Here is a 115,343-nt window from a genome sequence, read left to right as displayed (position 1 = left end):
TCACTAAAAATGTATCGGGGAGAACTTACACCTTATTATTCTATCCTCTTCACTCTTATTTTTCCTTAACTTGACTAATATGGTTTGTTGAATACTCCCGTTTGTCAAGTGGTTTCTATTGATGAAGGTTATGGCTCAGAAGATAGTGCAAGCTACTGAAATTTTGAAAAATGCAGCCTACTCCTATATTTGAATATATCAAGCAGTAATTCAAAATCAGCCATTACGCCCTTTGCATTGTTATACGCAAGATTGAGCAACTCTCTGTCCTTATATAGGTCAGCAAATTTAAATTCCATGTATCCTGATTGCTTTATGCCTAAGATATCTCCACTGCCTCTTAGCATCATATCTTTTTCAGCAATGTAAAATCCATCTTGTGACTCACACATAATCTTTAACTTTGAAGACGAACTTTTACTTAGATTGTCGTATAAGAGCACACAAAAGGAGGGCTTATTGCCTCGTCCTACCCTACCTCTTAACTGATGTAATTGCGATAACCCAAATTGTTCTGCATTCTCTATAATCATAATAGTTGCATCTGGTACATCTATACCAACTTCTATTACAGTAGTTGAAACTAGGAGAGAAAATTCATTCCTCTTGAAGGAAAACATAACTTGATCTTTCTGCTCCTGAGTCAATTTTCCATGTATTATGCTAATTTTATCAAAAAATGTTTTTTGTAATTCCTGAAAGCGCATTTCTGCTGCAGCAATATTGAGTTCTTCGTTTTCTTCTATGTATGGACAAATCCAATATGCTTTTTCGCCCCTGTTTATAGCACCTTTTAGCTTTTCAATAACATCTGGCACCCTACTAATGTTCATAGTTACAGTTTTTATTGGCAATCTGGATTTTGGTTTTTCTTTCAAAATTGAACATTCAACGTCACCATACATAGCTTGCTGCAAGGTTCTTGGAATGGGAGTTGCAGTAACAAAAAGTATATCGGGATTTTCTCCTTTTCCTACCAAGCGATTCCTCTGCATCACTCCAAATCGCTGTTGTTCGTCTATGACTGCAAGCCCTAAATTTTTAAACGTAACGTTGGCTTGAAATAGTGTATGAGTGCCAATCACTATATTTAAAACACCACTTGCAAGTTCGTTCATGATAGTCCTTCTTTCCTTGCGCGAAGTTTTACCAGTAAGCAGAGCAACTTTTATATCAGTACAAGATAGAGCTTCTTCGATCCAATTATAATGTTGCTCCGCCAAAATAGTAGTTGGTGCCATTAGAGCTGCCTGCATATTATTTTCTACCACATTCAGCATCGCAAAGAGTGCAACTACAGTTTTGCCACTACCAACATCACCTTGAAGCAGGCTTACCATGCGGTATTTTGATTTTTGTCTCTCTGCGATTTCATCTATCGCTCGAATTTGATCATTTGTTAATTGGAACGGCAATCCATTTAAGACTTGCTCTTTGTATTTACTCAATATGACAAATTCCCTTCCCTCCTTTTTTACATGGTTTTCCCTTGCAAATTTTAGTGCCAGCTGATACGCAAATAGTTCATCATAAGCAAGTCTTTCTCTACAAACTTCTGCTTCTGCCAATGAGCTTGGTCTGTGCAATCTTATGATGCTTTCTTTCCAATTCAGCCATTTCTTTTGCTTGATTAATGTTCCATCTATCCACTCTGGCAAATCGGGCAGTCCTTCTAGGTTAGAGTTTATTATATTTCTAATGCTTTTATTAGTAATACCACGACATAATTGGTAAATCGGCTCTATGCAAGCTATTTCTTCAAATTGGCTAATGTTAAGCGATACATAATCTGGGTGAGTGATTTGCCAATGTTCAGCAAATTTTTCGAGTTTCCCACTGATGATTACATTGGCTCCGATTGGAAATAGTTTATGCAAGTATTTAATTGAGTAATTAAAAAAGACTATAAATACATACTGACTTTCACTTTCGACAACTACTTTATATGGCCTCCCTCTAAAAGTGGGCGGTTGATGCTCATAAACTTTTGCCATGAAAGTTGTAAATTCTCCAATTTGTGCGTCAAGTAGCGATTTACTTCTATCCACATAACTGAGCGGCCTATAAAACAGCAAGTCCATTACTCTATCTCCACCACAAAGTTTAGGCAATATTGCAGAATGAAACTTAGGTATATTTCCTAGTTTGCTGCTCAGAAAAATCAGTATATCTGGTTGCTCCATACTATATAAAACAGTTTATCCATAATAGAGCCTTACTAAAATCCTGTCACCCTATAGTCAAGCTATGCAATATTTTATTGACTTATTAACTATTTTTGTGTATTATTATACTATTAGCAGTTCATATCAAAGTGTTAATAATGAACAACTCTAAATCAGAAAAAAAGGAAAATCGATTAGTTACGCTAAAAGCTCAGGCAGAGAAGTTTAATTTTAGCATGTTAAGAGTGAGTGAAAATAATGATAAAGCACACTCTGGTGAAACAATGTTCTTAGATTTTCACAGAATGAACTTTATTGTTAACAAAAAAAAGTATAGATAGCACTTTAACTTTTGCTTTAACAAAAGGAGCTAAGGAAAATGGGCTTAGAAAAGCTTGGGATGAACATTCCAAAAACGAAAAAACTCCTGATGATAAAAAAGCTGACCAATACAAAAAGAAATTTGAAGAATTTTACAATCTAGGTACAAATTATGCTCACCTATTACAAAAGGAAGAGAGCGGAAATTATCGACCATTTGCAAAAGCAGTTTTCAAGGAAATATTTGAACGTGCTAAAGTTCAAGTTCCAAGTGACTCTATCTTAGAGGAACTAGTTACCAATTGTAATCAAGCAGGATATGAAGCTGTTGTACATGCAGAGTTTCAATATGAACTCTTCCAACATTCATTCATGATGGCAAATCCCAAAAAAGTAATAAGTATTGACTGTATTAGCCCAAATAATGTGAGTGTTAGATCTGATATGACATTACCAATACTCTTCCAAAAAAGTGACGGTAAATGCGGTGACAAGGTATGTGACCTATCCAGCTCACTGGAATTTACACTTGAATCTCAAGATGGAAAAGATGATGTGATATATAAAGATGGCAAATTGTCACTTACTGTTCCTCGAAAATTGAGAGATTATAAAATCGATGATAGAAATTTATTTGATATTATTAAAGAATATTTCTACAAATTCTGCGAGAAATTAGGATTTAAGTTTGAAGTAGAAATAGAGCACGATTTAGGCGATCCGATGAGCCACCTCGAAGATGTAGATCTGCCCATTCATAGCAATGAACATGGAAATACACCTTGAAACTAACAATTAAAATATTTCAAGCGCCGTTAGCTTATTTGCACAATCAATCACTTCAGAATTTGGAAATTGATTTTTAAACCAGGTGTACTGGCGTTTTGCGTAGTGCCTTGTGTTTATTTGAGCAATTTGTATTGCTTCGTCTAAAGTAATCTCACCTTTTAAGTATTTTATAATTTCTGGCACTCCATGTGCTTTCACAGCTGGTAAGTTTGGAGATAGATTCATGCTAAGTAGGTTTTTTACTTCATCAATTGCTCCATTTTCAACCATTTTAATAAAACGAGAATTTATTTTTCGGTATATGTCCTCACGTTTAGGTAGAATTGTATATACCTTAAAATTATTGAATAAAGGAGGCTGCCTATTTTCTTGCCATACAAAAATCGACTTGCCAGTTTCAGTAATAACTTCAAGTGCTCTTGAAAGACGGTGCGAGTCATTAATAAATATTTCACCTTGAATCCCTGGATCTTTGCTTAGCACTAATTTGTGGAACTCTTCTTTACTTAAATTTTTCCTAAGTTCACTTACGTTTTTTCTCACTTCCCAGCTTATTTGTGGAATTGATGATAAGCCTTTGATTAAGCTGCTGATGTAAAGCCCACTTCCTCCAGTTATAATAGGTATTTGCGCATTTTCTAATGCATGATTAACTTCTTTTTCTAAATCCTCTAACCACAGACCCACAGAATAATTTTCTCTTACTGAAACATAACCGTATAGTTTATAAAATTTTTCTTGCCTTGGTGGTTGAGCGGTAATTATGGGAATTTTTTTGTATACCTGCTTTGAGTCACAGTTTATTATGCTAATGTTTTTATGCTTTTTTATCAGATTATCACATAATTCTGATTTACCTGAGGCCGTAATTCCTGTAATAATTACTATATTATCTCTCATTTATATTAATTTAATTAACCTATGATAGGGTGTAGTAAAAATTTGGATCCTACAATCTAAAATTTGGAGATTTTTATGGCAGAAAACGATAACAATGACTCATTCACTAAGCGCTTCACAAACAGGACTCCTGACAATACAGGAGAAGGTTTTTCCAGTAAGTATTCGTCTCAAAACACTAAGGAACGTGCTCTAGGAGCAAAAGGAAAAATTTCTGAATTGGCAAGCAAAAAAGCTGAAGCTAAGGAAGCTTTTTCTGAAAGTGGTGGTATAAAGAGTAAAAGCAGGACTATCAATGAAAGATCCTTTGCTGATGCAACAAGAAGAAGTAGATCAGATCTCGTATACTTAGTCCGTGGTAAAGACCGTGGAAGATCAGCTTGGCACTATGTATTAATTGATAAAGAGAAAAGAGAAATGTTTCTAGCAAAAAGCAGAACTGGCTCTATAGATGTTGCAGACTATGGAGAGATTTTATATTCAGGATGGGGAGAAGATCCACCACGGGCAATAGTTGATAAAATTAATGAGGAGTTCGGGTTGTAGCAGATCTGTTGTAAAAATGAGCAGTTGCTGATAAAATTTACTGTAAGTATGCAACATAGTAATTAATGCATGCTAGATATGATTCATTTTCGGTATCTCAATTGTTAACGTGCAGCAAAAAGCTATTATAAGCATAAGTTTTAGCTATATGGTATTTGAAGTAACAAACGCAATAAAGAATAATTTGTTAGCATGCTTTCCAACAGAGACAGTATATGCTCTTGCTTGTAATGCGCTAGATAATGAATCTATAGAAAAAATATATCAGATCAAGAAGCGTTCTCAAAATAAGCAACTCTCTATATTTGTTAGTGATGTTTACAATTTGACAAAAATAGCAAAGGTAAAGGAAAGATATATTGATTTAATAAACTACTTTTCTCCTGGACCAATTACCTATATTTTACCGCTTGAAAACAACAACATGTTACCAAATGAATTCTTTAAAGGCAGCATAGGCATAAGAGTTCCTGATCATCCTATTGCGATTTCAATATTAAATGAACTGAAAACTCCAATAGTTGCAACTAGTATTAACATTTCAGGAGAAAAAAGCATATGCAAAGCAAGCGATATACCTCAATCTATTAAGCAACACTTATCTGCAGTAATTGAGGATGATGAACTAGTTTCTGGTATAGAGTCTACTATTATTGACTTAACTGGAGATAAGGTTAAGGTTTTAAGGAAAGGTAAAATTTCATTACAAACAATAAATAACGCATTTTCAAACTAAGATCTACAGGAGAAAGAATGAAAAAAGTAACAGGCCACACCCAAGCAAAAAAAAAAAATAACGAACAACTTATCTGTTCAATCTTGGCTGATCTGTGGTAAAAAAGGTATAGGAAAGGCAACACTTGCAAAATCCTTTTCTAACTGGTTTCTTACAAAAAACTATGACGTAGCAGGATTGGACTTACACATTGTTGAAGGCGATACAATAGGAGTGGAAAAGGTGAGAGAAATGAAAGACTTTCTGCACTTAAGTCCTATTCAATCAGAATATAAAATAGCTATAATAGATAGCTTAGAAGCAATGACTAATAATGCTAAAAACGCAATATTGAAAATATTAGAGGAGCCGCCAAAAAATTCCAAAATACTTATAATTAGCCACAAGCCATATAATATACAAACTACCATTCGATGTAGGTGTTTTCAGCTGAATTTACTTCCATTAACTTATGATGAAACAAAGCAAGTTGTTTCATCTCAATGTAAATTTGACGATAAAACATTTGGTGAAGTCATTACTTTATTTCCTGGAATGCCAGGAATGATAATTGATGCACTAAATAGTGGTGTTTATGAGTCACATAAGTATTTTTATACACTTTTCCGTAATCTAAATAACTCTGATATAATTAGCAAAATAATTAATAGTGAAATTGAGCTAGAACTAGCATCGTATATAATTCAAATCTCCATTTTAGAAAAGATAAAGAGAGAAGTAAATGATGTTGAAATTCTGCTGAGTCAGTGGAAAAAAGTAGATGAACTCTTCGTTGCCGCAAAGCAATTCCGCTTAGATAAAAAACACGTTTTAGCTAATGTAGTTAACATCATGACACAAAAATATAATACTTTTAACATAAATTCATGATAAAATTCTGCTAATTTAATACTTAAAGTATATAATTTGACTGATAACAAGTTAACTGTATGGCAATCAATAGAAGTTTTAACAAAAACCATATTGAATATGCAGAAAGAATTGAGTTTAATCAAGAATACAGCTTTAGACCAAGACATCACTTTAGAAAAAGGGAAGGAGCTATCAAGTGGCATCTATGAGGCAAATTTTAAGCTAAACAAGGCAATCAATATAGCTACTTTGCCAAAAATTGGCTATCGTATGCTCAGTGGCGATCTAGTCGTACTTAATCATATTACGAAAGAAGAAGTAAAGATTCCTGGAGGTTTTCATTATCTTAAAGTCGTTAAACTTAATCATAATGACTATAAACTAACGTTTTGTAATTCTTTAGGTAATGAGTTTTTTGAATATAAAAAGTATGATCCACAATATTCTGGTATTCCAGATGAATATAAATTCATAGATTTTGGTAATATAAAAAAGACTAATAATCTAAAATTTAAGGAGTATGTTGGTCATGCACCCAAGTTTTTTGCTGCAGAAGGATCTATTGAGCCTGGATCTGAAAGCCATGTAATTGATCTTTTTGAGCTAGTCAGAGATGGTAAAGGAAAGAAAGTGGGTGCCCTTGCTGATGAATTTGGTTATTTTGATGATCAAAATAACCTACACTACTATAATTACCACAAAAGTGCAGAAAGCAATACTTATGATCCCGAAAGCTTTAGTGTAAAAATGATAAATTTAGATGTGAGCAAAATCGATAAATTTCACCTTATTGCAGAACAGGGTGATATAATAATTCATCCTATTTTGGAAAATTTAGACATATTTTAAAGTTTTTTTAGAGTTATTGTTGTTATAATTGGGTTTGGTAACATTGTATTATGGAAGATAAATTGCTTGAGTCAGTAAAAAACAAAAGTTATTTCAGAAAAGCAGTAGAGTGGTATTGTCACAGATACCTGTTCTGCGTTGTAGAAAGATCTTGGATGGCGTTAATAGCGTTACTTCTCCTAGCATGCTTATGTTTATTACTACTAAACATATATCTATTACTTCCTATTAAAAAAGATTTAAATTTTGTGAAGTATGTGAACCACACAGAAGATGAGTTCTCTGCAATACATAAACTTAGTTTTAGTAAAAAAGAAGATGAGTACACTTCCATAGCAAGGTATTTAATAAGTAAATATATTGAAACATACGAGTCCTCTCAGACTGTTGAGCCAAAGTATCAAGAAAATTTTATAAGAAATAATTCTATATATAAAATCTATCAAGACTTTCAGGAAAAAGTGAACAATGAAGCTGTTTCATCCACAAGAAAAATTACCAACATAAACGTAACAACACTATCTATTGACCGATCGACCAAGAACTTAGTTACATTTACTGGAAACGCTACTGTAGTTTTTACAGCTGAGCAAAATAAGAAGATGAAAGATTATATTGTGGAGGTTAGCTTCACTTTGTCAAATATAAAAGCGACTCTAGCTGGCATAGTGCCATTTAAATTTATTGTTAATAGTTATAAATATAAATGATTATATTTATAACATTATTTGGTAGCTAAAAAAAATAACTAAAGTGCATATAGCAGTAATAACTGGAGGTAAAACTAGAAGCATTGGTGTCCTTTTAATAAAATAATTTCTAGAAGGCTTTGAGAAAAAGGCGTTGTAAATTATTGGTAAAAAGTATAGAGCATTGAGTATAGTACTAACAATTAACACTAGAGTTACAAACACAGAAAGTGTTACATTACTAGAGTTAAAAACAGCTTGAAAGATGAGAAATTTGCTCCAAAAAGTCGGAGCAGGAGGTACTCCTATCATGGACAATGCACCTATAGTGAATGCTATCATGCTAATTGGCATACTGCGTCCTATACCGTGAATTCTATCTATATATTTTTCACCCGTTTTCGTTATTATGCTACCTGCAACAAAGAATAAAGTAATTTTTGCAAACGCGTGGCAAATTAATTGAAAAATTGCAATCTTCATGCTGAATTCACTAAAAATTGAAGCGAACAATATAATATATGACAACTGAGAGGTGGTAGAGTAAGCAAGCAATTTCTTTAATTCCTTTTGCTTTAATGCAATCAATGATGCAGTAATAATAGTAAATCCAGCAGCGTATGGAAGCCACCCTCCAGCAAACCAACTTTGCTGTGCAAAACGTTGCATATTATCGACGCCGAAAGTGTATAATATAACTTTGATGATGATGAACACTCCTGATTTCACAACAGCAACGGCATGTAGTAGTGCGCTTACAGGAGTTGGTGCAACCATTGCTTTTGGTAACCAAAAATGCATTGGCATTAACGCAGCTTTTCCTACTCCATAAATCAGCATAGCAAAACACACTGCAATAAAAGTGATGAGTGAAGTATCAAACTTGAATATTCCACCATCCACAAAGTCTAAAGTATGAAATTCATTATATAAGAGGCCTATTGCAGGAAAAAATAACACTAAAGAAGAGAAAAATAGTAAACCAAAGTAATAGCGTCCTGCAACTACTGATTCATTTGTTGAGTTGTAAGTAACTAAAGGGTATGTACTAATAGTTAGAAGCTCATAAAAGACAAATGTAGTGAGCAAATCTCCAGAAAAAGCAATAAATATTGCACAGCTAATTGATATTGAAAAAAAGCATAGAAAACTTGAGTGATTATTATCAGCATAGTTATTTCGCATATAACATATTGCATATATACTGGTTAGTACCCACAAAAATGATATTAATAAACTGAACACTACTCCACTAGACTCTAGCTTTAAACTAATATGCAAATTACTACCAAAGTCCATGAGAATAAATTGAGAATGATTACCATACACCAAATATAAAGTGCATAGAGACGTATACGCAAATAGAAGCATAGAAGAAGCAACAGTAACGCTACTGCTTACTCTTAGCCATTTACTAGTAAAAAAAATAGCTAATGCATTTAAAAGTGGGATCAACGCAGTAATTAATAAATAATTCTCAGTAATAAAAAGCGGTAAGGAAAGAGATGTAAAAACACAATCCATTAAGTAGTTCATCTTTCTGTTTAGGTAAAGCTTTAATTATATTCAAATGATAGAAAATTTGCTATTTTTTTAGCTGTTGTGTATTCTATAAGTAGAATAAGGTTAACTGCATAAATTAAAACAGTATCTGCTATAGCTTTAGGTTTACCGAAACAAATTTTATGAACAATTTAAGTTGTCATTCCAGTGTCAAGCACACAGCTGTACGAACATTAAAAAAGTAGTAGAATATTGTGGAAATTTGGGATATGTGATGTTCTACTACAAAGAAATAATATCAAAATTGCCTAGAAAAGAGCTAGAGAAAATAGATGAGGCAGTTGGTATAGGGTTAGCAAGCTGACTGGAGAAAACGTTTTCAATTTGTTGCTCTATAGCATACTGGAGAAAAATGAGCTGAGTTTGCGGACAATCGAGGAAAATTATCGTAGAATGTTCAATATAGATACTCGCCATTCATCGGTAGCAAGCCGCTTAACCTGTCAAGTATTTTGAGAAGATTTTTTCGTTCGTGTTGCAGAGTTCCGGAAAATCAACGAAAGTTGCTGATAACTACACTTCAGCTATCAAGTAAATTACTACATCTTGGTATTCCCTGCAGAAACGCAAAATATTGTGAGAAAAATATGATAAAATGCACTATTTCAACAGATGGAAGATTCGCAAAATTGCTTAATTTATGTACTCAGGCAGAAGGATTTTCGGATCATAAATCGTTCCGGGAAATGATTTTAAATCATGGTCAAGAGTCAATTTGTATATTCGACCGTGGGCTACAAAAACGTGCAGCTTTTGAAGAATTTTTAAAAAAAGATATACATTTTGTCACTCGTGGCAACGACAATATTCGTTATAAAATAGTTCGTATTCACACAAAAATTGCAGGTATACAAACAGAAATGCTCGAACTGATAGAAGATATGGTAGTCCAGTTAGGGCAAGATGGTTCAAGATTTTTGTCGTTTGAAATCAGGCTCATTAAAGCAAAAAAGTGGTGAGATTCTCACATTTTTACCAATATTTACGAAATGTCTGCTGAAGAGATTTGCACTCTTTACAAAAAGCGCTGTTCGATAGAAATTTTTTTTAGATTTATCAAGCAGGAGCTCAATGCAAAACATTTTCTCGGGTATAGTAAATACAATTTTGGTCACGTTGTATATGATTCTCATTGCCTCTGTTCTATTAACGGAATACAGGAAACGCAGCGAAATCAAGAGTTACAAATTTACAAGGAGAGCTTTTATCAACGAACTTAGACTCGAAATCTGTCATTGAATATTGCGGTGGTGATTCAGAAAAAGTCTACGATTATTACCTTTCTTCTTTTCCATAAGCAATGTTCGTACAGCTGTGTGTCACGCATTGGGATGGCTTTGTTGCATCGCTCTTCGGATAGTAGGTAACGTACAATAAATTCATGAAGCTATCTCAAATTTAGCTATGCCAATATCAGTAAATTTGTTAAGCAAATAACACTTGAGTAGCAGTTCCTCCTCACAATTAACCTCAGATTTGTTACGAAAATTAAATCCGAATATTTGTTTCAGTCGCGAGAAAAAACTTTCTATAGCTAACCGAAATAGGGTTTCCCCGAGCACTGAAAGACAAAATCAATGGTAGAATGAATATCAGGCCAAAAGCTTGGTAGAGCTTTTCTTATCGCATGTTTGATGGCAAACCATAATTTTGGGTTTAAATCCGGCAAGTATGGGGGCAAAAATAGAACTTTATATCCAACATTTTCTATTAGCTTCCTGGTTCTTTCAGATTTATGAAAGCTTGCATTATCAAGAATTATCAGGCTTTAATATCGGAATAAGTACGTTCTCGGCATAAGCTTCAAAAATCCCACTATTACAATATCCTTCAATTACCCATGGTTTTCCCATCATTTAGCGCCCCTATTATGCTCACCCTTCTTCTTCCGTATCCTGGTTTTTCTGCAAATAACTGACCTTACCCAGAAAAAGTAGAGAGGAAGTTAAGAAGTTTTTTCAAAGAGGTGTGATATGACAAAAAGAAGAGAACATACAGCAGAATGCAAAAATGAAGACTGGAAAAAGAAACAGGTCAATCATCAGCAAAAATAGGAAGAGATTTGGGTATTAGCGGCTAAGCAGGTGGGTAAAAACATACAATGTCTGGAACCCAGGAAAAGGAACTTGTGACAAAGAAAAGTTTGATTTAAAGAAAGAGCTGGCAACGAGAGAAAGAGACATTTTAAAAAAAGCCCTGGGATATTTTGCAAACCAAAAAGAGTTTTTATAAAAGAACATGAAAACTGCTATAAAACACGGGAATTATGAAGGTTTTTGAACGTATCTGCTTGTATAGATGGATTACTCAGAAAAAAACAATAAGAGAAGAGCTCATACAAAGAAAAGCATCACAATGCAGGTGCGGAGCTCCTAAACTGAATTAAAGGCTTTAGGTAAAATCAAAACAATGTTATGCAGAAAAATGGCATTCAAGCTAAGCTTAGATGAAGGTTTAAAACTACAAATAACATATTGAATCAGAATTTCACCACTGATCAACTAAACAAGATATGGGTTTACGTACATAAAAACCAATCAAGGATGGTTGGCAATAATAGATTTAGTTGATAGGCATAGATATGGCTATTGCGCAAATCTGCTTATAGCGATCAAGGATCACAATACACCTCTAAAAATTATCAATTTTTACTGAGTACAAAAAGTATTATTTCTAGACAAAGGTTGTTGTTATGATAATGCTGTTTCAGAGAGCTTTTTTAGTTCACTCATACTCATTGATACTTCACAATACTCTGCACAACACCGCAATATTTGAATATATAGAAATTTTTTATAATAAACAGCGTAGACATTCTACATTGCATTCCTGAACTTTTTATTTTCATAGCAAAAACTTCTTTACTTCCTCTCTACTTTTTCTGGGTAAGGTCACATTATTATCTACCTAATCTGGCGTTATTGAAGCGTGTTGCAATTGCTAATATGCTGAGAAAGTTACTTTATAAATATCATATAATTATTGTTACTACTTTAATATAAACATTAACTTAGTCATAAATTATTGACATTGATTAATAATTCAATTATTATTAGTATTGTATTAATAATGAAGGAAAAAAATGTTTAATAATAACATACCGTCACCAATTCCGCCACCACCGCCTCCTTTACCACCTGAGGGTTTGAACAAATGGGAACCTCCACAGGGTAATAGTAATAAGCCTTCCGGTAATTTAGGAACTAACAATAGCACTCAATCAAAAAAAGATGTCCATCTGAGAATTATAATATTCTTACAGAGTTGAAAAATAATCCTAAATTCGCACGAATACAACAAGCATCTGAACAAGACCTTGAGGAAGAATGTGAAAGCAATGCTAAACAGAGTGAGCTGACAAAACCTATAAATGGCCAAAATAGTATTGATAATGATAAGACACAGAAAATGAAATATAAAAGTGGAAATCAAAAGTTATTTGCAGCAGGACAAAAAATCGATACTCCCATTTTAATTAACAATTCAGTTAGCCTGAGTAAGGCAACTGCCTTAAAATATTCAATTGCTACTTTATTGCTATGTATATCTAGTGTTACAGCTGGGATATACACTTATCTTGCGATTTCAGTAATATTAAGTGCTATTGCAGTGCCAGTGCTTTTTGCAGTAATTTCTGTCACTTCTGCATTAGTTGCATTGAGCTCAGCTGCATATCTTATCAACTTGTTTGTTTCTGCGGTAAACAGTGAGAGAAAAATAGATCTGAGTGAGAAAAAGCCTGATAGTGAATTAGGAGGAAATGAAAAGTGTAAAGTTCCTGAGGAACAGCAACAAAAAAATAACGACAATGCTGCAGAAATGCAGCCAGTAACAAAGGTTCCTACAGCACCTAATACTAAGAATGGTAATAATCATTCTGCTCTGTTTCAACAGATAAGAGAAGGTACTAAGTTAAAAACTATTAATGATGGTGCACCGAAGAAGTCTGATAAACCTAAGAATGATAGTACTACACAAAAAAACGCTCCCACAGTTTTTTTTCCGCAAGATCTTCAAGAAGCACATAAAAAACTTAAGAAAGTAGATACTACTAACGAGGGACAAAAGAAAGAACAACTAACAGGAGTATTCAATAAAATATCAGCTATGATCCCATTGCTACAAGATCATAGTAATACTGTGTCGAGTAATAGAAGTGAAGAGTATGAACAAGATTGGAGCGATAATAAAAGTACATATTCAACACCTCTAAACTCTCAACTAGACAATAAAAAAAGAAGGTATAGTTCTGACAGTGGTCATGGTTCTGATGATAATGAAAAATCTAAACCTACATCTCCGTTACATTCTGTGCCAAAGGCAGGTAAGTCACTGGTACCGCCTAAGACTGCTGGTTTACAAACAAAATCTGAAGCTTCTCCTGCAGCACAAGCAAATAATGTTGACCCAGTGAATAGTGAGGTGCAAAAACCATCTTCTTCGATTAGTCAAAAGATTAAAATTTTTGGTGGAAAAGCAGACAAACGCCAAGTTCAAAGTGTCATAGATCGAGGCAAGAGCAAGTTAATATACTCTTCTTAAAATAAGTTTACCTACAGGTCTGATTGTATTAAGATTGCTTAATGCAATCAGATTCATTAAATGCGCTTATCTAAATATTACCTACCAACTTTGAAAGAGATCCCGGCTGGTGCTGAAATTGCTTCTCATCAATATATGTTACGTGCGGGCTTAATCAAGCAGACAGCGTCTGGCATTTATTCTTGGCTGCCACTCGGTCTTTTGGTACTTAAAAATATTGAAAACATTATCAGAGATGAAATTGGTGCAATTGAAGTGTTGATGCCTTGTGTGCAGCCGGCAAGTCTTTGGCGAGAGTCAGGCCGTTATGATGATTACGGTAAAGAAATGCTGCGTATTAAGGATAGGCATGAAAGCGATATGCTTTTTGGTCCAACGCATGAGGAGGTAGCAACTGATTTGATTAGAAATACGGTAAAAAGTTACAAAGATTTGCCACTTTGTTTATATCAAATTCAGTGGAAATTCCGTGATGAAGTAAGGCCACGTTATGGTGTGATGAGAGGCAGGGAATTTTTGATGAAGGATGCGTATAGCTTCGATGTAGATTACAAAGGTGCACTGAATTCATATAATTTGATGTATAAAACTTACATAAAAATCTTCAAACGTATGGGCCTTACTCCAATTGGAGTGAAAGCGGACACTGGGCCAATTGGAGGAAATTTAAGTCATGAATTTCATATATTGGCAAGCACCGGTGAGAGCACCTTATATTATGACAATAAACTTTTTGAATTACTAGAAAGCGAAGATATTGAAAGTCTGAAGAGTATATATGCAGTTGCAGACGATATGCACGATCCTAAAATATGTCCTATACCGCAAGAACGGTTAAATGTTAGTAAGGGTATTGAAATAGGACATATTTTTTATTTTGGAGATAAGTACTCAAAATCAATGAATGCAAAAGTTACTGTGCAGGGTGGAAAAAATGTCAATATGCATATGGGTTCATATGGTATTGGAGTTTCAAGGCTTGTTGGGGCGATAATAGAAGCTTTCCATGATGATAAAGGAATTATCTGGCCAGAGTCAGTAGCTCCTTTTAGAGTTGGTTTGATCAATTTACAAACGAAAGTAGCAGAGTGTATAAACGCTGCAGATAAGATATATAAAACTTTGAAAAGCGATAAAGTGCTTTACGATGATACGGAAGAAAGTGCAGGAGTAAAATTTGCTAAAATGGATCTGATAGGCTTGCCATGGCAAATAATTGTTGGAAAAAAAGTAGTAAGTGAAAATACAGTTGAAGTAAAAAATAGAACAACTGGAGAGGTAGAGGAAATACAAGTTGAAGAAGCAATAAATCGCTTTAGTGCAAAATGATATATGGAATAGGTACTGACATAGTATATATACCAAGGGTATTGAGAATATTACAAAAATACGGGGGGAAATTTCTCAATAAAGTCTATACCAAAAAAGAAATAGGACTAAGTAGAAAGTATAGTAGTCACGAAATGCGAGCAAAGTATTTTGCTAAACGCTTTGCAGCAAAAGAAGCTTTTGTTAAAGCTCTAGGCACTGGATTCAGCCAGGGGATTATAATGAAAGATATAGAAATATACAGTGGTGTAAAAGGAAAGCCGTATCTTACCGTTAGCAAGGATTTTATCTCCAAAGACCACATAATTCATCTTTCTCTAAGTGACGATGGAGATTACGCTACTGCGTTTGTTGTAATTTGCGTCTATGGCTCACATAGGTAAAGTTTGCTCTTTTGTCATCCTATGGCTTAACCATAGGTAAATAATCTGGATTCCAGTGGGCTTTGTTGCATAGCAGGAAAAAAATAGCGATTACTGACAAAATTCATTATAAAATAGCCATTTAACCGCTTAAGGATAAATATGTCACAAAAAATGAGAGTCAGCAACTGAATTGAATATAACAAATTTCTCCAAGAAAGATATCAACTATGTTTAAAAATTTTTTATTTGTGTAATTTTGCAACTTCATATGGGCAATAAAACCCCATTTTGTCGTATAAGAATAGAATTTTATATCAAACAGCTACTACCTTGCTTAAGCCAATGAATATGTGCGTTTAGTGTGTGTGTGGACGCACATATTCATTAACTAATTTTAATTATTGCCATGTAAATTTCTAAACATGCAAATTAATTGCTTCTTTAAGTCTGGCATTGGCGATGACTATAATTTTACGCATAAGTGCAGTGAGTGCTACCATCTTTCTTTTACCACTATCAATAAGCTTACAATAAAAAGCAGCAAGTTCTGACTTGGAGTTTCTAGCAGCCATAGCAGCTGTGAAAAGCTTTGAACGAACGTTACTTCTTCCACCTATAATCCTTCGGTAACCAATAGCTTTACCACTTTCCTTAGGATGAGGTGCAACACCTGCAAGGCTTGCAACTTGCCTTTTGTTTAAGGAACCAAGTTCCGGTATAAGGCACAATAAACATTGAGAGGTTTTTCTACCTATTCCAGGAACTGTTTCAAGAATCTTCTGGTATCGGTTCAGTTCAGGGTTTTCATTGACTATTTTTTGTATAGCTTGATCAAGCTTTTCTACCTGATTATTGAGGAATTCAATAGTTTGTTGACAACTTTCCTTAATGTAATCATTTCCAGGAGTTTTAAGCCTATTTTTTTCTTGAACAAGCATTTTCGTAATATCATCACGACGCTGACAAAGTGTAAATAAGGTGGTTTGTTCTTTTGAGATAGGTGTAAATAGCTGCAGACGTCCACAACGCTCAACACCATATTGGGCAAGCGCTTTTGCATCCAGATTGTCAGTCTTTGCCAAAGTTCCATGAGATAGAATGAAGTTTTTAACTTGACGAGTATTAGCACGATGCACAGCAATGTTTCTGTCAATAAGAAAATACAATAAGCCAAGCTCATAGCCTCCTGTAGCTTCTAAAATTATCATGGAATTGGGTAAGATATTTGAAAATTTTTGGTAAAATTGTTTCCAGCCAGAACAACTATTGTCAAACTTGATAACACTTTTTTGTTCATTCACTGCAATGACAAATTCAAGTTTTCCGATATCAATGCCAATAAAATTTTGATAAGATATAACCATAAAGAACCTCGAGAGTTTAAGTTAAAATTTAAGATTGTAAACAGGTGCATATGTATGTCCCAAACAACTATTCAAACGTCTCGAAGGATAGGCTTGAGTACCTTGATATCTACGTATGTGTAATACTACCGTCTTACGGTCGCTCAAGCCTTTGATAACTATATTTTTTTATAGAGCTACCTTCCTTCTTGCTTCTTTTATATCATATTTCCAACTTACAACCGTCTATACAGACATGTGAAATTTATCCATCGATAAGAAAAGAATTATTAGCGCCAGCGTTATTTGTAGAGCTTGTGAGTTTAGAATCGGGAAAAGATCCTGGAACTGAAGAATTAGCTCTGAAAGCAAGATTTGAAGCTAGAATAGTAGTTGATAGAACAATCGAAAATGCTCCTCTTATTGTCAGAACATTAGCTGCTGAGGTTGCGAAAGTAGTAAATAAAAATACTTGGAACGTGAAAAATGTTTCACCGGGAGAATTTATATCAGGAGGAGGAGATGACTTTAGACCAGAGCTCGATGCATATTTAGTGTGGATGGTTGAATGGGTGCATACAATACACGTAGGGCGATCTATTTGGAAAGAAGGAAAATTTATGCCACACAAAATAGAAATCGGTGAAATAAATGTTAGAGAGTAATTTTGCTATTTCAGAGCTGCAAAGAAAGTTAGCAAACATTGTACGAATAGGAGTTGTAAAAGAAGTAGATTATGAGAAAGCAAAAGTAAGAGTGAAGATAGGAGAACTTTTAACAGATTGGTTGCCATGGATAACAAGCAAAGCAGGAAAAGATAGAAATTGGTCTCCGCCAGATATTGATGAGCAAGTAGTTATACTTTCCCCGCTGGGAGAATTATCTTTAGGAGTAGTACTTCCTGGAATATATCAACAAAAGTACGCTGCACTAGAAAATAAAAAAGAAATAAATAGTGTAAAATTTCAAGATGGGACAAAGTTTACATATGATAAAGAGAAGCATCATTTAGAGATTGAAGTAGTAGACAAAATAACACTGAAGGCTGGGGAATCGAGTATAGAAATGACAAAGAGCGAAATAAGCCTAAAAGCGAAAAGAATAAATCTAAATTGAGGAAAAGGTGAAGATAGTACATCTAGGAAATCAGTGCGGAGAAGCTATACCGCATTTTTGTATTAGTGGCAGTAACAATGTTTTTGTCAATGGTAAGCCAGTTTGCCGTAAAGGAGATAATTTTACAGAAGGAAGAGTATTAATTGAAGGATCAAAAACAGTTTTTGCCAATGGGTTTGGAGTGGGAAGAGTTGGTGATATGGTTTCTTGTGGTTCCAAGGTGATCAGTGGTAGCAATAGTACGTTTGCAGGCTAAGAGTGAAAGGAATGAATAAAGAAACAGGTAAGGAATTAGAAGGAATAGGACATCTGAAACAATCAATAATTGATATATTAACCACTCCTATTAACAGTAGAATAATGAGGAGAGATTACGGGTCTAGGCTATTTGAATTAGTAGATAAACCAATCAGTAGAGATTTAACACTAGAAATTTACGCAGCAACTGCAGAAGCTTTGGAAAAATGGGAAAAGAGATTTAAGTTAGAAAAAGTAAAAATTACAGAAGTAAAAGAAGGAAAAGTAACGCTTGACCTAGAAGGATTATACGTACCAAGTGGGAAAAACATTCGCTTTGATGGGGTTGTAATATAAAGATGCAGCAGACTAACATTATTGAGCCACTGAACTTCGAAGAAATTCTGTCTCGGATGAGGGAAGAATTGGTGAAGCGTGACGCAAGTTTTACAGCATTAGTTGAAAGTGACCCAGCGATAAAGATTCTGGAGGTAGCAGCATGGCGAGAACTTTTGCTCAGAGAAAGAATAAACGAAGCTGTAAAGGGTAATTTACTGAAATTTGCAGTAGGAGAAGATCTTGATAATTTAGCTGAATTTTATGGAGTAGAGAGACAAAAAGAGGAAAATGATGAACGATTTAGAAAGAGGGTAAAAGCAAAAGTAAAAGGCTGGAGTACAGGAGGAAATTATCGTTATCATGCACTGTCAGCAGATAGTAGAGTAAAAGATGCGTTAGTAGAATCACCTATACCAGGAAAAGTACAGATCTCGATTTTATCAACACAATTATCCACAACTGGCATAGTGTCAGAAGAACTACTTGAAATTGTAAAAAAGCAGGTTACTAGAGATGATATAAGGGTTTTAACCGATACAGTAACAGTAATTGGTTGCAATATTACGGAAATAGATATTCACAGCAGAATGAGCATAAGTCCTGTAATATCAGAGGAAGAAATCAAGAAGCAGTTTATTAAGAAATTTGAATTAGCAAAAAGATTAGGGTGGAGTGTAACAAGATCTTGGATAATAGCAAATCTATTTGTAGAGGGTGTAGAGAATGTAGAATTAATAGAACCAAAAGAGGATGTTGTGGTACTGGGGAATGAGTGTGCGGTGCTTAGCTACGTCAAGTTAGATAGGATTTAAAACGTATTTTTTTGCTTTGTGCCAGTGAGAGGATTACGTGCAATAAGTGGTTTAAGGTTTACTGGATAAAAATGACCAATGTTATGCAGACGAAAAGACTCTCCTTCTCCTAGCTGTTGCAACTTATTTTTTAAGGTATTAACAATATAGTCAAATATCAAAGAAAGTATTTTTAATACCGAGAATATTTTTGTTTTTTATCAGTTCTGCAATGATCTCTTGCTCACTCATAAGCTACCTAAATAAAGGAAATTAAAGCAACTTGAAAGAAAAGACAAATGAAAAGTTTATTACTGCCAAACGCAACAAAGCAAGAGCAAGCACTGGTTGATGCAATAGATTATAAGGTTGATCCAAGCTGTATCAAAGGATTTAAGTTTAATCTTAAAGAAGAAACATTGCCGTGGATAATAGAAGAATATGGTTTAGAAGAAATACTGCGCTGGGTAAAAGATAGAAGAAAAGCCATAGTAGAAGGAGTAAAATTTCAAAGACTGAGAGGAACTCCAGCATCACTAAAAATAGCACTAAAATGGGCAAATATAGAAGATATTACAATTATCGAAGAACCACCTGGTAAACATTTTTTCGAGTTGCAAATAGGAATAAAAGATGTTCCAAATGACTTTTTTGTGGATGCAGTAGTAGAACTTGCAAAACTATCGTTACCAGCAAGATCTCGACTAATGAGGATTTTCAATGATCACTATAACGTTTATAGGTTTATTTTAGATGAAAGTTTATTTGGAAGTTTGTTATCAGACTACTCTGGTATAAAAGTTGAAAAAAATGGGCCAGTGTTATCGTTTGGAAGAATAAATTTTTTCAGTTCTAGAGGTCCGTTAGTAGAGATTGTAGACAACTATTTAAGAGAGCATTATGAGCAAGCATTTAGTAATGACATATATCGATTAGATGTAGCAGTACTTGGAGAAACAGAGCCTCACACAAAGGATTACAAAGGTATCTATGAAAGAAGTCATCAGTGGTACAACTTAAAAGCACTATATCCATTACCACAGAGTTTATTACCATCGATTAAATTTGCAAAAGCGCAGATAGTATTATCGGATAGTTGGAATTTAGGAGAAATAAACACATGTTTTCCAGTTGGTAGTATAGAGGAAAGAGGGAATAAATTTGTATTGGGAAACGATAAACTTTCAGGGCAACATTGGAGTTTAAAACACAAGCCAATTTTAGAAAGGTTTAGCGTTACTCACAACTATAAAGTAGAAAATTATACAGATCAGAAGGTCAGAAAATATGTTTTAGCAGAACACAACGTTTACTATAAAAATGATTTAGAGCAAAAAGACTCAATACACGAATTAGAAAAGCACATTTTAGTATTTTATCCAGGAGTACTGAAGTGGCACGAACATCGACATTTGCACAGAAGTTGGAAAAATAGTCAAGTAATATCTATAATAAGTTAAGTACTTATATTTAGACCCTCATATATTATATTAATAATAGGTTAAAGTGTATGAAATAAAAAGAAAAAGACTTGCTTTCTCATGCTAAAAAGGACATGACTTGAATAGCAGCAGGTAAATATAAGAAATTTATCTGGCGCTAGAAAAGCTAATTTTGTGAGGTAAGTATGAAGTTTAGCAAAGAAAAGAGAGAATCTTTTAGTAAGTTTTGTAAAGAAGTATCAAGTAAGGATATTAATAAAAGAAATGAAGAAGGAGAGACGATATTACACCAAGCAGTAGAAATCTCCAATTACAAAACAGTGAGGTTCTTAATAAAGAAAGGAGCAGAGGTAAATGCAAGAGATAAAAATGGTTATACACCTCTGCACTGTGCAGTATTCGCAAAAAGTTTAGAAAATGTAAAAGTACTGCTAAGGTCGGGAGCAGAAGTAAATGCCACTCAATATGTCACTGGATGTACGCCACTCCACTCTGCGTGCAAGATGGGAGGAGCAGGAGTTGAAATAATAAAGGAGCTAGTAAAAGCAGGAGCTGAGGTTAATCAACTGAATAAATATGGTGCAACACCAATGTACTATATCTGGGAAAGTGAAAAGTATTCTCTGTGTGATAGCAAAGAAAGTGAAAAGGCAAGCAAATTTTTGAGAGAAAAAGGTGGAATAACAAAAAGTAGAGAACTGACCTGCTATGGAATAGAGGGGCTAGTGGGAGAAATAGCAGACATGTTGAATGGAAGCTACATGCCGGAGCTAAAAATAATAGAGATAGGAGAAATAAGGAAAAGAGACAAATCACTAATAAAGGAGGAATGTCAAAATTTAGCAAGCAAGATAATGAGCCAAGTAAATGAGATGATAGATGAGGTGGTGAAAAGGAAGGCTTAGGTTTAAAGAAAGGTAGGGGTAGATTATGATAAAGCTTGGTAAGAAAGAGAAATCTCTATTAGAGAACTCATTTAAAAATATTTATGCAAGAGACGAAAAAGGAAGAACAGCTCTACATTATGCAGTAGAGGTAAAAACAGTGGAGTTATTAGTCGAAAAAGGAGCGAATGTGAATGCTAAAGATGTAGAAGGATATACAGCACTGCACCTAGCGGTAACGGAAAAACGTCTAGAAATCGTGAGGGAATTGATAAAATCAGGAGCAGACGTAAATGCTGAGGAATATGGAAATAAATGCATACCTCTACACCTTGCGTGCATGGTAGGTGAAAAAGAAATAGTGGAGGAGCTAGTGAAAGCTGGAGGAGAAATAGAGCAAGCAGATAAATTTGGAATGACAGCAATGGATTATAGTAAAGAAGTAACCGAGGTATTAAAGAAAGAAACAGACAGAATTGAAAAGTTATTTATGAAGGGCTAAAAATATGGAGAAAGAAACAGAAAAGAAAGTAATGAATTTAGAGAGAAAACCTTTGGATGAACTGAGAAAAATATGGAAGAAGGTATTTGGGGAAGAAGCGCCTAGATACTCAAAGAAATATCTGATACCGAGATTAGCTTATAGAATGCAGGAAAAAGCGTATGGAGAAATGTCAAGAAAGGGGACAAAAAGACTAGAGTATCTGGCAGATCGGCTAGAGAAGGGAAAAAGAATAAGTAGCGATAAACTGCCAGTAGAGGGAACAGAGCTAATATTAGAGAGAGGGGAAGAGACTCACGCAGTAATGGTAACAGATAAGGGTTTAATCTACAGAGAAGAATTTTTCACATCATTATCAGCAGTAGCCGGAAAAATAATGGGAATGAGTTACAATGGGCCGCTCCTATTTGGTTTGCGTGATCAAAAGGGAAGGGAAAATGTGTAAAGGGATAAGATGTGGAATATATACGAGAAAGTCAAATGAAGACGGTCTAGAGCAGAAGTTTAACAGTTTAGATGCGCAACGAGTAGCATGTGAGAAGTACATAAAGAGCAAAGAAGGCTGGGTAGCATTGGCCAAAAGGTACGACGATGGAGGTTTCTCGGGAAAAAACTTAGAAAGACCAGCAATAAAGGAATTGTTTGAAGATGTAAAAAAAGGAGAGGTAGATTGTGTAGTAGTGTACACACTAGACAGACTATCAAGAGAAACAAAAGACAGCATCGAAGTAACATCATTTTTTAGAAGACATAGAGTAAATTTTGTAGCAGTAACGCAGATATTTGACAATAATACGCCAATGGGAAAATTTGTACAAACGGTATTGTCAGGAGCAGCACAACTAGAAAGAGAAATGATCGTAGAAAGGGTAAAAAATAAAATAGCAACATCGAAGGAAGAGGGTCTATGGATGGGGGGAATTTTGCCGCTTGGATATGATGTAAAAGATAAAGAATTAATAATAAATGAGAAAGAAGCAAAAACAGTAAAGCATATATTTGAAAGATATTTGGAGCTGAAGTCAATGGCAGAGTTGGCAAGAGAGTTAAACAGAGAAGGATACCGAACAAAATCAGATATCTTTAAAAAAGCGACGGTAAGGAGAATAATAACAAATCCAATATATATGGGAAAAATCAAGCATTATGAGAAGCAATATGAGGGAAAACATGAAGCAATAATAGAAGAAGAAAAATGGCAAAAAGCGCAAGAATTAATAAAGAATCAGCCATATAGAAAAGCAAAATATGAGGAAGCGCTACTAAAGGGGATAATAAAGTGCAAGAGCTGTGATGTAAATATGACGTTGACCTATGCGAAAAAGGAAAATAAAAGGTACCGATATTATGTGTGCAATAACCATTTAAGGGGGAAGGATTGTGGATCAGTGAACAGAACAATAATTGCTGGAGAAGTGGAAAAAGAAGTGATGAAGAAAGCTGAACAGCTATATGAAAAATGGGAAGAAGAGTGGAGAAATCTAAGTTTTGGAAAGCAGAAAGAAGTAGTGAAAAAGTTAATAAAGGGAGTAATGGTAAGAGAAGATGGAATAGAGGTGCATTTTGAATCAGAGGAAAAATTTATACCAACAAAGAAGAAAGGAAACAAATGCACAGTAGTAGAACCAGAAGGAAAAACAAATAATGCGCTACTGAAAGCAGTGGTAAGAGCTCACCTATGGAAACGTCAGCTAGAGGAGGGAAAATACGCAAATATAAAAGAACTGAGTGCCAAAATTAATATAGGTGCAAGACGAATACAGCAAATTTTAAGGCTGAATTATTTAGCACCAAAAATTAAAGAAGACATAGTAAATGGAAGACAGCCAAGAGATTTGAAATTAGTTGATTTGAGAGAAATACCGATGCTGTGGAGTGACCAACTAGAGAAATTCTATGGTCTTAATTTATAAAAGCAACAGATGTGCCAGAAAATTAAAAGTATTGCAGAAGAAGCTGCTATGGAGGGATTAAGCTAAACTATTACACATAGAAACTGACACTCAACTAATGTAAATATATCAATGAAAATAATAAGAATCTTAATATATTCAACCTATGTGAAAAACTAGCAAAAAAATGCTCCAACAGAAACACCAAATGCTTCCAATGACCCCTATTCAGCTGACATATAATACTGCAGAAGAAAAACTCATTATACTCTAAAAATCATAAGCATCGGAATAACTTTTTAAAAATTATCTTAAGCTATTAACTTAATAAAGTTTTCCCAAGAAAAAATACAAAAGGAAGGTAAAAGATCTTCTGCTTGGGCTTTTGCTAGTAAGCTTTTTTAGGTACTTGTTGGTTAGCTACTCCTAAGTCAGGTTCATCTAGCTTATCACGAGGCTTTAATACTGAATATGTAATGCCACCAGCAGTAACTCCTATTACTAATGCAGATGCTACAGCTATACCAATTAAAGCCAACATTGGTAATGCAACACCGGCAGCAAAAAGTCCACCACCAACTGCTAATGCAGCTATAGCACCACAAATACTACCAGTTTTTACTGCTTTGCTAACTGCCTTTTCTAAAAGTAGGTCTCTTGGAGTTATACCGTTTTTATCCTTTATTGAAAGATTAGCCCCGTTGTTTAATAGAGTTGTTACTACCTCTGTATGGTCATTGAAGGCAGCCAAATGTAAAGGAGTCCATCCATTAGCTTCTTTCTCATCAACCTTAGCCCCTTTTCCTATGAGGGTCTTTACTATCTCTGTATAGCCATTTCTAGCAGCCCAATGTAAAGGAGTCCATCCACTAGCGCCTTTCTCATCAACCTTAGCCCCTTTGTTTAATAGAGTTGTTACTACCTCTGTATGGCCATTGAAGGCAGCCAAATGTAAAGGAGTCCATCCATTAGCTTCTTTCTCATCAACCTTAGCCCCGTTGTTTAATAGAGTTGTTACTACCTCTGCATGGCCATTTCTAGTAACCAAATGTAAAGGAGTCCATCCAATAGCGCCTTTCTCATCAACCTTAGCCCCTTTTCCTATGAGGGCCTTTACTATCTCTGTATAGCCATCAGCCAAATGTAAAAGAGTCCCTCTATCAGCGCCTTTCTCATCAACCTTAGCCCCGTTGTTTAATAGAGTTGTTACTACCTCTGTATGGCCATTGAAGGCAGCCAAATGTAAAGGAGTCCATCCATTAGCTTCTTTCTCATCAACCTTAGCCCCTTTTCCTATGAGGGTCTTTACTATCTCTGTATAGCCATTTCGAGCAGCCAAATGTAAAGGAGTCCATTCATTAGCTTTTTTCTCATCAACCTTAGCCCCTTTGTTTAATAGAGTTGTTACTACCTCTGTATGGCCATTTTGAGTAGCCAAATGTAAAGGAGTCCATCCATGATCTTTTTTCTCATCAACCTTAGCCCCTTTGTTTAATAGAGTTGTTACTACCTCTTTATGGCCATTTCCAGCAGCCAAATGTAAAGAAGTCCATCCACCAGAGCCTTTCTCATCAACCTTAGCCCCGTTGTTTAATAGAGTTGTTACTACCTCTTTATGGCCATCTCCAGCAGCCAAATGTAAAGGAGTCCATCCAATAGAGCTTTTCTCATCAACCTTAGCCTCTTTTTTTATGAGGGCCTTTACTATCTCTGTATAGCCATTTTGAGCAGCCAAATGTAAAGGAGTCCATTCAATAGCGTTTTTCTCATCAACCTTAGCCCCTTTGTTTAATAGAGTTGTTACTACCTCTGTATGGCCATTTCTAGTAGCCAAATGTAAAGGAGTCTCTCCATCAGCGCCTTTCTTATCAATCATAGCCCTGTTTTCTAATAGAGTTGTTACTACCTCTGTATGGCCATTGAAGGCAGCTATATGCAATAATGTTAATTTCTGAATTTTTTTATCATCAATCGATACGCTAAATAGGTAGTTTAAACTAAAGTTAATATCTTCCCATTCTTGATATATACTTTTACCTTGCTTTAATTCCGCCTTTATCTGTTTAAGTATATCACCCTCACTTGAATTTACTGCATTCAGTATCCCTTTCCACTGTTTGATTTTTAAAGTCATAATGCCTCCCTATTAAAGTAATCATACAACTTAATTATTACATACCTTGATAAGAAAGTCAAGGTTTACAATGCACCCCATAAACTAGACCAAAAAAAATGGTTAATCCGAGTAGGAAGGTAAAGGGGTAAAAGTATGGCAACAAAAAAATATGAACCAGAGTTAAAAGCAAAGATAGCTTTGGAAGCAATAAAAAATCAAAAAAGCACATCTGAGATATGTAGTGAATATAAAATACCATCAACAAATCTATATGATTGGCGTGATAGAGTATTGGCAAGGTTAAAAGACCTATTTGTTGAAGAAAGTGAAAGTGCGAGAAAACAAAGAATCTTAGCGCAAGAAATAGAAAGTTTACATAAAGTAATAGGAGAATTGACAGTGGAAAATAGTTATTTGAAAAAAAATTACTGAAATAAGCAAAAAAGATAGAGTAAGGTTTATAGAAAAAGATTCTGATCTGTCAATTAGGAAACAGGCTGATTTACTGGAGATTTGCAGATCTAGCTTATATTATAGGCCTATAATTAATAACGAAAGTGAAGTAGCAAATTTGATTCAATTGGCTTCTGATTGCCGTTATGGATATCGTAAAATTACTGCTGAAATCATAGCGAGTGGGGTAGTAGTCAATCACAAAAAAATCTTAAGAATTATGAAAAAAATGAAGATTAGTGGGCTGTATTGTAGAAAAAGATGTAATACAAGTATTAAAGAAAAAAAGCATAAAATATATCCTTATTTACTCAAAGATTTGATTATTTGTAGAGTTAATCAGGTATGGGCTACTGATATAACATATATTATGGTAGAAGGTAAGTTTGTCTATTTTGTAGCAATAATGGACTTGTATAGTCGCTATATTATTGCTCATTCATTATCACCATATCTCGATGCTGGATTTTGCCTTTATACTCTCAAAGAAGCTCTAAAACAAGGTAAACCTGAGATTTTTAATAGTGATCAAGGGGTACAGTTTACTTGCTACAACTTTATTATGGAATTAGAGCGTGCTAATATTAAAATCAGTATGGACCATAAAGGACGTTGCTTCGACAATATATTTGTTGAGCGCTTATGGAGAACTTTAAAGCAAGAAGCTATATATTATTATAGACCAAATAGTATCAGAGATTTGAATCTTATAATAAATGATTTTGTTGCTTGGTATAACTATAGAAGGCGACATCAGACTCTACATTATAAAGTTCCTGCTGATCTTTATTATCATAAACAGTAAATGAATATATTGATAAATACTTTAAATGTGTGTCGACGTATTTATCAACATATTCATTTTAAAAATCGGATCACTTTGAAAAAATGGTCTAGACAAATGGGTGCACTATAGTTTGCATGCCTCTTTGTATATCCCATATAAAGTTATTACTAACCATTTTAGCTTGATTAATATAGAAAATACTAAAAATTAGCATCACAAAAAATTCATTTATTGACTACTTTTTTAACGCGAAAAAGTTCGCATATTTGCGAGAACAATTTAAACAAAAGCGGCGTTGTGAAAACAAAGGTGTGAAATTTTTGCAACGAAGCTCAACAAATTAGTTCATATATAGATGTGGTGAAAGTAGACTAAAATGGCTGATTTTGCGTTATAATAGGGTAGTACAGAAAAGAGCTTTTTTTCTATACTACTTTTTTATACATTTAATAGTTTGGATTAAACCTTCAATCCTGATTTAGAATGTTCAGTGATAGATATACCAAAAAATATATTCTTAACAGCAGTAAATCTACTTATATCAGGATCTTTTTGCTTCTCTTCATCAATTTTTTCACAAAATTTTCCAATGCCATAGCCTACTAATGTACCAACAGCAGCAGACACAATAAACACTGCAATAGCAACACTATGTGGCATTAAAGCAGCTGCTCCTACAAGGTATGCTATTACCACACCAACAATTGCACCAACACCTAAAGCGCTATACAAAGGTATGTTATTACGCTTAGATTTTTCTTGTGGAGTTAGTATTTCTTCTGGTTTATCATTGATACCTTCTCTTAGTGTAGCGTGTGATTGATCATTAATTTCTTTACCTAGGTAATTTTTTAATCCTCCACATGACTTATAAGATTCACGCTCTCTTGATAGGGTGTTGTGTAATTCCTCTTTTAAGGTATCGAGATTTTTATCTTGAGAGTTCTGTGTTGGCTGTTTTCCTAATGTTACTAACTCTTTTACTTTAGATTGTATATAATCTATAGCACCAGGAATTTTTCTTTCTAATCCAGCTATTCCAGTACCTAAACTATGTTTTCCTTTGTTATCACAAGGTATGACAACACATCCACCTTCTTTTACCCAAGTTTCAATAGGTTCAAATTCCTTATCCATTAGAACTTTAAACTCATTTATGCTAAGAGTATACTTATCACTATTATAGAAAGTAGTGGTTATTCCTATTGCATTGCCATTTATCCCACCGTTGCTTGGCAACCTATCATACGGTCCAGCAGCTGGTCTTGTAATTGCGGCTTGTCCACCACCTCTTGGATTGTGATTATCTGTTCTATATTTTGCGTCATCGTTATCACCAAACAAAAATAGAAGATCAGGATTATTTTTTATTTGCTCTTCAGTATACCAACCTAATGATTGATTCTTGCCCTCACCTTCATGGAATAATACTACTCTATTATTCTCATCTGGTTTAGGTTGTAATTTATCACTTGATCCTGACTGAGGAATGTTTTGAAAATTATAAGACATTTTATACCCCCTATATTTAATTTATTAAATTATATAAATTTATCAAGCTTGTTTTCCATAGCACTATCCCTAAAACATTGGAGAACAAGAACATTACTAATGGTAGTATGTACGTTCACACTTAGATCTCTACCGAATATATTAATCCCCCGATCAATACTATTTTTAGTATAGCACTAATACTGATAGATGTAAAACTTTTTAACCAAGAACCTTGCTACATCAGATGTACTATACCTGCAGTCATTTTTCACGTGATTAACTCAGCGACTAAAGAGCAAATACAAAACAAGGGACGTAAATCATGGCCTAACAGCATAAATTAAAATTCAAAGAAACTTATAGGTATTATTTCTATGCCACTATTTCATTTTACAGCGTATGTATTTAGAAAGAATAAGATGTTGAATTAGCGTCACACAAGATTCAGTTATTTACTTTTCCCAAAATCGCAAAATAAAGTACGTACCCTTGTGAGAACAGCTTAAATAAAAGCAGCGTTGTAAAAATAAAAACGCAAAGTTGTCGCAACAAAGTTAGGCAGATTGGTTCATACAAGAATTTAGTCAAAATTAGCCAATTAATCACTTAAAATCCAATATGGAATGTTCTAAAAAGAAATCTTTCTCTGCCATTTCATTTAAGCCTCTAAATGTCTCTCATTAGTTACAATTGTGGCATCACTGTTTTTAAGTGAATTTGAAGGACTATTACAACAATATATGATCGCAGCAGCGACAAGACAACAAGCTCCAACTGCTATTCCCACTGCTAACATTTCTAAGTAAACTGCAATAGCTACACCTAAAGCAACTCCAGCTATTGCTAGCGTGGAAGCAGCAGCTACAATAGTTTTCTTTTCAATTCGTGGACTTGGCTGTCGATTATTATTTTGAATACCATTTGTTTGATCTGTTGCTATAACTGAATTTTCTGGTTGTAATCTTTCTGGAACTAACAGTGTTTTGCTTTCCTCTGGAAAAATTGACTCATTAGCATCATAAAATTCTTCATCTGTGTCGCTCTCACTAATAGTTGCATAACTGTTACTATTATCTTCTGCATCAAAATCACTATTTTCATCAATTTGAGCTTCCGTTTCTCTTGTGATATTCTCCTGAAGATTAGATGGCTCTTGTGCAAAGCGTTGCATTACTTCTATCTCTGACAATCCCTCGATAACAAGAGCGTATTCACCTCTACTTGGTATACTTCTATTGTAATTCGGTAAAACACCCTTAATATTTTCGCTAAAATATTTACTTATCTCTGCTAAAATCTTTTGTTGTTTAAACGTAACTTTCTCAGGATCATTAATATCTATACATTCTATGCGTAACAAGTGATGTTGCAAAACCTCTTGTAACTCTGGATTATCCTTGACATATTGAATTAATCTGTCGGCTAAATTTTCTATAAACGGTGTAATGTTCTCTTTTGTAATAACATCTTTTTGTACCTCCAATTTTTGTTCTTTTTCTAAATAGCAATCATATCGTTCCACGATTTCCGAGCTAATTTCTTCTATACTACTAATAATCTGGGTCCATGTCCCTTGGATGCAGGCACTGCTATTTTCACCATACGTTGTTGCTGCTATATATATTTGTTTTAGAAGAACGAACTCTTTTTGCTCTCTCCAGACCTTTTCTATATCTAGACCACTGATTTCTTTAAACAACTTATTTATTTTTTTATCATCATCTATACCATTTAATAATCCGTGTAGTTCTGTTTTCTTAAATTGTCCTTCATTGAGGATGTCACTATTTCCGAGTTCTTTTCTAATTATAGACAATTTTCCTCTTACTAACTCTGAGTTTTGTTCCATAAGAGTAACTAGCAACTCCTTTTTTCCTTTCAGTGGAACGGAAAAATTATCAATAAGTAATTTTATATAACCTATAGATTCAGGTATAGTAATTTTTGCATCATCTCCCGTATAATCATATTGCAATTTCTGTGTTGAGTATTCTTGGTCATACTCACCATGGTCGTTCTTTTTTAAGTACTGCTGCTCTAGTGCTCGCTTAGCTTCATCAATCACATCCTTAATAAATTTTTTATCATTTGGTATAGGATCATTGTCGGATAATGTTCGCTCCATTACACTTCTTTTTTCATTATCAGTTAAATTAAGAAGCCTTAGTCTTATCGGATCATTATGATATTGTTCAAGTAATTCAGGTATATTTTCCACGTAAGAAGCTGCAGCTTGCTTCAATTGTTCTTTGTCAACTTTTACGGATTCAACTAGCTTCTTAGTAAAAAAATTTATCCGTTTAACTATTGGACTTCTATGGACAGATTGACTATCTCGTGCAATGCGTTTATCTTCTCTTCTTTGATTCCTTTCTTCTTCAGGGACCATGCCACGTTCAAAGAAAAACTTTTGCATCTCAGGCTCAGGGGAGTAAGTATAGAAATGAGATAGTGTGTGTCCTTGCTCATCTCTTGAATTAATTAGAAAAGGATATTTATCAGGATCATTCAAAAGAAGCTCTATTCCCTCTCTGCGATAATTTTGTCGCGCAAGATCAAAAAACAACTTCTTTACGCTGTTTTCATCTAGCTTGCCAACATTACCGTTAGATCTTGCTCTTGCTTTAGACCATGATGCTTTCAGATATTGATAAAAAACTAGAGAGCTGCCTAGACATGTATAACCAAATTCATCTATGAATTCCCAGTATTCCTCAGATTCAGCCAAAGCTTTTACTTCTTTTATACCAATGTTGTTACTATTCAAATCAAATTTAATAAATTTTGTAAGATTAACTAAAGCTTTTACTCCTTCAGCACCAATATTGTTACTCCCCAAATTAAGTTCAGTAAGTTTTGTAAGCTTAGCTAAAGCTTTTACTCCTTCAGCACCAATATTGTTATTCCACAAATTAAGTTTAATAAGGTTTGTAAGCTTAGCTAAAGCTTTTGCTCCTTCTTCACCAATATTGTTACTCCACAAATTAAGTTCAGTAAGGTTTGTAAGTTTAGCTAAAGCTTTTACTCCTTCTTCACCAATTTTGTTCAAACTCAAATCAAGAACAGTAAGGTTTGTAAGTTTAGCTAAAGCTTTTACTCCTTCATCACCAATTTTGTTATCACACAAATCAAGTTTAGTAAGGTTTGTAAGCTTAGCTAAAGCTTTTACTCCTTCTTCATCAATACTACAATCCCTGAGAGAAAGTTGTGTAATACCTCTGTTCTCTTGCAAAAAGCTTATCAATTCCTTGATATCTACTCTTTGATAATCCAAACGTAATTTGCCGCCTTGAACATGCTTGTTGAAATTCATTTTTACCTTACTAAATATTATTATTTTAGCAAATATTTTAATACTTTTTAAGTAATATTTATAAAAAATACTGATTTCGTAGTGCCACAAAAAATTTATTTATTTACTTTTTTAAAAAAGCATAAAAATAGTACGTATATTTGTGAGAACAATTAAAATAAAAGCGGCGTTGTGAAAAGAGAAGCTTGAAATTTTTGCAATCAAATTAAGCAATTTGGTTCGTATGTAAATTTAGCAAAAGTAAGCCAATATAGCTAATTTTAGCGTATAGTAAAGTTACTATATTGAAAAGTTCGAACGTATCACATGGTAGTGCACAGAGGGTTAATTCTTAACTAGATTGTACAATCAACATAAAAAGCCATATTCCACTTCTGCTATGAGAAAACTGCTTATTCTTACTAACTCTTTGGTCAGAGATGATAGGGTTTTTACTGAGGAATATAACTCTCAGTCAGTTTCTATCTAAGCTAACTTGTAGCAGTAGCTGTCACAAACTATAAGTACATACTGTAATTGCTATTGAATGATGGAGAGACATACTCCATTATTTTAGCACGAAGTAACAAATTCAATGAATTAGTTCTTCAAGAATAATTTAAACTTTTACAGTAGGAGTAGTCTCATGAAACATTATAGCGGGTTAGATGTCTCACTCAAAGAAACTTTTATTAGTATCATTGATGAGAAAGGAAAAATTGTTAAAGAAGGGGTTGTTGCAAGTGAAAGCAGTGCAATAGCTGATTGGTCAAAACAAAAAATACGAGTCCATAGGAATAGAAAGCGGGCAATTATCAATATCGATGTGCAAAGAGTTTTGGATTACCAGTAACTTGTGTAGATGCAAGGCATATGGCAGCAGCATTATCTGCGAGAATCAATAAGAATGATAAAAATGATGCAAGAGGCATAGCACAAATGATGAGAGTTGGGCTATTTAAGGGGGTATTAGTAAAATCAGACGAAGCTTGTCAGGTTAAAATAATACTTGGAAGCAGAAGACAATTAATACGTTGCAGAGAGCAAATTGCGGGAACAATAAGGGAAAATATACGGGATAAAAGTTAATCAACGTCTTAGTTCTGCAAACTTTGCTTTAAAAGTGCAAGAAATGGTTAATAATCTAGATGAAATTAGCCAAACCTCAATTGAATCATTAGTACATAGTTTAGAAATAATAGAAGAATCAACAAGAAAACTTGATAAAATGCTCTCAGAACAAAGCAAAAAAGATGAGGATTGTAAATTATTAACTACTGTTCCAGGAGTTGGTATTATAGTAGTAATGACATATAAAGCTGCAATAGATGATCTGCATAGGTTTGAAACATCTTATACAGTTGGAGCCTATATGGGATTAAGTCCAAGACAGTACGCTTCTGGTGAGATTGATCGACACGGAAGTATATCAAAAATGGGACTGTAGGAATATGTTATATGAAGCCGCGCAGGTCTTACTGGTAAAATGTAAAAGGACATTTAAATTAAGAAGCTGGGGATTGAAGCTTAAAAAGAAAAAGGGCATGAAAAAAGCAATTGTTGCAGTAGCAAGAAAATTAGCCGTGATTATGCACAAGATGCTAATCGATAGAAAAGAGTTTTGCTATCAATAAACACTAAAGAAGTATAAAACAATAATTTTACTGAAAGTAAATGCCGATGGAAGGGATAAGCAAGAGGATAAGTTGAAGCATAGACTTCGTGGCCGTCCACTTCCGCCTAACAAGTATAGTGCTACAATATAAATTAGCCATATTAGACCGCGGAGAGAACAATGGAAGCATGCTACTTTTAACTTATATTAAGACTATAGAGGAAAAGAATGATACCTTAGTTTTTATAAGCTTAATGAATATGTGGTTTAAGTTTGTGTGGACGCACATATTCATTGGCTACATAGTTTAAAAGAGATTAATTGGAAATTAGTGTTGATGTTTTTATTGCCAATAAAACCTCTTTTGATTGAATAAGATAATACAATAATAAATAAAAGGTTGTATTAGAGCTGAATTTTACATCAAAAAATATTTTTCATGATACAAAAAATTATTGTTGATTTTTATGCAATTAGAGAACTTATTCATAGCTACACTAAATATTTAAATTAAGGATTATAATATATTAATTTTTTATAAATCCACTGAATTGAAAATTTTTCGATATTTTTCATTTTTTTTATTAACACAACTGCTCTTTTCCCATTTCATTGAAAAATTTGTTGAGGTCTTTTGATAGGCAAGTTATTTTATTCATCGTTACTTCTCTCACTAAAAACATATCTGTGAGAACTTGTTATTCTATCTCCTCATATCTTTTTCCTTAACTTGACTCCTATGGTTTATTTAATACTCCCATAATGCAACTTTTCATAAGTCTAAAAAGATTGTCAAACTTGCCAAAAGCGTTGGTATAGAAATTCTGTATCCTCCTGCGTATTCTCCTGATTTTAATGACATTTAACACCATTGATTTGTTATCAAAAACAGAGCCAAAGAATATTTCTCTGTTTCAATCTTTTCGCCAGGCTGTCAATTTTGCTTTCCTTCATTTGTTTTCACTATTATGAGAAAAGCTATACTTGTAAATTAATCATTAATGTTATACACGTTCTTTTCTTTTTCTATTCTCTCTTGCTCTTCGATACAATATATAGCAAGCGGATTAGCTTTCAGTCTTTCAACTCCTATTTCTTCTCCTGTTCCATCACAGTAACCATAAGTGCCTGATTTTATTTTTTCTAACGCCTCCTTAATTTTTTCTTTTCTATCTTTGCGGCGCTTAATTAATTCCCCATTTCCACTATCTCCATCAGAATAAATACTACTATCTTCTAGATCTTGTTTCTCTAGGTCAGCAAGTATTGATTGTAACTTTAAGCTAAAGTATTCCAGTTGTTTTACGTTCATATATTCTTCATTTTCTGAAGGAGTGTAATCTTCCGGTAACTTTATTTTCATTAACTTCTCCATAGCATTATCAATAAAATATATTAAAACTTATATAACTTGTGAACAAAAAATTATACTACCCTCAAAGTAAACACTATAATTTATAATAAACATTTAAAATCCTGGTATGATAGATTTGGTAAAAAAATTAGTAATGGATGATAATAATGTTACTTATATAGTATGTATTTTTATTATAATGTTAAGTTTATCTTCATATACACTTGAAAACAACAATAAACAAGAAGTTATGTTAACATTAACATGGATATGTGCTACATTTGTTTTACAGATCTCTACAAACAATTTGTTTGCATCTGATCATCATGATGGAATATTAGAGCAAATCTTTGTACAGCCACTCTCTTCTAGGCTTATAATTGCTTATAAAATTTTCGCTCACTGGTTATTATTTGGGTTACCGATTTCAGTAATTTCTTCCATATTCAGCTTTGCAGTTCTAGGCAACAGTATTGAACACTCAATAGCAGTTGGAGTATCTTTATTATTTAATACGCTGATAATCATTAATATTTCAGCTACTGGAAATGCATTGATGATTGGTCGAAACAACTTAGCATCAGGAGTATCGCAAATTCTTGTTTTGCCAATGATAATGCCAACTTTTGTATATTTCAAATTGCTAACTCAATTTGAAAGTTTATCCTTGAATATTTATACACTACTAATCACCATTTTAATTTTTGTCATTTTGATTGTTAACAGCACCATAACTACTCACATGGCATTAAAATTTGCTGTGGAACAAGATTGAAAAACCTTACTGTTATTGAATAGACTTCTTGTATCTGTTCAGGCAATGGCGTCAACTTAAGGAAAGATGTTAAGGAGTAAAATACTACAAGAGACAGCACTTTTGTTTCTATTTTACTTTTATTTCTCGGATTGACACAGTTTATTTAACCATAGGCTTCAAGTTAAGAGATTGTGAGAAAATTTAGAGAGGTTAAAGTGGATAAGCCCTTCTACGTTTAATGAAAATTGCGACCAAGTTATAGTAAATTTTCTAAGAAATGCTAGTATAATCTTTAGTTAATACTAAAAATAACTCTCTAATCCGCCTTTTTAGCTCAATAAATGCCTTTATTAAACTGTATTCTTTTTTAGTTTTGTACAACTCATGAGAATTGCACATAATTTAGCATATAATTCACACTGTGTGGCTTCCCTATCAAGTCTTATATAGCTCTTGTATAGTTTAACTCAATTTGCCACCTTACTCTGTTGCTCAGCACTAATTTTATCCTCTGGAATATTAGTATTGACCAGTTCAACAATTTTTGATTCCTTTTGGAAGATATGTGACTTTGCTAATTTATTAGCTTTTCTTCTTCTAGCCATATCCAGTTAGTTTTTGACATATAATTCTTACCTGAATTTTTACTTCCTTTCCTAATTTTTTTCTGAAGATAATTGACCTTCCAAATACTCCAATAGCTCTATTTTTTGATTTATCATATATGTTGGTATCAACGACTTATGAAAAAGCTCCTATTTCATTGATTTGTTTAAAAGAACTAGGCACAAAGTAGCCAAAATCAAAAAATCATTGGCTGTTCAAGATAATCCCTATAACCTTGATCTGACCTCCATTAAATTTAATTTATCTAGCGCTTGATTCGGGTAATCAAAGACTAACTGTAGCTTTATTCTTGATTTGGTATTACTCTCACAATCTCTATAGCTATCCTTGTACATATCTTCCATGCTACCGGGTAGGCTAATGTAGCTGCTATCCAATAATTTAACGCTTCCTAATTGCTGTAAAATTTTGCAATCAATCCGTAGTTAAATAAACATAAAATACATTTGTTTCATAAACTCAACTGCTTCTTTATTAAACCTAAACCCTGTTTCCACAAATTCTTCGTTTAATAATTGGCACATTGCATCTATGCTGCAGTTTTCAATTACCCAAAATTATAGCTTTTATGAATGATGAACCGCCTCTTCCTTTTCTGTTTCAATTGATTGCCATTTCATTGAAAAATTTGTTGAGGTTATTTGATAGGCAAGTTATTTTATTTATCGTTACTTCTCTCACTAAAAGTATATCTGGGAGAACTTATACCTTATTATTTTCCTTCACTCTTTACTTACACTTTTCCTTAACTTGACGCCTATGCTTTTTTGAACATTCCCTATGGGTGGCAGATTTTATGCTCGAAAAGCATTATACATGTCTGCTGTGGTTGCAATGCATCATAATAAAAAAATGAAAGTATTTTACCAGCGTTTAGTTGACTCTGGCAAAGTTGCTCTAATGAGGAAAATCATCATTTGTTTAAATGCTATAATAAAAAACAATAATTTTTATCTTGATGTTTAAGATGATAGATGTCCTATTCGATTGCTATACTAAAGTTTATTTAACATACTCCCAACCGAGTTGATAAAAGCTGTGTTATCTCCTTGCAGCATTAAGTGTATATTTTTTGCTATTTTTTCTACTAAGAGGGTAACGTTATCAAAATTTGAAAATTTTGATAACACATAATCTGCTAAGCTTTTCTGATTTTCAGACCTACCCACTCCAAATCTCAAACGCCAATAATCATTACCAATGAGGCTATCTATAGACTTGAGTCCATTATGTCCAGCAGAGCTGCCGCCTTTTTTTACTTTTATTCTTCCAAATTTCAAATCAGCATCATCATGTATGACAACAACATTATCTAGCGATAATTTGTAAAAATTTTTTATTTTTGTAATAGGGATACCTGAATTATTCATAAACGAATAAGGTTTTATCAGCATGATTTTATTATTATTAATTATGCCAGAGGTTATCAAGTAACCGGCTTTCTTAGAAAATGACTGAAAATTCCAATATTTGTAGATTGCATCAACGATGATGAAGCCAATATTATGATGAGTTAATTCGTATTGACTACCAGGATTACCAAGCCCAGCTATTAAACGCACTACTCCTCTGTTTCTGCTTTAGGCTCTTCAACATCACTATCAGCAGCAGAAATTGTCACAATGGTAAAATTTTCTTCCTCATGAGCTGCAAGCTTAACACCTTCTGGTAATTTTACATCATTGATATGTATAGACTGATTAATCATTTTGTCAGATAAATCAATTTCTATGACTTGAGGTATTTTATTAGGAGAACATTTAACAGTAATAGAACGACACAAAACATTAAGCACCCCACCTAATTTAATTCCTGGTGATTTACTTTCATTTATGAACGATAAAGGTATATCTATTTTAATTTCACTACCTTTATCAACAAACTGAAAATCAACATGTTGCACAGTATCCTTTACTACATGCCATTGAATATCACGAACAAGAGCATATTCTTTTTTCCCTGAAATATCCAGTTCTATTAAATGTGCAGAAAGAGCACCTGATTTATATTGTTTAGTAAATTCCTTTGTAGATAGTGTCAAATTTACGTTATCATGCCCTTTGCCATATATAACTGCAGGTATACTTCCCTTCTTCCTCAGAGCCTGCATCGCTTTCTTTTTTTTTACATCACGTAACTCTGCATTAATTGTTACCATTTCTTGCTGTGCCATCGATTACTCCTATTCAGCTAATCCTTTTTATATAATTTAATAATATAACATAAAAATATTTATTTCAAACTTCATTCTTTCACACTAATTCTTTGTGGAAAAATTTATTTAGATATATACTTAAGATTACGTAGTAAGGACTATGAGTATTGACGATCAAGTAGTTTTTAAGATTTATAAGCCAACAAAAACTGCAACACAATCTGGTTTAGGTAATACAAAATTCTGGCACCTAAAAATTGAGCCTTGTTCTTACTATATTGAACCTTTGATGGGGTGGTTTGGATCAAAAGATCCCCAAAAACAGATTGTATTAAAGTTTGATTCTCTTGAAAAAGCAGTATCTTACGCAAAGAAACATAACACAAAATACATAATTGAAATGCCAAAAGATGTTAAAAGGCTGCCAAAATCTTATGCAAATAATTTTATACTAAAGTAAATTTTATTGTAGTGTGTTTACCTAAAAGCTTAAATCTAAGAACATATCTTGAAAGGACTTAAGTGGTTAAGCATATATTAAAGAGTTCTTGAAGTAAGGAGAGCACGCTCATACGTCAAGCAAACAACGTTTACCTAAAATTCTTTGACATTGGCAGCTTTCTTGCCCCGTTTTCAGTAAACAGTGATTTTGTAATTCTTCTATATATTAGAAAATTTTTATTTTAATTAGCGTTAAACAATAGGCGCCTATTGGTTTTTAGCTAAAGTAAAGGTCAAGTATCTGGAATTCTGGACATAAAATCCTCCTGTGTAAAAAGATTAGAAAAAAGTGCAGCGTACATACGACAGAAATTAAGCACACTTACATGCTCTGAAGAATACGCTTTTTGATTGAAAGTTTGACTGAAAAGTCTGCAGACAAAGATAGATTTTGAGCTCTTAAAATATCTCTAACTGTAATTATAATCAGATTTAAAATATATGGAAGCAATTTTTTACGTTAATATTTCAAATTTCCCTTTCAAGATAGGTTCTAATTGTTACTCTAGGTTTTAAATTGTGCTAACGCACTGCGGCTATTTAGAGAGTTGAACCTGGCTAGCTAGTATCAAAGAGTTATTTTTTAGGTATTTCTCCGTAAGACTGCAAGTTTTTTTGGATTACTCAAATAACTTCATTCTGCTTGAAGAACTTTTATGTTGCTTTGCACTAAATTAATTTCACGTTTTATTTGTGTTAGCTATTTATTTAGTGAGTGGACATGTAATTTTACCTTAAATAACCCTATAATAAAAACATAGTTATTGAAATAATACAGAAGGTCCTCATGACAACCTCTGTATAGCTCTTAGTTTTGCTGAACGCGCACGCGGATTTGCATTTATTTCTTCTGCACTTGCTTTCATCACTTTTTTGTTTAAAAGGGAGAATGTCTTGGTAGATCCTGGTTCACACAAATCTTTAAAAAGGGTTTTAACTATACGATCTTCTAAAGAATGAAAAGTAACTACAATTAATTTGCCGTTCTCACTTAAAATTTCAGACGCAGCTTTAATACCCTTTTCAAGCTCTCCTAGCTCATCATTTACCCATATTCTGATTGCCTGAAATGTCCTAGTTGCAGGGTCAATCTTGCTTTTTCCACGAAACACTACAGAACGTACGATATCCGCAAGTTCAAATGTAGTTTTGATAGTTTTCTTCTTCCGCGCATTTACTATTGCTCTTGCGATTCTACGAGAATGACGCTCACCTCCGTAATTGTATATAGTGTTTGCAATCTCTTCTTCACGTAAAGCGTTAACAAACGTTGAAGCATTCATATGAGAATAGTTATCCATGCTCATGTTAAGCGGACCATCACGTAAAAATGAAAATCCTCTATCTCCATTGTCGAGTTGCATAGATGAAACTCCAACGTCAAAAACTATGCCATCAATGCCTTCAATATTGTTGCTATCTAATAAATTTTTAATATTACTAAACTTTTCAATAAACAATTTTATTCTATTAGGATATTTAACGTTCAGATCATCATAAAATTCGGTAACTGTTTCATCTCTATCAATTGCATACACTTTGCAATCAGCGGACTCTAATATTGCTTTGCTATATCCTCCAGCTCCAAATGTGGCATCTACATATATGCCATCACTTTGTGGTGATAAGTGCAATAGCATCTCTTTTAACAAAACTGGAGTATGTGTCATATCAAGAGACTTTGTGTACTTAAATTAAAATAACTTTCTCGCCAAAAAATATATGGAAATATACAGGTATAGTATAAGGATATTTAAATATAATCAACGATATAAAAATATTAAAATTTAATAAGATAGTATTACTAATATAATATTTACATAATTAACGTTTGAAAAAGTAAGTAATATTACTATAATATCAAACAGATTATGGAAGATTTTGTGCAACAAATGACAAAAGTAATACTATCAAGTTTAATTTGTAATACTTTGTTGTGGTATGACCACATGCTTTTTAGTCATCTAATAAGCATAATCGGAGATGTGTTTTTTCCGTCAGATGACAAATTAGTCAGCATACTTAAAGCTTTTGGAGTGTTTGCAGTGGGTTTCCTAATAAGACCAATTGGTGCTGCTATATTTGGCCACATTGGCGATAAATATGGAAGAAGGATTGCTCTATTTCTCTCTATTATATTGATGACTCTATCAACTGTACTCATTGCCTTTGTTCCGGGTTATCAAAAAATTGGAGTACTAGCATCAATACTAGTGATATGTTTAAGATTATTACAGGGTATATCTCTTGGAGGAGAGGCAGGAAATGCACCATTTCTAATAGAGCATGCTCCTAAGAATAAAAGAGGATTCTTTGGCAGTATTGAAGTTTTAAGCGCAATTCTTGGTTCAATATTGAGTCTGATAGCAGTGCTCATATGTAAAGAGATATCCGATTTTGAATCTTGGGGATGGAGATTGCCTTTTATTTTTAGTTTTGTAATGGGATTAATCAGCATATATATGAGGTATATACTTGATGAAAGCCCAGAGTATAAAAAGCAGGAAAAGCCACATGAATTACCGTTAAAAGAACTGTTAAATGGCTATAAAAAACCTTTCTTAATATCAGTGGGAGTTGACATAGTTGAAAATGCATCTCTTTACATATATTTAGTGTTTTTCAATGTACTTGCATCAACAATCAACACTCACTTTAACCACATAGTGGAAGTATTGAACCAAATTGCACTTGGAGGACTGACTATACTATTTGCAATACTTTCTGATAAGATAGGAAGAGAAAAAGTCATGAAATTTGCATTTGTGGCTTTTATAGTAGTAAGTTATCCAGTTTTTTCAATGATACTAAGTGGTAATAATTTGCTAGTCATAATGGCGCACGTTCTTTTTATAATCCCTCTAGCTGCATCGCTTGGTCCTGTTAGCGCGTTTATGTGTGAATTATTTCCAACAAGGGTACGATATAGTGGATTTGGTTTATCAAGGAATATAGCTTCTGGATTTTTTGGTGGTCTTGCACCATTTATATGCACAACTATTATCAAGATTACAGGACAAGGAGCTTTAGCAAGTTTTTACATGATTTTCTGTGCACTAATTGGGTTAGCTGCTATATCACAAGTTAAGAGTTAGATTTTTTCGAAAACCAAGTGTTTAAAAAAATCTAATCATAAGGTGGAAAATGCCAATTCTTAGGTGATAATGTAAATATTTCAACACCATCTTTTATTACCCCAAGCGTATGCTCAAACTGTGCAGAAAGTGAAAGGTCACGTGTTGTCACTGTCCAGCCATCTAGCTTACTAAGCAGAGTTTCATGATTTCCAGCATTGATCATTGGTTCTACTGTAAAAAACATGCCTTCTTTTAAGACAAGATCCTCATCTTCATCATAAAAATGTACAACATTTGGTGGAGCATGAAAAACCTTTCCTATGCCATGTCCACAATAATTGCGTACGATAGAATATCCAAAATCTCCAATATATTTTTCTATAGTAAGTCCTATTTCATTTAACTTATTGCCTGGCCTGACTTGTTTTATTGCTTCCATTAGCGCATTATAAGTAGCATTACACAAACGCTTTGCTTTTATTGAGGGTTTACCAGCCCAAAACATACGACTTGTATCACCATACCAGCCATTTAAAATCACTGTAACGTCAATATTTAAAATATCTCCATCTTTAAGAGGTTTATCATCAGGAATACCATGACATACAACAGCATTTTTTGAAGTGCAAATTGATTTCGGATATCCCTTATAATTCAGTGGTGCTGGAATTGCACCCGCATTGATTATAAAGTCGTGACATAGATCATTTAACTCATTAGTTGTTACACCTACCTTGACGTATGGTGCAATGAAATCAAGAGTTTCAGCTGCAAGCCTGCCAGCTTTACGCATAAAGTCAAAATCTTCTTGTGAATGTATAGTTATGTTCATATTTCTTATGTTTTTATTGTAATTTTCTGCTTCTCTTGTGAATACATAGATGTAAAAATACTATAAAAATGAGCTCCTAGATCAAGTCATTTCAGCGACAGAAGGTAAAACAGAAATCTAAACCGTGACTTTCGATTTAACCCAATGGTATAATTTACTTATTTTGCCGTCGTGACCAAGCATTCCAGAATCATTTTTATAAAAAGTGTCAGTTATTAGCTTTATAGAGCCTATAGCAGCAGAAAATACAGGACTTTTATCATATTCGCCATCAAGACCGCTACAAGACTCAGGGCATCCGATACGGACTTGTTTGTTGAATATATAGCCTGCAATTTCCTTCATGCTTGTGAGTTGACTGGTTCCACCTGTGAGCACTACTTTATTGATTGGATCTTTTTGTTCTTGAAATTGTTCTCTTACCAGTTCAAATATCTCCTCAACTCTAGGTCTTATGATGTCAATAAGTTCGGACTTGGGTACTCGAGTCGGTTCATCATTTTCACTGTTTTGCAGTGTAATATATTCGTTCTCATCTATTGAAGTTACGACAGTGCTACCGTATAGTATTTTTATGCGTTCAGCATGCTCTATACTTGTGCATAGTCCATAAGCTATATCTCGAGTGATGTGAATGCCACCAATTGGAATGCTGCTTGCGTATATAAGCTTTCCTCTCTTAAAAATTCCAATTGCAGTGCATCCACCCCCTATGTCAACAACGGCAGTTCCTAGCTCTTTTTCATCTTCACTTAAACAGGCAAGGCCTGCAGAATATGCAGAAGCAATACAACCGGCCATACTTATCCCGCTATTATTAGTTATGCAGTTTTCAATATTGGTAAGCGCTGGACGCGAAGCAGTAACGACATTAACATCAGCAGATAATCTCTTTCCATACAATCCACTTACCTCCTTTATATCAGTCATATCATCTAAATGATACTTCAGTGGTATGTTGTGAATGATAACATTTTCTTCAATATATTTCTCAAATGTCTGAAAGACTACACGTTTTATATCTCGGTCTGAAATTTCGTGATTAGCTGCAATTATTTCGTTATGTACGTTAAAAGATGAGATTCCACATCCGGCTACATTCACATATATCTGGTCTATAGTTTCTTCTGATACTTGCTCAGCTAAACCTACAGTTGATGAAATAGAGTAACTTGCATGCTTTGCGTCAGTTATTGATCCACCGCTTATACCTTCTGCACTTTTATAACCCGTTCCTATTATTTTATAGCTGAAATTGCTATTGATCTCAACAATGAGACAGATAATTTTTGTTGTACCTATGTCTAAAACAGCAAAAACATTCTGCTTTGGTTTTATTATTACTGCAGAGTACATTAGTTGACCTTATGATGCAATTTCATTTAAATTGTAGCTTCGTTTAATAATTTATATTTCTATTAAAAATACAGCAACATTTTAATATACCTGGACAAAGGGGAAAATAAAACATAAAGTTAAAATTTTTATGCCTAAATTGCCAATTGTAATTGCACCCGATGAAAGGTTAACTACACGCGCCAGTGAAGTAACAGATATAAACGATAAAATTAAAGAATTAGTAAACGATATGTTCGAAACTATGTACGATGCGGAAGGTCTTGGTCTTGCTGCAGTTCAAGTTGGAGTGCTAAAGAGAATTTTTGTCATGGACGTTCGGCCAGAGAAGGCTGAAGATGAGCTAGTAGGGTATGATTCAGTTGGCAAGTTTTGCATGATTAATCCTGAAATTAAGGAATTATCCGATGAACAAGTGATTATGAGTGAAGGGTGTCTTTCAATTCCAGAGCAAAGCCATGAAATTAAGCGTCCAAAATATTTAACTGTGAAATATAAAAATTTAAATAATGAAGAACAGACGCTAAAAGCTAGTGGTTGGCTTGCAAGATGTATTCAGCATGAGCTAGATCATTTAAATGGCATATTATACATTAGACATTTGTCTAAATTGAAATATGATATGGCTATGAGAAGGGCACAGAAGGTTAAAAAGAACTATGAGTAATGAAGATCTAGAATTGTTGAAGTTCTATCATGAAGTGGGAGTTGATTGCACGCTAACTGAAGGTAAAGAGGAAAAAAAAGTGGAAAATGAGAGAGCTGCACAGTCTCCTGTCATCGAGCAGAAAAAAAAACAACAAACCATGTTCCCAAGTGACTGGATCATTGAAGCAAGGAAGCTTGCAAGTGAGTGTAGTAGTGTAGATGAATTAAGAAGTGCAGTTAAGTCATTTGAGGGTTGTGAAATAAAAAAAACTGCAACTAATACTGTTTTTTCCGATGGTAATCCAAATGCAAAAATCATGCTTGTTGGTGAAGCACCAGGAGCAAATGAAGACCTTAAAGGCATACCATTTTGTGGTGCAAGCGGAATGCTGCTCGATAAGATGCTCAGTGCAATTAATCTGGACCGCACTAAGGTATATATAAGCAACACCTTATTTTGGCGTCCACCTGGTAACAGAAAGCCAACTGATTTGGAGCTTGATATGTGCAGGCCGTTCGTTGAGAAACATATCGCGCTAGTCTTGCCGCAAATTCTAATTTTAGTTGGAGGAATTGCATGTTATAGCCTTCTTGATAACACAAAAACTATATCGAACTTGCGTGGCAGGTTTCATACGTATACTAACCAATATTTATCTCATTCAATTACTACAGCCGCTATATTTCATCCAGCCTACCTACTTCGTCAACCAGCACAAAAACGTTTAGCTTGGGAAGATTTAAAGAAGATTAGGGGATATCTTGATAATACCAATAACCACACAGACGTTTAGCTTACTACTCGTTATCATCTCAGTACCGGCTAATTGCATTAAATATTAAAAAATTTACCAAATAGAGAAAAAGGCAAAAGAACTCCCTGTGCCCTTTTTCCTGTCATCCTATTTCTTGTCATCCCAGTACCCAGACACTGGGATGGCTTTGTTGCATCGCTTATCGGATAGTGGGTAAAGCATAATAAATTCATGAAACTACCTCAAACTTAGCCATGCCAATATCAGTAAATTTATTGAGCAAGTAGCATTTTATTAGCAATTCTTTTTCTCGATTTATCTCATTCTAAAACTAAACCCAAATATTTGCTTGAGAAAAATCCTTCAATATATGACCTTTTCCCATAAGTTGCTTCCTTTTTCCACTCTTTCACACCTTCTTTACCACATAATCTAATGGCAGCATTCCTTTCAGCCATATAATCCAATTTTGTATGCTCCGCTGCACGATTTTTCGGTAAAATTTTTGTCTTTATATCATATACAATTTATAAAGCTTGCGCCTATCATAGGCTCTGTCTGCATATAATGCTTTTATAGCATGCTGAAATCAAGTCAGCAAGCACCGTAATGGTTGACCATTGCTATATTTTGCAGCAATAGCTTTTTTACTATTTATATTCAACATTACATCTTACCTGTTTATAACTGCGATACTTTCCTATTTTCCTTACTGTAGCCAGGGGTGTTATTATAAATTTGTGCTGTCTATGGCAATTGCAACATCTTCCATATTGTTTTTATCAACTCTGCAATCATCGATCTTAATATTGAGTTTTTTAAACCTTCTTGAAGCCTGCGAATAGCTATTTCCTACTTGCTGCAAATATCCTTTTATAAACCCCACCGTTTGCCAATTCTAAAGAGACTAGCGACTATATGCACTAAAATCACAACTTTATCACTATAAATATAATTGCCACCTCGCATTTTGGGGCTATTTTCGTACCAATTTTCCATTAATAAAATGAAAAATATTTCCTCTTTCTTGGAGAAATTTGTTATATTCATAGCAGTTGCTGACCTTCATTTTAGTTGGCATATTTTTCTTTCGTAGGTTAAATGCTTGTTTTATAGTGAATTTTGTCAGTAACTGCCAGTTCTTTTTATTGAGCTATGCAACAAAGCCCACTGGCATCCAGATTGCAAGTAATGCATTGGGTTTGGTGAGTATGGGTTTTGCGTTATAGAATGAAGCACTTTTGGTAAATAAAACTGGATCCCAGTGTCAAGCACTGGGATGACACCATTTATTTCTATGTTTTTGTCTATCTTATTTTGCCACCTTGCTGAACGGATACCCTAGGCGAGACACTGACTCATTACTTCTAACACCTTTTTACCAATTACTGCAGGGGTTTCTGCAATTGCAATTCCAGCACTCCGCATAATTTCTAATTTTGCACCAGCACTTCCTCCACTAGAAGAGATAATAGCCCCAGCGTGCCCCATGCGTCTTCCTGGAGGTGCTGTTTGGCCTGCTACAAATCCAATAATTGGTTTTTTAGTTTTTTCCGCCTTTATAAAATGTGATACATCCTCTTCTTCATTCCCACCTATTTCACCAATAACTACAATACCATGAGTATCATCATCTTTTAAAAACAACTCCATACAATCAACAAACGTCATACCATGAACAGGATCCCCTCCAATTCCTATACATGTTGATTGACCAAGACCAACAGCAGTTGTTTGTGCTACCGCTTCATAAGTTAAAGTTCCAGAGCGAGACATAATTCCTATATGTCCACGTTTATGAATATGTCCTGGCATAATTCCTATTTTGCATTCTTCGGGTGTAATAATTCCTGGACAGTTTGGCCCAATCAATCGACTTTTTGAACGAATAAGTGCATGCTTAACTTTTACCATGTCAAGTATAGGAATACCCTCTGTAATACAAACTATTAGCTCTATCTCTGCATCTATTGCTTCAAGTATTGCATCAGCTGCAAATTTAGCAGGTACATATATAACCGTGGCATCCACGTCAGTTTTTTCTTTAGCCTCTGCTACAGTATTAAAAACTGGTAAATTAAGGTGAGTGCTACCACCCTTACCAGGAGTTACACCACCAACCATTTTTGTTCCGTAGCTAATTGCTTGCTCTGAATGGAATGTACCTTGCGCACCAGTAAAACCCTGACATATTAACCTTGTATCTTTGTTTACTAAAACAGACATGCTCTACTTCACCTCTTGTACTATTTTCTGTGCAGCCTCGTCAAGTTCGTCTGCAGCAATAATATTTAGCCCTGACTCTTCTAGAATTCTTTTTCCTTCTTTGAAATTAGTGCCTGACAATCTAACCACTAAAGGAACCTTAATACCTATTTCTTTTGCGGCTTCAACAACCCCATTTGCAATGATATCACAACGCATTATACCACCGAATATGTTAACTAAAATTCCTTTTACATTACTGTCAGACAGTATAATCTTAAATGCTTCGGTAACAGTCTCTTTACTTGCTCCACCACCAACATCCAAAAAGTTAGCAGGCTCTGCTCCGTAGTACTTTATTATATCCATTGTTGCCATAGCAAGACCTGCACCGTTCACCATACAGCCAATATTGCCATCCATTTTTATATAACTGAGCCCATGCCTTGAAGCCTCTATTTCTTCCTTTATTTCTTCATCATAATCACGGAGCTGCACAATTTCCGGATGACGATATAAAGCGTTGTCATCAAAATTAATTTTAGCATCAAGCGCAACAAAATCCCCAGAATTTGTTTCAACTAGTGGATTAATTTCTATTTGGCTCGCATCAATTGTAATAAACGCATCATATATATTTTTTGCAATATTTGTTATCTTTCCTATTTGTTCTGAACTCAGATTAAAACTATTGCCAAGTTTACTGTTATCAAGACTTGTAAAACCAGTAGCAGGATCAATATCAAATTTCACAATTTTTGTAGGAGAATTTTTTGCCACTTCTTCAATATCCATTCCACCTTCTGAGGAAAATATAAATACTGTCCTATTGAGCTTTGGATCAACTACGAGACTTAAATAATACTCTTTTTTAATGCTTGAACCTTCTTCAATGTATACTCTTTTTACCTGCTGTCCACTTAGTCCTGTTTGATGAGTAACTAAAGTCATGCTAAGCATATCCTTTACAAGCTGCTGAGCTTCTTCAGTTGACTTTGCTAGCTTTACTCCACCAGCTTTGCCCCTACCACCTGCATGAATTTGAGCTTTCACTACAAACACGTTAGATTTTAACTGGCTTATTTGAGTCTTCACTTCTTCTGCAGATATAGTAACAAAACCTTTTGGCACTGGAACATTAAATTTATGTAAAATTTCTTTTGCTTGATATTCGTGAATATTCATAAGATAACTAACTATTAACCTTAGTAAAAATTACCAACCATAACGTTGTCTTCTGCATTCTTGCTGATACCTCTTTTTTCTCGCTTCAGCTTTCTTTTTAACTCTTTTTTCTGATTTTTTTTCATGATATTTTTTTTTCATCTTCAACCCTCTTCCTTCCTTTTGAATCATTTTTCTCAACACTGGAAGAGCTCTGTCTACATCACCATAATGAACTGATACTTCAATCAAACTCTATACCTCCTTGAATAATCATCTCAAAATCTATTTATAAATTAGAAAATTAACATTGTCAATTATTTTATAAACTTGAGCGCTAAAATATAATATGCCATAATTTACATGATAAAGGTGTCATTCTGGCATCAACCATTTGCTTAATGATAGAGATTGCTCTTATAATTCCTCTAATCTCGGGGCGGAGAGATTTGAACTCCCGACCCTTTGGTCCCAAACCAAATGCGCTACCAGGCTGCGCTACGCCCCGACTTCTTTACTCAGAGTATCAAAATTCAAGCAAAATGCAAGATTCATTTGTTTACTTTAGGAAAAATGTAGTATTACTAAATCAAATTTCTCAAACTAAAGATCTTAGCCATATAAAAAATCTAGCTATACCAATTGGTGAAAGTTAATGCAGCAACTACAGCAGTGTCAACTCTCAAAATTCTTTTGCCTAGACTCAATTTCTGACAAAACTTATTGGCAAGATCAAGTTCATAAGATGAAAAACCACCTTCAGGACCAACAATAATAGCAACGTTTTTCTTGCCTTTTAGCACTTTATTAGGAGATTGTCCTTCACCTGTTTCATCACATAAAACAAAATTTTTACTCTGAGAATCAGGTAATTCACAAAAATTAATGGGAAGCAAAATCTCTGGTATACTTATCCTACCAGATTGTTCCGCAGCTTCGATTGCCTGTAATTTTGCTCTACTTAGGTTAATGTTTTTTACTACTGTACGCTCTGTTGAAATAAATTGAATACAGGTTACTCCCATTTCAGTTGCCTGTCTTACTATGTTGCCTAAAGCACCGCTTTTCACCATAGCACAATACAAGTACAAGTTTTCCTCGTATTGCTGTTGTTTAGTACATTCTTTGAGTGTAACTTTTGTCAATTTACGTGATACATTAACTACTTCCCCTAACCACTCTCCATCCTTTCCATTAAAAAGAGAGAGGTTATCATGCTTCTTAAGCCGCATTACATTGCAAATATAGTGACTTTGTTGTGAATTAAGTGCTAAACTCACATCTTGTGATAAAGCTTCTCCAACATAAAGCCTAATTTTTCTCATTCAAAACTTTAATTATTTGCATTCTGTTTGAGTGACTCTTACGGGATTTGAACCCGTGTTACCACCGTGAAAGGGTGGTGTCCTAACCACTAGACGAAAGAGTCGACTTGAATCTAACTGAGTTATATCGATTATACATACAAAGTCAATTCAATTATTTTGAATCACATAGTTAGAGTAGTGATTTTATATCGACAGCCTCCTATTACTCCATGCTCAATGCTCACTGAACCTATCTCAGATTTAGGAGATTTAGATCCTAATTCTAATTGCTGTTCAACTTTTGTATCGGAATCATAGCCAGAATCGTATCCAGAATCTCTACGCTCAAAATTTTGCCTTATTTCTTTTACGCTAAATCCAGCCTTGGTCTTGATTTGTTGACTCGCTGGCTTATTAGCACTTTGCCCATTTGGTTTTACTTGCAAATTATTCACTTTATCCTGCACTAGCCCGTAGTAAGTTCCAGAATTGGCCTTTATATCCTTTGCTTTCCTTTCTGCTCTTTTTTTGAATGAATCCACTTTAGCATAAATAGGTTCTTGCTGCTCTTTATGATTTAAGTTAGCGGACTTTTTTTGCTCTGAAAAATTATCTACATCCTCACAGATAGGTTCTTCTGATATACTAGAATAACCACTATCTTCCAATGATAAATTTTCATTAGATCTTTTATATGAATCATATATCTCAGCATAAATGGATTCCTCCGACACACTCAACTCTTCTAATGAGTTACTAACCTTAGAGTAAATTGGTTCTTTTGAAAGCAAAGCATCATTTTGTGGCTTATATTCGAAAGTTCTAGGGGGTTTTTTAGGTGGTATTACATTATTCCTCACTTCAGTATGTGTGGTTGTTGGCTCATATTCAAAGGTTCTCGGAGATTTCTTAGGTGGTATCATGTTGCTAACTGAGTTAGTCTCAAATTTCAGCTTTGCTACTTCTTTAAACTCATTAAAGCCATCTGTTTCTTTGAAAATGTCCAATATTTTTTCCTTTTCTGCAGCATTTTGAGGCATTACACCATTTGCTACTAACTCACCAAGCATTAAACAACATTTTTCCTTATAGTCTTTGAAATACTCCTTACCAAAGATCGGCATAGCCTCTTTCTCATGAGCAAGAGCTCTATCATATTTATAAATTACACTTCCTATGCTGTCGCTACCTATTGCGTTAACATTTGCTCCAGCATCAGTAAGCAATTTCATTACATTATGATCAAGATTTGTTACTGCGTATTCTAAAGCCTGGGTTAAAGTTTGATCACCACTTACATTAAATGATGCCCTGTCTCTAAAAGGATTAATTTTAGAAAAGAACTTCTCAAAGCTGTTTTTTATATTATGAAGACTTAAAGCTAGCTTCACATCTCCTAGGCTGCCACTTTTAGTAGATTTAATTAAAAATTTATCTATTATGTTCATGATTGTACCCCTCTATATAAAAGTTCACCATTGTGGTACAATTTTAAACTATAATGATTTATTTTCTGCTAATAGCAGCTCTATACCCACTTAACAAGAGGTGGCATTGACATCATGATTGCATCTGGGTTACCATTAGTCATTAAACCAAACCTTGTACCACGATCATAAAGAAGATTGAACTCTACATACCTGCCACGTTTTATCAATTGTTCTTCTCGTTGTTCTTTTGTCCAAGATTTTTGCATATGTTTGTGTATGATGTGCAAGTAAATTTCTAAAAAGGCTTTACCTACTGCTTTTGTTAACTCAAAGTCATTTTCCCAGTTACCAGAACTCAGATTATCATAAAAAATTCCACCAATACCACGTGGCTCTTTTCTATGTTGTAAAAAAAAGTAATCATCACATTGCTTTTTAAATTTCGGATAATATTCGATGTTGAACTTATCACATGTTGCTTTAATTGATTCGTGGATATACTCACAATCTTCCTCATTTTTATAAATTGGAGTAAAGTCCATTCCTCCACCAAACCATTGTTTTGAGGTATATATCAGCCTTGTGTTCATATGTGCTGCAGGGATAAGGGGCGATTGCATGTGAGACACTAAAGATATACCGCTTGCCCAAAACTCTCCATTGCTTTCGTTTGCACCAGGAATTTCATTAATGGCTGAGTCTGCAAGTTTTCCATGTACCCTTGAAACGTTTACTCCAACTTTTTCAAAAATATTACCAAAGATAATTGTAGATTCACCACTTCCACCACCTGGCCGGTTCCACTTTCTCTTTTCGATTTTTGGTTCTGCGAATGACTGTGCCTCAATTGATAAGAAAGATTCGGTGATCTTGTTTCTCAGTGCACAGAACCATTCAAATGCTTGTGTTTTTTGTTTTTCCATCATGTCTTCCTGCTGGCTTATTAATGTTGTTGTATCTGATATTTACAAGATTTATTTAGATTTGGATGAAAATTACTTATCAAGGATATTAATAAATCTATAATAATTAAATCAATATAGTAGAGTATTTTTATATGTGCAAGATGCTAAGTAATAATAATGAGTAAAAGATACATAGATAATAAAAAAGAGAACAGAGTTGACTTCATACTAAGAAATTATGGGATGTCAATTATTGTGATAGCAGCTATTATGCTCTTACCTCCAATAGCAATATCAGTACTCTATTTTTCTAATGTATATAGTCAGCATGTTAACATAGAGATTAATTTGTTAATTAGCACTCTAATGGCTCTCTTTGTGGTATATAATATAAAACGTTACAAGTATCTACTTAATATCATAGAGTTTCAAAATGCAATATTTGCAAATGCGCTAAATCATAATACAGAGTTTTGTCTTATTTTATATAAAGATGAAGGTATTATTTATGCTGATGCAAGATTCTACGAAAGGTTTAAAGATCATATAGACGATGATGTTACGCTAGATAAAATTCTTGAAGCAGGAGATGTTTCAGAAAAAGACAGAAAATCACTCTATCATGCGTTAAAAAATAACACTTCTGTAAAAGTATGCATTTCCTTAAACAAGAAGAATAGAATATCTAACTTTCTTTTGCTCTCTGAGCCGATACCGGACAATCCACAAATTGCTATAAATAGTAATAAGATTTTAAATTTATCATTATCACCAATAGCAAGACCGGATGGGTATTTTGTATTGAAGGCAACGCAGGTAAACAAGGAACAGGTATATGAAGAGTTAATAGAGAAACACAATATAGCAACTTACGTTGCGAATACAAAAGGAGTGATCTTATCTGTAAATAAAAGATTTTTAGACGTGTTTGAACTAAAAAAATTGGAAAAAGGCAGCTCAATCGATGATTTTATATCTCAATCTAAGTATGACGATACAATAACCGAAAATGAGATTATGTTTTTTACTATAAGCGGTGCTCCATTCAAGGCTTATATGAGTACTACTATATTTTGTGATAAATATAATCATAGCTATATACATGGATTTATAACACCAACTGAATCAAATATTGTTGATTATCAACTACATCCTTGTTTTGCAAATTCATCAATTGCTATTGCACAATGCGACGTAAACGGCAACTTTATAAAGAAAAATATAGCATTAGTAAAACTTGCAGGGCCAAATAATGATTCGATCTTTGCATTGATATTGGATAATTATCATATGAAAGTGCGTGAATATTTTTCGAGCAATAGGGTAAATAATGCGTCCTTTGATGTTCAGCTTAATGCTGGTAATAATATGAAAATATATTTCAATAAGTTTCTTCATAATAAAGTGATGTTCATACTTTGTTATTTTATTGATAATACTGAACGTAAAAAACTAGAGATAAAACTTGAGCATTATCAAAAGGTGCAAGCTATAGGGCAGTTAGCGGGTGGCATTGCACATGATTTTAACAATATATTAACCGGGATAATAGGATTTTGTGATTTACTTTTACTCCAACACTCAGCTAGTGATCCATCTTTTGGAGATATAATACAGATACAACAAAATGCAAAGCGTGGATCAAATTTAGTAAGACAATTGCTTGCTTTTTCAAGAAGACAGACCTTGCAGCCAAAAATTATTGATGTAAATAGTACTATAGCTAATCTTTATGAAATGATAAAAAGATTAATAGGTGAAAATATAAAATTTAATATTTATTATGGTAGAGACTTGGGTGCTGTTAGGGCTGATCAAGGGCAATTAGAGCAAGTTATACTTAACTTAGCAGTCAATGCCAGTGCTGCTATGGAAAAGGGCGGAGAATTAACTATACTAACCTTTAATAAAAAGATTGACTCATTGAATTCTACATCTCAAGATATGTTTTCTCCAGACAAGGAAACGATCGAACATGGAAATTATGTTGTGATTGAAGTGATTGATACTGGATGTGGAATAACAAGTGATGCAATTGGAAAGGTATTTGACCCATTTTTTTCTACCAAAGATATTACCTCTGGTACAGGTCTTGGCCTCTCTACTGTATATGGCATTATTAAACAAACTGAAGGATACATCTATGTTGCTAGCAAAGTAAATCATGGAACTAAATTTAGCATATTTTTGCCCATGATTTATATATCAGATGAAAATCTGAGAGAGTCAGATAGTGAAGAAATAGAAAGACCGGTAATAAGTGAAATTAAAGGTAATGGTATAATTTTATTGATTGAAGATGAAGGTTCAGTAAGGGAACCCATTGCTAGAGCACTCAAAAGAAAAGGATTTGATGTAATAGAAGCAAGCATGGGCAGCAAGGCACTAGAAATAATCAGTAAAAAAAGTCAACACATAGATCTTATAATCACTGATGTAATCATGCCAGAGGTGAGCGGACCAGAAATAGTTAAAGAAGCATTGATCCATAGGCCAAATATCAACGTTATTTTTATTTCTGGGTATGCAGAAGATGCTTTTTTAAAGAGTGATGACATCAATATAGAAGATTTTCACTTTTTGCCAAAACCATTCACTCTGAATGAATTGGGAAACAAGGTTCAAAGTGTGTTACACAAGATAAAAAAAGGCAGTCTACTTTGAGCATAATTGGCAACAAAAAAAATTTTCTAATGCAAAAGTTTCTCGCATATATACAATAGAATTATTTTATATTAAGATAAAAGGTGTGAGCAAGATCATTGCAATAGTAAATCAAAAGGGTGGAGTTGGCAAAACCACAACTAGTATAAATTTATCGACAGCCTTTGCCGCTGTAGGAAAAAATACTTTATTGGTAGATCTTGATCCTCAAGGGAATGCTAGTACAGGACTCGGGATTTCTTATCGTAGTAGGGAAGAAAAAAATATATACAAAATACTACTGAGCAGCAAAAGTGAATTGGTAAGGTCGGCAATTTTTAATATAAAGGAAATTCCAAATTTATCGCTGATTTCATCAGTGGTTGACTTATCAGCTGCAGAAATTGAGCTATCACAACTTGAACAGGGAAAATTCGTACTAAAAGACACGCTAGAGAAAGTACGTGATAATTATGAGTACATAATCATCGACTGTCCTCCATCACTTGGACTTCTAACCATAAATGCCTTGACTGCTGCTAATTCTATTATTGTTCCTCTTCAGTGTGAATTTTTTGCTCTGGAAGGATTAAGCCATTTAGTTAAAACTGTAGAGCTGATAAAAAGGAATAACCTAAACCCTTTTTTGGCAATAGAAGGGATAGTGTTAACAATGTATGACAGGCGCAACAAACTCAGTGAACAGATTAAAAACGATATTTGCCAGTATTTAAATGATAAAGTATACAAAACTATCATCCCATTGTATGAGACTGTTATTCCACGTAACGTACGGTTATCAGAAGCGCCTTCTCATGGAAAACCCGCTATTGTGTATGATCTTAAGTGTCCTGGTGCACAAGCATATATAAGTTTGGCAAGGGAAATTTTAAAAAAGCACGCGAGCAGTTGTAAGGAGAAGAAACTAGTGAGTGAGGGCGTGGTATGAAGGATGATAGACGCCTCGGCAGAGGTCTTGCCGGCCTCATAGGCGATAATTATGATAATAAAGAAGATCGACAAGAGTATTTGCCTATTTCATTACTACACCCAAGCAAATTTCAACCGAGGAAACATTTTGACGAGGAGTCATTAAGAGAACTTGCAAATTCGATAAAGAAAAGTGGCATTATACAGCCTATCGTGGTACGCAAAGATTCAAATGATGATGGTTACGAAATAATAGCTGGGGAACGTCGTTGGCGAGCAAGCAAGATCGCAAATCTTGATAGTGCACCCGTTACCATAAAAGATCTGAGCGACAAGGAATGCTTGGAAGTATCCATTATTGAAAACATACAAAGGCAAGATATTAATCCAATAGAAGAAGGTGAAGCGTATAAGAGACTGATAGATGAGTTTTCCTATACACATGAAGAATTAGCTTCAACTATAGGCAAAAGCCGCAGTCACATAACCAATATGATTCGGATGTTGTCACTTTCTGGTGGAGTAAAAACAATGATCAACGAAAAAAAGCTATCTATGGGTCATGCAAGAGCGCTGATTAATATTGAAAATGCAGAAAGTATTGCAAAAAGAATAGTTTCTCAAGGCCTGAGCGTTAGACAAACTGAAAAATTGATAAAAGACTTACAACAAAATAACGATCAAAAAGAGTATAAGTGTACTAAAAATCAAGATATGGCAGCGCTAGAAGGAGCTATATCTTCTCAACTTGGTTTAAAGATCAAAATTAATGATAACAATTCCAAGGGTAAAGTCATGATACGGTATAACAATCCAGATGAATTGGATTTTATATTAAAAATTTTGAATAGAAAACTTGAACCAGCTATTGATGTCGAAAGTAGTTCATAAAAACCCCTTTACAAATCTCGCCAATTCCCTTATCATAATATTGAAGCTGTATTATCTAACTTCCCAATCTGTGCAGATTAAAACGACAAGAAGACTTGTATTTGGCGTACTATTTTTGCACTATGTGCACCTTATGTCTTCACAATATTTCTAGGTTTTTACCTATATAAGCCGAAACGCGCTTACAAAGCGTTTAAGACAGCAAAAAACGCCAAATTGACAAGGGAGAATTTGGATACTAGCCACCCTAGGGTTTCTTTGCCTTTTTTTCCACTTAGTAAATTTCTTAACGTTTATAATTTGAGTTAGTCGCATTTAAAAGCGGCTGAATCGTAGCGTTTAGAATAAAAAACGCCAATATTTTGAAGTACATACAAATAACTAGTTAACCACGGGGATTCTTTTACCTTTTTTTATTTGGTAAATTTCTTAATATTTGTAGCTAAAGTAATTTTAGCGAGCCAGTGCTTGACACTGATCATCAGAAACGTTGTATTTTAACATTACTTTTATACTCGTAAATAAAACTGGATCCCAGTGGGCTTTGTTGCATCGCTTATCGGATAGTGGGTAAAGCATAATAAATTCATGAAACTACCTCAAACTTAGCCATGCCAATATCAGTAAATTTATTGAGCAAGTAGCATTTTATTAGCAATTCTTTTTCTCGATTTATCTCATTCTAAAACTAAACCCAAATATTTGCTTGAGAAAAATCCTTCAATATATGACCTTTTCCCATAAATTGCTTCCACTCTTTCACACCTTCTTTACCACATAATCTAATGGCGGCATTTCTCTCAGCCATATAATCCAATTTTGTATGTTCTGCTGCACAATTTTTCGGTAGAACTTTTGTCTTTATATCATATACAATTTATAAAGCTTGTGCCTATCGTATGCTCTATAATGCTTTTATAGCGTGCTGAAATCAAGTCAGCAAGTACCGTAATGGTTGACCATTGCTATATTTTGCAGCAATAGCTTTTTTACTATTTATACTCAATATTACATCTTACCTGTTTATAACTGCGATACTTTCCTATTTTCCTTACTGTGACCAGGGGTATTATTATAAATTTGTACTGTCTATTGCAATTTCAATATCTTCCATATTGTTTTTATCAACTCTGCAATCATTGATCTTAATATTGAGCTTTTTGTGTGCCGTAGAGACACAAGGAATGTTCAGGAAAGAGCAAACTAAGTGCGAAAGCTGCACAATAGATGAGGGTGGACCCCTCGGAGCCGGTTTACAAGAGCAGGCTTCAAACAACCATAAGCTGCTTTGGTAAGGTAGTGAGCGTTATGGAAAAGGCGTAATTATGCGTCATGTGTGAAATAGAGAGATGAACGCAAGTGAACCACTGATTACACGTCGAAAGGTAATGCGATGATGTCAAAACCAGGGGAGAAAAAGTAACTTGGGATAAGCCTATCGGGAACTTGTCTACTGGGTGGGTGGCATCCGGCATATAGGTGGCATGAACCTATTTCAGGCTATTGTGTGGAACTACGGGAACCTGTCGTTTCGATGATAAGGGAGAAGTCCAAGGAGCTGAACTCTAAGGAAGAGAGTACTGATGCGAAAAACAGGGGCGGATTAGCTTGTAGTAGTGAAGAAGTTTTTGTAATGGAAATGGAGCGAAGGGGCTGAGTTATTTAGTTTTAATTATTTATCAACCGAAAGGGAAGAGTTAATGAATAAAACAAAATCTTTTGACATACCAAAGCAACTGATTTGGAAAGCTTATAAACAAGTATCCAAAAACAGAGGTGCGGCAGGTGTAGATGAGGTCTCGATAACAAAGTTTGAAGAAAATCTAAAAGATAATCTATACAAACTGTGGAATCGGATGTCATCCGGAACCAGAATCAGTAAAAGCTGTTGCGATACCAAAAGATACAGGAGGACAAAGAACTTTATGTGTTCCTTCAGTATTCGACAGGATAGGGCAAACAGCAGCTACTATGTATCTCGAACCGTTAGTAGAGCCGGAATTTCACGAAGATTCATATGGTTATAGGCCAAATAAATCAGCATTAGATGCCATAGGACAAACCAGGAAGCGATACCAAAATTGGTTAATAGAGTTTGACATCAAGGGAATGTTTGACAACATAGACCACAATCTACTGATGAAAGCAGTCAGAAGACACACTACAAACAAATGGGTTATCTTATACATACAAAGATGGCTAAGTGCAGATATGCAACTTGAAGATGGAACAAAGATAAAGCGTCTCGGCGGAGTGCCGCAGGGAGGTGTAATTACCCACTGCCATTAAGTTAAGGGAAAGAGAAGTTAAGATTGGACAAAAAATTTGAAGTGATTGATAATTATGGTAAATACTAGGGTGAATTTTTAAGAAAAGGGAGTCTGAAAAGTGCAAGTTATTTAAAAAAGTAATAATTGCAGGTTATTTTGCAAAGAATGTACTAATGCAATGATACTGAAAAGATATCTTGAATTTAAAACACATGTTTTCTAGCTCTTTTCTGGTAGTTGAGTGAACGAATATCAGATATCTTATGACGATCAACTCTTCTCCCTTTTCTTACCACTAAAGTGTTCATCAAAAATAACTGTGATAGTCGATCCATAATGCAGTCTATGTCTGACTCTGTAGAAAAAATATCAAAGGCTAAGTTTTTAATCGCATTAAATGAGACAGATTTATTGATGCTTTTTTTTAGTTTACTATTCTGTGCGCTCAATGTCTCTTCATCATCTTCTATCATGATACTTTCTAGATTACTGATGAAGATAGTTGACCAAAAATCCTGCTTGATAGTTTCAATACTTTTTCCTGTGAAATTCTCTAAATTTAATCTTCCCTTCAGCCTAGAAAAAAATGTTTCTACTCCCCAGCGCAAGTAATATAATCTCTCAAACTCTTCGACTGTAAAACTTTGCTCATCTAACAGAGATGTTACTAACACTTCAACTTCTCCAGAAGAAAGTATTATTTTGACTAACCTGAATTTCATCTCATCAGGTAATCCTAGCTTTCGTAGCTGTCTTGCTACTTTAATAGGTGCGGTAGACACTACCACCATACTAGATGGGCTTTCCGGCTTAAACATAGCGTTTATTTCATTGAAAGACGAACTTGGACAGCGAATTATATAATTGATTTTCCTTCCTGTAAGCTCAGCAAGAAATCGATAAGATACGTATCCTCTATCACAGATTAACAAATCGTCTGATTTTATGGATTCAAGCATACCGATCGCTAAATCAACCTCATAGCTGTCACCTCTACTTAGCACAGATTTTATTGCAATATTATTTAGCACATCGTAGCAAACTTCAAAGGTTGCACTTGTATAGTCTTCAAATCTCTGGATTCCATTCCATACTGCTCTTGAGCCAAACTCGCCTATTATTTTGTCGCTCTTTGGCAGAATCAGTATTGAAGCATCAAATGCAAGTACTCTGAAGCCATGGTGGGTTTTAAATTCCTGATCTTGGTAGTATAGGGAAACTATATCATCATTTAACTCTGAAAACGCAGTATGCTTTAGCTTCTTTCTTGCTTGAGTAAATGCACTTGCCGTAATTGTGTAATCTTTTCTTGTATGCAGAACAAACTCATTAAGCATTACTTGTAATGACTTTACACTCTTTCTAAAAATCAGGAGAAATACATTAATGAAGGGCAGCTTTCTTTTTCGTGAGAAGTCTTTTGAGGATGCTCTGTGTGCGTTTATAAAGTTTAAACTCATCAATTTATTTTTTATAAACATGATTATTCTTTTTTTTACTCATGTCATTACTTCTTTTAATTTGTGGATCTTACCTGATTTTACAATACAGTCCATCACTTTCCCTTAACTTAATGGCAGTGATGAAAGCCCCGATTCAACTAGCAGATGGCAGTAAGGTAGTTAGGAATAAGGGAGTTCCACAAGGAGGTTCTGTAAGCCCAATCATTTCTAACATATTTATGCATCATGCATTTGATATGTGGATGAGGCAAAACTACCCAACAATACCGTTTGAGAGATATGTAGATGATGCAATGGTGCACTGTAAAACCCAGAAACAGGCAAAATTTATAAAAGACAAGATCGAAGAAAGATTGGCTGAGTTTAAGCTAAAATTACATCCTGAAAAGACACAAATAGTGTACTGTAAGGATGACAATAGGAGAGATGAGTTTCCAATACAGAGCTTTGACTTTCTGGGTTACACGTTCAGACCTAGACTGGCAAAGAACAATAAAATAGGAAACTATTTTGTCTCATTTCTACCTGCAATTAGCAACAAAGCCAAGAAGAAGATCAACCAAACCATAAGGTCATGGAAAATACGTAGGCAAACATATACAACACTAGAGAAAATATCAAAGAGAATAAATCCTATAGTCAGAGGCTGGCTATGGCAGGTTTTATAAATCGGAGATGTATACATCTCTCAGAAATATAGAAAGATACCTCGTAAGATGGGTCAGGACAAAATATGAGAAACTTCGGGATCATGGAAGGCTAGCAAAGCAATTTCTAGGAAAAGTGAGAAAGAGGTCTCCAAATATTTTCTATCACTGGACACTAGGATTGAGATCAAAAGGCTGAATAACGGGAGCTGTATAAACCGAGAGTGTGCGCCGTGGTACGCATTAAGAAATACTTAGCGGAGCTAAGCGGGGTTCAGAATAAAGGGCCTCGAGGTGAACAACTAACTTTAACCCGAAAGGGAAGGAGGACAAGAGCATGTATGTAAAGCGAGAGTTATCTGAAGATGTGTAAGATAACGGCTTGCAACACCTGATCAATATGGTTAAAGCTAAACTGCTTGAATTCCAATCTTCAGGGGTGGAACTTCACATCCATGGGTATCACATTTAAAACCCCATGTCTACAGTAAGCAAAGATTAAACTTTCGTCTGTGTGACATTCTGGCTGTAGAACGATAAGTAGTGAACTTATTTAAGAGGATGAATAGAAAACCTAAGTTGATCTAGAACAGTTCTTAGTGACGGAACATGGGATGACCTAAGGAATGCGAGTTCTATGGTTACGGAGTCATCGTAGTAGTCGTGAAAGTAACGAATCACCGGGGAGTGTGGGAAAGCCACATACAGGGCAAAGGGTGACAGATAATCGAATGTTGAAATTGGGAGGTACGCAGGCTGAAACAATACTTAACATTATACGTGAACGTGGACAAAGAAATTTGCCGGTTAAAAACGTATATCGCCTACTTTATCAGCGTGATCTTTACCTTCGAGCGTATGGCAAACTTTGTTGTAATAAAGGTGCTATGACAGAAGGTGTGACAACTGAAACAGTTGATGGTATGTCTTTGGAGAAAATCGATAAAATCATAGAGGATCTACGCTATGAGCGATATCGGTGGACACCAGTAAAACGTATCTATATTTTAAAGAAGAGTGGTAAACGCAGGCCGTTAGGATTGCCAACATGGTCAAATAAGTTACTTCAAGAAGTAATCCGATTAATATTGGAAGCCTACTATGAGCCTAAATTTAGTGAATGTTCACATGGATTTCGACCAAAGCGTGGATGCCACACTGCATTAAGAGCAGTAATGCAAAAAGGCAGAGGTACAAAATGGTTTATAGAGGGAGATCTCAGTGCATGTTATGACTCAATTGATCATACTATGTTGTTGAAAATACTGAGTGAAAGCTTCCAAGATAACCGTTTTATTCAGCTAATCAATCGACTGTTAAAAGCAGGATATATGGAAAATTGGAAGTACAATAAGAGTCATAGTGGGGTACCACAAGGTTCTATTATTGGTCCAATTCTGAGTAACATATTACTCGATCGGTTAGATAAACATGTGGAGCATATACTAATACCAGCAAATAACCGAGGTAAGCGAAGAAGGACAAATCCAAAATATTTAAGGTTAACCATGCAAGTATCGATGATGAGAAAACAAGGGAACTGGGATCAAGCAAAACAACTGCGTCAATTAGTGCAGAGTATGCCATCTAAGGATTCTTGCGATCCAAATTATCGACGTCTTTGGTATGTTAGGTATGCTTTCTAGTAGGGTTTGCAGGACCAAAAAATGAAGCTGAACAAATTAAAAATGAGATTGCTAAATTCCTCAATGAGGAGCTCAAACTTATGCTTAATGAAGATAAAACGCTTATTACACACGCATGTGATAGCAAAGCCAATTTTTTGGGTTATGAAATACACGTCTTGCATGCAGATGATAAACATGATCATCGGACACAACGATGTATTAACGGTAGTATTGGGTTACGTGTACCACATCATATAAAGCAGAAAAAGTGTTCTGAATATATGCGTTGTGGAAAGCCTATACATTTACCTCAACGTACACTTGATACAGCTTACAGTATTGTTGCTCAGTATCAAACTGAATATCGAGGAATTGTACAATATTACAAAATGGCCTACAACCTTCACACACTAAGTTATTTGAAGTATGTGATGGAAGTATCATTAGTAAAGACTTTAGCATCTAAATACAAAACAACTTGCAGGAAAATTTATAGAAAATTTGGTGCGATGATTGAAAACGATGAAGGTGAAAAACGAAAAGTCATCCAAATCAGAGTAGATCGTTTATCATCAAAGATACCATTAATTACACACTTTGGTGCTGTACCACTAAAATGGAATAAATGGGTAAGCATAAGTGACAACCTTATACCAATATGGAATAAGCGTAGTGAAATAGAGCAAAGACTATTGGCACAAACTTGTGAATTATGTAAATCACAAGAGCAGATTGAAGTACATCACGTACGTAAACTTGCTGATTTGCTAGGTAAACGTAATACTGAGCTACCGAAATGGAAAAAGAGAATGATTGAACGACAGAGGAAGACTCTTGTTGTTTGTCATGAATGCCATAAGAAAATCCAATATGGAAAATATGATGGTGACTCCTTAAAACGTTAGATTATTGGAGAGCCACGTGATACGGATGCGTGATTCGGAGAGGGGTTGTTGGAAAAGTACTTAACAAGTAACTCGCTGGCTGCCCACTCTACTTTCCGTACAGTTCTGCGAGAGACTGGTGGGGAAGTTCTGCTGATCTACTCTCCAGCTAATTAATCTTGCAAGAACATATAGAACAATAAGTGAAAAACCTAAAGATGAAATACAAAATTTTTTAGCTAATCAAAAAGAGAATCTTTCATATGAAATAACGTTACCTAAAATTGATAATTTTTTACCATAGGTTAATACAGTAACTGTTTAAATTAGCAAAAGTTCAATAAGTATAGCTAAGTCTTTGCAATATCAATAATTTCATTGTGTACGTGATTATCACTTTTTGTTTCAATTCCAGTAATAACACTGCACCTATTGGGTTCTTTTACAGCTATTTCTTGAAATCCTTTTTGAACTTTATTATAAAAATCAACGTTCATCTCTTCGTATTTATTTTTATCCTTTGCTCTGCTGAGCCCAACTTGAACATCAATATCTAGAATAAATGTGACATCTGGATATTTAATTTCTACTAATTTGTGTAAGTTTTTTATTAGCCTTAAGTCAACACCGAGCCCATATCCTTGATACGCAATAGTTGAGTCGATAAATCGATCACAAATAACTGTCTTTCCTTCTTTAAGAGCTGGTAGTATTAATTTTTTCATATGTTCATATCTCATTGAAATAAGTAATAAAAGTTCAGAGATGGGATCAATATTATCCTTAAGTAGTAATCCTCTTATTTTTTCTGCAAAATCAGTACCACCTGGTTCTCGAGTCAATACCACATTACTTTCACCGCGAATTTGCTTGAAATAATCTGCAAGTAACTCAGACTGTGTTGTTTTACCAGAACCATCTATTCCTTCGAAGGTTATGAACATAAGTTTTATAATTACAACGCTAAATGCAAACAGTATACATAGAAACCATTTGACATTTAAGCAATAAGATCATAAGCTATATAAAGTAAAAATACTCTATAAGCTATGGTTGCACTGAATACTCCTGGGGTAGATTTTGGTTTTACTGCAAAGGATTTCAATCTCTTGGGAGTGGATAACAAATATTATACATTAAGTGACTGCTGTGGGAAAAATGGTCTTATTGTAATGTTTATATGCAATCACTGTCCTTACGTCCAATCAATTATTAGCAATCTAGTAAGCGATGTTAATTTATTGGAAAAAGATTATCAGGTAAATACAGTTGCAATAATGCCAAATGATGTGAATGAGTACCCAGAAGACTCCTTTGAAAACATGATTAATTTTGCCAAGGAAAATAAGTTTACATTTCCATATTTGATTGACAGTAACCAAGAAGTAGCTAAAGAGTATGGTGCTATTTGTACCCCTGATTTTTTTGGCTTTAATTCCAACCTAACCCTCTGCTATCGTGGACGTTTTAACAACGCAAAAAAAGAGAAAGTTCAAAATTACGAAATAGGAAGTAGTGATTTATTTCAAGCCATGAAATTTATTGCAGAAACTAGCAATCCTCCAGTTGACCAAAAATCAAGTATTGGTTGCTCAATTAAATGGTTTAATTCTACAGGGTAAATATCATGCACAGTGGCTCTCAGCATTTGTTTGATATTATAATTTTACTCTCTGCTGCTGTATTCATAGTCATAGCGTTTTGGAAAATGAACATCAGCCCGGTGCTTGGTTACTTTGTTGCAGGCGCATTGATTGGTTCTCATGGATTTAACCTGATACATTCAGCTGAAGTAATGGATAATTTTGCAGAATTTGGCGTAGTTTTCCTATTATTCATTATAGGTCTTGAATTGACATTTGAACGTCTTATTGCCATGCGTATGCATGTGTTTGGATTTGGTTCTCTTCAAGTTGTAGTTACCATGATAGCAATATGGTGCATTGCTCTTGCCTTTGGAGTGAATACAAACATGGCAGCAGTTATTGGTGGTGGGCTTGCACTATCCTCAACAGCAATGGTGTTACAGGTCCTGCAGGAAAAGGGTTCGCAAGCAAGCCAAGTTGGTAGATTGTCAATAGCAGTGCTACTAATGCAAGACTTTGCAGTGGTACCTCTGATAGTACTAGTGCCTCTCCTTACTGGCAATTCTGAGCACAGCTTAATAAGTTCGTTAACAGGCTCATTAGTGCAAGCAGCTATTGCATTAGTGTTGATATTTGTAACTGGTAGGTTATTACTGAGGCCCTTATTTTCGGTTATTGCCAAAATGGATAGTAATGAAGTCTTTATATCAACAACACTTCTCATAATATTAGGATCAGCGTTTATTACTGAGCAATTTCATTTATCGATGGCATTAGGTGCATTTGTTGCTGGGTTGCTAGTTGCAGAAACAGAACACAGGCATTCAGTAGAACATGCGGTATTACCATTTAAAGACTTGTTTCTTGGCTTATTTTTTATGACCGTTGGCATGTCTATTGATATTGATCTTTTACTCAATAAGTTACCGCTCGTTACTTTATTATCAATTATTCTTATCGTTTTAAAGACGTCCATTATATATACATTATGTAGATTTTTTGGGTTTAGAAGTGCGCCTGCAATACAAGCTGGGTTACTGCTTGCCCAAGGCGGTGAATTTGCATTTATTTTATTCCGTTTAGCAGATGAGTTAGATGTACTACTAAGTGAAATCGCTCAAGTACTTATGATGGTAACTACAGTAACTATGGCTTTTACTCCTCTTTTATCAGGAATTGGAGACTGGATAGCAAATTCATTTAGCACTGAAAAAGTAATACTAGACGATGAAGCAATTGAAACAGACACACAAGACCTTTATAACCACGTAATAGTTGCTGGATTTGGTAGAGTGGGATATATGGTAACAAAAATGCTTACTGCAGAGCATTTAAGTTATGTTGTTGTTGATATTCAATCAAAAATAGTGAAAGAAGGAAAAAATGACAGTTTTCCTATATATCTTGGAGATGCTACAAGATATGAAATTTTAAAATCAATAGGAATAGAAAGAGCACAAGCTCTTGTGGTTTCAATAAAGAATGAAGTTACTATAAAGAAAATAGTTTCTCTAGTTGCAGCAAACTTTCCGCATGTAAATATTATAATACGTTTACCAGATTTGAATAATGTGGAGATTTATAAAGATCTAGGGGCTAGTAAAATTATTCCCGAAACGTCTGAAATTGGATTGCAGCTAGGTGGAGCAGCATTAAATTTAAGTGGAATTAGTGAAAGTGGAGTTACATCTTTAAAAGGTAAATTTAGAAAAGGTAACTACAGTATGTTAAAAGACCTTGGTAAAGATGAATAGTCCTCTATCACTTTAATTAGTGACCAGAAAAAACACATTTAATTAAACAACTATACTCTCTAGAAAGGTAAAAAATTGACCTTATTATAACTATGAACAAAATAATCATAAAAAAATTTGGTGGGACTTCGCTAACTGACTTAAATCGAGTTGCAAACCTGATAAAAAACGATATTGAGAAAGGTTGTAATGTAATCGCTGTTGTATCTGCTGCTGCAGGATTCACTGACCAAATGGCTTTTCAAGCTAGGCAAATTTCAAATTTAAATTGTAGACAAAAGTTATCAGAGTATGATGTCCTACTTTCAGCAGGAGAACAAATCTCTTGCGGATTATTAGCTATCACTCTTCAATCTATCGGAGTTAATGCTAAATCATGGCTCGCCTGGCAATTACCAATTGTAACTGATAATTTTTATTCTGAGTCTAAAATAAAAACAATAAAAATTGACCATGTAAAAAGATCTTTTGCTGAGGGTTATACTGCTGCAATCATTGCTGGTTTTCAGGGTATACATGGTAATAGAATCACTACTTTTGGAAGAGGAGGGTCTGACATATCAGCCATTGCCTTTGCAATAGCCTTTGGTGCTAGAACTTGTGAAATTTTTACTGATATTGACGGAATATATACAGCAGACCCAAAAATTGTTCCAAGGGCACGCAAGCTTAAATCTATCTCTTACAATGAAATATTGGAAATGTCGTCATCTGGTGCTAAAATATTGCATAACCGTTCAGTACAACTTGCAATGAAACATAATATTAAGGTGCAAGTTCTATCCACTTTTAAGGAAATAGAAGGCACTTCAGTACTACACGAAAAAGATGTACTGGAAAGATACTTAATTACCGGAATAACTTATAGCACTAACGAAGCTCTTGTAACTTTTACTAACTTTGCAAATACCCTGAGTACTTTAAGAGATATGGCAGGAGCGAATATTAAAATTGGCATGATAAATGGATCAAGTTTTGCTATCTCTAAATTTGATATTGATTTAATGAAGAAGTTCCTGAATAAGAGTGAAAGTTATGCTATAAACGATAATGTGGCTAAAATTTCAATAATTGGTATTGGTGTTATGTCTGTGATGTACCGCACACTCAAGGTTTTAAGCGAAAAGAAGATAGAGATACTTGCTATCACAACGTCTGAAACCAAGATCAGTATAGTTGTTCAAAAAAAACACGCTGAGGCTTTAATTAGAGATTTACATACTGAATATGAGCTTGATGTATATCAGCACGCTTGAAATTTATTTACTTGATAATTCAAAAAACTTGAAAGAGCAAAGGTAGTTATTGAAATTATCTTGATTTACATCGGTTATCCAAGTTTGACATTGAATGCTTAACACTTCCTCTATTAACGCTTTTCTGTAATATTTATCTAGATGAGACATTATATCGTCAAGCAGAAGAAGTGGTGCCTTATTGTAATGAATACACCTTGCTTTTACACTGGATAAGATGATAGAAAGCAGTAATAGCTTTTGCTCTCCAGTAGAACAAAGATTTATTGGCATGTCCACTTTTTGGCAAAAAACCCGGAAATTATCGTTATGCACAGAAAAGGTTGCTCTACCAGTTAATGAGTCTTTTTCTCTGTTTTCCTTTAAACGATTCTGAAAATATTCTGCAGTATCGTCCAAAGTTAGCTGGCTGCTGAATTTTAAACTTGCCTTCGGAAAAAACTCACAGGAATGGTTATCAATTGTGCTCTGTAGTATTTTTAAAACAGACAATCGCATACGTAAAATATCAACTGCATTGGTAGCCATTACGTTTTCAAGACTAGAGAGCCAATTTTCATCCAAGATATTCTCTCTCAATAGTTCACTTCGTTCACGTTTAGCTTTTCTATATTTCATGTAGCAATAGGTGTAATTTTCTTCAAACAGTGAGACGATACGGTCTAAAAATTTTAACCTATCACTTGGAGAACTAAGAAGAATATAGTCCATTTGTGGAATTAACCATATTACATTGGATATTCTATACAGAGATGAATAACTTGATTGTATTTTCCTATCAATTTGTATTAGTTTCTTATTAAGATTCTTTCCTATACCAATTGAGTTAAGCTCTGCTCCATTAAAAAAGTCATAGTGCACTGCCCAATCTTCATTACTGAATCTATTTTGCATCTCACTGATTTTTGCTTTTTTCATTCCGTTGCTTTTAGCAAGCAATGAGATTGCTTCAAGTATATTAGTTTTTCCAATACCATTTTTGCCAGTTATTACAACTGGTCTATCATCTAAATCCAGTTCAAAGTTTGAATGACTACGAAAGTTATATAATTTCAGTTTTTTTATATAGCAATGGGTAGTCATTCTTTAATTTATATTCTCCTTACTTCTTCTAGAACCTCATCAACATGTCCACTAATTTTTACATTTTTCCAGATCTTCACTACTTTACCTTTTTTATCTATTAAAAAAGTAGTACGCTCTATTCCCATATACTTCTTGCCAAACATACTTTTCTCTACCCAAATGCCATATTTTCCCAACATTTCAGCGTTTTCATCAGAAACTAAAGAGAACGGCAGAGAATATTTTGCTTTGAAGTTAGCGTGGCACTTAACGCTATCTTTTGATGCACCAATTATCACTGTGTCAAGAGAAGAGAAATCTTCTATTTTATCTCTAAAGCCTTTTGCCTCCATTGTACAGCCCGGAGTATCATCTTTAGGATAAAAATAAAGGACTACATTTTTTTTATCAAAAAATTCACTCAACGATAAAATCTCACCAGAATCTGTTGGCAAGCTAAAATCAGGTGCATTATTTCCTACTGTTAATTCCATACTTTGCTCCATTAATAACACTTTTATGGTACTATAGTATATTGTAATAGGAAGGGAGGGTAAATGAAAGTAGCTTTTCAAATGGATGAAAGTATAAACTTCGAAACTGATACTACATTTGCATTAATAAAAGAAGCGCAGAGGAGAAAGCACGAAATTTTTGTCTATGTCCCTAATAATCTAGCACTCAAGTTAAATCAACCAATCGCGCTTGCTCAGAAAGTTAGCGTTGATGATTTTGGTTTTACCTCTAAAAGAGATGTAGACATCGATTTGAATGAAATGGACATCATACTTATCAGGCAGGACCCACCTTTTGATATGCGTTACATCACAACTACCTATATTTTAGAAAAAACCAGTGCATTGGTAATTAATAATCCAACGGAGATAAGAAATTGTCCTGAAAAGTTAATTACCTCACTATTTCCAGAACTAATTCCTTCAACTTTGATTACTGAAAATATATTGATGATCAGAGATTTTTACTGCAACAATCATAAGGATATTATTCTGAAACCATTGTACAGTTATGGAGGAATTGATGTAATAAGAGTACAAGATGAAAATAGTATTCAAGTAGTAGTAGAGCTCATGATTGCAAAATATGAATGCCCTGTAATTGCGCAAGCATTTTGCAAAAACATAGACAGAGATAAGAGGATACTATTGCTAGATGGTAAACCAATAGGGATAATGAAACGAGTTCCAAAAACCAGCGGAGAAATTAGAACAAACGTGCGGCTTGGGGGAAGTTTTGAACCTGCTGAAATGAATGATAGAGACAATAAAGTATGTAATAAAATTGGTCCTGAGCTGAAGAAAAGAGGGCTAATATTTGTTGGTATTGATATTATAGATGACTTCCTTCTTGAAATTAACACAACTTCACCTACGGGAGTAGTCTACATCAATAAATTATACAATATATCGCTGGAAAAAGACCTTTGGGATGCATTTGAAGAAAAGGTAAATTCAAGGGTATAGAGTTCAAAGAAAAAGTATGCTATTGCGTTAATTGTAGTTTAATCATGGTGTTATAATCTTTTTATAAAGATGTGAGGTAGTATATGCTTACAATTAAATTAAAAAATCCTGCAGCAGTAGAAGTTAAAAGCATTAAGGCAAGTAAACACGCAAATTCAACGCAAGTACATAACACAGCATTGTTAAGCATAGGTTATGATTGCGATGTAAAGCTAGAAAAAAGCATTTTATTTTTGTTGTCGATACAAGTTCAAGCATGAAAAGTAAGGATGTGATATCAGATGAAGGTGAAAATACCTCTAAAACTATGGCTGCTAAAAAATCTATTTTTGATATAGCATATGAAAGCGATAAAAAACATCTTAATAATACTTACAGTATGATTACCTTTAATAAGGAAGCTCAAGTCTTACTTGACGGAGGAGATATATACAATAAAGAAGATATAAAATTGGATGTAGGCACTTCAATTTACCATGGTATGCTCAAGATCAAAGAACTTAAATCTTTTGGTGAACTGCCAAAAGATGACACTATTGTAATTTTATTGTCTGATGGTCATAGTAGCCGCATAAATGAAAAAGGTGAATGTTATCTACCACGTGATGTAAAGAAGATTATTGAAGGAAAATTTCGACATATAGAATCATAAGTGTTGAAAGTATAACAAGTGGTATCATAGAAGGTGGTTAACGGCATGTAAATTTCCTCCTGATAATAGAACAATTGATAGTACAAAAGAATCATTAAGGTAACCGTTCACGGAGATAAAGTGGTTTACAAAGTAAGTATAAAAGTGTAAAGAAATAGGAAGCTAAATATGGGTGCGCCAAGCAAAGTGCGTAAAATTCAGTTAGTGAAAATCCAACCTAGGCAAAGTCTAGCCAACAGCCTAGACCATTATGCTGCGTAAGGTAACGAGCGTAGTAAAGCTAATGGAATGGACAATGCAGGGTACAACGAAAGTGAAGGTATTGAGTTCCGAAATCTTCAATATCATAGAGGTCGACATTTTTCATATGATGGAAGACAGCATGAAGGGTAACGATAAGGCAAGTTATCACTGGGATCGGAGGCCGTGTCATGTGTTGAGATGGATTCTAAATGAACTTGGGAGATCCTTTGTATTCCTACTAAGGTACGTTGGAACAAGTCAACAAAGGCGAGAATTAACGGAAGATACAAAGGAAGTCGGACTGATTGATAGTACTCAGAGTGTGGGAAACAAGGGGAAGCGATCAGCGGTATAGTTAGGGATTGTTACACCAACACAACAGAGGTTGGGATATGATGCAAGGAAAACTAAATCAGATAGCAGTAATAAAAGATGCTGTGAATGCTACACTGAAGAGCCGTATGCGGGAAATTCGCAAGTACGGTTCTGTTGGGGGGATCATAGCAACTAAACCTAATAGGAGGATTTAAAGTTATGATCGGGAGTGTTAAATAAACTGTGTCAAACCGAATTTTTAATTCAACTCAATTTTCAATCTACCAGGAAAGAAGATGTCAAGTTGAGATACAGTTAAAGCCCAATTAGGCAGAGCCATTTTTGCTCTACTTTCTTTATAGCACAATATACCTGTTTATACAAGGCATTTATGCTAGTAAATGAGCCCTTGGTTTTGGTGAATTTCCTAATTTGCCTATGTAGCCCCTCTATGGGATTAGTAGTATAGATTATCCTCCTAACTGGGTCGGAATACTTAAAATAACCAGATAGGTTTTCCCAATTATTCTGCCAAGATTATAGGGTACTTTGTGCCCCATTTTTCATCTAATTCCAACAGATAATTCTCGGCAATTTCCTTACTTGAAGCTTTTCTTTAAATCACTCAAAAAACTCTTTACTAGCTACATACTTCAGTGAGTTACGTATCTGATGCACTATACACATTCTGCATTAGGGAACACACCGTTTATTTCTGCAGGAAAGCTTTTTAGCCCATCTACACATGCAATTAGAATATCTTCCACTCCTCTCTCTTTGAGATCATTTAGTACTCCCAACCAGAACTTCACTTTCAGCTAAATAAAACTTCTTTTCTGCCATTTTGCTAATATATTATACATACATTTACTTACACAACTCCTTAAAAAACCATGAAAACTATCGGATATACAGACTGCAGCGGACGACTACGCCATTCGTTGATTACTGTTTGTCAGTAATACTTGATATCTCTGCCGCCGATATTTTATGATCGTAAATTTCCTCAATATGTGACGCTATATCTCCATGCCACTGGCAAATGTGCTTAAGACCTTTGCTTCAAGTTCTGTTGTTTGTCTTTTTCTAACTATTTGGGGTTCAAAGCTTCCTTCCCTGTCTCTAGGTGTTAACAACTCAAATGAGTTGTACGTAAAGTTTTTCCCATTTCTTCGATTATTTTCTTCGCTTTCACCAGACAAGTGGTGTTCTATTTCACCTTCTAGACTCGCCTCCAGCAGCTTTTTTATAAATGGTGTTAATGCTCCCTCCTTTCCTGTCAACGGTCTTCCTTCTCGTATAGACGACAGGTTTCTAATTCTTTATAATCTACCAAACCGGTAGTTTTATTTACTTGACTCATGTCAAACCTCCGTTTTTTTATATCAATTATATTTTTATTTCTTGGTTTGACACAGTTTATTTAACACTCCCTTATGATCTCTACTGGACGCTACTTTCAATAAGAATTTGCATGCAATAGCACAGAAGCATACGTTACTACTCCTTCATTTCTCCCAATAGAACCCAATTTTTCTGCAGTTGTTGCTTTAACATTTATGAATTCATCATCAATTTCTAATATTTTTGATATAAATTTCTTCATTTCCACTTTATAAGGCAATATTTTAGGCTCTTCACAAACTATAGTAATATCTAAATTAGACACGCTATATCCTTTTTCCTGTGCTTTTTTAGCAGCAAAGTCAAGAAAGTGAGATGAATTGCAATCTTTCCATTCAGAGGAATTGGGAGGAAAATGTTCTCCTATATCGCCACATCCTAGTGCTCCGAGTATTGCATCAACGATTGCATGTATTGCAACATCACCATCGGAATGTGCTTCTATTGCCATGTTATGCTCAATTTCTACACCGCAAATCTTTATAAAACTCTTAGCATCATTTTGAACTTTAACAAATTTATGTATATCATAACCGATTCCGACACGAAATTTTGGCTCTTCAAAAAGGAGTTTTGCCATATTGAGATCCTCTTTTTTGGTTAACTTAAAATTGTTTTTCTCACCTTCAATAATCGCAACATGTTTTTTGTGCTCTACCATTAGTGATGAATCATCAGTAAATTCTTTGATTGATTGATGGCATGATAATAATTCTCTGAAATTAAAAATTTGAGGGGTTTGTATGGCTCTAAGTTTTTTCCTTGAAATCGTAGATTCAATGAAATTATTACTCACCAATGACATAGTATCCTCGACTTCTATTGCTGGAACTACTCCTGTATATTGACCATTAATCATAAATTTAATCAAGTTATCTATTAGAATATTTGACACAAAAGGCCTGCAGGCATCGTGTATAACGACAAAATCTGGATTGATCTTTTGCAAACTCTCCAGTCCGAGTTTAACTGAACTCTGCCTGCTTTTCCCTCCGCATACTGGACTCAGCGATTTAGTATCTATAATTGATGATGTAACTTCTTTATAGAAATCTTTTTGACTTTCATTCACTACCACTCTTATGTAACTTATGTACTGATTAGCTAAGAATTTTCTAATTGTGTGAAATAAAACAGATTTACCTGCCAGTTTTATATACTGTTTAGGGGTTTTGGCATTACATCTACTGCCTACTCCTGCTGCAACTATTAATGCTGCTATCTTGTATTTCTCAAGTCTGTTAGTGTGCATGTTTGTTATTTTCAGTGTTAGTGTATAGTAACAGGTTATTTAGAATTTTAAAAAAAGTTGATCTTATTCTCAAAACAGAATATTCTTTTACTAGGTGTAATATGTGCTAGAGGGAAATAATGCACGTTGCTAAGTATAATAAAGAAAATGAAATACATCTCATATTTTTCCATGAAATAGGTGATAATTATAAAAATGCCGCCAGGTATATACAAGATAGATCTATGTATCTCCATAGACCTAATTTCTACACTCATGCACATAAATACCCAATTGCATTTCAAAACTATATAACTTACGCAATAGCCAGTTTCTTATTTTTAGGAGTATCCATATTATCACCCGCTTTGGTATTATAGCCCTACTCATAATAGTCCAAAAAGAGTAAGATATGGTTTATAGTAGTGAAGATCAGTAGCACATAGTTATGACTTAAGGAAAAAGGTAATGGAAGCGTTGGATGAAGGAGAAAACTATTGCCAAGAGATTTAAGATCGGAAAAACAACTTTATATAAGTGGAAGAAAAGACGTGAGAAAACGGCATAAGTGTTGAAAGTATCAAAAATGGCGTGATATAAGGTGATCAACGGCATGTAAGTTACCTCCTGATAGTAAAACAATTGAACGTAAAAAAGAGTCATTAAGATCTAATGTAAACTGTAATAGTGCTATCTTAAATCCGTCTAAGTTGTTTCTTATTTTATAAACAAGAAATAATAAAGCTGTAATAATAATCATATAAATATACACTTTCATTCCATTCATGTCATGGCTTAAAAAATGCTTATATCCGAGGTTTTAAATGGGAGTGTTAAATAAACTGTGTCAAACCGAATTTTTAATTCAACTCAATTTTCAATCTACCAGGAAAGAAGATGTCAAGTTGAGATACAGTTAAAGCCCAATTAGGCAGAGCCATTTTTGCTCTACTTTCTTTATAGCACAATATACCTGTTTATACAAGGCATTTATGCTAGTAAATGAGCCCTTGGTTTTGGTGAATTTCCTAATTTGCCTATGTAGCCCCTCTATGGGATTAGTAGTATAGATTATCCTCCTAACTGGGTCGGAATACTTAAAATAACCAGATAGGTTTTCCCAATTATTCTGCCAAGATTATAGGGTACTTTGTGCCCCATTTTTCATCTAATTCCAACAGATAATTCTCGGCAATTTCCTTACTTGAAGCTTTTCTTTAAATCACTCAAAAAACTCTTTACTAGCTACATACTTCAGTGAGTTACGTATCTGATGCACTATACACATTCTGCATTAGGGAACACACCGTTTATTTCTGCAGGAAAGCTTTTTAGCCCATCTACACATGCAATTAGAATATCTTCCACTCCTCTCTCTTTGAGATCATTTAGTACTCCCAACCAGAACTTCACTTTCAGCTAAATAAAACTTCTTTTCTGCCATTTTGCTAATATATTATACATACATTTACTTACACAACTCCTTAAAAAACCATGAAAACTATCGGATATACAGACTGCAGCGGACGACTACGCCATTCGTTGATTACTGTTTGTCAGTAATACTTGATATCTCTGCCGCCGATATTTTATGATCGTAAATTTCCTCAATATGTGACGCTATATCTCCATGCCACTGGCAAATGTGCTTAAGACCTTTGCTTCAAGTTCTGTTGTTTGTCTTTTTCTAACTATTTGGGGTTCAAAGCTTCCTTCCCTGTCTCTAGGTGTTAACAACTCAAATGAGTTGTACGTAAAGTTTTTCCCATTTCTTCGATTATTTTCTTCGCTTTCACCAGACAAGTGGTGTTCTATTTCACCTTTCCAGACTTGCCTCAAGCAGCTTTTTTATAAATGGTGTTATCTCTTCCTGTTAGCGGTCTTCCTTCTCGTATAGACGACAGGTTTCTAATTCTTTATAATCTACCAAACCGGTAGTTTTATTTACTTGACTCATGTCAAACCTCCGTTTTTTTATATCAACTATATTTTTATTTCTTGGTTTGACACAGTTTATTTAACACTCCCAGAGAAGAATTGCCATTTCATTGAAAAATTTGTTGAGGTCTTTTGATAGGCAAGTTATTTTATTCATCGTTACTTCTCTCACTAAAAACATATCTGTGAGAACTTATTATTCTATCTCCTCATATCTTTTTCCTTAACTTGACGCGTATGGTCTACAGGTAAGACAATTTTAATCAATATATATAAAACTGCAGCAGTTTTGTATATAGGTTATGAACAATTTACTTAATAAAGGTAATACATTTTATTTTATAGCTAGTTCTCTAGCTACTCTTACATTACTTACATCTTTAGTGCTTATTAATGTACCTAGTTCTTTAATTCTCGCTTTAGCTGCATTGTCTGCTTTGGCTCTTATGCTCTTATATAAAATAATGAGTAACAATAGGAGAATAGAGAATAAATTTACTCAAAAAGAGCGAGAGTTAGAAGAGAAAATAACTCTGGCTGCAAAAAAAATAGAAAATTTAAAGGATCAATTAACCAGAGAAGAGCAAAATCTAAACAGGGAAGTAAATAAGGTAAATGTGTTAGAAAGTGAGTTACAAAGTGAGAGGGAATCTTTAGAGCGAAAATTAGAAGCTAAAAAGCGCTATATAGAAGAATTAGAAAAAATAACGAAAGATGAGTTTGATGAATTACTTTCTGAGATCTTGCTTTTACGTGAGCAGTTACAGAAAAAAGAAGCTAATCTAGCCGAAAAAGAAAAATGCATAACGGAATTGAAAAGGAAAATAGACAATAATAAACGTACAGAATTGAAAAATGCAAAACTGCATAAGGAAAAGGAAGTAGAAAAATTATCTAAAGAAAAAGAGGATTTACTCAAGAGAATAGGAAAAATATCTAAAGATAAAGAAATATTAAGCGAGGAAATAGAAGAATTACATAGAAAGAAGGATACATTAAATAACGAATTAAGTGAACAACAAGACAAAATTAAAAGGCTTACAAAAGAAAAGAAATATTTATCTGAAGAGTTAGAAAAGAAATCTGAAGAGCTAAATCAAGCAAATGGTTCTATTGAAGATCGGTTCCTTGACTTAACAAAAGATTACGATAATAAGGTGAGGAGTTTTAAAATTTCACTCTTAGAGAAAGATGATCAAATTAATAAAGTAGTGAATTGTATAATATACAAAATAGAAGAAACAAAGAGCGGAGATAGTAATACAGAAGCAGTATTAAAAGAACTATTTAGTGAAATTCAAACAGTGTTAAAAGAGTTAGAGGAAAAAGATCCTGAATCATCAGAATTTGAAGATTCTGGATATGCCAACTTTTCATCGACTCCTACCAAATTATTGGATTTAGTGTGTACAGAGCATCATGAGTATCTGGATAGAGATTGTAGAATGTGATGATTAGCCTTATTATAATAAAAAATTATACAAGATAATGAACCCAATAATATGCGCACTAGATACACAAGATTTGAATAAAGCTATATCTTTAGCTAATGCTCTGCGTGATAAGGTTGGCATGGTAAAGCTTGGGTTAGAATTTTTTGCTGCACATGGTCTTTCTGGAGTGGGAGAAGTTGCAAAATGCAATGTACCAATTTTTTTAGATCTGAAATTGCATGATATTCCAAACACTGTAGCCAGAACGATTGAAGCAATAAAGATTCTAGATGTTGAAATGCTAACATTACATATCAGTGGTGGGACAAAAATGCTTAAAGAAGCGCTAAGTGTAGTGCAAGGAAAAAAAATAAAGCTAATTGGAGTAACAGTACTAACTAGCATGGGCAATGAAGATCTAAGCGAGCTTGGAGTGGCAAGAGAAACAAAATCACAGGTAATTTTGTTGGCAAAGCTTGCAAAGAAAATTGGTCTGCATGGAATAGTCTGCTCTGCATTAGAAGCTCAAGAAGTGCGCCAAGGATGTGGTAAAGACTTTAAAATTATTACTCCAGGAATTCGTATAGATTCAGGTCATGATGATCAAAAAAGGACAGCAACACCAAAAGAAGCAATAAATTCAGGAGCTGATTATATCGTAATTGGCAGGCCAATTACAAAAACCGCAAGTAATGCAGAATTAATATTGAAATCCCTTATTGATTGAAGCAGTTCAGGTAAATAACTATTAAGATCAAATGCTGTCTTTTACAGATTAAAAATACATGAACTCTTGATCTTACATTTCATCTGCGATAGACAATAACTTTACGTCCTCATTAAAGTGTTACTTAACGAGAAGCTTTTTAAAATAGATAATCTGAACTGGATTGACCCTCAAAAAGAGTAAGATAGTATTCAAAATTATCATTATTATCTTCTAAACACTTTAGATACTTGTCAAGGTCTTGCCGATCTTTCTCACTTAAATTATCTGGATCTTTTAGATTATCTAAATCGCGTTCTGCTTTTTCTAATTCATACTTAATGCAGTAATCTTGGCATTTGTTTTCGCATGCTTTTTTGGATGGTGATCTACATTGACGTGTGCATATAAGATCGGGACTTTCTATTTTTTCTTTATTCATAATCTACTCCTTAATTTTAAAAGCAATATCTATATTAGCATATAGGTGTAAATATTGTATTAATATAATTACTTTTTAGGTATATATGACAGGTTGAAATCATTTCTGGTACCTTAAAAGAAGCAATAAACTCAGAAGCTGAGTTTATTGTAATTGGCAGATCCATCAGTGCAGAATTAATATTGAAATCTTTTACTGATTGAAGCAGGAGAGCGGCAAGGTAGATAAGGTAGCATAGAGTAAAAGCAACAAACGGTATGTATCCGTTCAGCAGGGTGGCAAAACAAGGTAGACGAGAAAAGACAACTATGGGAGCAAATGGGTGTCATCCCAGTGCTTGACACTGGTTCTTTTTTTTGGATTCCAGCGTCACGCGCTGGAATGACAAAGACAGTGAGCTGCTAATTTTTCATATGGTTATGCAAGAAGTCCATTGTATTTTAACATAAAGCAGCTACTTTGATACTTGTAATTTTGAGGATACTCAAAGGATACCATTTATTGTTTTGGCAAGTTTGTACAGCTACGTACTTTATTTGCACATTCTCCTGAACAGATATGCAGCGAAAAAAAGTGCTTGACAGGAAAAAATAAACGCTGTATAGTGTTGATAGTTCTTTAAATTAGGTACACAGTGTCATCCTAGTGCTTGACACTAGCATCTAGCCTTTTCATAATCATCAAAACGTTGTATTTTAACATAAAATAGCTATTTTTATGTTTACTAACTTAACTGGATTCCAGCGTCACGCGCTGGTTTTCTTGATTCCAGTGTTAGCTACATGCATGACAATGAAAAGGTACTGATAAAGATTATCCTCAAATTACAATAACTATTCTAATTTTATTTTTAAAGGAGGCTATTATGTCACTTACTGATATCGCTCACCGTGTCAATGAACTCGCTTCATCATGGGAGCAATTTAAACTAATAAATGATCGAAAACTAAAAGAAATTGAAAGCAAAGGGCCTGCAACAATCGAGCAGCTATGTAAGATAAATAGTAATATTGATAATTGCAAAGAGCGCTTAGATTTTATTGAAACTGCAGCTCAACGTCCAGAGGCGAGCACAACAAACGACAAACATTTTTCTGATTATGTCCGCAAGGGCGATTTATCGCATAAAACCCTCAGTGGAGATGATAATGATATTGGAGGGTATTTAGTTACTCCTCATATTGTAAAACGGATAAACAAGCGTATAGCTGATTCATCTCCAATGCGGCAAATATGTTCCAATCAAAGAATCTCTACTGAAACATTGGATTATATTATAGAAGATTGTGACCGTGCTGGTGCAGGTTGGAGTGGTGAAACAGTAGAAGATGAAGATGGTGGCTATAAATCCAAGTATGATTTTGCACAAGACACAAGTACACCTAAAATTCAAAAGATTTCCATCACAACTTATGAGCTCTATGCTCAGCCGCAAATATCACAAAAATTGCTCGATGATGCATTTGTCAATGTTGAAAGTTGGCTTGTGGAAAAGGTTGCCGAAACTTTCAGTAAGAAGGAGAATGAAGCCTTCATAAAAGGTGATGGCACTTTTCAGCCTAAAGGAATTTTAGCTTATGAAGATAAAATAGAGTAAATTAAAGCTGATGAGCTAGATAGTGATACCATAATGATATTGTACTATTCTCTGAATGAACATTACTCTAAAAATGCATCATTCTTGATGAACAGGAGTACGTTAAAGGACGTTAGGCTACTAAAATCTGAAACAGGTCAATATCTTTGGCAGCCGAGTTTATCTCTTGAGACTCCAGATACTTTGATGGGAATACCAGTATATCAATCTGCTGATATGCCACCTACAGTGATTGCAGTAGCGGATTTCAAACAAGCTTATAAGATCGTAGATAACAGAGGGATGAGAATATTGAGAGACCCTTATACAAACAAACCTTATGTTAGATTTTTTGTCACTAAGCGCGTTGGTGGAGAAGTTGTAAACACCAGCGCTATTAAATTGTTAAAAATTGCGAGCAAGTATTAAAGTTTTATAATATTCTCTAAAATAGTTGACATACCATGTTTCTTATGAAATAATTAAGTTAATATATTATTAATTTAAGGAGTACAATATGTGGAAAAGCATAAAAAAGTTTTTTAAATGGATTGCTGATCACACAGGAATTTCATGGATTTTAGGAAAATTAGGCTGGAAAAACCATCAGTCTACTGGTCAAGAAGAGGATTTTGTCTTTTTAGATATGCCACAATCAGAAGCACCTGCTAAAGGTAAAACAAAACATAATGTTTTATTAAAGTTTGTCGATGGTAAAATAAAGCTGGTTACATCAGCTGAGAATTATGAAACACTGCAAGAGCATTTTAAAAACAAAAGAGGGGATAGCACTGTAATTGATGACGAGTTTTGTTTAAATTTAAATAATGATAAACAATTGTATATCACAGGTCGTTATGACTCGAAAACGACAATGAAAAGTGGTAATATACGTCTATCTATAAATTCGGTTGGGACTCTAGATGGCAAAGAAGTTTATGGTGATAATGAGCCAGAAAAAATGAAAGGGCTGCTAGATTTGAGCGATAAAAAAAAGGTATATAGAAATAAATCTCAATGCACCTAAAGTTATTGCAAATAGTAACACACCAAATTCAGAAACTACTAATCCAGAAGCAGAACAACACGCTGCTGGTGCTAGTCAATCTCTTAATGTATAGTCATTATAGCAAACTGTTAAAAAGAAGCACCTCTTTAGGTGCTCTTTTTTTCTTTCTTATATAAACAAAAATCATATAGAATTGTAAACGCAGTTTTTTTATTCTGATGCTTCTCAATTCTATAGTTCTTGTTCTCTCCTTATTACTATTTCTCTATATCATTTCAAGAAAGAATAGAAAGCTAAGTGAAAAATCAGCAAATCTTGAGAGTAATTTATGTAGAGTGGAGCGTGAGCTTCAAGAGGCAAAGCAAACTTTACTGAATAAGGGTGAAGAGATAGTTGATTTGAAAGTGAGGAATGCAGAGCTTGAAGTAACTCTGCAAAAAGAGCGTGAGGAAAAGAAAAAGGAAATAGAATTACTGACAAAAGCAGAGGAGAGACTCACAAACACTTTTAAAGCACTTTCTCTTGATGCTTTGCAGGTAAATAATAATAATTTTCTGAACTTAGCAAAGGAAGTAATAGATAATAAACTAAAAGAAACAGAAAGTGACTTCAAAAAAAGGCAAGCAACAATCAACGAAGTTGTAATGCCAATAAAAGAAAAATTAGAAAAATTCGATAGTGAAATACGTGATCTAGAGAAAGAGAGGGTAGGGGCCTACGAAGGTTTAAGGGAGCAAATTGGAGCATTAATGAGTCAAACCTCTAACCTTGCTAACGCCCTGAGGAAACCTCACATTAGGGGCAAGTGGGGTGAAATGCAACTCAAAAGAGTAGTAGAAATGGCGGGAATGATTGAATATTGCGATTTTTTTACTCAAGCCTCAGTAATTGATAAAAATGAGGACAATTTGTTACGTCCTGATTTAATAATAAAAATGCCATCTGGAAAGCAAATAATAATAGATGCTAAAGTACCACTTGATTCTTATATGGATGCTATGTCACAAAATGATTTGCAGATACAAAGGGAAAAATTGAAGAATCATTCTCTGGCAATAAAAAAACATATAAATGATCTAGGTAGAAAGGAATATTGGAACCAATTTGAAAATACGCCAGAGCTTGTGGTGCTTTTCTTAACAGGAGAAGGGGTTTTCAGTGCAGCACTGGAATGTGAGCCAGCTTTGATAGAAATTGGAATAGAAAAAAAAGTGATTATTGCAACACCGATCACTTTAATCGCGCTGCTTAGGGCAGTAGCCTATGGATGGAAGCAAGAAATGATAGCCGAAAATGCGAAAAAAATAAGTGAACTAGGCCATATTTTATATGAGCGAATCTGCACGATGGGTGAAAACTTTGACAATTTACGCAGGAGCTTAAAAAGCGCTGTAGATCATTACAATAAAACTGCTGGTTCACTTGAAGCGAGAGTGCTTCCTGCTGCTCGGGAATTCAATAAGCTTGGTATACATGCAAAAAATAAAGAACTAGCCGCTGCAAAAGAGCTGGAGTCTTTACCACGCAGTTTACATGCTGAGGGGTTGAAAGTAGACTAGCTGTCATTTAAATATTTTTTCTGGTCTCCTTAACTGTATCTGTTCAGCAGAGTGGCAAAATAAGATAGACGAGAAAATAGGAACAAATATCCCAGCGTCAAGCACACAACTGTACGAACATTAACCAGAACTTGACACTGGGATCCATTTTTCCATTTAAGCTCATCAAATTTAGCATAAGCTTACCGAATAGCTTGCTTGTGAATTTTCTTGGATCCCAGTGTCAAAGCACACAACTGTACGAACGTTGCAATGTGACACGATGTTGCATAATAAATGATGTCATTCCAGTGCGTGACACTGGAATCCAGTTCTTATTATACAGCTATCTGGTGTACTTATTTAAAATTAAGTTTTCTGGATCTCAGTGCCAAAGCACTGGGATGACACTCTTCCTGGCGGAGATTATTCTCAAATCACAATGTTCGTACAGCTGTGGATCCAGTTTCGTTGTTCAATTTCATCAAAAGTGTTGTATAGCGTGCTTGTTTGCAATCAAATTTTCTAGATTCCAGTGTCAAGCACTGGAATGACACCCCCTGATGGGCCCAAATCACAATGTTCGTACAGTTGTGTGTCAAAGCGTTAGGGATGACAACAAAAGGGCTACTTGAATAGAGGCTACTTAGGTGACAAGAAAAGAAGCATGGGTTTCAATATTTGCCATGCATCTGAATGGGTACCTAGCTGTCATTTAAATATTCTTTCTGTTCTCCTTAACTTATGTTTGCTGATTAAAACAACTTTCTAAAAATTTTTTTTATATAATTCAACTCTTGTACATCATTTGCTGCATAAACAGGTATAGTTTGTTGCTCAGTACCCGGTATTTCTACGAAGATTTTGCCCACTTCTTGACCTTTTTTAATTGGTGCAGGTACCATATCTTTATATTCAATACGCACTTTAATTTTGTCGTGTAATTTGCGGTTATAAGTTATGGTAACATCGTTTGCAACTGTAACGGGCACCTTTTTATCTTTTCCATAAATAATATTTATTTCTTCAACTACACTATCCTTAGCAAATATTTTCTTGCTGTGAAAATGATTTAAGGAATATTGTATTAGTCTTTTGGCTTCTTCTATTCGCTCTTTTTCAGTGTTTAAACCATTTACAACAGCAAAAATTCTCCTATCGTTCCGTTTTGCAGATGCTATAATGCCATAACCACCAGCACTCGTATGACCTGTCTTTAGACCATCAACTCCAATATCATGGAAAAGTAAAAGATTTTTATTTTTTTGTACAATGTTGTTATATGTCAAGTATTGTTCAGAAAATAGATCATAATATTCAGGAAAATCAGTAAAAATCCTTTTTGCCAGTGTTACCAAGTCTTTTGCGCTCATAAAGTGATCTTCATCTGGCCACCCGCTTGAGTTGACAAAATGACTATCATTAAGATTCAAATCTCGTGCAACTTCATTCATTTCAGCAACAAAATTCTCTTCTGATCCTGCAATACCCTCGGCTAGCACTATGCATGCATCATTACCTGAGGCAATTGTAATCCCTTCAAGTAGTTCTTTTACTGTCACAGATTGACCTTCTTTTAGGAACATAGAAGAGCCTTTCCTTTCCCATGCTTTTCTACTTACTCGAAATTTATCTTCCATGTTTATTATTCCAGCCTTTAGATAATCGAAAGCCACATATAAAGTCATTAACTTGCTCATTGAAGATGGAGCCATTTTTTCGCTAGAATTATGGTCAAAAATGAACGAGTCTGAAGCTAAATCTAAAACGACTGCTTGCTTTGCTTTGGTTCTCAACTGGTACGAGTATGAGTCAAAGGGGAATATAAAAATTAATAGCAAAGTTACTAATTTGCTTAACATATTTATAATTTTAAATTTATAGTGTACTAATTAATAGTATGATTTTGCAGGAGTATTTCAATAAATCTCTTACCATTTAAGTAAAAGACAAAAACTCACCTTTGTTGTCATTCCAGCACTTGATGCCAATTGTACAAACATTATCTGTAGGATGCCAGATTAGTATCCAGTTAAATTTAAGAGTATAAAAGTAATGTTAAAATACAATGTTTCTGATGATCAGTGTCACGCACTGACCATTTACTACGCGAATTGCCACAATGTTCGTACAGCTGTGCACTTGATGTAGCCTTTCCCACTAAAAACATTATAGAACTATTATAAAGCATAAAAATTTAATAACTTGATTGCTAAATCCAGCATATTAACAACATTATGATTTAAATTTCTACCCTATCTTCATCAATTTTGCATACAGCCTGTCTTTACTCATTAGAGAGTCATGAGTTCCTACTTCTTCTATTGCAATGCTCGAAGATAGAAGAGAAGAGCCACCATAGCTGAAGAGTTATGCCGGTAGTTGGGAAAATGCTCAATGTTACCCCTATGTTTATTATGAATTGTGTAATAAAAAAACTACTGGCCAGACCAGAGTTTAATATTCATTTTGTTCCAATGTGTAATGCCACTATTCCATAGCTCATATTACAAAACTCAACATTCCTAAAGCCTACCTCTTCAATTTCCATTTTAAAATTAGTCTGAGTTGGAAATTCTCTGATGCTTCTTACTAGATATTCATAAGAACTCTTGTCTTTAGCAACTATGCTGCCAATTTTAGGAATTACTTTAAATGAGTATAAGTCATAAAATTTGGTGAATATCTCATTTTGATAATGCATAGGGGCAAACTCCAAGCAAATAAATTTCCCATCTGGCTTCAATACCCTATATGCTTCACTTAAAGCCTTCTTGCGGTCAGAAAAATTTCGAATACCAAAAGCTACTGTATAATAATCAAATTCAGAATCTTCAAATGGTAAACTCTCTGCATTTGCACATACCCAATTGAAATTGAGCTGATTTGAATTTATAGCTTTGTCACATCCTCTGTTTAGCATGTTTTGATTTATATCACATACTGTAACTTGAGCACTTGGTTCCCCTTTTGCTATTCTTATAGCTATATCTCCGGTTCCTCCAGCAATGTCCAAAACCTTGGAGTTCTTTTTAAAATGCACACTACTTACCATCTTCTCCTTCCATAGCCTATGCATTCCAAGACTCATTATATCATTCATGATGTCATAGCGATTAGCTACAGAATCGAAAACCTCTTTAACTAATTGTGATTTATCCATATTTTATACAGAGATTAGCAGTTAAATTAATATACTAATGAGAAAAATATACTACAATTAAACATATTTAATCCAGTAAATCATTAGTGTTGACAGCTTTTTCACAAAATATCATCTCTCTTATTATGATATTGTCTGTAGCAATTGTCGATATGGCAACGGACCTATACTCAGTTGCATTGCCAAGTATTGCCAATTATTTTAAGGTGGAAGGTAATATAGCGCAGCTTACAATCAGTTTAAATTTAGTAGGATTTGCAATATCTGGATTAATTTATGGCCCACTGTCAGACTATTACGGTAGGCGCCTAATAATGCTGATTGGTATGGCAATTTTTACTTTGGCAAGTATCATGTGTTGCGTAGCTGATAATATTATACTTTTAATATTAATCCGTTTTATACAAGGAGCAGGAGCTGGTGTTGCAGGCGTTGTCGGATATGCAGCAATCAGGGATATGTACTCAGGTAGTGAATACTCAAGAGTAATCTCAAAGTTAAATATGGTAGTAGCACTTTCACCTGGAATAGCTCCAGTGATAGGCAGTTATATAATTTCACATGGTTATAGTTGGAAATTTTTGTTTCTTATCATATCAATTGCAGCAATTGTTATGCTCATTTTTATTTACTTGAAGCTGCAAGAAACGCTCACTGTAAGTAAAAACCAAACCAACATAGCCATCAATATCTTCAAGCAGTATATGTCAATGTTCAAGAATTATCGTTTCCTTGGGTTTTCAGCCATTCATGGATTGACTTTTATGTGGCTTTGGGCGTACATTGCTAATTACCCGTTCATATTTGAATCAATAGGCGTTGAAGTACAATATTTTGGCTATCTCATATCAATTATAGTTATATTTTACATAATTGGCACTTTAATCAATAGAAGGTATGTACCAAAAATAGGAGTGAGCAAGATGCTAATCATAGGTTTGGTATTACCGATAATATCCGATGGTTTGTTGATATATTTTTATCTCATAAACAAATTGAGCATACTTATTCTTCAAATTATTTGGATTCCAAGCAATATCGGGCTTGCACTTGTAATCAGCAATAACGTAACTTCTGCTTTAGAAACAATCAAAGGTATAGGTCTTGGTAGTGCAGTCCTCTCATTCTGCAATATGATGTTTGGAGCTATTGGAATATATATAGTAGGGAAATTTTTTCGTTATGGTATTTTACCGAATCTACTGTTAACAGTTGCATGTTCTATAATAGCAATTCTTATATATAGTTTACTCAAATATACTGAGAAACACGGAGAATAACCATTATTTTTATAACCCAGAGCTCATAAATTATTAACGATTTTGCTGTGATAATGTAATTTTACATGGAGGTGTGGGATGAGTGATTCAAACAGAGATACAGATGCTGAATTATTAACAAAAGAGAGGTTACCTTCCTACTTTGAGATATCTATTGATTCCAGAGATAGTATACAGGTTAGACACAATAACCTAAAAACGAATGAGATAACTCAGATTCGAAATGAAGTAGTTAGTATACTGGAAGAAGAATTCCCTAGATCATTTGTTCCTGAAGAACTGGCAAAATTAAGCTTAAAAGTCTATGTTTTTAATGATGAAATTAACTATAATGAGTGTGGTAATTTGTTTAATGAAGAAAAAGATCATATTATTAAAGGAGAATTTGGAGATAAAATAATAGTTTATAGGTTTAGCGAAACAGACTCTTCATTAAATTCGGACCAGAAGATACCCCATCTTACTTGGAAATACGCTTATGAACAGCTCATGAAAGACGTAGGAAATGAAAGAGAGAAACGAGACATTACAGGACAAGATTCAGATAATAACAAAGAAGCTGGTGCACAAGACAAAGGTGTAAATCCTGTTGCCCCTACACAAACAGAAGAACAGCCGAGCTCTTTTTTTGGTAATTTGTTTAGTATACTTATGAAACCTTTTTCTTTAATAGGATCATTTTTTGGTGGCTTTTTTTCATGGTTGTTTGGATCTGATGAACCACCAACTGTGTTAGAACAACTGAGTAACTCAGGAGGAGAGGAGCTAGCAAACTATCAAGAGAATTCCGATGATATCATATAAAAGAATATCTTAATTTTTATTAGCTGTAGAATAAAATTTTTTATTTTAATGAAAAAATTGCTTCCGCATACTCAAGATGCCATTATAATGATAGTGGAGATATTTAGAGAGCTCAAAATCTATCTCGGTCTGCAGACCTTTCAACCAATTTTTCAGTAAAAACTTCAGCGATATCTGTTGTATGTGTACTCTGAATCTTTTTTACACAGGAGGATTTTATGCCTAGAATTCCAGATATTTGACCTTTACTTTAGCTAATAACAGGCGCCTGTAGTTTTTAGATTAGTGTTAACACGGTTTTTCTGCTTTTTTTACTTAATGTCTTAACTCAATGCACACCAGCATCATTTACTGCTTCTATTGCTATCACTAACGATACTGTTGTTTTATGCTACAATGTAGATGATGCAGATTTTGCATCATAATAACATTTTTGTATGATTAATGTTAAGTTAATTATTAGCCCAGCAATATTGCTAAGCACAATAAAAGTTAACCCCTCATAGAGACCATAGATAAGCCAAGAAGATGAACAAATAACAAAATTATCAGCATCGATATATCACGAGTAAGTTTAGTAATATATGATTTATACACTTGAGGTAATAATCCAACTAGAGACGAAATTAATGCAATGAAACCGAAGCACTTTCCTATGCTTATATACATACACCCTCCTTTTATTAATATATTAAATTTAAAATGTTGATAATATTGAATGTCTTTAAACTATTACTAAACTATAATAATTATATAGCTTAAATCAAAAAGAATTAAAAGTATACCTAAGCTAATTATTATCCAAACTAATAGTCGGCTGTGCATCCTGCTCAGAGATCAGAGCAACTAGCAAATTGTTTATCAATTGAACCTTTTGTTTTCCATCCAATTGTAAGCTTTTATTTTTTTCAAAATGGGCTATTACTTCTTCGATAATTCCTATTGCATTTTGCACTATATGCTTTCTTGCAGAGGTGATGGCATGTGCTTGTTGACGCCTCAGCATTGCTTGTGCAATCTCAGATGAATACGCCAAATGCGATATTCTCGCTTCTGCAATTTCAATTCCAGCAATATTCAATCTTTGTTGTAGCATTGACCGCAATTCATTCGAAATTTTATCAGAATTTTTACGCAAAGATTCCTCATCGCTTTCGCTGTCATAAGGATAATTGCTTGCCAATTCTCTAATTACTGAGTCACTTTGCACAAAAACGAATTCATGATAATTATTAACATTATAATATGCCTTTGCAGGACTGCTAACTCTCCAAACAATCACTACTGATATTTCTATTGGGCTCCCATTTGCATCATTCACTTTTATTTTTTCTGTATTGATATTCTGAAATTTCAGAGAAACAACATGTTTGTTTGAAAAGGGAAGCGTTACACATATTCCAGATTTAAAATAAGTTCCGATATAATGACCAAAAAACTCTATCACTCTTGCTTCATTAGGATCATTAATGAAAAATCCTTGAGAAAAAGCCAATATTGAAACAGCAGTAACCCCAAGCGCAATTGTACTGTCATACGCTACAAAAAGTACCAATAAAACTAATCCTAGCGCTATTAGTACAGGAAAAGCCTTTAAATTTCTATCATTTATCGTATTTTTATCTGTACTGTTTTCATCAGATTTCTTTTTCACTCGCACCCTCTCTGCTGATTATTTTATCTACCTTACTTACAAATAATTTAAACTCTCTTAATTCACGATCAGGCAACTTTATCTCAGTTCTATGAGCTATTGTAAGCGGATCAATGTGCTTACCATTATACATAACTTCATAATGTAAATGAGGTCCTGTTGCAACACCAGTGCTGCCAACATAAGCTATAACCTGACCCTGCTTTATTTTAGAGCCTAACTTTATATCACTACTAAATTTACTTATATGCGCGTAACAGGTTGAATACCCATTTTCATGTTTTACTTTAATATACTTGCCGTAACCTCCGTTATTTCCTATATATTCTATTATACCCTCTGCAGCAGCATGTATAGGAGTGCCAAGTTTAGCTGCATAATCTACTCCTTTATGAAAAACAACTTTACCGCGAATAGGATGCTTTCTATTACCAAATTTCGAAGATATACGATAATCTCCGTTTAAAGGACTTACGAAAATTTCGCTACTTGTTAAGCTTATCCCCTCTTTATTAAAGTACCCCCCTTTGCCGCTCTGTGATTCATAATGATACAAGCTAATGGCCTTTTTATCTGTTATCAGTGAAGTATATAAAATTTTTTCTTCAGCTTTCTGATTACCGAGCGATTTCTCAAAAAGAACCTCCAACTTACTTTTTGGCACAATGTCTTTTTTAAAATCTATACCATAACCTTTATATATGTCGATTAATCTCATCACTGTATTTGGCGCCAAACCTTCTGTGTCAAAAAAAGAGGATTTTATGTCACTGGATATGAATAACAACTTTTCATCACTTTCTGTCATCAAAGCAGCTTTTTTTTTCCTGATCCCGTGCTGAAGTAACGCTGGAAAGTGGTTTAGGTTGCTTTCTGTCATTCCAGTGCTTGACACTGGAATCCAGTTTTTATTATACAATCTCTTGGTGTGTCCATTTGTAATTGAATTCCAGTGTCTGGGCATACAACTGCACGAACATTGCAATTTGCGGGTGGTGTCATTCCAGTGCTTGACACTGGAATCCAGCTCTTTGACTGACAATGCTGCATAGTGTGCTTGAATTTTTCTGGATCCCAGTGTCTGGGCACTGGGATGACACCCTACACGCTGTGCAGATGTTTCAGTAGCATATGCTGGTAAAATACAAAGCAGCAGAAGTATTACCAGCCTCATAGTTCATCAGCAAAAATAAAATTACCTTCCACATACTGCACATCGTCATTATCTTCTAATTCTTCAACTAATGCAGATAATTTATCAATTAATTCTTTATCGCTAACTTTAATCAGATCTTTTGGCTGCCATGAAAGACGAGCAAGTTCTGGTTCTCCAAATTTTGTATAGAAAGCATCACGCACTCTACCAAATTCTTTTACTTCACAAGTTATAATATACAATCCTTCTGAGTTATTCTCCTCAATATTCAATACTTCTGATTCAATTCCAAAGTTAAATAAATCTTCAAAATTCATACCCTCTGCTTTATAGATAATCAAGCCTACATGATCGAAAAGGTAACTTACACCTCCTGTTTCCCCCAAATTACCGCCCTTGCGAGAAAAGATATAACGTATCTCAGAAGCAGTTCGGTTGCGGTTATTTGTTAGGGCATGAACAATAAGTGCAGTACCATAAGGTCCGCAGCCTTCATATTGTATTTCTTCATAATTTTCTCCAGCAACGTTACCAGTTGCATTTTTTATTGCTGTTTCTATTTTATCTTTTGGTAGATTTTCCTTACGCGCAGCAAATATAGCAGAGCGAAGACGTGCAGAATCAGGCAGCCCTTGTTTTGCAGCAACTGTTATTTCTCTAATGAGCTTTGTAAATTTTTGAGAGCGCTTTGCATCCTGAGCGCCTTTCCGGTGTTTTATATTTGAAAATTGTGAATGACCAGCCATAAGAAAACTAATTCAGACCTTCTGCTAACATACTTTTATACTGCTCAGCTTCTAAGTCAAGGCCAAGAGCTAAGTAAGCCGAGATTAAATGGTTAATAATTCTAGGAAAATATTGAGAATCTTTATCGCTTACCATATTTTGAAAACGTTTAATTGCCGCTAAATATTCACCACGCCTTAAATAAAATCCACCAATAGAATACTCTTTTTTTGATATATGTTCTGTGATTAATTTTGCTTTTTCTTTGATCTCGTCTATATACTCGCTATCTGGGAAAAGGTTAATGTACTCAGTAGCTAGCTCTAAGGTTTTATATGCAATTTGTTGCCCAAGCTGCACTTTGTTAATTTGCATGTAATAAGATAATACTCTTAAGTAATATATATATGGTAAATCTTCACCATTTGAATAAGTGTATATATAATCATCCATATCACTTCCAGCACTGCTGTAGTTACCCATATTATAGTGAGAAACTCCAGACAATAATTTTGCTTTCATTGCCCAATAAGACAAAGGATACAAATCCTCTATCTTTTGAAATGCTCTAATAGCTTGCTTATATTTTTTCTCGTCAAAAAGCCTAACTGCTTCCTCGTATAGTTCGGCCTCAGTGTGTTCAAGATCATTCGCATACGACTGCGTAAAGGGGGAAATTAGAAGAAAAAAGCATATGGTTAAAGTCTTATACATAAGATTTTTTTTCAATCAAAGTAAAGTATAGACTAAATATTATCTAAATAAACAAATTTTTGAAATTATCATCGAGCAAAAAGCGGCTCTTGGCCACCATTCCTTACATTACCCGCACCAGCACCTGTTGAAACACCTTTTCCACTCACTTCTACGTCCTCTAGCTTTCTACTATAAGAATGTATGATCAATCCACTTCCTGCCATCAAAAGAGCAATACCTACTAGACCTAAAGCAGGTCCAACAGCAGATGATGCTAATGCTACTAACATTATCTTCCTTACTAGTAATAAAGAAGAACCAGCAAAAATTAACTTAGCCGCAGACATATTGCTTGTCTTTTTTTCAGACCTATCATCAAAGCCTTGCTCTTTTTCTACCTCATGTTTTTTACTTTTCTTGTACTCACAATAGCAGAGAGTAGCACTCGCCACAAAGTAAAATAGACTGGAAATTGAAAAAACTACGTCTTCTATTATTCCTTGTTCCAATGCTTCGCTTACTATGCTGGCCACAATAACTAATGTAACTAAAGCAGCATCAGCATAGTTAAAGTAATCATCAATTGTATAAGGAGAGTCTCTCTTTTCTTTTTCTCCCCTTTCAATATTCTCCAACTCTCGTTCTTTTTGTGCTATTTTCCTATTATTGTAAATTAAATATAGCGTACAAATAAGAGATAGGACCATGAAAGGTAATATAGTGTGGCTTAGCGCACCACTTATCACGCCAAGTAATACCTGATCGCTACATGTTTTTTCCAGTTCAATAGCCATAAATAATGCAAATGGAACCATTGTTGCCAATGATACATATTTTCTATGTAGCTCTCTTTTTTTTAACGTTAATAACTCTTGTTCTAGCTTCTTCTTTTTTTTTTCTTCTTCGAGTGTTAATAACTCCTGTTCAAGTTTCTTTTTCCTTTCTACTTCTTCTTCTATTCCTGACCAAAAATCCCGAAAAAAATCCTCCACTGTAGCATCTTTTCCAAATCCTGATCCTTTAGAGAAGTGCTTAGTATTAAGGCTATCTGCAGTAATAATAGTCATATGAATCGACTAATTTATGAACTAATACATTATACAGGATTTTAACTACTCAGTCAATATTATGAAATTATTAACTGCTTTTAAGCAATTCAGTCAATCTGTTTGATGCCAACTAGAACGTAATTATAACCTGACCACACAGTCATAATAGCCGCAACCCACAAACAAATCACACCTACATATTTAGTTGCTTCATAATCACTCATTATTAGCGCTACTACGGCAACCATCTGCAAAAATGTTTTAATTTTCCCAGCTTTGCTCACAGGTAGGATAACGTTCTTAGCTATCAAAAACTCCCGCAGACCTGAAACTAATATCTCCCTACAAACAATTATAACTGACGGTATAATTGTAACATCATCTATCTTTTGCTTATAGACTAGCATGATTATTGTTGAAACTACTACTAACTTATCGGCAATTGGATCAAATAACTTGCCAAAATTCGATTGGACTTTCCATGCACGCGCTAAATAACCATCAAAAAAATCTGTAATGCACGCAAACATAAAGATCAATATTGTTATTAGATTTGCATACTTACTTTCTATATAAAAGCTTAATATTATTGCCGGTATTGCGAGCGCACGAGAAATTGTTAGCAAATTAGGCACGTTTTTCTTAAGCATGTACATCACTCTCCTAATAAACTCCTTCAATTAACTGATCCTTTCTCCTAAGAAACTCCTTGAACTAACTCATCTTTTTTTACCAGGATATAGCCAAATTCAGAAGCTTTTTTACTCAGATTTTTCATAACCCTGTTTTGATAAAGTTTTTCGTAAGAATCAATTCCTTTTTCGACATACTCTTGTCCATACTTTAGCATATTATAAAAGATACATGCTAATTTCCTTGCCATAGCAGTGATCGCTTTTGGAGCTCCCAGTCGTTTTTTCCACTTTCTGCATTGTGAACCAAGAGCAGTATTACTTTTTGATACACATTGTGCAGCAAGCCGTAAGGCATTTGCAGCACGATTTACGACTTTACAAGTTTTCGTGCTAAACACTTTCTCTCCAGTGATTTTATTACCAGGACTCAGCCCCAACCAAGACGAAAATGTTGGCCATTTGTTATGGTTGATACCAGTCTCTGAGATTATGGTCTGTATACTTAGTACACTGAATCCTGGATCTAGTAAAATCTATCCCGATAACCCGGTATAATTCTTCATGCAAATTAAAGTTTGGATCATTTTTTTGCTTGCCTTGTGCTTTACTTGTTGATTTGCTCTCATCAGATTTTGTTTCAAATGTTTTATAGTAGCTTTCAACGCTTCTATCACATTCCTTTATTTGTTCCTGGAAAAAAGTATATGCTTCATATTCTTGCTTAAGTGTAAACAAGTGTTCCTCTCTGTAGTCACCGGTTAATGCCTTTACAATAGTAGATTTATCATTTCTTATTCGTCCATCCCTTAATTCAGCTAATTTTTCAGGATCTCTTTCACCTTCAATTATCGCTTCAATAATCCTAATACCTGTTACACCGTTAATATCACTAATTGCCTTATGTAACTGAATGTTCATCTGAATTAATGCCTTTTGCATGCGTTGAGTGTGTGTACTTGCGCTTCTGATTAGATTATTACGTTGTCTGACGTAGCCACGCAGTACGCAAATTTGATCATCTGGTCTAAATGATCCTTGGAGCAGTCCATAGCTATGTAACTGTTGCAACCACTGGCAATCTTGAACATCAGATTTTCTACCAGGTACATTTTTAATATGCCGCGCGTTTACTAATTTTACTTCAAATCCATATGATTCAAGTATTTGAAATAAAGGAATCCAATATACTCCCGTTGATTCCATAGCTACCGTTTTAATTTCACACTTCTTCAACCATTTTGCTAAGTTATGCAGATCCACTGTAAAACAACCAAACTTTTGGATATGTTGCTCATCTCTTCCTTCTGGAACACATACATAATGTACAGATGAGCCAATGTCTATTCCTGCCGCATTAGGGTTCATTACTTCCAACTTATTTTTTACTTTTGCCATTTTATACCTTTAGTATATAATTTATCATTGAAGAAGCGCTTCAGCTTGAGACGGTAAAATTAAGGCACTCTCCTAAACGAGGTAGTCTGAATAGACTCCATCAATGGTTTAACCGTCACCTTCAAAACCATGCTAACCAACGGGCACTGTGACACCATTGGGATATCGGTCATAACTGCAGAAGTGCTTCCTACGCAATTATACCAACAAATTACTAAAAACTTAAATTAGGGAGTTTCTTTTTGGTTTGACAGGTTTTGCCTGTTCGATGCTTACCAGAACATAACCGAATTCAAGGGCTTTTCTACTTAGATTTTTCATAACCCTGTCTTGATAAAGTTTCTCATAATAATCAATTCCTTTTTCTACATATTCTTTTCCATATTTTAGCATATTGTAAAAAATACATGCCAATTTTCTTGCTGTAGCAGTAATTGCTTTCGGTATCTCTAGTCGCTTCTTTAAAACCTCCTGCAGTATGCACCAAGTGCAGTCTTGATACACAGCAAGGCATTCGCAGCACGATTTATAACCTTACGTGTTCTTGTTCCAATAATTTTCCCTCCTGTAATTTTATTAGTAGGACTCAACCCGAGCCATGAAGAAAAATGCTTTTCTGTCTGCCATTTATTGCGATTTATACCTGTTTCTGAAATGATAGTCTGTACACTTAATACATCAAGTCTTGGAACTTTAGTAAAATCCATTCCTGTTATTCGATATAAATCTTCGTCTACGGCAAAATCTGGACTATTCTTCTGCTTCCGCTTTTTTATTTTATTCAATGTTCCGTTCTCATTCAACTTTGTTTCAAATATTTTATAGTAATTTTCTATACTTTTATCACATTCGGTTTGAAAAAAAAGTATATGCTGCATATTCTTATTTCAATACAAACAAGTGTTCTTCTCTATATGATCATAAATATAGAGAAGTTACCGTATGAAATATCACATAAAAAAAGAAATTTGGAAGCAAATTTTGCATTTTTAAAGAGCACAAAAGGAATACACAGTAAAAATGAGGAGAAGTTAAGAATATTTATGGAAGCAGTGTGGCAAAGTGGCCGCCAATGACCAAGAATTTACGGTAATTACAGGAGTATACATAGGAGGTTTAAAAAGTGGTGCGAAAAGGGAATTTTGGTAAAATTACTTAAGTATGCACAACAAGATCCAGATTTGGAAATCTCCATAATTGATGGAACAATCATCAGATCTCATTCATGTTCAGCTGGATATAGAAAAGATTCTCAGGCTCAAGAGGCCTTAGGACGGAGAACTGAAATTCATGCACTTGTTGACGCATTGGGAAATCCACTCAAATTTATTCTGACCTTAGGCCAAAGGAACGCAGGCATCACAGTTCTGACTAAAAATGTCTCTAGCCCCACTGTAGCGGCCGATTGACCAAGCTGTTTTGATAATCCTAATTTTGGTTTCAGTATTTTTGTTTCTCATATCTAACACTCCTTTTTTTATGTTGTTTTAACTTACTTTTTTTAAGTTAAGTCTTGTTTAATACAAAAAATATCTGTACTCATAGCTACCAGTGTAGCACTTAAACCTAGTGCTCAACTTTATGGAATACAAGAACCACAAGGAATAGCAAATGAGAGTTCAGTAACTTGACATAGTTGTACTGCCTTCCCACGTTTGAAGCAAGTTATTATTCCATCTCAAACCATAGTACAGAGTAAATATGACTAAAATTTTCTGTTTATGAGTTATTTATGTAAAGATACTATTTGACTTTGAGCTTTGAAGGTACTATGTAATAGTATTATTTAATATGCGAGGTTTATTTATGGGTATGAACTCTAGTGAAAGGGCAAAGGTGCTCAAAGAAAGTAAAACTCAGTCTGTGTCGCCAAAAAAGTTCAAAAATAATCAGTCCATGTTACCAAAACGGAGTCGGAATTCTGGTGAAAAGCTATGGAATGCATCAAAAGTATTAGAAGATACAAGAGTAGAATTAAAAAAAAGACGGCTTGAAATAGAATTAAAAAAAGACCATGAAATTTCAGAAAAACTGTCAGAAGAAGAAATAGAAAAAATAGTGAAGTTGGGAGAGGAAATAGAAGAAGAGGTACAAGAAATAGCAACGCCAATACCAATGTTACTACTTAAGGAAAAAATAACACAATTACGAGGAGGAAAAACAATAAAATTTGCTGAACAAATAGAAAAGCAAGCAAAAGAAATGCAAGAATTATATAAGAAACTAGAATTAAGTGCTAAAATAAAAGAAGAAGATCTAAATAAGCTCAAGGACATAAAGAAAGAATCAGCAGAGAGTTAGTGAGCTATATGCCTAATTCAAATCCTAGAATGTTGTACACTACTGTTATTGGTGTTAGTCTTGCTGCTGGGTTGGTAACAAGTACTGTACTTGAGCATACAACTAGACTAAGTATGTTAGCAATAATCAGTATGGCAGCAGTATCTGCACTCGTAGCCGGTTACGTTACATATAAAACAATAGAACCTAATACTAAAGTAGATGAATCAAGAGAATCACACATAAGTAGTACTAGTCATTCACTTCCTCAATCTGATGGATAAAATTTTATCAATTCTTTTTAAGTTGCTTCTTAAAAGGAGAACATCAACGATGTTCTCCTTTTAATTTGGTTGAAATGCAGAAAACTCCTATGTTGAAGTTCACAAAGTTGTTAAGTGTTGCCATTAAGTCCTAGCTAGTACAACTAGGCAAGTGTTCGTGTATCTTATTGACATATTTAACTTATTCTGTTACAATTTTTAGTAGTATGTTTAGAGGTAAAAAATGATGAAAGGCTTTAGATTGCTAATTAATCAAATCAGGCTTTCATGGATTAGCTTAATATTAAAAATAAAGAGCTTCTTTCAAATTCACAACACACATCATAAAACAACCGCTAGCAATGGAAATGACCATACAAGAAAAATAAGTGTAGAGAATAAAATAGAAACGAAAGGTAATGAGATTGATTTAGAGGATATATGGTATGATGCTCTAGAAGAGCAAGAATTAGATAGAGAGGAATACTTTGACGCTGTTGAAAGTTTGGATGAACAGGAAAATAGTGAAAGGAAAGAGTATGATGAAAATAAGTGCTACAGTCTACAAGATGGTCTGCAAGAAAAAAACGAATTTGATCGTGCAACACATACTCTTACACTTGCTTTCGAAATTGAAAAGCCATTGCTAGACTTTGACCTCAGTAAATTTAAATTGTGCAAACTTAAGCAAAATGGTGGTAAATATACATTTACTCTAGAAGATAACCAGAAAAATCGCATAGAGCTACACTCTGAATACCTTAATATGTATTTTCCTAAGTATTTTGAGAAACACAGTAAAAAAAGAGCATACACTGAACTTTTTTCTCAAGAAGAAAATGGAATTAGAAATGATATTATAATCCCATTACAACTCCCAAAAGAGATAGGCATACTTACTGAAAAATTCGGCTGGATGAACTTTAAAAAAGCAAATATACAATCCCACATACCAGATTTCCCAAAAGATATAGATCTAAAAAGTTGTAAAGATCATGTAAATTGCTTTCTTAACTCAAACAATACTATATCTCTTTCTCTAACATCGGCAAAAGTACAATGTGCAGCTATACTATTAGGTATTCCAACAGAAACAAACTGGCCAATAAAAGATGTTTTAGTGAGAGGAGAGTTTGCTAACACTGTTAATAAACATATTTATAAGCAACCTAGAGTTGAAGAAGTGAACTCTGACCCTGAGTCTTTTGAAGTAGTTGATGTGGAAAATGTGTATCAGAGTCAAAGGTTTCAGCCTAACATGTAGTTTTATATTCTTTCATTAGCATGATATAATTTTGTGCAGATTGTGTAATGTGGTTTATTTCTTCACTTGACATCTTTTTGAAGAATTTTGCTGGCCTGCCAGCCCATATTTCCCCACTTTTTATCACTTTTCCATGTGTCACCAGTGAGCCAGCAGCTACCATAGCTCCAGACTCCACAATCGCATGATCCATTATGGTAGAGCCCATACCAATAAACGCTTTATCATGCACCGTGCATGCGTGTAATACGCAAAAATGTCCTACTGTCACCATACTGCCAATAATCGTATCACCACCTGGGTTTCTATCTACATGAATTACGGTACCATCTTGAATATTCGTTCCATCGCCTATTTTGATTGATCCGACATCCCCTCTAATCACACAATTAAACCAGATGCTCGCATTCCTTCCTATTTCAACCTTACCTATGATACACACACCACCTGCAATAAAAGAACTTTCATCTATTTTTGGTTCATAATCTTTATATTTTAAAATGTGATAGCTCATAATTTAAATAAGGTTTAATACATATTTGGATTCCAGTAGTCAAGTTACTCGGGTAAAGATATTCTTGACTTATGAGCCTTACGCTCCTAAAATCTTTATTTTTAGCTCTACTCATAATGTCAGTAACAGTACTCAGTGTACTTCAAATAATATTAGTTGTTGTATTGGTAATTTTAGTGCTCCTACAGCCACCTGGAAGTAGTTCATTAAGTGGCTTTAGTAGTTCACAGCAAGGAGTCAATTCGATAATTCCAGTAAAGTCTTCTGAAAATCCACTCAGCAGAATAACGGCTATAGTTGCTGGATTATTTATTATAAACACATTGCTATTGTCAGGATTATGCTCAAAAGACGTACATAAAAAATCGATTGCAGAAAAGATTATATTAGAAAAAAAACAAGAAAACAAATCCACTTCTGTTCCATTTGAAAATTAATGAAAGAGGCTAAATTTATTTTTGTTACAGGTGGGGTTGTATCATCGCTTGGTAAAGGTTTAGTTGCTTCAAGCGTAGGTGCACTTCTTCAAGAATACGGCTTTAAAATCCATATTAGAAAACTTGATCCATATCTAAACATTGATCCTGGAACAATGAGTCCAACTCAGCACGGGGAAGTATTCGTTACTGAGGATGGCGCCGAAACTGATTTAGACCTTGGGCATTATGAGCGTTTTACTGGAATTAAAGCAACTAAAGACGATAATATAACAACTGGTAAAGTGTACCATGAGTTACTAAAGAGAGAGAGACGTGGTGATTATTCAGGCAAAACTGTACAAATCATTCCTCATGTGACAGATTTAATTAAGTTGTTTATTTTTAATGGTACGGAAGATTTAGATTTTATAATATGTGAAATAGGTGGAACTGTAGGTGATATTGAAAGCCAACCGTTTTTGGAAGCCATACGCCAAGTTAATTACAAATTAGGAAAGCAAAAAGTTATCCTTATCCACTTAACTTTAATACCATATCTCACTGCAGCGCAAGAATTAAAAACGAAGCCGACACAGCATTCAGTTCGAGAATTAAACTTTGCGGGATTACAACCGGATATTATAGTATGTCGCTGTGAAAAAGAAATTTCCGATAATCAAAAAGAAAAGATAGCTAATCTTTGCAATGTTTCCTTATCTAATGTAATACCTGCTCCTGATATAAATCATATATATGAGCTGCCGATCTTGTATAATCAATGTGGGCTTGGTACACAAATTTTGGACCACTTTCATTTGAGTAAGCCAAAACCACGCTTAACTAAATGGGACAAAATAGTACACTCTATGAGACACCCAACACAAGAAGTTATTGTTTCCATAATAGGGAAATATACTGAATTTCCTGACGCATATAAATCACTGATTGAAGCACTAAATCATGGCGCAATTAGCAATAAAGCCAGAATAAAGGTAAATTGGGTCAACTCAAGAGAAGAGAATGGAAAATCTATAGATGAAAAGTTTATAAGAGAAAAACTACGGAATTCTCATGCAATCCTTGTTCCAGGGGGATTTGGTGATAATGGAGTAGAAGGTAAAATATTAGCAATAAACTATGCCCGTACAAATAATATTCCATTTTTAGGAATATGTCTTGGTATGCAGCTTGCAGTAATTGAATTTGCTCGCAATGTTATTAAGCTTGAAGATGCACACTCTGAAGAATTTCATAACTGTAAACATCCAATCGTTAAGTTAGCTGGCGATCAGGACGGCGATCTTGGTGGAACCATGAGACTTGGGGCATACAAGTGTAATATAAATGCAAACTCTAAAATGATGGATGCATATAGTAACACTACTATTTCAGAAAGGCATAGGCATAGATACATAATCAATTCAGATTATAAAGATGATTTGGAAAAAAATGGGCTTCTATGCAGTGGCATATCAGAAGATGGAACGTGCATAGAGGCAGTGGAGTTAGAGAGTCATCCGTGGTTTATTGGTGTGCAGTTTCATCCAGAATTTCAATCAAAGCCGTTTTCTCCTCATCCTCTCTTTACATCATTTATTAAGACAGCTATTGACAATAGAGTTTAATAGAACTTAATAGATAAGATTCTGAATAGAGAGGTAAAAAATGCTACTAGGAAACAGTAAAGACACCATCACATATAGACCTATAACCTTCGAGAAGTTGCATAGGCATATAGAGCAAATAATATATAAATTAGAAGAGGATCAAGTTATAGAGGACATAATTGACATAATGGAAGAAGTAGGTGTAGTTATAAACGAACTAAAATCGATAGAAGAAATAAAAAAATATTTAAAGCAAGAAATAGATAGCCCTGTAAAAAGGACAATGGTCTCTAGTAAAGTCTATGATCTACAAAAAATAGAAAAATCAAGAAAAGAAAATTATATTTGTCTAAGCACCTAATGTTTAAGTACCAATACATGGAATTTGCCATAGAGCAAGCCAAACTTGCTCAGAAAAATGGTGAGGTGCCAATAGGTGCTGTAATAGTGAGTAGAAACAATATCATCTCCTCTGCACACAATATATCTAATGACCCAACTGCACATGCAGAAATGTTAACGATTAGAAAAGCATTTTCAACATCAGTACTTTATGATGCTGACATGTACGTAACGTTAGAGCCGTGCCCGATGTGTGCTCAGGCTATCTCTTTTGCAAGAATTAAACGGTTGTACTTTGGAGCTTACAATCCCAAAGGCGGAGGAGTTGAAAACGGTGCTAAAATATTTCAATTCTGTACCCACATACCTGAAGTTTATGGTGGAATATTGGAAACAGAATGTTCTCTTTTGTTAAAAGATTTCTTTGAGAAACTAAGAGCTTAGTGAGTGATTCATAGAGAGTATTTCAATATTTTTTGAGTAAAATCTGTATTATAATTGTATCAACTGCAGTGGAGTCTGATAAATAAGTTCTAAGTACTTTTCATAAGGAGTTTTTCCATAGATCCCTTCTGTGACAATAGGCTAGAAATCGCAAGTGACTACGATGAGGAATATGATGACCCCATAATGTATGACCTCTGTAATCGTGATATCCTGCCTGATACCTACGAGAAGCAACGTTACCATTCTCTAGAGATAAATGTTAATCATTTGAAAGTTATTGAATGGTTTGAAGAACAATTGGCAAATTTAAACATCACTTCGAATAAAGTAGCAACAGGGGTTTATTATGTTATTGTTGGCACAAGCCTTGTCAGCTTAATTATTTCGGATTGTTGTTCTGATAAATCATATCTAACTTTAGATAAGCTCAAAACTAATCCTACTGCTTTGATCAGTTTCAACGAAAAAAACTTTAAATCGTTGTTAAATCTATACATTGTTCCTATGGCTGATTTAATTTGCGAATGTCGAACTCTAGATCAAATACTAAGCGAAGCAGTTGAAAAAGGAGTACCAGAGCTATTACCTAATGTTTCTTTTCAAGCATTCCCTTATGTTCCACTGCAAAAAACAGTTCATCAGGAGAAAAAAATATTAAGGTTGAAAATTATAGATAATACTATTTATGTTAATGACGTTGAAATTATAGGCAAACAAGCAACTTCAAGCATCCGCATCTTTAGAGTATTACTTAAACAATTTTTACGTGATTTGGAAGCAGCTAAAGAATATAAATTTCTTAGTATCATTCAAATAGCAGATAGTTTAGGTATTGAAGACCCAGAACAGCAAGTACGCAGACCTCTTAATAGAATGCAAAAAACAATAGCAGAAAAGCTAGCTAGCACCTTGGGACTAAATATAAAACGCGATGATGTGATACAAGCATGTAACTGGTCAGGCTACCGGCTTAATCCATCTACCATTAACTTAAGTGCTAGCTAAACTTCTTTAGTTAATGTTTTACGAAAAATACAGAAGGATACTTGCTTAATTTATATAACCATACTAAAGTTTGCATCACGCTAAGAATAGTATAGAAAGAAAAGTAGAAATGCTATTAAAATTAGCGTAGAAAAAACAAAGAATTTCAGAAGATTGATCCATGTTTATAAATTTTCAATATTGACTAAATTGACATTTATGCTATAGTAGTACCAATTAAAAAAGTGGGAAAAGCAATGTCTAATGTTGGTCATGTAGTTATAGTTGGTTCTGGTCCAGTTGGGTCGTTTATGGCAGTGCTAACTTCACGGCTTGGTGTAAAAGTTACTGTTTATGAAAAACGTGAAGAATTTACAAGAGAGATTAACGTCAAAATAGATAATGGATTTTTTAAAGAGGTTCAGCAAATCTTTGATAGATTGGGGATAGATAGTAAATTCTTTGAAGAGCTGAACAAGGACTTAAAGAAAAGTGGCAATAAGATAGTTATAAAAAATCTAGAAAAAAAGTTCAAAGAAGAAGCACTATCAACTGGCAATGTTGAGTATAAAATGGAGAAAGTAAAAAGCTTTGAGGAAGTAGATGAAAAGCATAAGGATGAGAATCCAATAATACTGGATTGTACAGGAAGTAATAGCATGCTTCGGACTAATAAATTCGGCAGCAATCGAGATAACATGGTTACTATTCCACTTCAACATGCAATGTACATCAACCTTAAAGCAAAGAATGGTAAGCCTACTGCTTTGCATCAAGTAATGAAGAATATTGGAGATATAAAGCTTGCTGATATTGTGGCAAGTAAACATGAAAGTGAAGTGACTGATGTAACAATTCCGGTCTTTATAAGTAATGAGCTAGCAAAGACATTTGATCAAAATTATCCTAATATAAATACAAACCCTTTATATCCTTTTCAAGCTTCTAATCAAGTGCCAGACAAAATACTTTATCCGATATCTTCTATCATATCAACTCTTATACTGAAGGATTGGGAAGTAGACCTAAATAGTGTAGTAGTAAAAAAGATAGAAATAAATTGCGGCTATGCTAAAAAGAGGAGTGAAGATCATTATATTTGCCTTGGTGATGCAGCAGTTAATTTAGCGTTCTTTAGGTCTTTAAATTTTGGTTTGGAATATGCTTTAAAATTCTTTATGAAATTATCGAGCTGTTATGGAAAAATTGAAATACACGATTTAAGCAAGAAGGAGACTGAGGAAATTAAAGGACAATTTAGGCAAGATAATCCACATCTAAATCCTGTAGAAGTGCATAAAGCTTATGGAAGAAATTCATACTTAGTGGTAACCAAAGTAAATCGCTATGGCTGCTTTTATTATAATGCAACAAGCCGCAAAACAGAAAAGCTGACTGGATTTTTTGGAGCTGAACACAAACAAATCAGCCGTGAATTAGATAAGCTCAATAAAAGGTTAGATAATTGGAAATACGTGCTGCAGGAGTTTGAGCTAGAAAGAGATAGAGGTATAAAAAATGAAATAAAAGGCAATAAGCACAAAAACATTCGATACAATTTTTTAGCGAAATTAATAAGCAAGTTTACTGTTTCTTCTGCTGTAGCAGGTGAGAGCATAAAAGAAAGAGTATATGTACGTCCATTATATAAAAAGAATTATGAGTTTTTCTCAAACTGTTTTGAAATTATAAAAAAGGAAAATATATCAGGTGCTAATGTAGATAAGCAAAAAACGATAGATTTAGTTGCAAAATTACTAAATAAGTATAAAGAATCACAGAAAGAAGTGGAGAGTAAAACTTTGCTAGGTAAAACAAGGAATTTCTTTCTGAAATATATCAAAAAAATAAAAGAGTTTATTATCAGTATTTTTAGTGATAATGCTCTTAAAAAAGATAAGTTATTAAATCAGCTAGCAAATATATGTGCAGAAGATACGTCCCCTGTTGAGAAGATAAATGCAATAAATGAACTGACAAAAATAACAGAACCTTTTATAAAAAAAGATGTCGAACTGCACTTTATTGTAAACTTAATTAGCAATAATATTCTAAAGCAAAGTGGGGCCACAGGCTTAATGAACGAGGAAAGTGCTTTAACACAGAGTCAAACTCCAGAGCAAGAAAAAACTGCTTTAAAAACTCCAGAGAAAAAAGAAAGAACTAAATCACAGAGTGTAGTAGGCACAGTTATTGATAATGTAAAAGATAGTAATACATTACAAAATCCTTATAAGACTCACTATTAGGTAAATTGATATTCTTCAATTCTGTCACGTTTTCATCTCTTTTTGTGATTTATTCATAATAAGAGATGTTGTTCAATAATTTATTATGAAAAAAATATTTTATGCAGGATCAAAAAGGCATCCAATCAGCTTCAGAATTCTTATACTGTTCAGGAGTAACAACTGCAGCAATCTTATTCCTGTCTCCATACCTATTATCAGTTTCAATACCAACTTTTGCAGTAAACTGGAGAGTAGACCGGCGGAACTTCCCCGCTAGCCTCTCGCAGATGAACCTCTCGACTCACACAGCTCCCATTATTCGGCTCTTGCTACTAATTATAGCATAATCAAGGACTCTGTTTTAATCAATTGCTCATCCCATTTCTGGTTAACAAATGACTAAACTAAATCCCTTCGCTCCATCTCCATTACAGAAACTTCTTGAGCTAATCCGCCCCTATTTTTCGCATCGGTACTCTCATCCTCAGAGTTTGGATTTCTCCCTTATCATCGAAATGACAGGTTCTCGCAGTTCCACGCAATAGCCCAAAATAGATTCACGCCACTTTTATGCCGGACGCCACCTACCCAGTAAACAAGTTTCCGATAGGTTTATCCCAGGTTAACGACTACCCCCTGGTTTTGACGTCGTCTCTACACTTTCGACACTTCATCAGTGGTTCACTTGCGTTCGTCTCTCTATTTCATACATGACACATAATTGTGCCTTTTCCATAACGCTCACTACCTTACCAAAGCAGCTTATGGCTGTTTAAAGCCTGCTCTTGCAAACCGGCTTTGAGGGGCCTTCCCTCATCTACTGCACAGCTTCTACACTTCTTGTGTTTCTACGGCGCACAATCATCACAGTCTTCGATTTCTTTTTTAGTTACAACTGGATTAGTACTAACTTGATTAAGTAGCCAGCCGCTGGCATACCCTCCCTATTCCTAATGATGTCTTGCAATACTATACTTAGTCTGTGTCATTTCTCCTTAACGTCAGCAAAAGCTATATACTAAGTCTGGAATTGTTTGTCAATACAGTTCTTTATTGAAAAATATAGCTCACATTTTTCTTGGTCTTGTTTTCTTCCTGCTGCTCTCCAATATTGGCCTGATTTTTTCAAATTGCTCTCGATTTATATCACTTGTTTTGCATAGATATACCTCATTCTTAATCTATGCCTATTTTACCTCATGATCTAGAGATTCTTAACAGGTTTGAATTTACACATTCAACCTTATTTTCTCTCATTTCTCTATAACTTGGCAATGTAGAACTTGCTATATGCAATCCGGTTACTATTGCAATCAAGGTAGCTGCAACACTACAAACTACTGCACCAGCTACAGATGGAACCATTACAGCAGCAGCAACAAACAATCCTGTAATAACAACTCCAACAACATCTTTTGCTAATGAGGTGTAAAAATCCTTTGTGCTTTCTTTATATTTAGTTTCTTGTTCATTGCTTGGCTTGGTAGTTTGATCAGTACCTGTGTTCTCTTTCTCTACATGAGGTGTGTTTTTCTTCTCTATTGATGATTCAAGCAATTTAATTATTGCAATATTTGAGTAGTATTTACGATGATTAGAATTGTTGGGATCTCCTTTAAACTCAGAATCTATTTTAACTTTTTCTCTAAGTGATAATTTTTCCTCTTCAATTATTTCTAGAAGATTTCTTATGCCATCTTCTGGTATACCTGTCATATAATCTAAAAGTAGTTTAACTCTTGGCACATTACCATCCATAATGGCGTCACTCAAAGCCTGAACTTTTTCTTGTTCAGTAAAAAACTCTCTTGTTATCAATAGCACCCTCATAATGTCAGTTTTTTCATTGCAAGGAGCTGTATTAAGAGCATCTAGTATTTTCGCATGATCTATGTAATCTAAAAATACCTCAAACTCTTGAACTTTACTTTCATTAATGGCGATAGACAAAGCATTTGATTTTTTTTCTTGATCAAATTTACCGCTATTCAAAAATATCTTTATAACGTCAAGTTGTTCACCTACCACAGCGTAATCCAATACGGTTTTAGAAGCAGTATCTCCAATGTCAATTTTAATGTTTGACTTAGCGAGCAATTCAATAGTTTTGAGAAATGTATCATGATCGTTTACAATATCATCTTTCCCTGGGCGGAGGATATCTATAAATAAATCATAAATCTTTGCATCTGTTGTCCCACTTTGTTTTAGCTTCTCACCAAATTCCTGAGCAGTTATGTTAGGGTTGCTAGCTACAATTTTCCTTATCTTGTTGTATGACGTAGAAAATTGATCATCTTCATTTTTGTTGCTAGGTTCTGCTCTATCTTCTTCTACATTAGGTGTGTTTTTCTCCTCCTCTTCCTCGTTTGCAGCAGCTACTTGTTCTTGCTCAGGAAGCTTGAACCCATTTTGGAGGAGAAAACCACTAACGCTTGAGTTATCATTTTCATCTGCAGATTTTAGAAGTAAGTCTCCTAATGAATGGCCTCCTTCACATTTATCTTGAAAATTAACTTCCTTCCACTTTGGTTCTTTTTGCAAATCTTCAAGGCTGGTAATTTTGTAACCGTATTTATTGCTATTCATTATACTCTGACATATCTTTGGATATAACTCTCTAATATCATCATTACTATACGGCATAACTGCAATCCCACTACTATAAATATAACTTATTATACCAGTTCCATCAAAGTCAGTCAAGTAATCTTGCAGTCTCAAATGGCATGATATATATTGATTTATGATTCTCGAGCAAATGATGGAAGATTTAGCCTACAAGTTAGTGAAAGTGACTGAAGCTGCAGCACTTGCTGCACATAAATTGGCAGGATTAGGGAATGAAAAAAAGGCCGATCAGGTTGCAGTTGATGCAATGCGGAAGGTGCTAAACTACATGGAAATAAATGGTACGATTGTGATAGGCGAGGGGGAGAGGGACGAAGCACCGATGCTATATATTGGAGAAAAAGTTGGCACAGGAAGTGGTCCTGAGATTGATATTGCAGTTGATCCACTTGAAGGCACTACGATTTGCGCTCATTATAAACAAGGAGCAATGTCCGTTCTTGCTGCAACGAAAAAAGGCAATTTTTTACATGCACCTGATGTTTATATGGAAAAGATAGCAGTAGTTCCAGAGGGTGTAGTCTCACTAAAAAATAGCATTGAGAAGAATCTAGACAATTTAGCCAAGGCAAAAAAATGTAAAGTAAATGATCTTACAGTAACTATACTTAATCGTGAAAGGCATGATGAATTGATACTAAAAATCAGGAATTTAGGAGCAAAAATTAAGCTAATAGATGATGGTGATGTTGCGGCCGTAGTTTCACTAATAAATGGCAATCACGATATGTACATTGGCACAGGAGGAGCACCAGAGGGAGTGCTTGCAGCTGCAGCGCTAAGTTCAATCGGTGGACAGATGGAGGGAAGATTAATATTTGACACGGATCAATTAAAAGAAAGAGCAAAAAGTCTGAATATTCATGACCCAGAAAAAATCTACACCATAAAAGATATGGTAAGAGGTGAATCAGTTTTTATCGCAACTGGAGTAACAAGTGGAGAATTTGTGGATGGAGTAAAATTTAGCCAAGATATTTGTCTGACTCATTCATTAATAATATTGCCTGGTAAGGTAATAAAAATACAAACAAAATCAATATCTTGAACATTTATTAATTGAAAATTTTTTGTAGAAGCTATCTATAGCTGTCCTATAAAAAAATGAGTTTACATATTAATTTTAGCTTTACAACATTTGGCATTAAGTTATAGTTAAGTTTATATAGTAATATAATAAGAGGTATGGAATGTTTAGTTGGTTATTTACCAATAAGTCTGAGGAAAACAATAATTTTCTTCCTAAAGGAAAAGAAAACGTAGTTACCCCACCTCCTAAAACAAATTCTCAAATTGATCCTGCAATGCAGAGTGTACTCCGGGATTTTGAGAAATTAGATTATAATGATAATAAGTGTTTTAACAAAATAGCAGAGAAGTATAAAAAAGAGAGGGGCCTTTTTGACTATGTAGTGTTAAATAAGTACAATAAAATAGTCAATATATTAGATAATAAGCTTCCTGATCTCAAAAAACAAGAAGAGTTTAGAAAGAGATTGGGTGAGTATATTCATTCTAGGATTAGAGAAGGGATGAGTTATGGAGAAAAGCTTCAAGATAAACTTGAGTTTTTCAAAGATAATGTAGAAGAAGTATTATCAGATTTTGAAAAATTGAGGTTCAATTTTGAGAGCAATAAATGTGAAGACTCTAATGATTCTGTAAATTATAATGGCGGCCGTCCGGCAGATCCGTTTGATAAAATAGCAAATTATTATCGAAGAAAAAAGGATATTTTCTTTTCAACTATGCGATATTAAGTAAGCAAAAAGAAATAATGAATATATTAGATAAGAAGTTTACTAATGAAGATCAGAAAAAGAATTTTGAAAATAGGTTAGGTAGGTATCTTCTTCGAATTAATGAAGGGATGAATGATGCAAAAGAATTGCTAGGGGAAGATAATCTAATAGGTTTCTTTGATGGATGTTATTGGCCAGATGAAAAGGCAGGGCGTTTTGTTAATCATTATAATAATCTTAGTATAAATATTATTAAACCTGGACAGAGTTTAGAAACCAGCCGTCTTTTCACTGACAAAATTGAAAGGATGGAAAAGAATAAAAATGAGGTAGAAAGAGTAAAAATACACAGTAATGGTAAAAGAATCGTAACGATTGAAAAGAATGAAAAGCAACAAAGAAACTACTGCTTTGAAGAAGATGCAATATGCAACTTGGAAATTAGATGGGGTGCAAAAAATGAGAAAGTTAACTGCTTTATTAGTTTAAATGTAAATTCTGGGAAAATTGAGATTGGGAAGGCAACTATTAATGATAAAGATGTTGAATTAGACGAAATTTTGAAATTAGCTGAGCAAAACGAAGATGTGCTTATAGAAGGTAAAGCTTTACATGAGTTTTTAGCAGAATATCTGAAACAAGATGTACAATCGCAGGAAGAGATAATAAAGAGATGTGATGAAACCCCTGGAAGTAAACTTGATAACGTAAAGATAGGGCGATTCTCTTTCTCTCCCTTATCTGAAGAGGAGATAGATGAAGAAGAGATAAGAAAATTTCGTATTGCAAGATTATATGACTGGCTTTGATGGAACTGGTATAATAGATTATATTTATAGTAGTGGGATTGCAATTATGCCGTGTAGTTATGAAAATTCACGGGCTGCATCAGGAAGGTGCTAAGGATTTGTGTATTAATTACAAATTAAACCTAAAGTGCATTATATCACCATCTTGCACTATATAGTCTCTGCCTTCGAAGCGAATTTTGCCTGCATCTTTACAGGCTGATTCGCTTCCATATCTTATATAGTCTGCAAAGCTTATCGTTTCTGCTTTTATAAAGCCTTTTTCAAAATCAGTGTGAATTACACCTGCTGCTTTGTCAGCTGTTGATCCTATTTTTACTGGCCATGCACGTGCTTCTTTAGGGCCCACAGTAAAGAAAGTTATCATACTCAGCACTTCATACATAATACGCGCTACTCCATCAAGTCCTGATTCTTGTAAGCCAAATTCTGATAAAAAACTCTGTTTTTCTTCTTCGCTACCAAGATTTGCAATATCTGCTTCAAGTTTTGCTGAAATGCAATAAAATTTGCTTTTATTTTCTTCTGCCATTTTTTCCACCCTTTTAGATAGTTCATTACCAGTTATGATATGCGTATCTTCAACATTACAGACGTACATAACAGGTTTTGTTGTCAGCAATTGAAGCGACTTCATTTCAGTGTCATCCGCGTTTTCCAAGCTTCTTGCAGGCTTACCAAGTTTTAAGGTAGCTAAAACTTCCTGAGTCAACTCAAGCTGTTTCTTTAGTTCTTTATCACCTTGCTTTGCTTTTTTTTCAAGTTGTGGTAGCCTTTTTTCTATACTGTCAATATCAGCTAGAATTAATTCCATTTCCACCACTTCAGCATCTGATATTGGATCTATTTCATTGTGCACGTGGCTAATGTCGTTGTCTGTAAAGCATCTGAGCAGATGAACGATAGCATCAACTTCTCTGATATGACTCAAAAACTTATTTCCGAGCCCTTCACCTTTGCTCGCACCTTTTACCAGGCCTGCAATATCCACAACTTCTAATTGATTGTAGATTATTTTCTCTGAGTGAGCAATTGCGGCGATTTGTTTTAAGCGTTGATCTCTTATTGGCACTTTGCCAACATTTGGCTCGATTGTACAGAAAGGATAGTTTGCAGCTTCCGCTGCACTTGACTCTGTAAGCGCATTAAATAAGGTTGATTTTCCTATATTTGGCAGTCCAACTATGCCACAATTAAAGCTCATATTTACTATATAAAACTATAATTATTGCATAATTAAAAAATTTTTGCTATACTTAATTAGTTATTAACAATTTTATTAGTATATAGCTTAAGTAAGGTAAAAATTATGATTATAGCTGAGAAACAAAAATTACCAAACAATCCTCTTGATGTTGATGCAAAAAGGCGCAAGATTTCAGGGAGTGATGTAGAAGAAGAACTTTCTAATAGCCAAGTAGTTAAATATGATACTGTGGGTGATGGCAACTGCTTTTTCCATGCAGTGTTTGGTGATAACAGCTCCGGTTCATATAAGGCTGAAAGAGCGCAAGATATGAGAATGGAATGGCACAAATTTTTAAGTCGATTTACATCTTTAGGTATGCAAGTATGCCAGCTCCTTTAAAAGATCAGCTAGAAAAGGTTTTTAATATGTTTTTTAATAAGCCAGGGGATTTAACTGGCAAGTCTGATAAAATAAAGGAGCTGGTTGAGCAAACAAATAGGAAAATTGAAAATGCTGAAGGTAATGTGAAGAGGTTAGTAAGTAAAGCTGTTAGCAAATTTAATATATCGCATGATCAGGCTATGTCTAATCTAAGTGAATATGCAGAAGCTCTTTATGGCATTGGTGAAAATGACTATAATGCCGAATATAACAGTGATTTTATTACATGCTTATTTCTTAATGAGCCTGAGCTCTACCGAGCTTATCTAGAAGCAATAGAAAGTAAAAGTTATTTTCCTTTCATTGAAGAAGTTCAGGTATTAGCTTCTTTAGCTAACATTGAAATTAATGTCCATTGTGAAGTTAGCGGTAGAGAAAAGTTTGAACCAAATCCTGAAATGATACAACTAAATCAGGTATGTAATCGTGAGAGTTATAAATTAAACGATAAGTTATGGGGTAGTAAAGAGCGAGAAACAATATATCTTGGGGGGAATCATTACTCTAGAGCTAAGGTTGTAACTAAGGAAGTTCAAGAGCAAGAAGACTTTCTATTAGCAAAACAACTTCAGATAGATGAGATCTTAGAGTATTGTAACCTTCCAAAGGATATCTCTGAGAGGGTAGAAATTGAGAAGAGGTTTGATGAATTATTGAGAGAAAATCTTGGAGGAAGAGTTCACGATGTTATAGAGCAGTGCGTTAGTGATATAAAGCAGCGCATAGAGCGCTCTGAGAAGCAGAAGTTTTTGAGTCCATCTTGTAGTATGGAAGAAGCAAAAATACAAGGACTATCTAGTCAACAGCAACAAATACTTGTGAAATAATAGCTCTATTCAGAAGCATGGTTAATGTGTGAAGATTTAAGTAAAAGTGGTGTTATTCAAACTTTTCTATCTAATGCTTAAGCTTAGATGTTTTTATACGATACAATGGTGTCATCCCAGTGCTTGACACTGGGATCCAGGAATTTTATTAAGTTGGTAAGCAGAAAAGTAGCCGTTTTATGTTAAAATACAACATTTTGATGATCATGAAAAAACTGGATTCCAGTGTCAAGCACTGGAATGACACCGTTTGCTACGCGAATTGCCTACAAACCACAATGTTCGTACAGTTGTGTGTCTGGACACTGGGTTTGTTGTAGACTTACTTTTACTTTGCCTACCTTATTTTACCACTCTCCTGCCTATATATTTTTATATGGGGCTTTTTGCAAAAATTTTGCATTTTGTGTAACATGATCTTCAATGTGTATAACCTAAATGCGAATTGATCACGAAACTAGTGTAATTATTGATGCTATAGAGAAATTTGGTGGTGAGGCAAGGCTTGTTGGTGGGTGTGTTAGAGATTCAATTTTGCAGCGTGACGTTCACGACATTGACCTTACTACCAATCTTCTGCCTGATCAAGCAATTGAAGCGTTAAAACTCCGTAATATAAAAACTATTCCAACTGGCTTAAAACATGGAACTATCACTGCAATCTTAAATCAGAGGTTTTTTGAAATTACGACACTAAGGCATGATGTAAAGTGTGACGGTAGGCATGCAAAGGTAGAATTTACCAATGATTGGCAAGCTGATGCTTCAAGGCGCGACTTTACGTTTAA

General features: G+C 34.3%; 111 protein-coding genes, 2 tRNA genes and 9 pseudogenes (1 of these 122 running past the window's edge). 72 read left to right on the top strand and 50 right to left on the bottom strand.

Features of this window, described 5'->3' with window-relative positions; all coding sequences use genetic code 11:
- Positions 1–152: 152 nt before the first annotated feature.
- Positions 153–2,183, bottom strand: coding sequence for an ATP-dependent DNA helicase RecG (gene recG, locus ABLO99_RS04035; RefSeq protein WP_349968387.1), 2,031 nt, complete (start codon positions 2,181–2,183; stop codon positions 153–155).
- Positions 2,184–2,278: 95 nt separating this feature from the next.
- On the opposite strand from recG, the gene ABLO99_RS04030 reads away from it, so the two are divergent.
- Both ABLO99_RS04030 and ABLO99_RS04025 read left to right on the top strand, forming a co-directional pair.
- Entirely contained in the window at positions 2,279–2,506 is a 228-nt protein-coding gene (locus tag ABLO99_RS04030) for a hypothetical protein (protein WP_349968384.1), read from the top strand.
- Positions 2,481–3,272, top strand: coding sequence for a hypothetical protein (locus ABLO99_RS04025; RefSeq protein ID WP_349968381.1), 792 nt, complete (start codon positions 2,481–2,483; stop codon positions 3,270–3,272). The genes ABLO99_RS04030 and ABLO99_RS04025 overlap by 26 nt, the downstream gene beginning before the upstream one ends.
- A 9-nt stretch (positions 3,273–3,281) precedes the next feature.
- Here the strand turns inward: ABLO99_RS04025 and miaA are convergent, their stop codons facing one another.
- Positions 3,282–4,175: a tRNA (adenosine(37)-N6)-dimethylallyltransferase MiaA gene (gene miaA, locus ABLO99_RS04020; protein WP_047759313.1), complete on the bottom strand. Its 894-nt coding sequence runs from the start codon at positions 4,173–4,175 to the stop codon at positions 3,282–3,284.
- A gap of 75 nt (positions 4,176–4,250) precedes the next feature.
- Here miaA and ABLO99_RS04015 point away from each other — a divergent pair, with 75 nt between their 5' ends.
- The 5 genes and pseudogenes from ABLO99_RS04015 (at position 4,251) to ABLO99_RS03995 (ending at position 7,868) form a co-directional block, all read left to right on the top strand.
- Entirely contained in the window at positions 4,251–4,721 is a 471-nt protein-coding gene (locus ABLO99_RS04015; RefSeq protein ID WP_349968380.1) for a hypothetical protein, read from the top strand.
- Positions 4,722–4,869: 148 nt separating this feature from the next.
- A complete protein-coding gene (locus tag ABLO99_RS04010) occupies positions 4,870–5,457 on the top strand; it encodes an L-threonylcarbamoyladenylate synthase (protein ID WP_349968378.1) in 588 nt (195 codons plus the stop codon).
- A 17-nt stretch (positions 5,458–5,474) separates the two neighbouring features.
- A pseudogene (locus ABLO99_RS04005) lies at positions 5,475–6,327 on the top strand (AAA family ATPase).
- Positions 6,328–6,363: 36 nt separating this feature from the next.
- Positions 6,364–7,158: a hypothetical protein gene (locus tag ABLO99_RS04000; RefSeq protein WP_349968376.1), complete on the top strand. Its 795-nt coding sequence runs from the start codon at positions 6,364–6,366 to the stop codon at positions 7,156–7,158.
- A gap of 50 nt (positions 7,159–7,208) precedes the next feature.
- Positions 7,209–7,868: a VirB8/TrbF family protein gene (locus ABLO99_RS03995; protein ID WP_349968373.1), complete on the top strand. Its 660-nt coding sequence runs from the start codon at positions 7,209–7,211 to the stop codon at positions 7,866–7,868.
- 6 nt (positions 7,869–7,874) lie between these two features.
- Here ABLO99_RS03995 and ABLO99_RS03990 read toward each other — a convergent pair whose 3' ends face one another.
- Entirely contained in the window at positions 7,875–9,371 is a 1,497-nt protein-coding gene (locus ABLO99_RS03990) for a proton-conducting transporter membrane subunit (protein WP_047759318.1), read from the bottom strand.
- A gap of 491 nt (positions 9,372–9,862) precedes the next feature.
- On the opposite strand from ABLO99_RS03990, the gene ABLO99_RS03985 reads away from it, so the two are divergent.
- A complete protein-coding gene (locus tag ABLO99_RS03985) occupies positions 9,863–10,369 on the top strand; it encodes a hypothetical protein (RefSeq protein WP_349968370.1) in 507 nt (168 codons plus the stop codon).
- 30 nt (positions 10,370–10,399) lie between these two features.
- Positions 10,400–10,630 (top strand): hypothetical protein, encoded by a 231-nt coding sequence (locus tag ABLO99_RS03980; protein WP_349968368.1) that lies wholly within the window; start codon positions 10,400–10,402, stop codon positions 10,628–10,630.
- 314 nt (positions 10,631–10,944) lie between these two features.
- On the opposite strand, the gene ABLO99_RS03975 is transcribed toward ABLO99_RS03980, so the two are convergent.
- A complete protein-coding gene (locus tag ABLO99_RS03975; RefSeq protein ID WP_238580400.1) occupies positions 10,945–11,121 on the bottom strand; it encodes a transposase in 177 nt (58 codons plus the stop codon).
- A 1,371-nt stretch (positions 11,122–12,492) separates the two neighbouring features.
- On the opposite strand from ABLO99_RS03975, the gene ABLO99_RS03965 reads away from it, so the two are divergent.
- Genes ABLO99_RS03965 through ABLO99_RS03950 form a run of 4 tightly spaced genes read left to right on the top strand, consistent with a single transcriptional unit; the run spans position 12,493 to position 15,664 of the window.
- Positions 12,493–12,678, top strand: a complete 186-nt coding sequence (locus ABLO99_RS03965; RefSeq protein ID WP_349968366.1) for a hypothetical protein — start codon at positions 12,493–12,495, stop codon at positions 12,676–12,678.
- Complete coding sequence (locus tag ABLO99_RS03960; RefSeq protein WP_349968364.1) at positions 12,675–13,952, top strand: WH2 domain-containing protein; 1,278 nt, start codon at positions 12,675–12,677, stop codon at positions 13,950–13,952. The genes ABLO99_RS03965 and ABLO99_RS03960 overlap by 4 nt, the downstream gene beginning before the upstream one ends.
- Before the next feature lie 60 nt (positions 13,953–14,012).
- The gene (gene proS / locus ABLO99_RS03955; RefSeq protein WP_349968363.1) at positions 14,013–15,281 is read left to right on the top strand and encodes a proline--tRNA ligase; all 1,269 of its coding nucleotides are present in this window, start codon (positions 14,013–14,015) and stop codon (positions 15,279–15,281) included.
- A complete protein-coding gene (locus ABLO99_RS03950; RefSeq protein WP_047758864.1) occupies positions 15,278–15,664 on the top strand; it encodes a holo-[acyl-carrier-protein] synthase in 387 nt (128 codons plus the stop codon). Before proS ends, ABLO99_RS03950 begins: the two co-directional genes overlap by 4 nt.
- Positions 15,665–16,062: 398 nt before the next feature.
- Here the strand turns inward: ABLO99_RS03950 and ABLO99_RS03945 are convergent, their stop codons facing one another.
- Positions 16,063–17,010, bottom strand: coding sequence for an IS110 family transposase (locus ABLO99_RS03945; RefSeq protein WP_349967103.1), 948 nt, complete (start codon positions 17,008–17,010; stop codon positions 16,063–16,065).
- 170 nt (positions 17,011–17,180) lie between these two features.
- On the opposite strand from ABLO99_RS03945, the gene ABLO99_RS03940 reads away from it, so the two are divergent.
- The 10 genes from ABLO99_RS03940 (at position 17,181) to ABLO99_RS03890 (ending at position 24,213) form a co-directional block, all read left to right on the top strand.
- The gene (locus ABLO99_RS03940; RefSeq protein WP_349968462.1) at positions 17,181–17,654 is read left to right on the top strand and encodes a hypothetical protein; all 474 of its coding nucleotides are present in this window, start codon (positions 17,181–17,183) and stop codon (positions 17,652–17,654) included.
- Positions 17,641–18,105 carry a phage baseplate assembly protein V gene (locus ABLO99_RS03935; protein WP_349967036.1) on the top strand — a complete coding sequence of 155 codons (465 nt, stop codon included), beginning with the start codon at positions 17,641–17,643 and terminating at the stop codon, positions 18,103–18,105. The genes ABLO99_RS03940 and ABLO99_RS03935 overlap by 14 nt, the downstream gene beginning before the upstream one ends.
- Before the next feature lie 7 nt (positions 18,106–18,112).
- Positions 18,113–18,361, top strand: coding sequence for a PAAR domain-containing protein (locus ABLO99_RS03930; protein ID WP_349967037.1), 249 nt, complete (start codon positions 18,113–18,115; stop codon positions 18,359–18,361).
- 2 nt (positions 18,362–18,363) lie between these two features.
- Positions 18,364–18,699: a GPW/gp25 family protein gene (locus tag ABLO99_RS03925; RefSeq protein WP_349967039.1), complete on the top strand. Its 336-nt coding sequence runs from the start codon at positions 18,364–18,366 to the stop codon at positions 18,697–18,699.
- Positions 18,700–18,701: 2 nt separating this feature from the next.
- Positions 18,702–19,493 carry a baseplate J/gp47 family protein gene (locus tag ABLO99_RS03920; protein ID WP_349967041.1) on the top strand — a complete coding sequence of 264 codons (792 nt, stop codon included), beginning with the start codon at positions 18,702–18,704 and terminating at the stop codon, positions 19,491–19,493.
- Between the two features lie 278 nt (positions 19,494–19,771).
- Positions 19,772–20,932 carry a phage tail protein gene (locus ABLO99_RS03910; RefSeq protein ID WP_349967044.1) on the top strand — a complete coding sequence of 387 codons (1,161 nt, stop codon included), beginning with the start codon at positions 19,772–19,774 and terminating at the stop codon, positions 20,930–20,932.
- Positions 20,933–21,099: 167 nt separating this feature from the next.
- Entirely contained in the window at positions 21,100–21,819 is a 720-nt protein-coding gene (locus ABLO99_RS03905) for an ankyrin repeat domain-containing protein (protein WP_349967046.1), read from the top strand.
- 25 nt (positions 21,820–21,844) lie between these two features.
- Positions 21,845–22,300 carry an ankyrin repeat domain-containing protein gene (locus ABLO99_RS03900; protein ID WP_349967048.1) on the top strand — a complete coding sequence of 152 codons (456 nt, stop codon included), beginning with the start codon at positions 21,845–21,847 and terminating at the stop codon, positions 22,298–22,300.
- A gap of 4 nt (positions 22,301–22,304) precedes the next feature.
- The gene (locus ABLO99_RS03895) at positions 22,305–22,745 is read left to right on the top strand and encodes a DUF2924 domain-containing protein (RefSeq protein ID WP_349967049.1); all 441 of its coding nucleotides are present in this window, start codon (positions 22,305–22,307) and stop codon (positions 22,743–22,745) included.
- Positions 22,738–24,213: a recombinase family protein gene (locus ABLO99_RS03890; RefSeq protein ID WP_349968360.1), complete on the top strand. Its 1,476-nt coding sequence runs from the start codon at positions 22,738–22,740 to the stop codon at positions 24,211–24,213. Before ABLO99_RS03895 ends, ABLO99_RS03890 begins: the two co-directional genes overlap by 8 nt.
- 367 nt (positions 24,214–24,580) lie before the next feature.
- Here ABLO99_RS03890 and ABLO99_RS03885 read toward each other — a convergent pair whose 3' ends face one another.
- Positions 24,581–26,326 (bottom strand): ankyrin repeat domain-containing protein, encoded by a 1,746-nt coding sequence (locus tag ABLO99_RS03885; protein ID WP_349968357.1) that lies wholly within the window; start codon positions 26,324–26,326, stop codon positions 24,581–24,583.
- A 135-nt stretch (positions 26,327–26,461) separates the two neighbouring features.
- Here ABLO99_RS03885 and ABLO99_RS03880 point away from each other — a divergent pair.
- Positions 26,462–27,566 (top strand): IS3-like element ISWpi17 family transposase gene (locus tag ABLO99_RS03880; RefSeq protein WP_349966994.1). Its coding sequence is split into 2 segments (ribosomal slippage): positions 26,462–26,727 and positions 26,726–27,566, totalling 1,107 coding nucleotides; the frame shifts between segments, so codons are not numbered across the junction.
- A gap of 441 nt (positions 27,567–28,007) precedes the next feature.
- Here the strand turns inward: ABLO99_RS03880 and ABLO99_RS03875 are convergent.
- Positions 28,008–29,060 carry a hypothetical protein gene (locus tag ABLO99_RS03875; protein ID WP_349968356.1) on the bottom strand — a complete coding sequence of 351 codons (1,053 nt, stop codon included), beginning with the start codon at positions 29,058–29,060 and terminating at the stop codon, positions 28,008–28,010.
- Positions 29,061–29,700: 640 nt separating this feature from the next.
- Positions 29,701–32,355, bottom strand: a complete 2,655-nt coding sequence (locus ABLO99_RS03870) for a hypothetical protein (RefSeq protein ID WP_349967869.1) — start codon at positions 32,353–32,355, stop codon at positions 29,701–29,703.
- Between the two features lie 625 nt (positions 32,356–32,980).
- On the opposite strand from ABLO99_RS03870, the gene ABLO99_RS03865 reads away from it, so the two are divergent.
- From ABLO99_RS03865 to ABLO99_RS08675, 4 genes are all read left to right on the top strand, one after another.
- Complete coding sequence (locus ABLO99_RS03865) at positions 32,981–33,187, top strand: hypothetical protein (RefSeq protein ID WP_047758971.1); 207 nt, start codon at positions 32,981–32,983, stop codon at positions 33,185–33,187.
- Between the two features lie 20 nt (positions 33,188–33,207).
- Complete coding sequence (locus ABLO99_RS03860; protein ID WP_349968178.1) at positions 33,208–33,423, top strand: IS110 family transposase; 216 nt, start codon at positions 33,208–33,210, stop codon at positions 33,421–33,423.
- A gap of 43 nt (positions 33,424–33,466) precedes the next feature.
- Positions 33,467–33,781, top strand: coding sequence for a transposase (locus ABLO99_RS03855; RefSeq protein ID WP_349968180.1), 315 nt, complete (start codon positions 33,467–33,469; stop codon positions 33,779–33,781).
- Positions 33,782–34,737: 956 nt separating this feature from the next.
- Complete coding sequence (locus ABLO99_RS08675; RefSeq protein WP_410543680.1) at positions 34,738–34,815, top strand: hypothetical protein; 78 nt, start codon at positions 34,738–34,740, stop codon at positions 34,813–34,815.
- 125 nt (positions 34,816–34,940) lie between these two features.
- On the opposite strand, the gene ABLO99_RS03845 is transcribed toward ABLO99_RS08675, so the two are convergent.
- Positions 34,941–35,324, bottom strand: a complete 384-nt coding sequence (locus ABLO99_RS03845; protein ID WP_047758972.1) for a TraR/DksA family transcriptional regulator — start codon at positions 35,322–35,324, stop codon at positions 34,941–34,943.
- A gap of 106 nt (positions 35,325–35,430) precedes the next feature.
- Here ABLO99_RS03845 and ABLO99_RS03840 point away from each other — a divergent pair, with 106 nt between their 5' ends.
- The gene (locus tag ABLO99_RS03840; protein ID WP_349968355.1) at positions 35,431–36,078 is read left to right on the top strand and encodes a heme exporter protein CcmB; all 648 of its coding nucleotides are present in this window, start codon (positions 35,431–35,433) and stop codon (positions 36,076–36,078) included.
- A 158-nt stretch (positions 36,079–36,236) separates the two neighbouring features.
- Here the strand turns inward: ABLO99_RS03840 and ABLO99_RS03835 are convergent.
- Positions 36,237–37,353 (bottom strand): annotated as a pseudogene (locus ABLO99_RS03835) (IS4 family transposase).
- A gap of 114 nt (positions 37,354–37,467) precedes the next feature.
- Here ABLO99_RS03835 and ABLO99_RS03830 point away from each other — a divergent pair.
- The gene (locus ABLO99_RS03830; protein WP_047758974.1) at positions 37,468–37,653 is read left to right on the top strand and encodes a hypothetical protein; all 186 of its coding nucleotides are present in this window, start codon (positions 37,468–37,470) and stop codon (positions 37,651–37,653) included.
- A 29-nt stretch (positions 37,654–37,682) separates the two neighbouring features.
- Here the strand turns inward: ABLO99_RS03830 and pth are convergent, their stop codons facing one another.
- A complete protein-coding gene (gene pth, locus ABLO99_RS03825; RefSeq protein WP_047758975.1) occupies positions 37,683–38,249 on the bottom strand; it encodes an aminoacyl-tRNA hydrolase in 567 nt (188 codons plus the stop codon).
- Positions 38,249–38,860 carry a 50S ribosomal protein L25/general stress protein Ctc gene (locus tag ABLO99_RS03820; RefSeq protein ID WP_349968353.1) on the bottom strand — a complete coding sequence of 204 codons (612 nt, stop codon included), beginning with the start codon at positions 38,858–38,860 and terminating at the stop codon, positions 38,249–38,251. Before ABLO99_RS03820 ends, pth begins: the two co-directional genes overlap by 1 nt.
- A 142-nt stretch (positions 38,861–39,002) precedes the next feature.
- On the opposite strand from ABLO99_RS03820, the gene ABLO99_RS03815 reads away from it, so the two are divergent.
- A complete protein-coding gene (locus ABLO99_RS03815) occupies positions 39,003–39,302 on the top strand; it encodes an ETC complex I subunit (RefSeq protein ID WP_047758977.1) in 300 nt (99 codons plus the stop codon).
- An 826-nt stretch (positions 39,303–40,128) separates the two neighbouring features.
- Here the strand turns inward: ABLO99_RS03815 and rsmH are convergent.
- Positions 40,129–41,013 (bottom strand): 16S rRNA (cytosine(1402)-N(4))-methyltransferase RsmH, encoded by an 885-nt coding sequence (gene rsmH, locus ABLO99_RS03810; protein WP_047758978.1) that lies wholly within the window; start codon positions 41,011–41,013, stop codon positions 40,129–40,131.
- Positions 41,014–41,226: 213 nt separating this feature from the next.
- Here rsmH and ABLO99_RS03805 point away from each other — a divergent pair, with 213 nt between their 5' ends.
- The gene (locus tag ABLO99_RS03805; RefSeq protein WP_349968458.1) at positions 41,227–42,438 is read left to right on the top strand and encodes an MFS transporter; all 1,212 of its coding nucleotides are present in this window, start codon (positions 41,227–41,229) and stop codon (positions 42,436–42,438) included.
- Positions 42,439–42,469: 31 nt separating this feature from the next.
- Here ABLO99_RS03805 and map read toward each other — a convergent pair whose 3' ends face one another.
- Both map and ftsA read right to left on the bottom strand, forming a co-directional pair.
- Positions 42,470–43,252 carry a type I methionyl aminopeptidase gene (map, locus tag ABLO99_RS03800; protein WP_114517797.1) on the bottom strand — a complete coding sequence of 261 codons (783 nt, stop codon included), beginning with the start codon at positions 43,250–43,252 and terminating at the stop codon, positions 42,470–42,472.
- A 117-nt stretch (positions 43,253–43,369) separates the two neighbouring features.
- Positions 43,370–44,608 (bottom strand): cell division protein FtsA, encoded by a 1,239-nt coding sequence (gene ftsA, locus ABLO99_RS03795; protein WP_047758980.1) that lies wholly within the window; start codon positions 44,606–44,608, stop codon positions 43,370–43,372.
- 130 nt (positions 44,609–44,738) lie between these two features.
- Between ftsA and def the strand changes: the two genes are divergently transcribed.
- Together def and ABLO99_RS03785 are read left to right on the top strand one after the other, a co-directional pair.
- Positions 44,739–45,275 carry a peptide deformylase gene (gene def, locus ABLO99_RS03790; RefSeq protein ID WP_047758981.1) on the top strand — a complete coding sequence of 179 codons (537 nt, stop codon included), beginning with the start codon at positions 44,739–44,741 and terminating at the stop codon, positions 45,273–45,275.
- On the top strand, positions 45,268–46,050 hold the full coding sequence (locus ABLO99_RS03785) for a uracil-DNA glycosylase family protein (RefSeq protein WP_047758982.1): 783 nt from the start codon (positions 45,268–45,270) through the stop codon (positions 46,048–46,050). The genes def and ABLO99_RS03785 overlap by 8 nt, the downstream gene beginning before the upstream one ends.
- A gap of 38 nt (positions 46,051–46,088) precedes the next feature.
- Here the strand turns inward: ABLO99_RS03785 and ABLO99_RS03780 are convergent, their stop codons facing one another.
- From ABLO99_RS03780 to hemF, 12 genes are all read right to left on the bottom strand, one after another.
- Complete coding sequence (locus tag ABLO99_RS03780) at positions 46,089–46,244, bottom strand: hypothetical protein (RefSeq protein ID WP_153295455.1); 156 nt, start codon at positions 46,242–46,244, stop codon at positions 46,089–46,091.
- A gap of 87 nt (positions 46,245–46,331) precedes the next feature.
- Positions 46,332–46,469: a hypothetical protein gene (locus ABLO99_RS03775; RefSeq protein ID WP_238580364.1), complete on the bottom strand. Its 138-nt coding sequence runs from the start codon at positions 46,467–46,469 to the stop codon at positions 46,332–46,334.
- Positions 46,470–46,741: 272 nt separating this feature from the next.
- Positions 46,742–46,876, bottom strand: a complete 135-nt coding sequence (locus ABLO99_RS03770) for a hypothetical protein (protein WP_349968351.1) — start codon at positions 46,874–46,876, stop codon at positions 46,742–46,744.
- A gap of 8 nt (positions 46,877–46,884) precedes the next feature.
- Complete coding sequence (locus ABLO99_RS03765) at positions 46,885–47,061, bottom strand: hypothetical protein (protein WP_238580366.1); 177 nt, start codon at positions 47,059–47,061, stop codon at positions 46,885–46,887.
- A 291-nt stretch (positions 47,062–47,352) separates the two neighbouring features.
- Positions 47,353–48,237: a succinate--CoA ligase subunit alpha gene (sucD, locus tag ABLO99_RS03760; RefSeq protein WP_047758983.1), complete on the bottom strand. Its 885-nt coding sequence runs from the start codon at positions 48,235–48,237 to the stop codon at positions 47,353–47,355.
- A 3-nt stretch (positions 48,238–48,240) separates the two neighbouring features.
- Entirely contained in the window at positions 48,241–49,401 is a 1,161-nt protein-coding gene (gene sucC / locus ABLO99_RS03755) for an ADP-forming succinate--CoA ligase subunit beta (RefSeq protein WP_349968348.1), read from the bottom strand.
- 30 nt (positions 49,402–49,431) lie between these two features.
- The gene (gene rpsU / locus ABLO99_RS03750; RefSeq protein WP_349968346.1) at positions 49,432–49,632 is read right to left on the bottom strand and encodes a 30S ribosomal protein S21; all 201 of its coding nucleotides are present in this window, start codon (positions 49,630–49,632) and stop codon (positions 49,432–49,434) included.
- 182 nt (positions 49,633–49,814) lie between these two features.
- A tRNA-Pro gene (locus tag ABLO99_RS03745) sits at positions 49,815–49,888 on the bottom strand.
- 121 nt (positions 49,889–50,009) lie between these two features.
- The gene (locus tag ABLO99_RS03740; RefSeq protein ID WP_349968344.1) at positions 50,010–50,705 is read right to left on the bottom strand and encodes a 16S rRNA (uracil(1498)-N(3))-methyltransferase; all 696 of its coding nucleotides are present in this window, start codon (positions 50,703–50,705) and stop codon (positions 50,010–50,012) included.
- Between the two features lie 32 nt (positions 50,706–50,737).
- Positions 50,738–50,809 (bottom strand) — tRNA-Glu (locus ABLO99_RS03735).
- 60 nt (positions 50,810–50,869) lie between these two features.
- Complete coding sequence (locus ABLO99_RS03730; protein WP_349968342.1) at positions 50,870–52,135, bottom strand: hypothetical protein; 1,266 nt, start codon at positions 52,133–52,135, stop codon at positions 50,870–50,872.
- 80 nt (positions 52,136–52,215) lie between these two features.
- Complete coding sequence (hemF, locus tag ABLO99_RS03725; protein WP_349968456.1) at positions 52,216–53,040, bottom strand: oxygen-dependent coproporphyrinogen oxidase; 825 nt, start codon at positions 53,038–53,040, stop codon at positions 52,216–52,218.
- Between the two features lie 159 nt (positions 53,041–53,199).
- Here hemF and ABLO99_RS03720 point away from each other — a divergent pair, with 159 nt between their 5' ends.
- From ABLO99_RS03720 to ABLO99_RS03700, 5 genes are all read left to right on the top strand, one after another.
- Complete coding sequence (locus tag ABLO99_RS03720; protein WP_349968341.1) at positions 53,200–55,686, top strand: ATP-binding protein; 2,487 nt, start codon at positions 53,200–53,202, stop codon at positions 55,684–55,686.
- Between the two features lie 85 nt (positions 55,687–55,771).
- Complete coding sequence (locus tag ABLO99_RS03715) at positions 55,772–56,614, top strand: ParA family protein (RefSeq protein ID WP_349968339.1); 843 nt, start codon at positions 55,772–55,774, stop codon at positions 56,612–56,614.
- The gene (locus tag ABLO99_RS03710; RefSeq protein WP_349968337.1) at positions 56,611–57,486 is read left to right on the top strand and encodes a ParB/RepB/Spo0J family partition protein; all 876 of its coding nucleotides are present in this window, start codon (positions 56,611–56,613) and stop codon (positions 57,484–57,486) included. Before ABLO99_RS03715 ends, ABLO99_RS03710 begins: the two co-directional genes overlap by 4 nt.
- Before the next feature lie 1,534 nt (positions 57,487–59,020).
- Positions 59,021–59,143 carry a hypothetical protein gene (locus ABLO99_RS03705; RefSeq protein ID WP_349968335.1) on the top strand — a complete coding sequence of 41 codons (123 nt, stop codon included), beginning with the start codon at positions 59,021–59,023 and terminating at the stop codon, positions 59,141–59,143.
- Between the two features lie 173 nt (positions 59,144–59,316).
- Positions 59,317–59,775 (top strand): reverse transcriptase domain-containing protein, encoded by a 459-nt coding sequence (locus tag ABLO99_RS03700; protein ID WP_349968454.1) that lies wholly within the window; start codon positions 59,317–59,319, stop codon positions 59,773–59,775.
- Between the two features lie 184 nt (positions 59,776–59,959).
- On the opposite strand, the gene ABLO99_RS03695 is transcribed toward ABLO99_RS03700, so the two are convergent.
- On the bottom strand, positions 59,960–61,237 hold the full coding sequence (locus tag ABLO99_RS03695) for an IS4-like element ISWpi18 family transposase (protein WP_349966866.1): 1,278 nt from the start codon (positions 61,235–61,237) through the stop codon (positions 59,960–59,962).
- Positions 61,238–61,329: 92 nt separating this feature from the next.
- Here ABLO99_RS03695 and ABLO99_RS03690 point away from each other — a divergent pair, with 92 nt between their 5' ends.
- Positions 61,330–61,887, top strand: a complete 558-nt coding sequence (locus tag ABLO99_RS03690; RefSeq protein ID WP_349968333.1) for a reverse transcriptase domain-containing protein — start codon at positions 61,330–61,332, stop codon at positions 61,885–61,887.
- 710 nt (positions 61,888–62,597) lie between these two features.
- Positions 62,598–64,399 (top strand): annotated as a pseudogene (locus ABLO99_RS03685) (reverse transcriptase domain-containing protein).
- A 329-nt stretch (positions 64,400–64,728) separates the two neighbouring features.
- Here ABLO99_RS03685 and tmk read toward each other — a convergent pair.
- Positions 64,729–65,322 carry a dTMP kinase gene (gene tmk, locus ABLO99_RS03680; protein WP_349968331.1) on the bottom strand — a complete coding sequence of 198 codons (594 nt, stop codon included), beginning with the start codon at positions 65,320–65,322 and terminating at the stop codon, positions 64,729–64,731.
- Between the two features lie 105 nt (positions 65,323–65,427).
- Between tmk and ABLO99_RS03675 the strand changes: the two genes are divergently transcribed.
- The 3 genes from ABLO99_RS03675 to ABLO99_RS03665 all read left to right on the top strand — a co-directional run bounded on the left by ABLO99_RS03675 (position 65,428) and on the right by ABLO99_RS03665 (position 68,974).
- Positions 65,428–66,000 carry a thioredoxin family protein gene (locus tag ABLO99_RS03675; RefSeq protein ID WP_349968330.1) on the top strand — a complete coding sequence of 191 codons (573 nt, stop codon included), beginning with the start codon at positions 65,428–65,430 and terminating at the stop codon, positions 65,998–66,000.
- Between the two features lie 5 nt (positions 66,001–66,005).
- Positions 66,006–67,718 (top strand): monovalent cation:proton antiporter-2 (CPA2) family protein, encoded by a 1,713-nt coding sequence (locus tag ABLO99_RS03670; protein WP_349968328.1) that lies wholly within the window; start codon positions 66,006–66,008, stop codon positions 67,716–67,718.
- Positions 67,719–67,810: 92 nt separating this feature from the next.
- On the top strand, positions 67,811–68,974 hold the full coding sequence (locus ABLO99_RS03665; RefSeq protein WP_349968327.1) for an aspartate kinase: 1,164 nt from the start codon (positions 67,811–67,813) through the stop codon (positions 68,972–68,974).
- A 3-nt stretch (positions 68,975–68,977) separates the two neighbouring features.
- Here the strand turns inward: ABLO99_RS03665 and recF are convergent, their stop codons facing one another.
- Positions 68,978–70,057 carry a DNA replication/repair protein RecF gene (gene recF / locus ABLO99_RS03660; protein WP_047758797.1) on the bottom strand — a complete coding sequence of 360 codons (1,080 nt, stop codon included), beginning with the start codon at positions 70,055–70,057 and terminating at the stop codon, positions 68,978–68,980.
- A gap of 8 nt (positions 70,058–70,065) precedes the next feature.
- The gene (bcp, locus tag ABLO99_RS03655) at positions 70,066–70,533 is read right to left on the bottom strand and encodes a thioredoxin-dependent thiol peroxidase (protein ID WP_047759071.1); all 468 of its coding nucleotides are present in this window, start codon (positions 70,531–70,533) and stop codon (positions 70,066–70,068) included.
- Positions 70,534–70,596: 63 nt separating this feature from the next.
- Here bcp and gshB point away from each other — a divergent pair, with 63 nt between their 5' ends.
- The 4 genes from gshB to ABLO99_RS03635 all read left to right on the top strand — a co-directional run bounded on the left by gshB (position 70,597) and on the right by ABLO99_RS03635 (position 72,945).
- The gene (gene gshB, locus ABLO99_RS03650) at positions 70,597–71,520 is read left to right on the top strand and encodes a glutathione synthase (RefSeq protein ID WP_349968325.1); all 924 of its coding nucleotides are present in this window, start codon (positions 70,597–70,599) and stop codon (positions 71,518–71,520) included.
- 83 nt (positions 71,521–71,603) lie between these two features.
- Positions 71,604–71,780 carry a hypothetical protein gene (locus tag ABLO99_RS03645; RefSeq protein WP_153295407.1) on the top strand — a complete coding sequence of 59 codons (177 nt, stop codon included), beginning with the start codon at positions 71,604–71,606 and terminating at the stop codon, positions 71,778–71,780.
- A complete protein-coding gene (locus ABLO99_RS03640) occupies positions 71,777–72,172 on the top strand; it encodes a VWA domain-containing protein (RefSeq protein ID WP_047758799.1) in 396 nt (131 codons plus the stop codon). The genes ABLO99_RS03645 and ABLO99_RS03640 overlap by 4 nt, the downstream gene beginning before the upstream one ends.
- A gap of 635 nt (positions 72,173–72,807) precedes the next feature.
- Entirely contained in the window at positions 72,808–72,945 is a 138-nt protein-coding gene (locus tag ABLO99_RS03635) for a hypothetical protein (RefSeq protein WP_153295409.1), read from the top strand.
- A gap of 44 nt (positions 72,946–72,989) precedes the next feature.
- On the opposite strand, the pseudogene ABLO99_RS03630 reads toward ABLO99_RS03635, so the two are convergent.
- A pseudogene (locus ABLO99_RS03630) lies at positions 72,990–74,093 on the bottom strand (IS256 family transposase).
- 96 nt (positions 74,094–74,189) lie between these two features.
- Positions 74,190–75,386, bottom strand: coding sequence for a 2-C-methyl-D-erythritol 4-phosphate cytidylyltransferase (gene ispD, locus ABLO99_RS03625; protein WP_349968323.1), 1,197 nt, complete (start codon positions 75,384–75,386; stop codon positions 74,190–74,192).
- A 447-nt stretch (positions 75,387–75,833) separates the two neighbouring features.
- Here ispD and ABLO99_RS03620 point away from each other — a divergent pair.
- Positions 75,834–75,927, top strand: a pseudogene (locus tag ABLO99_RS03620) (IS630 family transposase); the annotation flags it as partial.
- A 298-nt stretch (positions 75,928–76,225) separates the two neighbouring features.
- Here ABLO99_RS03620 and ABLO99_RS03615 read toward each other — a convergent pair.
- Positions 76,226–77,322: pseudogene (locus tag ABLO99_RS03615) on the bottom strand (IS256 family transposase).
- Between the two features lie 283 nt (positions 77,323–77,605).
- Here ABLO99_RS03615 and ABLO99_RS03610 point away from each other — a divergent pair.
- A complete protein-coding gene (locus tag ABLO99_RS03610) occupies positions 77,606–78,754 on the top strand; it encodes a hypothetical protein (RefSeq protein ID WP_349968321.1) in 1,149 nt (382 codons plus the stop codon).
- A gap of 37 nt (positions 78,755–78,791) precedes the next feature.
- Complete coding sequence (gene pyrF / locus ABLO99_RS03605) at positions 78,792–79,463, top strand: orotidine-5'-phosphate decarboxylase (RefSeq protein ID WP_349968320.1); 672 nt, start codon at positions 78,792–78,794, stop codon at positions 79,461–79,463.
- A 139-nt stretch (positions 79,464–79,602) separates the two neighbouring features.
- Here the strand turns inward: pyrF and ABLO99_RS03600 are convergent, their stop codons facing one another.
- Positions 79,603–79,884: a hypothetical protein gene (locus ABLO99_RS03600; RefSeq protein ID WP_349968318.1), complete on the bottom strand. Its 282-nt coding sequence runs from the start codon at positions 79,882–79,884 to the stop codon at positions 79,603–79,605.
- Positions 79,885–80,749: 865 nt separating this feature from the next.
- On the opposite strand from ABLO99_RS03600, the pseudogene ABLO99_RS03595 reads away from it, so the two are divergent.
- From ABLO99_RS03595 to rmuC, 3 genes and pseudogenes are all read left to right on the top strand, one after another.
- Positions 80,750–81,889 (top strand): annotated as a pseudogene (locus ABLO99_RS03595) (phage major capsid protein).
- Between the two features lie 88 nt (positions 81,890–81,977).
- Positions 81,978–82,487 (top strand): hypothetical protein, encoded by a 510-nt coding sequence (locus ABLO99_RS03590; protein ID WP_349968316.1) that lies wholly within the window; start codon positions 81,978–81,980, stop codon positions 82,485–82,487.
- Between the two features lie 200 nt (positions 82,488–82,687).
- Positions 82,688–84,028 (top strand): DNA recombination protein RmuC, encoded by a 1,341-nt coding sequence (rmuC, locus tag ABLO99_RS03585; protein ID WP_349968314.1) that lies wholly within the window; start codon positions 82,688–82,690, stop codon positions 84,026–84,028.
- Positions 84,029–84,762: 734 nt separating this feature from the next.
- Here rmuC and ABLO99_RS03575 read toward each other — a convergent pair.
- Positions 84,763–85,869, bottom strand: coding sequence for a D-alanyl-D-alanine carboxypeptidase family protein (locus ABLO99_RS03575; RefSeq protein ID WP_349968312.1), 1,107 nt, complete (start codon positions 85,867–85,869; stop codon positions 84,763–84,765).
- 602 nt (positions 85,870–86,471) lie between these two features.
- Entirely contained in the window at positions 86,472–87,170 is a 699-nt protein-coding gene (gene ubiE, locus ABLO99_RS03570) for a bifunctional demethylmenaquinone methyltransferase/2-methoxy-6-polyprenyl-1,4-benzoquinol methylase UbiE (RefSeq protein ID WP_047758733.1), read from the bottom strand.
- Positions 87,171–87,295: 125 nt separating this feature from the next.
- On the opposite strand from ubiE, the gene ABLO99_RS03565 reads away from it, so the two are divergent.
- Both ABLO99_RS03565 and ABLO99_RS03560 read left to right on the top strand, forming a co-directional pair.
- Positions 87,296–88,450 (top strand): Bcr/CflA family efflux MFS transporter, encoded by a 1,155-nt coding sequence (locus tag ABLO99_RS03565; RefSeq protein ID WP_047758732.1) that lies wholly within the window; start codon positions 87,296–87,298, stop codon positions 88,448–88,450.
- 78 nt (positions 88,451–88,528) lie between these two features.
- The gene (locus ABLO99_RS03560; RefSeq protein WP_349968311.1) at positions 88,529–89,254 is read left to right on the top strand and encodes a hypothetical protein; all 726 of its coding nucleotides are present in this window, start codon (positions 88,529–88,531) and stop codon (positions 89,252–89,254) included.
- 492 nt (positions 89,255–89,746) lie between these two features.
- Here ABLO99_RS03560 and ABLO99_RS03555 read toward each other — a convergent pair whose 3' ends face one another.
- The 10 genes and pseudogenes from ABLO99_RS03555 to ABLO99_RS03510 all read right to left on the bottom strand — a co-directional run.
- A complete protein-coding gene (locus ABLO99_RS03555; protein ID WP_237350145.1) occupies positions 89,747–89,923 on the bottom strand; it encodes a PQ-loop domain-containing transporter in 177 nt (58 codons plus the stop codon).
- A 121-nt stretch (positions 89,924–90,044) separates the two neighbouring features.
- Positions 90,045–90,908, bottom strand: a complete 864-nt coding sequence (locus ABLO99_RS03550; protein ID WP_349968309.1) for an SPFH domain-containing protein — start codon at positions 90,906–90,908, stop codon at positions 90,045–90,047.
- Positions 90,892–91,788, bottom strand: a complete 897-nt coding sequence (locus tag ABLO99_RS03545; RefSeq protein ID WP_410543678.1) for a M23 family metallopeptidase — start codon at positions 91,786–91,788, stop codon at positions 90,892–90,894. The genes ABLO99_RS03550 and ABLO99_RS03545 overlap by 17 nt, the downstream gene beginning before the upstream one ends.
- Positions 91,785–91,958, bottom strand: coding sequence for a hypothetical protein (locus ABLO99_RS03540; RefSeq protein ID WP_349968308.1), 174 nt, complete (start codon positions 91,956–91,958; stop codon positions 91,785–91,787). The genes ABLO99_RS03545 and ABLO99_RS03540 overlap by 4 nt, the downstream gene beginning before the upstream one ends.
- 120 nt (positions 91,959–92,078) lie before the next feature.
- Positions 92,079–92,810, bottom strand: a complete 732-nt coding sequence (locus ABLO99_RS03535; protein WP_349968306.1) for a YebC/PmpR family DNA-binding transcriptional regulator — start codon at positions 92,808–92,810, stop codon at positions 92,079–92,081.
- A 7-nt stretch (positions 92,811–92,817) separates the two neighbouring features.
- Positions 92,818–93,504 carry an outer membrane protein assembly factor BamD gene (locus ABLO99_RS03530; RefSeq protein ID WP_047758728.1) on the bottom strand — a complete coding sequence of 229 codons (687 nt, stop codon included), beginning with the start codon at positions 93,502–93,504 and terminating at the stop codon, positions 92,818–92,820.
- Between the two features lie 68 nt (positions 93,505–93,572).
- A complete protein-coding gene (locus ABLO99_RS03525; protein ID WP_047758727.1) occupies positions 93,573–94,553 on the bottom strand; it encodes a hypothetical protein in 981 nt (326 codons plus the stop codon).
- Between the two features lie 89 nt (positions 94,554–94,642).
- The gene (gene pgsA / locus ABLO99_RS03520) at positions 94,643–95,185 is read right to left on the bottom strand and encodes a CDP-diacylglycerol--glycerol-3-phosphate 3-phosphatidyltransferase (RefSeq protein ID WP_047758726.1); all 543 of its coding nucleotides are present in this window, start codon (positions 95,183–95,185) and stop codon (positions 94,643–94,645) included.
- A gap of 47 nt (positions 95,186–95,232) precedes the next feature.
- A pseudogene (locus ABLO99_RS03515) lies at positions 95,233–96,565 on the bottom strand (IS110 family transposase).
- 222 nt (positions 96,566–96,787) lie between these two features.
- Positions 96,788–97,480: pseudogene (locus ABLO99_RS03510) on the bottom strand (transposase); the annotation flags it as partial.
- Between ABLO99_RS03510 and ABLO99_RS03505 the strand changes: the two are divergent.
- The 4 genes from ABLO99_RS03505 (at position 97,480) to ABLO99_RS03490 (ending at position 100,372) form a co-directional block, all read left to right on the top strand.
- Positions 97,480–97,641, top strand: a complete 162-nt coding sequence (locus ABLO99_RS03505; RefSeq protein WP_349968304.1) for a hypothetical protein — start codon at positions 97,480–97,482, stop codon at positions 97,639–97,641. The pseudogene ABLO99_RS03510 and the gene ABLO99_RS03505 overlap by 1 nt on opposite strands.
- A 730-nt stretch (positions 97,642–98,371) precedes the next feature.
- Positions 98,372–98,866 (top strand): hypothetical protein, encoded by a 495-nt coding sequence (locus tag ABLO99_RS03500; protein WP_349968302.1) that lies wholly within the window; start codon positions 98,372–98,374, stop codon positions 98,864–98,866.
- Positions 98,867–98,874: 8 nt separating this feature from the next.
- A complete protein-coding gene (locus ABLO99_RS03495; protein WP_349968300.1) occupies positions 98,875–99,129 on the top strand; it encodes a hypothetical protein in 255 nt (84 codons plus the stop codon).
- A 223-nt stretch (positions 99,130–99,352) separates the two neighbouring features.
- Positions 99,353–100,372, top strand: coding sequence for a hypothetical protein (locus ABLO99_RS03490; RefSeq protein ID WP_349968299.1), 1,020 nt, complete (start codon positions 99,353–99,355; stop codon positions 100,370–100,372).
- On the opposite strand, the gene ABLO99_RS03485 is transcribed toward ABLO99_RS03490, so the two are convergent.
- The gene (locus tag ABLO99_RS03485; RefSeq protein WP_349968297.1) at positions 100,362–100,886 is read right to left on the bottom strand and encodes a gamma carbonic anhydrase family protein; all 525 of its coding nucleotides are present in this window, start codon (positions 100,884–100,886) and stop codon (positions 100,362–100,364) included. The two genes, ABLO99_RS03490 and ABLO99_RS03485, sit on opposite strands and share 11 nt — an antisense overlap.
- Positions 100,887–101,002: 116 nt before the next feature.
- Between ABLO99_RS03485 and secG the strand changes: the two genes are divergently transcribed.
- The 6 genes from secG (at position 101,003) to ABLO99_RS03455 (ending at position 106,934) form a co-directional block, all read left to right on the top strand.
- On the top strand, positions 101,003–101,323 hold the full coding sequence (secG, locus tag ABLO99_RS03480) for a preprotein translocase subunit SecG (RefSeq protein WP_047759060.1): 321 nt from the start codon (positions 101,003–101,005) through the stop codon (positions 101,321–101,323).
- Positions 101,323–102,930 (top strand): CTP synthase, encoded by a 1,608-nt coding sequence (locus ABLO99_RS03475; protein ID WP_349968295.1) that lies wholly within the window; start codon positions 101,323–101,325, stop codon positions 102,928–102,930. Before secG ends, ABLO99_RS03475 begins: the two co-directional genes overlap by 1 nt.
- A gap of 40 nt (positions 102,931–102,970) precedes the next feature.
- Positions 102,971–103,273: a hypothetical protein gene (locus ABLO99_RS03470; RefSeq protein ID WP_349968294.1), complete on the top strand. Its 303-nt coding sequence runs from the start codon at positions 102,971–102,973 to the stop codon at positions 103,271–103,273.
- Between the two features lie 17 nt (positions 103,274–103,290).
- Positions 103,291–103,698 carry a nucleoside deaminase gene (locus tag ABLO99_RS03465; protein WP_047758719.1) on the top strand — a complete coding sequence of 136 codons (408 nt, stop codon included), beginning with the start codon at positions 103,291–103,293 and terminating at the stop codon, positions 103,696–103,698.
- Between the two features lie 186 nt (positions 103,699–103,884).
- Positions 103,885–104,706, top strand: a complete 822-nt coding sequence (locus ABLO99_RS03460; protein ID WP_349968292.1) for a hypothetical protein — start codon at positions 103,885–103,887, stop codon at positions 104,704–104,706.
- A 224-nt stretch (positions 104,707–104,930) separates the two neighbouring features.
- Complete coding sequence (locus ABLO99_RS03455) at positions 104,931–106,934, top strand: FAD-dependent oxidoreductase (RefSeq protein ID WP_349968290.1); 2,004 nt, start codon at positions 104,931–104,933, stop codon at positions 106,932–106,934.
- 1,179 nt (positions 106,935–108,113) lie between these two features.
- On the opposite strand, the gene ABLO99_RS03450 is transcribed toward ABLO99_RS03455, so the two are convergent.
- A complete protein-coding gene (locus ABLO99_RS03450; RefSeq protein ID WP_349968288.1) occupies positions 108,114–109,640 on the bottom strand; it encodes an ankyrin repeat domain-containing protein in 1,527 nt (508 codons plus the stop codon).
- A gap of 40 nt (positions 109,641–109,680) precedes the next feature.
- On the opposite strand from ABLO99_RS03450, the gene glpX reads away from it, so the two are divergent.
- The 3 genes from glpX to ABLO99_RS03435 all read left to right on the top strand — a co-directional run bounded on the left by glpX (position 109,681) and on the right by ABLO99_RS03435 (position 112,098).
- Positions 109,681–110,595 carry a class II fructose-bisphosphatase gene (gene glpX / locus ABLO99_RS03445; protein WP_349968448.1) on the top strand — a complete coding sequence of 305 codons (915 nt, stop codon included), beginning with the start codon at positions 109,681–109,683 and terminating at the stop codon, positions 110,593–110,595.
- 142 nt (positions 110,596–110,737) lie between these two features.
- Entirely contained in the window at positions 110,738–111,307 is a 570-nt protein-coding gene (locus ABLO99_RS03440; protein ID WP_349968286.1) for a hypothetical protein, read from the top strand.
- A gap of 17 nt (positions 111,308–111,324) precedes the next feature.
- Positions 111,325–112,098, top strand: a complete 774-nt coding sequence (locus ABLO99_RS03435) for a hypothetical protein (RefSeq protein ID WP_349968284.1) — start codon at positions 111,325–111,327, stop codon at positions 112,096–112,098.
- Positions 112,099–112,207: 109 nt separating this feature from the next.
- Here the strand turns inward: ABLO99_RS03435 and ychF are convergent, their stop codons facing one another.
- Positions 112,208–113,302 (bottom strand): redox-regulated ATPase YchF, encoded by a 1,095-nt coding sequence (gene ychF, locus ABLO99_RS03430; protein ID WP_349968283.1) that lies wholly within the window; start codon positions 113,300–113,302, stop codon positions 112,208–112,210.
- Between the two features lie 105 nt (positions 113,303–113,407).
- Between ychF and ABLO99_RS08670 the strand changes: the two genes are divergently transcribed.
- From ABLO99_RS08670 to ABLO99_RS03420, 3 genes are all read left to right on the top strand, one after another.
- Positions 113,408–113,686 (top strand): hypothetical protein, encoded by a 279-nt coding sequence (locus ABLO99_RS08670; protein ID WP_410543677.1) that lies wholly within the window; start codon positions 113,408–113,410, stop codon positions 113,684–113,686.
- A complete protein-coding gene (locus tag ABLO99_RS03425) occupies positions 113,671–114,555 on the top strand; it encodes a hypothetical protein (RefSeq protein ID WP_410543676.1) in 885 nt (294 codons plus the stop codon). Before ABLO99_RS08670 ends, ABLO99_RS03425 begins: the two co-directional genes overlap by 16 nt.
- A gap of 438 nt (positions 114,556–114,993) precedes the next feature.
- Positions 114,994–115,343, top strand: partial view of a CCA tRNA nucleotidyltransferase gene (locus ABLO99_RS03420; protein ID WP_349968282.1) — the 5' end (the start) only. Its footprint extends 811 nt past the window's final position; only the first 350 of its 1,161 coding nucleotides appear in the window; the start codon lies at positions 114,994–114,996; its stop codon lies beyond the right edge, outside the window.

The sequence above is a fragment of the Wolbachia endosymbiont of Armadillidium arcangelii genome, from assembly GCF_040207875.1.
GTDB lineage: Bacteria > Pseudomonadota > Alphaproteobacteria > Rickettsiales > Anaplasmataceae > Wolbachia.
This window is presented reverse-complemented; position numbering and strand designations above follow the sequence as displayed.

What these genes read in the sequence shown, in the direction of transcription:
- recG (WP_349968387.1), bottom strand. Translation starts at nt 2,183, where the DNA reads ATGGAGCAACCAGATATACTGATTTTTCTGAGCAGCAAACTAGGAAAT.
- miaA (WP_047759313.1), bottom strand. Translation starts at nt 4,175, where the DNA reads ATGAGAGATAATATAGTAATTATTACAGGAATTACGGCCTCAGGTAAA.
- ABLO99_RS04015 (WP_349968380.1), top strand. Translation starts at nt 4,251, where the DNA reads ATGGCAGAAAACGATAACAATGACTCATTCACTAAGCGCTTCACAAAC.
- ABLO99_RS04010 (WP_349968378.1), top strand. Translation starts at nt 4,870, where the DNA reads ATGGTATTTGAAGTAACAAACGCAATAAAGAATAATTTGTTAGCATGC.
- ABLO99_RS03995 (WP_349968373.1), top strand. Translation starts at nt 7,209, where the DNA reads ATGGAAGATAAATTGCTTGAGTCAGTAAAAAACAAAAGTTATTTCAGA.
- ABLO99_RS03990 (WP_047759318.1), bottom strand. Translation starts at nt 9,371, where the DNA reads ATGGATTGTGTTTTTACATCTCTTTCCTTACCGCTTTTTATTACTGAG.
- ABLO99_RS03980 (WP_349968368.1), top strand. Translation starts at nt 10,400, where the DNA reads ATGTCTGCTGAAGAGATTTGCACTCTTTACAAAAAGCGCTGTTCGATA.
- ABLO99_RS03965 (WP_349968366.1), top strand. Translation starts at nt 12,493, where the DNA reads ATGTTTAATAATAACATACCGTCACCAATTCCGCCACCACCGCCTCCT.
- proS (WP_349968363.1), top strand. Translation starts at nt 14,013, where the DNA reads ATGCGCTTATCTAAATATTACCTACCAACTTTGAAAGAGATCCCGGCT.
- ABLO99_RS03950 (WP_047758864.1), top strand. Translation starts at nt 15,278, where the DNA reads ATGATATATGGAATAGGTACTGACATAGTATATATACCAAGGGTATTG.
- ABLO99_RS03945 (WP_349967103.1), bottom strand. Translation starts at nt 17,010, where the DNA reads ATGGTTATATCTTATCAAAATTTTATTGGCATTGATATCGGAAAACTT.
- ABLO99_RS03935 (WP_349967036.1), top strand. Translation starts at nt 17,641, where the DNA reads ATGTTAGAGAGTAATTTTGCTATTTCAGAGCTGCAAAGAAAGTTAGCA.
- ABLO99_RS03920 (WP_349967041.1), top strand. Translation starts at nt 18,702, where the DNA reads ATGCAGCAGACTAACATTATTGAGCCACTGAACTTCGAAGAAATTCTG.
- ABLO99_RS03910 (WP_349967044.1), top strand. Translation starts at nt 19,772, where the DNA reads ATGAAAAGTTTATTACTGCCAAACGCAACAAAGCAAGAGCAAGCACTG.
- ABLO99_RS03905 (WP_349967046.1), top strand. Translation starts at nt 21,100, where the DNA reads ATGAAGTTTAGCAAAGAAAAGAGAGAATCTTTTAGTAAGTTTTGTAAA.
- ABLO99_RS03900 (WP_349967048.1), top strand. Translation starts at nt 21,845, where the DNA reads ATGATAAAGCTTGGTAAGAAAGAGAAATCTCTATTAGAGAACTCATTT.
- ABLO99_RS03895 (WP_349967049.1), top strand. Translation starts at nt 22,305, where the DNA reads ATGGAGAAAGAAACAGAAAAGAAAGTAATGAATTTAGAGAGAAAACCT.
- ABLO99_RS03890 (WP_349968360.1), top strand. Translation starts at nt 22,738, where the DNA reads ATGTGTAAAGGGATAAGATGTGGAATATATACGAGAAAGTCAAATGAA.
- ABLO99_RS03885 (WP_349968357.1), bottom strand. Translation starts at nt 26,326, where the DNA reads ATGACTTTAAAAATCAAACAGTGGAAAGGGATACTGAATGCAGTAAAT.
- ABLO99_RS03875 (WP_349968356.1), bottom strand. Translation starts at nt 29,060, where the DNA reads ATGTCTTATAATTTTCAAAACATTCCTCAGTCAGGATCAAGTGATAAA.
- ABLO99_RS03870 (WP_349967869.1), bottom strand. Translation starts at nt 32,355, where the DNA reads ATGAATTTCAACAAGCATGTTCAAGGCGGCAAATTACGTTTGGATTAT.
- ABLO99_RS03865 (WP_047758971.1), top strand. Translation starts at nt 32,981, where the DNA reads ATGAAACATTATAGCGGGTTAGATGTCTCACTCAAAGAAACTTTTATT.
- ABLO99_RS03860 (WP_349968178.1), top strand. Translation starts at nt 33,208, where the DNA reads ATGGCAGCAGCATTATCTGCGAGAATCAATAAGAATGATAAAAATGAT.
- ABLO99_RS03855 (WP_349968180.1), top strand. Translation starts at nt 33,467, where the DNA reads ATGGTTAATAATCTAGATGAAATTAGCCAAACCTCAATTGAATCATTA.
- ABLO99_RS03845 (WP_047758972.1), bottom strand. Translation starts at nt 35,324, where the DNA reads ATGGAGAAGTTAATGAAAATAAAGTTACCGGAAGATTACACTCCTTCA.
- ABLO99_RS03840 (WP_349968355.1), top strand. Translation starts at nt 35,431, where the DNA reads ATGATAGATTTGGTAAAAAAATTAGTAATGGATGATAATAATGTTACT.
- ABLO99_RS03830 (WP_047758974.1), top strand. Translation starts at nt 37,468, where the DNA reads ATGGGTGGCAGATTTTATGCTCGAAAAGCATTATACATGTCTGCTGTG.
- ABLO99_RS03820 (WP_349968353.1), bottom strand. Translation starts at nt 38,860, where the DNA reads ATGGCACAGCAAGAAATGGTAACAATTAATGCAGAGTTACGTGATGTA.
- ABLO99_RS03815 (WP_047758977.1), top strand. Translation starts at nt 39,003, where the DNA reads ATGAGTATTGACGATCAAGTAGTTTTTAAGATTTATAAGCCAACAAAA.
- rsmH (WP_047758978.1), bottom strand. Translation starts at nt 41,013, where the DNA reads ATGACACATACTCCAGTTTTGTTAAAAGAGATGCTATTGCACTTATCA.
- map (WP_114517797.1), bottom strand. Translation starts at nt 43,252, where the DNA reads ATGAACATAACTATACATTCACAAGAAGATTTTGACTTTATGCGTAAA.
- ftsA (WP_047758980.1), bottom strand. Translation starts at nt 44,608, where the DNA reads ATGTACTCTGCAGTAATAATAAAACCAAAGCAGAATGTTTTTGCTGTT.
- def (WP_047758981.1), top strand. Translation starts at nt 44,739, where the DNA reads ATGCCTAAATTGCCAATTGTAATTGCACCCGATGAAAGGTTAACTACA.
- ABLO99_RS03785 (WP_047758982.1), top strand. Translation starts at nt 45,268, where the DNA reads ATGAGTAATGAAGATCTAGAATTGTTGAAGTTCTATCATGAAGTGGGA.
- ABLO99_RS03780 (WP_153295455.1), bottom strand. Translation starts at nt 46,244, where the DNA reads ATGAATTTATTATGCTTTACCCACTATCCGATAAGCGATGCAACAAAG.
- ABLO99_RS03775 (WP_238580364.1), bottom strand. Translation starts at nt 46,469, where the DNA reads ATGGCTGAAAGGAATGCTGCCATTAGATTATGTGGTAAAGAAGGTGTG.
- ABLO99_RS03765 (WP_238580366.1), bottom strand. Translation starts at nt 47,061, where the DNA reads ATGAATATAACAAATTTCTCCAAGAAAGAGGAAATATTTTTCATTTTA.
- sucD (WP_047758983.1), bottom strand. Translation starts at nt 48,237, where the DNA reads ATGTCTGTTTTAGTAAACAAAGATACAAGGTTAATATGTCAGGGTTTT.
- sucC (WP_349968348.1), bottom strand. Translation starts at nt 49,401, where the DNA reads ATGAATATTCACGAATATCAAGCAAAAGAAATTTTACATAAATTTAAT.
- ABLO99_RS03740 (WP_349968344.1), bottom strand. Translation starts at nt 50,705, where the DNA reads ATGAGAAAAATTAGGCTTTATGTTGGAGAAGCTTTATCACAAGATGTG.
- ABLO99_RS03730 (WP_349968342.1), bottom strand. Translation starts at nt 52,135, where the DNA reads ATGAACATAATAGATAAATTTTTAATTAAATCTACTAAAAGTGGCAGC.
- hemF (WP_349968456.1), bottom strand. Translation starts at nt 53,040, where the DNA reads ATGGAAAAACAAAAAACACAAGCATTTGAATGGTTCTGTGCACTGAGA.
- ABLO99_RS03720 (WP_349968341.1), top strand. Translation starts at nt 53,200, where the DNA reads ATGAGTAAAAGATACATAGATAATAAAAAAGAGAACAGAGTTGACTTC.
- ABLO99_RS03710 (WP_349968337.1), top strand. Translation starts at nt 56,611, where the DNA reads ATGAAGGATGATAGACGCCTCGGCAGAGGTCTTGCCGGCCTCATAGGC.
- ABLO99_RS03705 (WP_349968335.1), top strand. Translation starts at nt 59,021, where the DNA reads ATGATAAGGGAGAAGTCCAAGGAGCTGAACTCTAAGGAAGAGAGTACT.
- ABLO99_RS03695 (WP_349966866.1), bottom strand. Translation starts at nt 61,237, where the DNA reads ATGTTTATAAAAAATAAATTGATGAGTTTAAACTTTATAAACGCACAC.
- ABLO99_RS03690 (WP_349968333.1), top strand. Translation starts at nt 61,330, where the DNA reads ATGGCAGTGATGAAAGCCCCGATTCAACTAGCAGATGGCAGTAAGGTA.
- tmk (WP_349968331.1), bottom strand. Translation starts at nt 65,322, where the DNA reads ATGTTCATAACCTTCGAAGGAATAGATGGTTCTGGTAAAACAACACAG.
- ABLO99_RS03675 (WP_349968330.1), top strand. Translation starts at nt 65,428, where the DNA reads ATGGTTGCACTGAATACTCCTGGGGTAGATTTTGGTTTTACTGCAAAG.
- ABLO99_RS03670 (WP_349968328.1), top strand. Translation starts at nt 66,006, where the DNA reads ATGCACAGTGGCTCTCAGCATTTGTTTGATATTATAATTTTACTCTCT.
- ABLO99_RS03665 (WP_349968327.1), top strand. Translation starts at nt 67,811, where the DNA reads ATGAACAAAATAATCATAAAAAAATTTGGTGGGACTTCGCTAACTGAC.
- recF (WP_047758797.1), bottom strand. Translation starts at nt 70,057, where the DNA reads ATGACTACCCATTGCTATATAAAAAAACTGAAATTATATAACTTTCGT.
- bcp (WP_047759071.1), bottom strand. Translation starts at nt 70,533, where the DNA reads ATGGAATTAACAGTAGGAAATAATGCACCTGATTTTAGCTTGCCAACA.
- gshB (WP_349968325.1), top strand. Translation starts at nt 70,597, where the DNA reads ATGAAAGTAGCTTTTCAAATGGATGAAAGTATAAACTTCGAAACTGAT.
- ABLO99_RS03645 (WP_153295407.1), top strand. Translation starts at nt 71,604, where the DNA reads ATGCTTACAATTAAATTAAAAAATCCTGCAGCAGTAGAAGTTAAAAGC.
- ABLO99_RS03640 (WP_047758799.1), top strand. Translation starts at nt 71,777, where the DNA reads ATGAAAAGTAAGGATGTGATATCAGATGAAGGTGAAAATACCTCTAAA.
- ABLO99_RS03635 (WP_153295409.1), top strand. Translation starts at nt 72,808, where the DNA reads ATGATGCAAGGAAAACTAAATCAGATAGCAGTAATAAAAGATGCTGTG.
- ispD (WP_349968323.1), bottom strand. Translation starts at nt 75,386, where the DNA reads ATGCACACTAACAGACTTGAGAAATACAAGATAGCAGCATTAATAGTT.
- ABLO99_RS03610 (WP_349968321.1), top strand. Translation starts at nt 77,606, where the DNA reads ATGAACAATTTACTTAATAAAGGTAATACATTTTATTTTATAGCTAGT.
- pyrF (WP_349968320.1), top strand. Translation starts at nt 78,792, where the DNA reads ATGAACCCAATAATATGCGCACTAGATACACAAGATTTGAATAAAGCT.
- ABLO99_RS03600 (WP_349968318.1), bottom strand. Translation starts at nt 79,884, where the DNA reads ATGAATAAAGAAAAAATAGAAAGTCCCGATCTTATATGCACACGTCAA.
- ABLO99_RS03590 (WP_349968316.1), top strand. Translation starts at nt 81,978, where the DNA reads ATGTGGAAAAGCATAAAAAAGTTTTTTAAATGGATTGCTGATCACACA.
- rmuC (WP_349968314.1), top strand. Translation starts at nt 82,688, where the DNA reads ATGCTTCTCAATTCTATAGTTCTTGTTCTCTCCTTATTACTATTTCTC.
- ABLO99_RS03575 (WP_349968312.1), bottom strand. Translation starts at nt 85,869, where the DNA reads ATGTTAAGCAAATTAGTAACTTTGCTATTAATTTTTATATTCCCCTTT.
- ubiE (WP_047758733.1), bottom strand. Translation starts at nt 87,170, where the DNA reads ATGGATAAATCACAATTAGTTAAAGAGGTTTTCGATTCTGTAGCTAAT.
- ABLO99_RS03565 (WP_047758732.1), top strand. Translation starts at nt 87,296, where the DNA reads ATGATATTGTCTGTAGCAATTGTCGATATGGCAACGGACCTATACTCA.
- ABLO99_RS03560 (WP_349968311.1), top strand. Translation starts at nt 88,529, where the DNA reads ATGAGTGATTCAAACAGAGATACAGATGCTGAATTATTAACAAAAGAG.
- ABLO99_RS03555 (WP_237350145.1), bottom strand. Translation starts at nt 89,923, where the DNA reads ATGTATATAAGCATAGGAAAGTGCTTCGGTTTCATTGCATTAATTTCG.
- ABLO99_RS03545 (WP_410543678.1), bottom strand. Translation starts at nt 91,788, where the DNA reads ATGACAGAAAGCAACCTAAACCACTTTCCAGCGTTACTTCAGCACGGG.
- ABLO99_RS03540 (WP_349968308.1), bottom strand. Translation starts at nt 91,958, where the DNA reads ATGCAGCATTGTCAGTCAAAGAGCTGGATTCCAGTGTCAAGCACTGGA.
- ABLO99_RS03535 (WP_349968306.1), bottom strand. Translation starts at nt 92,810, where the DNA reads ATGGCTGGTCATTCACAATTTTCAAATATAAAACACCGGAAAGGCGCT.
- ABLO99_RS03530 (WP_047758728.1), bottom strand. Translation starts at nt 93,504, where the DNA reads ATGTATAAGACTTTAACCATATGCTTTTTTCTTCTAATTTCCCCCTTT.
- ABLO99_RS03525 (WP_047758727.1), bottom strand. Translation starts at nt 94,553, where the DNA reads ATGACTATTATTACTGCAGATAGCCTTAATACTAAGCACTTCTCTAAA.
- pgsA (WP_047758726.1), bottom strand. Translation starts at nt 95,185, where the DNA reads ATGCTTAAGAAAAACGTGCCTAATTTGCTAACAATTTCTCGTGCGCTC.
- ABLO99_RS03505 (WP_349968304.1), top strand. Translation starts at nt 97,480, where the DNA reads ATGATCATAAATATAGAGAAGTTACCGTATGAAATATCACATAAAAAA.
- ABLO99_RS03500 (WP_349968302.1), top strand. Translation starts at nt 98,372, where the DNA reads ATGGGTATGAACTCTAGTGAAAGGGCAAAGGTGCTCAAAGAAAGTAAA.
- ABLO99_RS03495 (WP_349968300.1), top strand. Translation starts at nt 98,875, where the DNA reads ATGCCTAATTCAAATCCTAGAATGTTGTACACTACTGTTATTGGTGTT.
- ABLO99_RS03490 (WP_349968299.1), top strand. Translation starts at nt 99,353, where the DNA reads ATGATGAAAGGCTTTAGATTGCTAATTAATCAAATCAGGCTTTCATGG.
- ABLO99_RS03485 (WP_349968297.1), bottom strand. Translation starts at nt 100,886, where the DNA reads ATGAGCTATCACATTTTAAAATATAAAGATTATGAACCAAAAATAGAT.
- secG (WP_047759060.1), top strand. Translation starts at nt 101,003, where the DNA reads ATGTCAGTAACAGTACTCAGTGTACTTCAAATAATATTAGTTGTTGTA.
- ABLO99_RS03475 (WP_349968295.1), top strand. Translation starts at nt 101,323, where the DNA reads ATGAAAGAGGCTAAATTTATTTTTGTTACAGGTGGGGTTGTATCATCG.
- ABLO99_RS03470 (WP_349968294.1), top strand. Translation starts at nt 102,971, where the DNA reads ATGCTACTAGGAAACAGTAAAGACACCATCACATATAGACCTATAACC.
- ABLO99_RS03465 (WP_047758719.1), top strand. Translation starts at nt 103,291, where the DNA reads ATGGAATTTGCCATAGAGCAAGCCAAACTTGCTCAGAAAAATGGTGAG.
- ABLO99_RS03460 (WP_349968292.1), top strand. Translation starts at nt 103,885, where the DNA reads ATGTATGACCTCTGTAATCGTGATATCCTGCCTGATACCTACGAGAAG.
- glpX (WP_349968448.1), top strand. Translation starts at nt 109,681, where the DNA reads ATGGAAGATTTAGCCTACAAGTTAGTGAAAGTGACTGAAGCTGCAGCA.
- ABLO99_RS03440 (WP_349968286.1), top strand. Translation starts at nt 110,738, where the DNA reads ATGTTTAGTTGGTTATTTACCAATAAGTCTGAGGAAAACAATAATTTT.
- ABLO99_RS03435 (WP_349968284.1), top strand. Translation starts at nt 111,325, where the DNA reads ATGAATATATTAGATAAGAAGTTTACTAATGAAGATCAGAAAAAGAAT.
- ychF (WP_349968283.1), bottom strand. Translation starts at nt 113,302, where the DNA reads ATGAGCTTTAATTGTGGCATAGTTGGACTGCCAAATATAGGAAAATCA.
- ABLO99_RS08670 (WP_410543677.1), top strand. Translation starts at nt 113,408, where the DNA reads ATGATTATAGCTGAGAAACAAAAATTACCAAACAATCCTCTTGATGTT.
- ABLO99_RS03425 (WP_410543676.1), top strand. Translation starts at nt 113,671, where the DNA reads ATGCCAGCTCCTTTAAAAGATCAGCTAGAAAAGGTTTTTAATATGTTT.